The sequence below is a fragment of the Marinomonas foliarum genome (assembly GCF_003337275.1).
GTDB classification, from domain to species: Bacteria; Pseudomonadota; Gammaproteobacteria; order Pseudomonadales; family Marinomonadaceae; genus Marinomonas; species Marinomonas foliarum.
On the sequence record NZ_QPJQ01000006.1, the window covers coordinates 1 to 115,343 of the forward strand.

A 115,343-nucleotide genomic window follows, 5' to 3' on the forward strand; every position below is an offset into this window, starting at 1 on the left:
CTGCTTTATCTGTGGTAAGAAGAAGTGTATCAACTTCAGCAGTTGGCTTCTTCTACACCTGATTTGCAGTGTCGCACTTATTATCTGAATTTAGGGGTATTAAGAATTTCAGAAACCAGAACAGCTTTTCCCACGCTACTATTTCGTAAGGCATGATGGAGGCCATTTGCCCATATATTTTCACAAACTGCTTCGCTTTAATTTTAAAGTCGATTTTTCCATCGTGCTCCAGCTCCAATTCGTAATCAAAACGAGCAGCAGCCTGATCAATGATGGGGCTAAGCATTTGAGCATCTTCGTTGTTAAAATAACGCTGCACAAAATTTTCGATTTCATACCATTCGTAAACACCAGCATCGTCAAGCGCGTCTTTTAGCTCATGCAGTACGTTAATGTCCGTGGCTTGAGATAACGATGTCGCAGTATAAAACGGATCGAAAGCAGCCTGGATATCCTCGGCGGCATTGAAAAAGTCCAGCACAAACAGGTCTTCAGTTTTCTTACCCAATTTGGGCGCACTGCGGTTAAGGCGTGACAGAGCTTGAACACAGAGTACCCCTGCTAATTTTTTGTCCACATACATGGCACACAATTTAGGCTGGTCAAATCCCGTTAAATACTTGTTAGCCACTACCAACAAACGGTAGTCATCGGTGTCAAATTTATCCTTGGTGTCGGCCTCAGAAAAGCCGTTCACATCAGCTTCTGTATACTCGATGCCATCTACTTCTTTGCTGCCAGAAAATGCAACCAACACCTTAAAAGGATTGCCCTGCTCCTCTAAAATACGTTTTATAGCCTGATAATAGCGAATGGCAGATTCAATGCTTTGCGTCACCACCATGCCCTTGGCTTTGCCTTTCAATTTTTTGGTGTTCACAATTTGAGGCACAAAATGCTCTAGCATGATCTCCGCTTTGGTATTGATGGTTTGCTGGCTGCTTTCAACGTAATTTCTTAGCTTTTTCTGCGCTTTCTTGGTGTCAAATTCCGGGTTTTCGGCAATGGATTTTTCAATTTCGTAATAGCTTTTAAAGGTGGTGTAATTGGCCAGCACATCTAAAATAAACCCTTCTTCTATGGCCTGTTTCATTGAATAAAGATGGAACGGTTTGAACGAGCCGTCTTCTTTTCGCTGGCCAAATTTTTCCAAAGTGCTGTTCTTTGGCGTTGCCGTAAATGCCAGATAGGAGGCATTGCCGCGCATTTTGCGTGACTGCATTGCTTGCAGAATTTTGTCTTGTGCGTCTTCGGCTTCGTCTACGTCAGACTTACCCATCGCTCGATTCATATTGTCATGCGCCGAACCAGACTGAGAACTGTGCGCTTCGTCAATGATTACTGCAAAGCGTTTGTCACTGAGGTCGGCAATGCCATCTATAATAAACGGGAATTTTTGGATGGTGGTGATGATGACTTTTTTGCCACTTTCCAGCGCCAGCTTAAGCTCTGAAGATTTAAAGGCAGGCGCAACGATGTTCTTAACTTCTGAAAACTCTTTGATGTTGTCACGCAGCTGTTTGTCCAGCAAACGTCGGTCTGTCACCACGATCACCGAGTCAAACAAGGGTCGATCCAAGGGTTTTCCACCGGCCACGGCTTCATTGGCTGGGTAAGTTTCAATCAGCTGATAGGCCGCCCACGTGATCGAGTTAGATTTACCAGAGCCAGCCGAGTGTTGAATCAAATACGTATGGCCGACGCCTTTTTCAGCTGCGTGTTTAACCAGTTCGCGCACAACATGCAATTGATGATAGCGCGGGAAAAACAAGGTGCGCTTTGTTAAGGGATCTTTGCTACTTCCGTCTAGCCGTACGAAGTGTTGAATGATATTGGCCAGGCTTTCTTTAGTAAAAACCTCTTGCCACAGATAAGCGGTTTTATGTCCATTGGGATTGGCGGGGTTGCCTTTGCCATGGTTTTGCCCTTTGTTAAAAGGCAAAAAGAACGTGCTTTTTCCTGCTAACTTGGTAGTCATATACACTTCGTCAGTGTCTACCGCCATGTGCACCAAACAGCGGCCAAACTGCAACAAGGGCTGCGTGGCGTCTCGGTCTTCGCGGTACTGCTTTTGCCCGTGGTAGAGGGCATTCTGGCCCGTCCAGGCGTTTTTTAGTTCAAGTGTAATTAGCGGCATGCCATTAATGAACAACACCATATCAATTTCTTGCAGCGGGTTAGCTAACGAGTAACGAAGCTGTCGTGTGCAGCTGAATAGATTGTTTGAAAAACGAAGGTGAACCGAATCACTGCTGCTGACCAGCGGCGCGGGATACATAAGGATAAAATGTGCATCATCAACACTGAGGCCTTTTTTCAACACCTGCAAAATACCATTTTTCTTGATCAGACGATCATATCGCTCTAGCAGTTTCCGCTGCCAATCTACTGGGTTATTTTGCTTTAGCTTGGCAAGTTCGGATTCTTGCGTTTGTTCCAAAAACTGCCAAAACAACCGTTCGTCTAGGGCATACTGTTGATTAAAATCTTGGGGGAAGCCGGCTACATAGCCGCAATGGCTATCGTTGTAGCTTGGCTTGGCCGCATCTGATATTTGACCACTTGTGGCTTCGAGGCTACTACCCGTTAACGCATGTTCAATCGCTGCCTCTAAGGCTTGCTCATTAGTTTGACTGACCATAAACTCCCTACCTGTTGATTTTTTTGACGCAGTGTCAGTGTGCTCAGTCAAATGACCGTCGAATGAGATTTTATGCCCTCACCCTATTCCGGCAATAACTGCAAATAGTTCAAGCTTCGATCAACTGTAATACAACGAACCCTTCTCTGCGTAATGTTGTCGAAGGGTGCTCAGCATGTCATCTTGGTGCACCTGAATCCCTGTTACACCCCACTGGTACGCCATTTTTTCGTAAGTGTTAAAGAGTGCTTTCAGTTTTAGTGAGTCATACCTAGGCTTGCTATCAAAATCTGCTTTTTTCTTTAAAACTGTCTGGTTGCTGTATGATGAGTTCTCACCAGGACTTAACAACACCAGGTTGCCAAAAGCATCCAAAGCATTATGATCCACCCTGTTTTTGTACTCCTCATTTTGCGGATGCACATGCTCCACCGAATTTTTGGAGGTAATGCGATAAGCTTTCAGCTTGCCGTCTGTTTTATCCCCTTTCTTCCAGAGCAAGTACTCAAGCTTTTGAAACCAGTAATGCTCGAATTTGGTGCCTAAGGAATCAGCGAAGTACGCTTCTTTATTAGACCACCCAGTTAAAACTGGGTGTTGCCCCTTTGCAATCTTGAAGCTGGCTTCTTTTTGAGTTTCTCTGGTTAACGAAAGCTGGTTATCGAGCTGTTCCAAGGTTGCCAATACCTGTTCTTCATCCATATCTGGATGTTCTACCAAGCGGCCTAGCAACGCTGTCAGCCAATAATGGGCAGAACGATCACCAGTAAAATTGCGCACGGCCTGTAACTGCACTAGGTTGCTTAACTCCTTTGCGGTGCGGTTAATGTAGTATTTTCCGCTTGATAGCGAACGGCTAATGCTGGTTAAGCGTAAATGAGCGTCTTCACGGTCGTCGTGCTCAACCCATTTCACTACCCAGGTATCAAACTGGTAACGTACCTGCCACAGCAGTTCGATAAAGGCTTTGATTTCGGCTTCATCCTGTTTTACCAGAACGTCAAAGCACGCTAGAAGATTACCCGCTTTAATGCGTGGTTCTAAATCATCCCAACCGTTGCGGGCACAGAAGATTCTGAGGGTATGAATTAACAGTAATTCAAAACTAATAATGGAGCGGCAATAGACGGTTTCTAAATCAATATTCTCTGTGCCGTCAGTCTGCGCTTGCTCCACAGTATTATCTTGATTATCTCCGGCATTCACCTCCGCCAACAGCATGGTAACCGATTTTCCTATAGCCAGCTCGGCCCTAGGTGCGCTTTCCGCCACAACAAACGCAGTGCTGAACTGCTTCAGATCATTGTATTCAAGTGCATTCCACTTTGCCTTATCGAACAATTGCCGCAGGGAGCGCTCGAAGTAGTTTTCCAGATGCTCACAGGCCTGCCATATTTTGCTGTACAGTGCCTTGTCAGTGTTGATCTTTTTCAACAGTCTGGCTTTAAGCAAATCTACTGGTTCTAACTGAATGCCAGCGGTGTTCATGCTGGAGAATAAACGATTCAGATCCATTTCTACTGGCACGATATTGTTTACCCAAACCACGTTTTTGTAGAGGTAATCGGCAAAAGCCTCCAGGTCGAAGCCATCAACTCCACTCAATTTTTCAACTTGCTGCTTTAACACTTTCAAATTAGCTGCCAGCGGGCGCAAGTACTCATCTCGTTTAATTTCCTCATCGCCTGGTCGTGGCAAGTCCTTCAGCCCCGCAAAGCTACCGAGCAAGTGGCTGACCGAATCACGAATTTCAAAACCAAGGCGAGATTGGTTGCCGAGCACCGACACCGCAGCCAGTTCACATGGCACACCTGCCGCTTTGAAGGCGATAGAAACCAACATCAGTGTCGTGGTGCGCTGCTGGCCGTCAATTAACTCGTACACTTCATGCTTGGTGCTATCACGACGAGCAGACAGTGCACTGCCTATAAAGTACTGGGCCTCTCCCGTTTCAAACGCTGTTTTTATGTCTTCGAACAGCTTCACTGCATCTTCATCAGTCCAAACATAAGGCCGTTGGTAGCTGGGAACCAGAAAACTCAATTTACGCTCATGTACTTGCTGTAAAGTCAGTAGTTCGGTATTTACGTGTTGCTGGTTTGCGATTGTATTCATTGTAAGCCTCCAGCCACTTTAACGGTTAACGCTTGGGCGAAGCCTTGTTTGTAATCTTCCGAAGCTAGATTAAGTTCAAAGAATTCGTTGACCTTACCCATATAGCGTTTTTTCACGCTACTTTTATCTGGCTCCAAATTATTACCATCCACGGTGAGCTTGAACTTATCCAGATAGGCGAAGCATTGTTCGGGCGTGTAGCTAAGGGCTATCCAGTCCAGAACTGGAGTCTCCCTGACAAAGGCATAAACCGAGTTTTCACGCACGGCCTTCTGGTTGCTTACACGGCGAGAATAAACCACCCGGAACAGTTTTTTGGATGCTGCTTCCAACTGGCATTCCCCAAACTGGCTGATGTATTGCAGTAAACACGCCTTGTATAACCCTTCGAGATAACCGCAGCCCTCGAGCTCTTTCAGCCAAGCAATGAAGGATTGAAAGCCAGGCAAATGAGGTAAATCGGGCTTGTGCCAATAATGCTGGTACAGGCTTTGGAAATAGCTCAAATAGCGAATACTGTTCACACCAGCGTTCAGTGGCTGGCGAAGCTCATAACCCTGCTGGTACAAATGTTGGCTGACCTCGCCAGCCAACCCTACTTGACGATGCACACGCACAAACGAGACATCTGCACCTCTTCCGGTTTGTTGAGCCAGCTCGGTTACAATAGTGTCACGCACCTGTTTCTTTTGTTGGTGCGAGGGCAGTTCACGCATGTTGATCCGCTGCCAATAACGGCCCTTTAACAGTGCGCTGACGGTATCATCCAGCTTGCCCAATGATTCCCACTGCTTAGCAAAGGTTTTTTGATGTAGGGTGTCTATGGCTCGCAAGTGATGCGCCTTGATAATATCCGGGCCACCCAGCCTAACACCACCGGTATTCTGCGTTTCGAAGAAACGGTAAGCGTCGTCTTCCGTTTGGGTAATTACCACAGTGAACTGTAGCTTCTGAAAATCCATTAGCGTTTGCAAATACTCAGGCTGAGCACTGAAAGTATCTTGTAGCCACTTCAGGTTGTGCTTGATCTGCTGTTGGCTAATTGGGTGTTCGTATTCCAACGTGCTGACCAACTGTTGGCTGTCATCCCATTGCAGCAGGCAAGCGATTAGGGCCAAAGTCGTCACCCTTTGCTGGCCATCAATGATATTCAATTTCCCGTTTGCCTGATGCAAAATTAAACTGCCAAGGTAGTAAGGCAGCTCCGGTGTTTGTTTGTTGTGATCGGCAATATCCCCCAGTAATTGCGCCAGTTGCTGATCTTGCCAGCGATAAGGCCGTTGATACTCAGGGATGGTTAGTGCTCCGCTTACAGGCTGACCATTGCTCGTCATAGGCAGCTGGCCTTGCAATAGGTTTGCTGCAGAGCACGTTAAAACGGCGACCGTCATTCTTTTTCCTTTTGCTTTAAACCTTCAGCCGCTGTTTGCAGCGGTCCTTTTAAGGCTTTTTCTAACTTTGTCATCTGCTCTAAGTGCCACGCAACCGCTTTGGGCCAATTGTCTCTATTAAAACCTTCGACTCGGCTTGAAAACTGGATACGCGATTGCTTTTTGTCATCAAGGCGAAGCCATTCGAGCGGCTCACCAAAGGCTGAATCTATCTGACCTTTTTGCTTAACCAGTTCGTCAAACAGCCATTTGTTCTCATCACCGTTGGCACGGCTCAGCCATAGTTCAACACGTAGCTCTTTTTGATTGAAAATCAAGCTAAATGGACAACCTGTTACCCCTGAGCCAGCACATAACCAATGATCTTTAGTGGTACTAATATTGTTATAGAGTTGGCAAGAGCTTTTCTGAAACGCCTCTAAGGCACGCTCCCAGTACTCGCGACGCACCGTATGGCGGTTTTTAAGGACCACTTCGGTGGTTTTTTCTTCCGCTTCCTTGGCATTAATGCCGATCATCAATTCTTTCGCTTCTGGCGTTGGGATGATCTGGTCAATATTAATCAGGAGCTGTTCACCCAGTGAATAAGGCGTGATTTTGAAGCAGGCAATGCTAATGCCTTGACCCAATAACCACAGCGCTGTGCTGGTCACTTCTTTGCGAAAGTTTGCAGCAACTAGCATAATGCGCTGGCTGTTACCCAGGTTGAGCTTTAACTCATCGAGATCGGGCGCATCCAAAAACTCACATATTCTCGCCGAAGCACTTGCAGGGGCATTTAACAGGTCAACCTCTGCTGTTACAGCCTCATAGCGGTCTAAGTACTGCTGGTAAATGTCAACTATTTGCGCTTTGGTTAAACTTGCACAGTAAGAGGCATATTTAAGCGCTTGCCACACCACATCGCGGCCACTGTCGTCCAGCTTGTTTTCGATAATGACCAAGTTGCCATCTTTATCCAATGCCAGTAAATCTAAGCGTTCACGGGTGTCATCAAAGCCATCAAACTCCTTTTGAATAATCAGTAGCTCTTCACCCAGTGCGGAAGGCTCGTGTGCCAACCATTCCTGAAGATGCTTGCGCTCAGTAAAGCCCAACTCACTGAACTTCTTTGTCCTAACAGGACTAATCCTGTTGGTTTGATGATTTACCGTGAACATATTCGCGTCCTATTGCTCAACCATTTCTGGGGTGATTTTTATTTTTCCTGTCACGGCGCTGTTGATCAGGGTGGTTTTGTATTCTTTAAGCTTTTCAATCTGCGACTTTTGGATATCAATCGTGCGATTCAGATCTGGCTCAATTCCTTCAATGAACGAAATTATTTCTTGAATTTCATCTTTTGGTGGCACTGGAACCAATACACTTGCAAGACGATCCCTTGTTAATTTTGGCTGTGCCGCACCAGAAATAAATACCGTATAGTCCAATCCACTTAATAACTCGGCCCAGTATTTAAAACCATGAAATTTTGGCTTAATAATATGTGCATGGTTATTTACCCAATACTTTCCAGTTGCAACAAAAGCCAATGGTGTTGACTTGCTTAGCAAATTCGCGCCATCTTCAGCGATCAAGATTAAATCTTCATCAAAGATGTAGTCATCAACATAATCGATAACACCACTTGCTCCGTAATACGGATATACGCCCTGTCTCGACTCTCTCTCAACTGCGCTTATTGGAACTCTTCTACTGTTAAGAAACTCAAACGCATATCTCAATGACATTAAGTTCCAATGCGCTGGAATCTTGCCAATCCAATCCACACCGGAGTCTTTCATTGGCACATTGGGATCAAGCCCTTGGGTCACCGCCTGTTGGATGATGATCTGCTTACGCTCTTTCAGCAGGCTAATTTGCTGCTCTTTGATCGCAATCGCTTCGTCTACTTGTGCTGTTTTCTTTTCGAGGTAGTTGGCTATCAGCTTTTGTGTATCTTCAAGGATCTCGAATATTGGCAGTCTTTTAAAATCAAGAAAGCTTAAGTTTTGACGCAAGCCCGAACCAAATTTATAGAGCACTTTGGTGGTATCTAAAGCGTGAAGGTAGTAATGAAGGAATCGAGCATCAAAGCCATTTTTTACCCGCAAGTTCAAATATGCGTTTGTGATAATGCCTTTATTTTTTGCCAAGCCAGTTCTTAGACTTACTTTATCATTCTGAAGATCGGTACAACGAACAATGATGTCGTCAGGCTCTACCAATTGATAGGTTTCAAACGACTCAGGAACTAGACCGACGAGCTTTTCTTCTGGCTTAACAACTATATGGCCATAACTTAGGGATAGAACCGTATTCTCCTTCATCCCTTTGTTATTACTCTTACTTTCACTAAAGGCAACAAAGCCAGGCTTGAGTTCCCACGAACTTGGAATATCTCCTAGCCATTCAACACCTGAATCTTTGTAAGCCTCATATCTCGGCATCAACGCTAAACTTTCCATTATGCTTCTCCCTGAACTTCCGCCACGTTCACACCCAATATCTGCGCAATAAGACCTTCGGCTTTTTGTTCTAAGTTGATGATGTCGGTTGCGACCTCTTCTAAACTACGCAGCGGTTTATGACGGTAGAAATACTTATTGAAGCTGATTTCATAGCCAATTTTCACCGTATCCAGGTTTATCCATGCTTCATCAACATGAGGCTTTACTTCGTCTAGGAAGTACTGGTAGATGCTTTGTTTCAATGGAACAGATTCTGTGTCACGCAGGTCTGAGTTCGTCTCGTAAGTGATATACTCGCCTTTTTTACCGCCTTCTGTGGTAGGAACGGGGTAATAACCAAAATCTGGCAGGTCAGCGACTTCACACTCATATCGCTCCAGCAGGTCGTTTAATTTTTCACCGCTTAACTTAACTACTTTTTTAACCACTTTCTTGGCGGTTTCGTCATACCAGCTCACCGCGTTCAGGATGGCATTTTTCTCAGGTGCTGAAAGCTTAATGGCGTGGGCTTTTAGTGATTTATCAACTTGGGTTTTAAAGCTATTGAAGTCATCAAATTCAATGCTACCGATGTCAGCCATCAGCGTTTGTGCAGTTTCAAGCAATGCTTTTAGCGCTAGCCAATGTTTCACATCGAGCAGTTTTGCCTTAGCCTTGGCATTGAGACTGATGTCGTTATCTTCACACCAAGAAAGAATGTCCTTCTCAATGGATTTTAAGAAGCTCTTTTTCTGATCAGACCCGTAGCCAGTTTTTTCGTAAACACGTTCGCCGTGCTCTGCGTACACGTACTCCATCACTTCACTAAGTTGCTTATCAAAACGCAGTGGAGCTATTGCGTCTTGAGTGAACTTGGCTTTGCGGCGATCTGGGCGCTCGATAGTGACTTTGTAGTAGCCAAAGTCGTCATTACTAAACACCTTACTAGCGATACCGATAGGATCATTATTTGCATCAAGTGCTCTTTCAACGTCCACACACGCAAGGTAAGTATCGGTGATTTCCGTGATGTGCTCAGGCGCAAATTCGCAGTTTTTGTTACCCAAGTTCTTACGCAACTTACGGTATAGCAAGCTGGCATCAATCAGTTGCACCTTGCCTTTGCGTGCTTCAGGTTTATGGTTGTTCAACACCCAAATGTAAGTGGTAATGCCGGTGTTATAGAACAGGTTATTAGGTAACTGAACGATGGCATCTAGCATGTCGTTTTCAATGATGAAGCGACGAATGTTACTTTCGCCACCGCCCGCATCACCGGTAAAGAGCGATGAGCCGTTATGAACAGAAGCAATCCGGCTGCCTAATGGGCTTACGCTCGGATCTTTCATCTTGTTGACCATTTCCATTAAGAAAAGCAGCTGGCCATCACTTGAACGTGGCGTGGCATCCACCACTTCGAGATTTCCCCAATAATCTTTCAGGCTAACCTTAAAACGTGGGTCAATTACATCATTGCCGTCTTTAATGTGCTTCTGTTCAGACGCCCAACTCTTACCGTATGGCGGGTTAGACAACATAAAGTCAAAGCGTGAAGCCGCGAACTCATCGGTAGACAAGGTTGAGCCTTCGCGAATGTTCTCGGGGTTGTTGCCCTTGATCATCATGTCCGATTTACAAATCGCGTAGGTCTCGTCGTTGATCTCTTTGCCGTAAAGGTAAACATCTCGACTGTCGTTCGGGTATTTCTCTTCAATAAAGTTTTGAGATTCAGTCAACATACCACCGCTACCACACGCAGGGTCATACACTGTCATGGTAAGCGGTAACTTGTCTTTGACTGGGTCAAACACCAGGTGCGTCATCAATTCAATCACTTCACGTGGCGTAAAGTGTTCACCTGCTTCTTCATTGTTTTCTTCGTTGAACTTGCGGATCAACTCTTCGAACACGTAACCCATACCCAGGTTAGTAAGGGCTGGCATCTTGTTACCATCTGGGTCTTCGACCGTTTCATGAGTTAAGTTGATGTAAGGGGAAACAAATTTCTCGACGACATCAAGAAGGACTTGCTTTGAGGCCATGTGACGAATTTGAGACTTGAGGTTAAAGCATTCAATGATTTCTTTAACATTATCGCTAAAGCCAAGCAGGTACTCTTCAAAGTTGGCGAGTAATATCTGTTGGTTATTCGTTGCGGTGTTGAATAGGGATTTCAGCGTCCATTTAGATGTATTGTAAAAGACATAACCACTGGGGCTGCCTTCAATGGTTCATCATCAAGCTCCGTGGCTTGCATCTCTTCTTTTTGGAACTTTACCTCATCAAGCACGGCTTCTTTGGTAGGTTCTAGTAACGTATCTAAACGTCGTAATACCACCATAGGTAAAATCACATCGCGGTACTTACCGCGAACGTACACATCACGTAAACAGTCGTCGGCAATGTTCCAAATAAATGAGATGAGCTTGTTATGTACACTATGATCCATTTTATTTTCCTGTTCAGTGTTGGTTGCACCCCACTAGGTTGCTGCAACGGCTTCACTATAAATTTAAAATTCTGTTCTTTATGTAACGCCTATATGGCCGCTACATCGTTCTATTAACTTGTTCTGCCAGGCGCTAGATTTAAGTTTGTGACACCATAAAGTGCCTGGCTGTTACGCAACCAAAGCTGATACTCAAAGCCCATTAATGAGTGCTCCGAAGAACAATCCACATGCCATTGGCGTAGCAAATAGCCAGCTGTTGCTGCTCTAATCTCAACCTTTAGAACACCACCCGTCATGCCATACTCCAGTTCAATCGCTTCACTGTGCTCTATGCGTGGGTGTGGCACTAACTCCAGCTCTACAAATCGGTTCCATTGCCGGTCTTGAGTTTCGAGCTCACTTTCTTTGATAACAGAAAGCGACAACGTGGAATCTTCAAGCACAGACGCTGCTTTAATTCGGGTCAGTACAAAGTCTCTGAATTCACTGTGCTTACGGTCGAATGCTCGAATATGCCAACGCAGGCCATTATCCACCAGCGTATGCGGCACAATGTCACGCGTTGTTTCACCACGCGATAACAACACATAGGTGATGCTCAAGGCTTTGCCTTTGTGTATGGCCTCGGTGACCTTCGTCACTATAGATAGACTAGGTTTAGGTTTGTTAAAGTAATAAGGCGCTTCACAAGCTGGAGGTGGTTTTACCTGTCCATTAAAGCCATCTCCGTACCCTTAGCTAATCGTCGCCAGTGTTCGAACGACGTCATTAACAAACAAAGGTTCAAATGCTTCACCGCGCTTATGCAACTTGAGCTTTTGGTCATACTCAATGTTGCCTGGCGCAAGCTCTCGGTATAGAGTGAAGTCTTTCGTTGCTTGTGCGGCCGCTATGCTGAAGCGATCGACTAAATCCGCCCGTACCGCTTCTCCCTTAAATAATAAGGTGAAATCAATGTGGGTAAGCTGCGCTATCTGCGAAAGCCTATTTAGCTTGCCTTTCATACCTTCTTTAGCGAGTGAACTCGCGGGTACCCTTTGCTTCAGACCATTATTTGTCATGCGTCTTGTTTATCCAATTCAACCAATTTCTTAAAACTCTGTTTCATATTCTGTGCCATCCTATCACAAGTTACTTTGTAGGGAAGACTATGCGTCATTAGGTGCGCGCATAATAACGAAAATAATCTAAGCCATTGAATTAACAAATTAAAAAAGCGTCAATATTGCTTTGATATCATGGGTTAAGAAACATGCGACTAGCTTGCAAGTTTATGAGGCAAACAACAAAGGTAAAGTATTCCCCTATCTATGTCGCTATGCCCTATTACCGCTGCCATAAGCAACTTTAAGAACAATTGACAGCTCAGCTATGTTCTTACTTCTACAAGGCCACCACTGATAGAGAAATAAACTAACGTGCTTATCACAGGCTTACCAGAAAGTGTTTCCAATGTGTCCCGATAAGCTTTTAACTGTCCAGTATGCTTTTGCGCTATCTCGAGCCATTTTTCTCTGGGTTGCGGATTCGACTTGTGGTCAATAATAATCCAGCCATTGTCAGTCTCTACAGCTAGGTCAATAGCCCCTTGTCGAAGACTTTCACTACTGAGCATCTGGATGATTGGCATCTCGGTATGCAAAATTGCTTTGGAATACTGAGATTTGATCCACTCGAGTAAAGCAATCCCCTGCTGATAGATGTGCTCCCCTTGCACAACACCCGGAAGCTCAGCTTTAACCAACTATTGCCATTCTTAGGGGTAAATATCAGGTATTACGTTATTGTAAATTGCTATGCTAGGTCCGCGTCGCGACAAAATACGTCGCTGACTAGATAATCAATGTCAAAGTGTCGTTGATTGTTCAGATTTATCCGTGGTCAGCGGCACCTTTTGAGAGTGGACAAATAGCGCGACTGAGTTATTAGTTAAAGGATGCTACGAACGGTCTTACTAATCGATTCAGTCTATTGTTTGCAGGTCTTTAAGAGGATCTGATCTCCATTGATCAGAAGGTCTTCTTCATCACGACTGAGATAGAGCAGCAGGCAGTTAATGTGTCTGTTGCTAATAAGCTATTAGCGTTAAGTTGCATCGGACCGCTTTCTGCAAGCACATTAGCAAACATAATAGGAGACTGAAAACAATTTCGTCGAAAGCGTGATTTTACTGCGTCGTTGGGATTAACACCCCGCCAGCATAGTACGGGAAGCAAGGATCGTTTGTTGGAAATTTAAATACGATAGTGTCATCCTTGCTATCGTCAAGCATTTCTATGAAATCCTGTCATTATTCACCTTAAATGATAATGTCATCTGTTTTTTGCCGTACCTTTTGCCTCACTAGATAAAAAAGGCCCTGCTCTAAATCTCCAAGTGGCAATTCTTTAGTAAGTTGTCGTTGAAGCTGCCTTAGTATACTTAAAAACAATACATATCCTTTTGGATTGAGAGCGATACCAAGCCCCTGGCAAAAAACATCATCCAACACGACAAAACGATTTGGATCTAAGAATCTAAGCTGTTTACTAGCAAACGATACTCTTAAGCCTTTAATGGATGCCCCCATAGTGATGGCTTCCTCATCCGAGACATCTCCCACAACAGAAAGCCATTTCTTCAAAACAAACCCTAATCGATCTTCATGATGACGATGAAGATTTGACCAAACACGAAGTCCCCTCCCCCAGTCACAGACAATATTACAAAAATGATAATAATCATCTTCCGTCGAAGTATTGTGAAGTGCTTTTCCTAAAGACTTTGCCTTATCATCAAGTTTGGAGGAAATCAGACAAAGTTTATAAGCTGAAAACAAAGCTGATTCAGTAAATTCTGTATCTGATACTTTGAAGAAAATTGGAAGGTTTTCTCGGGGGGAAAGATCTGTAAGCGTGATAAAACGACCGCTTTCGTCGGTAAACGGCACCTCCACTCCGCGAACTTCTAGCAAGCTAAGATGATCTGTATTATACAAATTGATTTCAAGCCATTGCTTGGACTTAACGCCGCCTAAAACCTGGAGTTCGCTCTCTGAAAAATGATCTATCAAGACAGGTGTGGATATTTTATATTTCAAAATCAATTCCTTTTTGAACTTGGTTGAGTCAGTGTTGATGAGATTTCCAGAAGCTTCATTAGAAACGTCGCATGAGTAAACTAAGGAGCTGAAACAGGTTTATTGTTTAATTTAAACAAAGTTGATTTAAATGTACGAGCGCGTACCGTTATTCAGTCCATAAACATTATTTCCTTATCTTAAGCTGACTCATTACTTCAAGCATTGTTTTATCACTAAAACCGTAAAGCTCCTTGAGCGCCAGGATAAGAGAAAGCCATAACGTCGTTCCTTCGGAGTTTATCTCAAAATCAAAAAATTTCGACATCAAACCAAAAAGCGCTCTCGTGTCATCCGGTCGGTATTGATAGTTAAACTCCTGCATCTTAAACAAAACACCTGCTAGGTCAGCTATTTTTTCGTCTTCATACAATTCTTTTGTTTCAATATCAGTGTTTGCCATGTGATAGACATTATTGAAAATTGCATCGAGACTTGATTGATTTAAATACGGTAAATTTTCTCTCATTTTATGCTCTTTTTAATGTTTTATTTAATGGCGTTGACGGTTATATCGACACTAGTGATAGCGCACTACCGAAAACCATTCGCTTTTGTCGAGCGATTCATTCAAACGAATCGCCATCAGTTGCCCGCCTTTTCTTCCTACGCTATAGTCCAAACATACAGCCGGCGCATTATGGAGTTCATGGTTAAAATCCTCTGGTGGAATCCAGTAGTGACCGAAAAAAACAGGCACGGCACTCTGGTAACAGTATGATGACGCTAGGTGGTAGATTTCAGATACATTATTTCGATCCTGAAAACCAATTTCCGCTTCTATGCCTTGGAAGAGCACTTCACTGTTATTCCACCAACGCACTCGCAAACGCGTTCTTGTGTGCCCATATTTATCTTGAAAAGAGATACCATCTGGTAATGGCACTTCTGGTCCTTTCAAGATCAGCTCTATATCATCAAAAAGAGGCTGCTCTTCGGCACCAAAACGTTGGAAAAAGCTTTCTGCATAAAAGCAGTTTTGAGTATCTAGCTCGCTTGCTAACCGTTTCATAGCAGCGTCATTCCAACAGGCATGTACTACACGATAATTGGGCGTTTCTATCCATAAAGGCATGGTTTTAAAAAACTCAATCGCTTGCCAATATGGTTCAGTTCCAAAGGGAAAAGCCTCTAAAAATACCTGGTGTTGGCGTTGGTTTTTCTCACTATGCAGACGCACATAGTGATTGCTGTCCATTTTTGTAGCGTAACAGATGGCATTAAATTCATGATTACCCATTACTATTTGAGCATCACCGTGGTGAACCATACTTTGTGCGATTTCAATGACCCGTCGCTGCCCGCTCACAGAGCTTGTACCATCAATTAGATCTCCCACCATGATAAGGGTGCGCTCACTGTGACGATAGCCGTTACCAAAAGGCGTGTATCCCATTTTAGTTAGAACTTCTCTAGTTCGTCACTTTGTCCGTGTATATCACTGACAAGATCAACTAAACACATATAGAAACACTCCTTCTTTAGGCTAAGGAATACGCGAAGAAGTCATATACTTAGCTTATCAGGATAAACAATCTCATTTAATATCAATTAGATAGAGCCATATTTAAAGTATGAAAACGACTTTTCGAAGTATCCCTATGCGGTTACACGTCATATTTTTTAGTGTGAATTAAACTACTAATATTGATTATACGTTTTCAAGCGTCAATATGTGTCGCGATAACCGTCGCGGCAAAGCATTCCTAATCTAAACCCAGCAATTCTCTCGCTTGATGATGAATATGATCACGCCATTCGACTGGCTCATGCACATCGATCGCAGAACCATAACCTTGTATCCACCAGAGCGTTTGTTGGTCATCCGCTACACTGGCATTGAGCCAGTACCAGCCTTCTTCAGCTTGGGTAAGCACTTGATCTTCACTGATTGGCGTTTCTGATAACAGCCAAGCTATTTCGCTTTTCACTCGAGCTTGAAGTGTTTTGGTGTCTGAAGACTGACGGTAGCTAAAAGCCCCTTGATCGATATATTCGCCAAGATTGAAGCTTCCTAAATGTCGGTATGGTTTATCTGATCGCTCTACTTTTTGGGTTCTGTGAAGAGCAAATTGACGAACCTCATCGTAGTCTTTTACCGTTGCTAGTAAATAACTGACACTGTGCCTTACAACAATGCCTTGTGGGTGAAGGATGTACTCTTTGGGTTCGTTCCTGGTGCGGCTTAGGTAAATAACATCAATAGCGTATTCTTCTAATACCGATTCTGAAACCGCCTCCCAAATGCCTTTTTTAATTTTGGCAGGGATTAGGGTTTTACCACTGGGAAGTGCTTTTATTCGATTCGCCCAACCTGAGTAATGGTTAGATGGCAAGGCATTGAGGTATTGTTGAGCCGCTTGAAATTGTGACGTGATTTGATCGACAACGATTTGTGGTAGTAGACCAGAAAGGTATTCATGAGCAAGCACCAAGGTCAACGCTGTTGGGGTATCCAGACCTACTTTGGAATCATTAAATGACGCAGACAAACTCCAACGATATTCGCCATCCCCTTCTTTGCAATATAACGGCAAATGACTTGTCATTGCGTTAAGATCTCGCTGGACTGTTCGCAATGAAACTTTAAAGCCTTTTTCTTCTAAGGTTGCATGGATAGTAGAGGTGGCTTTGTATCTAGGTTCTTTCGGTATGGTTCGCAGCATGGCGAATGTGCGAAATAAAGTGTCGTGCTTTGTGCCCATTATGTATCCTTACTTTGTTTATCCCAGATCGCCACATACGTGTTGATCAGTCGCAAATGCGTTTGCTAATGTTTAACGGAGCTTTAATTAACAATTTCTAGCATTTAACTTTTCCTGTAACCACTCTCGCACTTCTACCTCAATCCACCCTACGGCTCTAGGCCCAAGTTGAATTGGCTTTGGAAAATTGCCATTTGACATGTAAGCGTAGATTGACGATCTAGAAAGCCCAGTTGTGTTGATGACTTCGTTTAATTTCATGACTCGCATATTGATGCCCTTCATAGTCGATAATTATTTATGTTGGTTGGGCCAATGTACAAAATAAAGTGTCGTATCTGATACCCATTTTGCCTACTTATTTTTTCATTCAGACCGCCGTATAGCATGCGAAACAGTCTCGGACGCTTTGGTTGATATTTGATACTCAGGCATTTGTAGTAAATTACTGTATATAAACCTCAAAACAACAGCTCAGTGCTTTTCCAATAATTTAAGTAAAAACATGGCATGACTAAACTGAGGGATTGATACGATTTCACCCTTCATTGTCAGCTGCTCTACCGCACGTGACTCAAACACCGCACCACCTACTCGCCTATTCATTTTGCGTGTAGCAAGCTTAATTCTAAGCTGGCAGGCTATAAATGCCGCGCTTGCTTCTTGCATTTGAAAGGTCGGAATAAACATTTTTTTCTTGGCGTCGTACCATGCCTGTTGCCATAACTGCATCAGTGCAGTAAAAGCGCCAGAGCTCTCCTGTTTGCATTGAATCAGATGTATGAGAAGTTGGTAAAAATCGGCATCCTTGACGTAATTTCTTGCTTCATAAAGGCGTGACTGCCCGATAAAGTCTACACCCTCTTCATTTGATGATATCTCATATGCCCTGTATGACACATCATTGGTTAAGATAGCCTGGTAAGCACTCCTTACCGTATCAACATGGTGCTGCGTTAACTCGTAATGATGGTCTGACGGTTTAATCGGGGGTGCATCAGGCGCTTCATTTGACTGTCTTTCTGCGTCCTCTAAATACCTAAGTGCCTTTTCAATTCTCTGAATCTGAAGGATTTGAGTTGCGATACTGTTTTTGTCTCTAGGACTTAACTCGGGTTTTCGATCAAACGACTCAATTTGATACGCTCCGCCAACAGGAAGGCTTTCTTTTTGTGTCTTTTTTAGCACTACATAACTTGCAGACAGCCCTTGCTCACTCTTCAACTCAATAAAGCGTTTTCGAGGGACTCGAATCAGCCTAGCTAACACTCCATCCAGTTTTTTTACGCTTTTAAAATTTTCTTCAACAGCCAGCCATCTCCAGTAATCCATTAAATGAATGTAGGATGACAAGGTTGTCGTTGCACTAGAGTGACCAATCATTAGCGCTAATGCCGGAAGCAAAGCATGGTGCGTGGTGGGCGTGGCAACCGTCGCTTCACAAAAACGTCGTTGAAATTCCGAGATAAGCTTTGAACCTATCCATGCTTTTACGACTTTCGCTATAGGGTCGCGCTGTTTATCATTCAAAATCAACGCCGTGGCAATAAAACTAATACAGGTATGACGTCCGTCGTGCAGGCGCATCTCGGGGTCTCCTGTAACAAGCTTAAGCGCTTCAATAACTCGACTAAAATGACTGTCCATGTGTCGTATTTCTTTCGGGTTTGTCAAATCAAAGAAGAGCGGGACAGACTGACTTTTCTGGCCTTTTACTTTCTCAATACATGTGTATAGTATTTCAATCTCTTGTTCGTTCAGAAACAATGAATATGGAATTCTACGGTTTCCACTTTTCGATTTTACCCGAACCGTATCTTTTGATATGCGATGCGTCCTTACATACAAAACTTGTTCTTCAACTGAGAAGTCTCGTAGCTTTAATCGCCTTATCTCTTCTCGTCTAAGCCCCAGACGGCAACATAGTATTAAAATTGCAGCATTTGTAGACTGCTCTTCTGCGTTCATATCTTTATCGGATAGCAAAAGTGAGAGAGCTTGTTCATACTCCCATGGCATGATGATTCGGCCAGTCAGACTTTCTTCATTTTCCTCGACATCCAAGTCACGGAAATCAAATTTAACAACACCAAAATATTCTTGAATAACAGAATGAAAACGAGCCAATATCTTTGCTCTATCAGCGCGATTTTCAATATCGCCTGCATCAATAATGTCTTGATAAAGATCTGAAAAATCTTCGTAGTCAAATGTTGTCAAAGATTGGTTTGCAGCAAACTCAAAAAGACGTGGAACTACCTTTGAGAAATAAGTTTGAATCGAGGAAGTGGCCAAACCACCATAGCGTTGTCCTTTTCGCCCAGAAATTTCATATAACCAGGTTAGAACAAGAACAGTAATTTCCGGTAGATCTTGAGATCCCTTTACTAAGTCAGAAAGATTTTTAGCTTTTTCAAATGAAATTAGCTCTTGCCAGAAGCGGGTGATTTTCTCTTTTGAAGTACCAGGATACCTAACAAACTTATTTCTAAAGTCTGCCATAAACGTCTTAAAGTAATCGTTTGAACGTGGCTTTGCCTTAAAAAAGGAGCGCTCTGCAATAGCGCTCAACTTAGCTTCACCACTGGATGGTATAATGTAACGATGCTTACGATCCAACAACCTTAACAGGGTGTGCTCAGAAAGGCCTTTTACCCTGAGTGTTCCTTGGCGCAGTCCATAGAGAGCTCCTGTTTCTGATCGTCTCGGCGCGAGATCAATTAGTTGATAAAGTTTACTAAAAGTCATCTCTTTATCATGCACTTGCCGAAACAACGCTGACAGCTTTGCATACCCACTAGCAATGGATTTATCAACGTTGACTTCAGGGCAATTGCCGTTCATAAATAGTTCTAATGTTTGTGGATTCAGGATGACGTTATTGAACTCCCCTCTCTTGATCAACATTGCTAGAAATAACGCAGAGAGCCCACCAAAAAACACTAGTTTCTCATTTATCTTCGCTGTGAGGTAACCATTTGAGTACTTTACTGAACTGATGGTCACTGATCTACGAAGCATCTCAGCAGAAAGGTCGCCGGTGCCATCGAGTATCATGAAAAACAGTAAAATATTACCAAGGGTCTCTGAAGAAACCTGCTTAGGGTGAGTGATCAATGCTTGTGCAAAATCACAAAATGTCGAGTGAATCTGTGTGTAGTTTCGTTCACTGAACATCACACCGTAAGGTAATACTGTACTAGCTACGGGAGATTTTTTTAAATAACGCCCTAATGCGGAGTGTAATTCATCGCTGTTAATTATTGTCTGCTCGCCATCGCTTAGCTTCAGTGCTTTAAGCAATATAAGTGTTTGTTCATGTAAGTATGGGTCGTCCCTGTATTTCTCAGATAAGAGCTCGTAAAAGTCTTGATTTGTCTTGATTGCCTCATCTAACAAAGATCTCAGATCGGATTGAATTTTTGTTTCAGCGCTTTTCGACTGATTCCGAGATTTTTTCTGAATAGACGTCGGGACAAACTGCCCATTGTTGTACATCTTTGAGTGAGAAAAGCTTGTGCGCGCGAGCAGACTAAACCCTAGTTCATCAAGACATCTTGAGATTGAGTTTCGATGTATTTCAACTTCAGAACCGCCATACTGCATTAAAGAGGTTTTTTGAAATGAATGCATATCTGTCGAAATATGTCCCATTTGATGGTCCAAAAATGGAGTCGCATCTTCGTAGGAAAAAAGCATTTGATAAGACAATTGTCGAATCGCATTTTGTGGTAGGGACCATCCCTCACCCATAAAAACCTCTACTTGAGCAGTGCTTGCTTCAGCAAAAGTTCCATTATCTTGCCATAGACCAAGAAAAGGAGCCTTACTGTCTCTATGAATGGAAGACTTGAGCAGTATGGCAATTTTTTTATCCAGCAACTTAACGCGTTTAAAAATTTGCTCAATCCAACCTAGCGTATTTTGAACCTGCCTCGTCATTAGTTCAGGAACAGGAATTATACGGGTAGCACTCTCGCCAAAATGTATTTTGTCAGCTATCAGTACACTGGTGTAATCCTCGTTCCAGCAATAATGCTCAATAAACATACTTTTGTTTCGGCGATGGCTAGTGACCGCAGAAAACATCAAAACAGTGTAAGAAACGAGCTGATTATAAATTTCACGCAAAGCGTCTAGTGATCTACTCGCTCCTACGCTTCGCAGAGAAGCATTTAGGGATTCCACTCTTTCAGCTAAACGTTCTGAAAAGATTGCTTTATTGATCGATAACTTAGAACCGATGACGAAATTGTCTTTGGAAAGATCCACTTGATGATCGAAACCAAAACCCAATGATTCGATACAAGTTTTTATGAAAGACAACTGCGAGTGATGAGTTGTGTCCGACATATAGTAATGCCAAGTTGACAACCCGAATTCGTTATTAGCAAAAATAAGCGCCGCCCTATGCCGACCATACTTGGAGGCCACGCACCCATAAAGCAAATATCGAAGTGTCTTATGAGTTAAACGCCTATTTAAATCACCAAGGCAAACAATCTCTCGGCATGCTTGCGTCAACAAATCATTCGCTTTTTGTGAAACATCATCAGGTAAAACTTGTTCTATTAAACCCGCTTGGTATCCAGCAAAGAAAGCTCTCAACAAGTGTAAAAACTGGTTAGGAATGGGTAATGCTAACCAATCTGTATGTGGTAACAGCCATTTTTGGTCTTCGCTATTGGGCTCGTAACGATCAGCAATATCAAGCCCTTTGCGCCAATATCGTGCTGAGGCAAGGTCAATGATCCCATAACAACTATCCGACTGTTTAAAGGCATCTGCATCGCTCTCTGCTAGGGCAAGATGCAAACCAAGTACCTCGTGCAATTTTAAAGTCGTTAAGATAGTTAAAAAACCGAGCGCTGAGCTAGCAGTTGGTTGTGCGTAATTGATCCATTGAATCGCTTTATCAAGTTCACGAGGCGTCAAACGGTAAGTAACAAATGTGAGACCAAATTGTTCTTTAGCCGATAGAATTTGATTTCTGAATAAGTCACGCTCTGCTTTGACGACTGGACTGATTGCCTCAGAGTCTAGATCGACAATTTCAACATCTGGAGTATCTTCAATGTCCAAATCATTCCCAGTAAAAGGGAAAGGCGCGACAGTAACTACCCCTTTAACACCTGAATCAGGCCGCCTCGCTCTTATCCTTGTTTTATCAACTAGAGCCGTATTTTCTTTATAATTTGAGCACAGATTCCAACCATCACGAACCATTTTCAAATAGGCTTGTGATACCGTGTACTGCCCTGTAATTTCATTACACAGGTACTCAAGTGTCTTGACAACTGAAAGCTCTTTAGCGATTTCCTTTATTTTTGCGCTATTGACTCTTTGCGACAAAATTAGCCGAATATTATCAGCGGCTTCAGCAACCGTGACAAAAGTAAAATTTGCCTCGCTTGATACCAAGGCATAGAAAATAGATGCTTGTAGCTTATGCAAGACAACATGATCAATATCATTAGGGAGTTTTTTTACATCTAGAGATAGAAAAGATAAAACGGGGAGTTGACTTATCTTGCCTTTGCAGAGCTTTCGCGCTTCTTCCAGTGTTGCTTCAAAGTCCGTATCATTTAAAATACTAGCTTTATCTAGAATAATATCGGCATCAGCACTCCCAGAGCTTATGAGATAAAAACTAAGAAACTCCCTGCCGATCCTTTGAAGCTTTATATTTGCAAATTCTGACTCGCAATTTTTAAGCGCTCTTCTTAGTAATGGATTTATAGTCAATGTTCGATCTCCATTTGAACGTGACTATGAGAGAAGCTGATTAATTCATACTGTTTCTCAGACACCTGCTTAACTGTAAAATCGAACAGCACGTAGGTATCAATTGAAAAAGCTTTACTTCTCTCTAATGCAGAATATTGCTCAGCGCTAACCAGCACAGCCTTTTTTCCTTTGCCACTCTTAGGGACAATTTCAACGCTTGGAGATTTCTTATGGGTATCACTGACTTCATACTCTAAAAATGAAACTGCTTGAGCGTCAGGCTTAAAATCCGGTTTTTCAGGTGGACTAAGTATTCCTATTTGATGAGACTCTTCGTGCCCTTCAACATGGACATCAAATTCTTTAACTCCTTGATGTTCAGCGATTTCATAAAGGATTTTGATAGCCTCATACGCGTCGTGAGACTTTGTAAAGCCAGATGCTTGGTAAGAGACTGATGCAGGCTGGTCAAGTTCATTGAGTTGTTCGATGGATTTCGTCATGCCTGTAAAGTGCAGGTTTAACACATCACAAACTATCTCTTTTACGGAATGTATAAGATCAGGCGCACTTTCTAAAAAATCATAATTTACTTGAATATGGTCATCTAGCGCGGCAACCGAAAACTTCCTTGCTTCGAGCTTAAATCCTGCATTCTTTTTGCGTGCCTCTATTGGAGAGCCTTTGCCATTAGCGACTTTTGCAAGCAAATCAGTTAAGTTACCTATTAAGTCTACTGTTTTGTTCCCGCTTTTACCGATATTACTAAATACAATCGCATTTCGTGTCTTATCAAACGTGACATCTTTTAGTTTTATGTCAATCCTATATACAGTCTCAATCATGTACTCTCCGGGCATTCATTAATACTGAATAAAAAACAGCAACTGGTTGAATATACTCAGAATTTACACGGTAATAATAAATATTCAAATTAAAGTGACAATTTTTGTCGCCTATTTACATAAATTAACAAAAAAGCACAAAATAATTAATTCATATCAATTTCTAGAGATGAGAGAGAATGAGACAGATTTATTATCTGTCTGGCCTCATGAAGAATCCCCTCCCTCAGAGACAAAGGTGCACGTACAACAATTTCAGCACCCTGACTAAGGAGCCAACAGCGAGTATCTCTATCATCTGGAATGACAGCTCGAAGGCAGAACCACTCACTACTCATTGTTTTTAGTATAATTTGCGACTCACTCAATTTTGTTTCTTCAAGCCTTCTTGCTAAGCTAGGAGAAATAAGAGCCTCCAACTGAATTGATTCATCAGAAAATTTAAGACTGGATTCACCGTTATCTATGTAAGTCTGAACTGAAAAGCTCGGGTTGGGTCGAAAATCAACTGATGATACCTTCAATGATTTAAAACGCTGAAGTGCATACTGTCTAACATCATCATATTCGTTGTAAGACCCAAGCACATAAGTAGCACTTTTGCGGATCATTACGCCATAAGGATGAAGGACGAATGACTGGATCTTATCTTTTGCATGGCTATCATAAATAACATCTAAAGCTTTATTTGACATTATTGCATCACAGACGGTAGCCCACATACTTGAATCAATAGTTGCTGGAATCAGCGCTTTGCCATCTGGGATGATTTTTACTTTATCCAGCCAATTAGAGTAAGTTTTATCGGATGAAGACTGAAGAAAGTTTTTTGCTCGATTGAGCTGAGGTGATAATTGAGCTAAAAGTGGTGTTGGCATAATACCAATGAGATATTCGTTTACCAAAATGGTGCTCACAGCAGAAGAAACATCCATAGCAGCAAAACTACCTTGGTAATCTGAGGCAAAACGCCATCGGTGGGGCCTTACCATATCATTGCGCATTATAGGGTAATACTTAGCTAAGAATGCTAAATCACGCTGTAAGTTACGCACCCCTGTCTGAGCACCTTTCTCTTCTAATTTTGCAAGTATATCAATTGTTGATATACCCGGCTTAGGCTCAACAGGTAGCAGCTCAAGTATATTGATGTATCTAATAGCGGTGTTCATCTCAATGACCGAATTTCACTTTTAAAAAAGCAACAATACATCACTTGATCAACATCATCCATAAACGGCATCAGAAGAAGTCACAAGACGTATAAACGCAATTATCGCGATACCACTAGAGACGATGGCCTTTAAAACTATGGAGCGTCATATCACTTAACAGAATAAAAATACAATAAGGTACAACAAGGTGTATGAGCTAGAAGAAATATTATAAATGGGACTATTCAGGACGAACTTCAAAATCAGCAGCATGTAAACATAAAATACGAGCTAACATGATGCCATATTGATCAATCGAGTCACAAATAGGTCACACCTGAGTCACAAACGAAATTGATGAAAATTCTGGTCACAAGGTGGTCACAAATTAAATAAGTGTCTACGACGTAAGAAAGGCTATTGAAACAATGAGATAGGTATATCTTAGGCTTGATAAAACGATGGTGGGTGTGGAGGGGTTCGAACCCCCGACATTCGCCTTGTAAGGGCGACGCTCTCCCAACTGAGCTACACACCCAATCATATTTTACATCTATGAGATGTGGAGTTCTTAACTCCCTCTGATATGCGCCTTGTTAAGATAAAACTCTTAACTGAGCTACACACCCATTTCTAGATAACCATTAAGTTACCTTTAACTCTTTGCCACACTTTAATAAGTAATGGCGGAATGGACGGGACTCGAACCCGCGACCCCCTGCGTGACAGGCAGGTATTCTAACCAACTGAACTACCACTCCAACACAATCTAGTATTTTTGCTTTTACCTAAGTAAGAAGCCCACTTTCTAGTAAGTGGTGGGTGTGGAGAGGTTCGAACTCCCGACATTCGCCTTGTAAGGGCGACGCTCTCCCAACTGAGCTACACACCCATTTCTAGATAACGATTAAGTTACCTTTAACTCTTTGCCACACTTTAATAAATAATGGCGGAATGGACGGGACTCGAACCCGCGACCCCCTGCGTGACAGGCAGGTATTCTAACCAACTGAACTACCACTCCAACACAATCTAGCTTTTTACTTATTGCCCATAAGTACCACTGCTTAGTAAGTGGTGGGTGTGGAGAGGTTCGAACTCCCGACATTCGCCTTGTAAGGGCGACGCTCTCCCAACTGAGCTACACACCCAATCATTGCTTAACGTTATTATTCCAACTTACTTTATTAAGTAGTGGTGCCGCCACCAAGAGTCGAACTCGGGACCCTCTGATTACAAGTCAGATGCTCTACCAACTGAGCTATAGCGGCTTAACGCTAAATCAAATTTTTAAATCTACTCACATATCGCAAGCAAATGGTGCCGCCACCAAGAGTCGAACTCGGGACCCTCTGATTACAAGTCAGATGCTCTACCAACTGAGCTATAGCGGCATTACATGACGCAGTTCACTTTTAAATTACTTCCTAAGAAGTGGTGCCGCCACCAAGAGTCGAACTCGGGACCCTCTGATTACAAGTCAGATGCTCTACCAACTGAGCTATAGCGGCTTCAATAAAAGCAAAATCTTTTTTTATCTCTGCTCTTTATTTCTAAAGAAAGAAACTTTGACCAAAAATGGTGCCGCCACCAAGAGTCGAACTCGGGACCCTCTGATTACAAGTCAGATGCTCTACCAACTGAGCTATAGCGGCATTTCTCAATTTTTGGTCGGGACGGCAGGATTTGAACCTGCGACCACTAGCACCCCATGCTAGTGCGCTACCAGGCTGCGCTACGCCCCGAAACCAACAGTTGAAGAGTTAAACTCTGTCCCTGCCAGCGGGTGCGTATATTACTATAACGAATTGAAAAGGGAAGACTTTTATAAACTTTTTTTCAATTTAATCATGACAGTAGAATATTCAAAATTGATTGCTTAAACATTGATCTAAATATCTTTCTACTTTATCTAGGTATCGATTAAAGCAAAAAGCTCTTCTAGACAGAGTTGATGACAAATAAGGGCTATCGGATTAGCAGCATATAAAAAAGGCCACCCTACTGGGTGGCCTTTTAGTGACTTCAAAAATCACTCTTGCATATAGTCTTCTACTTTTGACTTAAGCTTCTGCCCAGGCCGAAAAGTAACGACAGTACGTGCCGTAATAGGGATCTCTTCTCCCGTCTTAGGATTTCGACCTGGTCGCTGACTCTTTTCTCGCACTTCAAAATTACCAAAGCCCGACAACTTAACTTGCTGCCGCTCTATTAGTGAACTACGAACAACCTCGAAAAACCCCTCAACAAGATCTTTCGCATCTTTTTTACTCAGACCAATTGAATCCACTAAGTTTTCAGCAAGGTCCGCTTTCGTCAACGATCCCATAAATCTACCCCCTTACAACGGCTCCCAATTGCTCTGATAATGCCGCAACAGTTTTTTCGACAGAATTGTTCACTTCTTCATCACTAAGAGTGTGTGAAGGATGCTGCCACGTCAAGCCTAAAGCGACACTTTTTTTCGTTTCATCAATACCTTGGCCCTGATATACATCAAAAACCAACACATTTTTGAACGCGTCACCCGCCGTTGCAGAAATCACCTTCTCCAACTCGCTAACAGGTACAGTGCGATCAACCAATAACGCTAGGTCACGACGAACCTCAGGAAAACGAGAAACGGCTTCGTACTCAGGCAACGTCGCATTCAGTACAGCATCTAATGCAATATCAAATACATAGATTGGCTGATTGGCACCTAATGTCTTAGACAGCTGTGGGTGCAACTCCCCCATCAAACCAACAAACTTACCATCTAAAAAGATATCAGCCGAACGGCCTGGATGTAAAAACTCACAACTAGAACGCTCATACGTAGGTTTCCCACCATCATTCAATGCAAACAAGGCTTCGATGTGTGCTTTAAGGTCATAAAAATCGACCTTCTCGCTACCATGATACCAAGCTTCAGCATGGCGAGTACCTGCGATTAAACCAGCTACTTGTTGCTGCTGATCCAAATCCGCTAGCGCATCAACCGTACCAATAAAGCGACGACCTGTTTCAAACAAGCGAACACGGGACTGTTGACGATTTTGATTGTAAAGATAGGCTTTAACCAAACCTGGCACCAAACTTGGACGCATGACACCCATATCTGCTGATATTGGGTTTGCCAACGGCACAGGCTCGATATTAGGTAAAAACTGCTTACTCAAGACAGGATCAATAAAGCTATAAGTTACTGCTTCTTGATAACCCTGCGATACTAAAATAGAGCGCATCACTTGAATCTGAGCTTTTGTTTCAGACAGAGGCGTAAAATTCACTGCCGCCTGAGGCATTGAAGACGGAAGATTGTCATAACCGTAGATACGGGCAACCTCTTCGATCAAATCCGCTTCTATTGCGATATCAAAACGATGTGATGGCGCTTTTGTTGTCCAAGCATCATCCGTCACTTCAACCATCTCTAGACCAAGACGAGTTAAAATATCCGTCACCAAGTCTTTATCGATAGACATCGCCAAATACTGATCAAGCTTTTTACGACGCAATGTAACAACCGCCGCGTCAGGCAAAGAGAACTCACTCACAGCATGAGTTATAGGGCCTATTTGGCCGCCAGCAATTTCTACAACTAACGCAGTGGCTCGCTCTAAAGCTCGCTCTTGAAGCGTTGCATCGACACCGCGCTCAAATCGATGAGAGGAATCAGTATGCAATCCATAAGAACGCGCCTTACCCGCCAAAGCCAACGGCGCAAAGAAAGCACTTTCAAGGAAAATATCTTTTGTTGCTTCGTTAACACCCGATCCTTCGCCACCCATTACACCAGCAATGGCTAGAGGTGATTTTTCATCAGCGATTACCAAAGTATCTGAACGAAGTGCTACTTCCTGACCGTCAAGCAAGACGATTTTTTCATCTTTATTGGCCATTCGCACAACAATAGAGCCGGATAGATTCGCTAGATCGAAAGCATGCATTGGCTGCCCCAATTCCAACATCACATAGTTAGTGATATCTACAATTGGGTCGATAGAACGAATACCACTGCGACGAAGCTTTTCAACCATCCACAAAGGCGTTTGAGCAGCAACATTGACACCACGCACAACACGGCCCAAGTAACGAGGACAAGCGTCTGTCGCTTCTACTTTCACAGGGAAAGCATCATCAACAACAACATCAGTTGGTGTGATTTTAACAGGCGTCACATCAGTCTTATTCAAAACTCCGACTTCGCGAGCCAAGCCAGCAACACTTAAACAGTCGCTACGGTTAGGGGTTAAATCTACATCAATAATCTGATCATCAAGATTCAAAAAAGCACGGAAGTCTTCGCCCGCTTTCGCAATAGCTGGTAATTCCATAATGCCATCATGGTCGTCACTCAAGCCTAATTCAGAGGCTGAGCACAACATACCAAAAGACTCTACTTGACGAAGTTTGGCTTTTTTAATTTTAAAATCTGCACCTAGAACAGCGCCAATTTTAGCAAATGGAATCTTGATACCTGGACGCGCATTTGGCGCACCACAAACTACCTGAAAAACATCTACGCCATCAGACACCTGACAAACCTGCAACTTATCAGCATTCGGATGAGGCTCAGCTCCGATAATCTCCCCTACTACCACACCTGAAAATTCAGAGGCAACAGGTAACACTTCATCCACTTCAAGGCCAGCTAACGTTATCTGAGCAACCAAATCATCGCTACTGATGTCTGGATTGACCCACTCTCTTAGCCAATTCTCACTAATTTTCATAAAAACATCCTAGGTCGACTGGTTACTTGAATTGTTTAAGGAAGCGCAAATCGTTTTCGAAGAACATACGAAGGTCGTCTACTTTGTAGCGCAGCATCGCAAAACGCTCAACGCCCATACCAAAAGCAAAACCAGTGTATTTCTCAGAATCAATTCCTGACATTTCAAGCACTTTCGGGTGCACCATGCCGCAACCTAACACTTCCAGCCAAGACTCTTCGCCTTTGCTATTGGTTCGCATGATATCCACTTCTATTGAAGGCTCAGTAAATGGAAAGTAACTTGGTCGGAAGCGAACTTTTAAATCATCTTCAAAGAAGACATTCAAAAATTGCTGCAAAATCCCCTTCAGATCAGCAAACGAAATATTTTCGTCGATCAATAGACCTTCAACCTGATGAAACATAGGGGTATGCGTCTGATCCGAATCACAACGATATACTCGACCAGGACAAATAATTCGAATTGGCGGCTGCGTCGTTTCCATGGTGCGCACTTGAACAGGAGATGTATGTGTTCTTAGTACGGTTGTCGGATTAAAATAGAAGGTATCTTGCATTGCACGCGCAGGGTGATGCGCTGGAATGTTTAGAGCTTCAAAGTTGTGATAATCATCTTCGATTTCTGGCCCTGCAGCCACATCAAAGCCAATTCCACGAAAAAAAGTTTCAATACGCTCCATTGTACGAGTCACTGGATGCAAACCACCCACTTCCTGACCCTTACCAGACAAGGAGATATCGATTGTTTCTGTTGCAAGCTTCGCGTCAAGCGCTGCTTTAGCAAGAGAAGCTTTACGTTCAGTAATTTTCTGCTGAACTTGATCTTTTGCTTCGTTGACCATCTGACCAAACTTTGGTCGCTCTTCTGCTGAGACATTACCAAGCTGTTTCAACAAAGCAGTCAGTGCGCCCTTTTTGCCTAAATAATGCACTCGTACATCATCTAACGCGGACTCACTCTCAGATGCAGCCACTGCGCTTAGCGCATCAGCAAGAATCTGCTTTAGGTTCTCCATTTATACACTCCAAAAAATAAAATAGGGGAAGAACCATTGGCTCTTCCCCTATCAAAGACTGCATTGAGTGATCGTTCTATTAAGATTGAATCTATCAAGATCGAATCACCCTAAGGCTACGTCAGAAATTAAGCCAAGCTTGCTTTCGCTTTTTCAACGATAGCAGCAAAAACTTCTTTCTCGTACACAGCTAGGTCAGCCAAAACCTTACGATCGATTTCAATTGCCGCTTTTTTCAAGCCAGCAATGAAACGGCTGTAAGATAGACCATTGATACGTGCAGCAGCGTTAATACGAGCAATCCACAATGCGCGGAATTGACGTTTACGCTGACGACGGTCACGGTATTGGTATTGACCAGCTTTGATAACAGCTTGTTTTGCTACACGAAATACACGGCTACGTGCACCGTAGTAACCTTTAGCTTGCTTTAAAATCTTCTTGTGACGGCGACGAGCCTGAACACCACGTTTTACGCGAGGCATAATATAAACCTTATACTAATAAATTAATGAACTAAAAAAATCTAGACTTAGATGTATGGCAACATGCGTACAATTAACGCTTTGTCGCTTTGCGCAATCTGGTTCATAGAACGAAGATGACGCTTACGCTTAGTCGATTTCTTAGTCAAAATGTGACTAGTATGAGACTGCTTATGCTTAAAACCATTCGCGGTACGTTTGAAGCGCTTAGCTGCGCCACTGTGTGACTTAATTTTGGACATGATAAAACCACTCTCGCATTCGTTAATGTTAGTGTAATTTCTTAATAAATCAGTCTTTAAGAGCCGAAACCCTTAAAGCCAAGTTATTTAAAATTACTTCTTCTTTTTGGGGCCTAGCACCATCGTCAATTGACGACCTTCCATTTTCGCGGCTTGCTCTACTGCACCATATTCCTCTAAGTCTTGAGCGACTCGATTCATAAGTTGCATGCCAAGCTCCTGATGGGCCATTTCACGACCGCGGTATCGTAGTGATACTTTGGCCTTATCCCCGCCTTCAAGGAAACGTATCAGGTTGCGGAGTTTTACCTGATAATCCCCTTCCTCCGTCCCTGGACGGAATTTCATTTCTTTTACTTGGATCTGCTTAGCATTTTTCTTTTGAGCAGCTTTCGCTTTTTTCGCTTCAAAAATATGCTTACCGTAGTCCATGATTTTGCAAACAATCGGATCTGAATCAGCAATTTGCACTAAGTCTAAAGTAGCCTCTTGAGCCGCTTTTAGTGCCTCTTCTAGAGAGACAACGCCAACTTGTTCACCATCAGCAGCGATCAAACGCACTTCGGTAGCTCGAATGTTTTCGTTGATTAGAGGACGCTGCTTACTAGCGGCACGTCCACGATTCATATTACCTTTTATAGTACTATCTCCATTTCTTGTTTACGGCTACGGCGAGCAACTTCTTTTTGAAGCAAGTCTTCAAAATCGGAAATACTCATCACTCCAAGGTCATCACCGGTACGAGTTCGAACAGCAACCTGCTGTTGCTCAACCTCTTTATCACCGACAACGATCATGTACGGCACTCGTTGTAGAGTATGCTCGCGGATTTTAAACCCGATCTTCTCGTTTCTCAAGTCAAGTTTTGCTCTAAAGCCATTTGAATTCAATCTTTTTTCCAAATCAGCACAATAGTCTGCTTGGCGATCAGTAATGTTCATGATAACAACTTGTTCAGGCGCAAGCCAGACCGGAAAGGCTCCTTCTGTCTCTTCGATCAAAATACCAATGAAGCGCTCAAGCGATCCAACAATCGCACGATGCAACATAACTGGTGTTTGACGAGAGCCATCTTCCGATACATATTGCGCACCTAGGCGAGTTGGCATCGAGAAATCAACCTGAATAGTACCACACTGCCAAACTCGGCCAATGGCATCTTTCAATGAAAACTCAATTTTAGGACCATAAAAAGCCCCTTCACCTGGTAACTCTTCCCAATCAAGCCCTGCAGAGTCCAATGCATCAGACAAGGCTTTCTCAGCTTTATCCCACACTTCATCTGAACCGACCCGTTGTTCTGGGCGTGTCGATAAACGATACACGATGTTATCAAAGCCAAAATCCGCATACACTTCGTGAAGCAGGTCAATAAACACAGAAACTTCTGACTGAATTTGACCTTCTGTTACAAAGATATGACCATCATCTTGAACAAAGTTACGAACACGCATAATGCCATGCAATGCGCCTGAAGGTTCGTTACGGTGACAAGAGCCAAACTCAGCCATACGAAATGGCAGGTCACGGTAGCTCTTAAGACCTTGATTATAAACTTGTATATGACATGGACAGTTCATCGGTTTAACGGCGTAATCACGATTTTCAGAATGCGTTGTAAACATATTCTCGTGATATTTACCCCAATGCCCTGACTTCTCCCAAAGCACGCGATCAACGATCTGAGGCGTTTTCACCTCTTGATAGTTATTATCAATCTGCTTCTGACGCATATACTGCTCAACAGCTTGATATAATCTCCAACCTTTAGGATGCCAGAACACCATACCAGGTGCCTCTTCCTGCACATGGAAAAGGTCTAATTTCTTACCCAACTTACGATGGTCACGCTTTTCAGCTTCTTCGATTCGTGTCAGATAAGCTTTTAATTCTTTTTTGTCGTTCCAAGCCGTACCATAAATACGTTGCAACATTTCATTATTAGAGTCGCCACGCCAATAAGCGCCGGCCAACTTCATTAATTTAAAATGACGCAATACACGAGTATTTGGCACGTGAGGACCACGACACATATCCATGTATTCTTCGTGATTGTACAATCCAACTTCTTTGACTGATTCATCCATATCATCGATCAAGGCGACTTTATAGGACTCACCACGATCAACAAACTGTTGACGAGCATCAGCAATAGGCGTCATTTTTTTCACAACATCGTAATCGGCTTTCACCAATTCACCCATGCGCTTCTCGATCGCCACTAAATCATCCGGCGTAAAAGGACGCTCATATGAAATATCGTAATAGAAACCATGCTCAATCACAGGACCGATTGCCATTTCTGCGGTTGGATACAACTGCTTAACTGCATGACCAACAAGGTGAGCAAATGAGTGACGTATAATTTCTACACCCTCAGCATCTTTCCCTGTGATAATGCTCAATTTCGCATCTTCAGAAATCAATTCGCACGCATCAACAAGCTGGTCATTAATACGTCCTGCTACTGTTGCTTTAGCCAAACCCGGACCAATATCCTCGGCGACTTGCATAACAGTGACTGGGCTTGAAAAAGAACGTTGGCTGCCATCAGGCAAAGTAATTACAGGCATTTTATTCCCCTATCGGAGTCAGTGGTGCTCCATACCAAAGAGCACATGTAAATTTCAGCGCATAAATTACCATTTTTCGATTATTCATGCGAATCTAATTTAAATTGCCTTTTTATCTGCATGTATGGGACATCCACAAAAATCAAGCCTTTTTTCTACGTTTCAGCCATAGACATTATCGTCACGCGGAGTAAAATTGGCATCCGTTTCACACAGACTTCGCGTTCTAAAAGGCACTATGGATCTTAATACTCTTGACGACTACTGCATTGAGACTACTCAATCAGAACCTGAGCTTTTAATTGAGCTGGTTGAAAAAACCTACTCAGATATGGGCTACCCGAATAAGTTATCAGGAAAAACCATTGGCCGCACACTGAAGCTATTAACAAAAATAGCTCAGCCAAAGCGTGCTCTTGAAATTGGCATGTTTACTGGCTATTCCGCTTTATCCATCGCAGAAGGCATGCCTTCAGATGGTGAGCTTATTTGCTGTGAAACGAACCCTCGAGCGATTGAATTTGCTCAAACTTTTTTTGATCGTAGCGAACACGGTAAGAAAATCAAAGCGATTTTTGGCCCAGCCCTCGACACCATCAAATCCCTTGACGGGCAATTTGACCTTGTCTTTATCGATGCAGATAAACGCAACTACCTTAATTATTACGAAGCAGTAATACCGCTTGTGAGATCAGGTGGACTTATCATTATCGATAACTCCCTATGGCAAGGACGAGTACTAGACCCAAAAGAAAACAGCGATTTCGCTGTCAACCAAGTCAACCGCTTAATTGCGCAAGACAAGCGAGTTGAGAACGTTCATCTGAATGTTCGCGACGGTTTAAATATCGTCGTAAAACACTAACCCTATTTCTTATAAACCCCATTCACCTTTGGGTCTCCTCAGGTGAATGGGGTTTATGTGCTATTAAAAAGATATTACGTAAGAGGCAGCGATTTTGGTCGTTTTTAAAATCACAAATAACATCACTGGAAAGCACTATATTGGAACTTCTTTCAATAGCGGCTTCCAACGTTTCGAACAATACGTTGAAGCAACAAACGAAGGACTAGATTTTCCTTTATACAATGACATTAGGGAGAATGGCATTGAGGCGTTTACCGTCGAAGAACTATTTGAAACCAGCGACAAGCAAGAATTGTATGAACTAGAAACCGACTATATATCAATCTATAACGGTGAAAGCTTACGTGGTTACAAAATTGCTCAAACAGCCGAAAAATCAGCCGGCTTAAGCTTTGGCAAAAAAGCATTGTTTGACGCTAATGGTGTATCAACAGCAGAGCAGCCAAAGAAAACAAGAAAAGCAGCAACCAAAAAAACAGTTGAACTGCCAAAAAAAACGATTGAGCCAGCACCAACAGCCAAATCCTTCTTCGGCGAACTTATTGGAGAAGAAAGACTAAGTGGTGCAGCTGCTGCCAAGGAACCGGAAAAGAAAAAAGCGCCAGCCCGAACCAAAAGCAAAGCCAGCATACAAAAAATGCTCAACGAAGCTGAAAAAGCATCAAAAAAAGAACGTGAAGAAAAATTAAAATCACAACAACAAGCAGAAGCAGAAGAAATGGCTCTGATCATGGCAAAGATTGATGTGACATCAAAATCTTCCACATCAGCCTTCCGACGCCGAAAAGGCTAACAGCTTTAGCAGATAACCATAAAAAAGCTCAGTTAGAAATCTAACTGAGCTTTTTTTCGATAATCACTTATCCCATCAAGGAATGCGAAAAATTATGATCTCGCCTTCTTAAGTGTTTCAGAAATCATAAACGCCAATTCTAATGACTGATCAGCATTCAACCTCGGATCACAATGAGTATGGTAACGATCAGCCAAATCCGCCTCAGTCACTTTAAAAGCACCACCCACACATTCAGTAACATTCTGTCCTGTCATTTCAAAATGAACACCGCCAGCGTAACTACCTTCAGCATGATGCACCTGAAAAAATTGCTGAACTTCTTTTAACACATCATCCACTCGACGCGTCTTATAGCCAGTAGAAGCCTTAACCGTATTACCGTGCATTGGGTCACTACTCCACACAACGTTCTTGCCTTCACGCTGAATAGCCTGAATCAATTTAGGCATACCATCTTCAACTTTATCCGCACCCATTCGAACAATAATATTCAAACGACCCGCTTCATTATCTGGATTTAAAACATCACACAACTTCAATAGATCTTCAGGATCCATAGACGGGCCAGCTTTCACACCAATAGGATTCTGAACACCACGCAGAAACTCAACGTGCGCACCATCTAATTGACGCGTTCTGTCGCCGATCCATAACATATGAGCCGAACAGTCATACCACTCACCAGTCAAACTGTCTTTACGAGTTAACGCCTGCTCATAAGGCAATAATAGAGCTTCGTGTGACGTATAAAAGTCGGTTTCCTTAAGCTGAGATAAGCCTGCACCAACACCACAAGCCTCCATAAATTGCAAAGCATCATCAATTTTATCTGCGACACCTTGATAGCGACCGCCTGCAGGGCTTGCACTTAAAAAGTCCAAATTCCACTGGTGAACTTGATGTAAATCCGCAAAGCCACCTTGTGAAAATGCACGAAGCAAGTTCATTGTCGAAGCACTCTGATTGTAAACTTGCACCAGACGTTCAGGATCAGGAATACGAGCTTGCTCGGTGAAATCAATACCATTAATAATGTCACCACGATAACTTGGCAGCTCAACACCATTAATCACTTCTGTATCCGCAGATCTTGGCTTAGCAAACTGACCAGCCATACGGCCAACCTTCACAACAGGACACTTACCCGCATAAGTCAAAACTACAGCCATCTGCAGCATAACTTTAAACGTGTCGCGAATATTATTTGCATGAAACTCCGCAAAACTCTCCGCGCAATCACCGCCTTGCAATAAAAACGACTGCCGATTAGCCACTTGAGCCAAGGCCTTTTTAAGCTGACGCGCTTCACCTGCAAAAACAAGAGGAGGCATTTTACCTAATGTATTCTCTACCTGAGCCAAATGCTCAGCATTAGGATAAACTGGCTGCTGCAGCGCCGTTTTATCTCTCCAACTTGTTAATCCCCACTGCTCCATAACGCAATACAACCTTCTCAAAAATTATTAATTAATATATCAACGGGCCACAACCCAAAGTATTTCAGCATCTTTTGCCGACAATGAAACAACGGCATGCCCCATAGATGCATCATAATACACACTATCACCTTCTTTTAATTCAATCGGCTCATAGAGTTCAGAGAAAAAATTAATTTTACCCCGCAAGACCAATAGAAACTCTTCCCCATCATGGCGCACCCACTCTTTAAACTCTGTAAAGGACCTCGCTCTTACAGTAGTCTTGAAGGGCACCATTTTTTTACGACTGATAGAAAAATTCAGCAATTCATGCTCATACGTTGCTGTAGGATGAGGCTCTCCTCGACCTTTACGCGTCACATCCCTTCGCCCAGCAATAGAATGCTCACTCGCCTCAACAAACAACTGAGGCAAATCCATTTCCAAACCATTTATAAGCTTTTGAACAATAGCAAAACTAGGCGAGACTTGATCATTTTCAATTTTCGACAATGTAGAGCGTGCGATTCCAGTCTTTTTCCCCACTTCTTCCAGCGTCCACCCTCTTGCAAGGCGAATTTCCTTAACACGCTTCCCCAGCTCTAACGGCTCAACAAAACGATCAGGATCAGAAGCTGTGGCTGTTTCTAACGACGGTCGACTAACCATAAATTACCATTACTACATATTCACAAAGAAAGAAAAATGCCTGTTAAACCTCAGATATTCCCAGAAGCATACTGACCGCTATTTATTTAACAAAGGCGCCATTGCAGCTGCACATCGAGAAAGATCAAACCCCTTCCCCGCCACATAAGAACTAAGCTCATCAGACGACTTACCCTTGGCATTTTCAGACAACAGCCACAATACTGATGAGCGAGTTCCTGTACGGCAAAAAGCCAACGTTTTTTTACTGTCAATTAATGCTTCAGCCTGAACTCTAACATGCTCTTTTGATAACTTAGATAAGTCAATTGGATTACTAACATACTCAAGACCCAGTACTTCAGCCTCAGCGCGCAAATCATTATCTGTAGGCTGGTCATCCGATTCTAAATCAGGGCGATTATTAATTATTTTTTCAAACCCCAAACCCTTTAACGTCTCTATATCTTCTACCAAGATTTGAGGTGCAACATAATACAAGCCATCTAATTGAACTAAATTATTCATTTTCACCCACCCTTACGAACGATATAACACTTTAATTAAATGGAAACCAAACTGTGTTTTAACTGGCCCCTGAATCTTATAAAGAGGCCCACCAAATACAACCTTATCAAAAGCAGGAACCATATCTCCTTTGCGAAACTCACCAAGATCTCCACCCTTCTTACCGGAAGGGCAAGTTGAAAATTGTTTGGCCAATTTATGAAAGTCAGCTCCTTTATCCAACTTAACTTTTAATGAATCAGCTTCCGCTTTGGTTTTTACCAAGATATGACACGCACTTGCCGTCGACATTACCACTCCCACAATTCAAATAGACTAGATAAAACATGTTAACCTATTTAGTATAATCAAATTAAGCAGTAAGCAACCATTAACGCGAAATAGTCCAAGTAAACGTCGTAACAACACAAAACAGAATAGGCAACTTTACAATATGAGCACTTATGCAGCGATAAATGACCTGTCTTTTCTCCTAGTAGAACCGTCAGACACTCAGAAAAAGATTATTACAAAAGCGCTTGAAGATGCCGGCATAAAGCAAATCGAGTACGCAAACAGCATCCAAGAAGCAATGAGCTTGCTCACCTCTTTTCCGCCAGATCTAGTTATTTCGTCGATGTATCTTCCTGACGGAACAGCAAATGAACTTATTGATAAAATTCGCGCTAACCCAGACACTGAAAGCCAGTGTTTCATGTTAATTTCTAGCGAAAGAAATCGAGAACATCTAGAACACCTTAGACAATCAGGCGTACTTGCAATATTACCTAAACCTTTCACCCAAAAAGACTTAAAAAGAGCCATTCACGCCACTCTAGATTTAATTATTGAAGAAGAAATTGATTTAGAGTTATTCGACCCAAGAACACTGCGAGTGCTTATCACGGACGACAGCCTTATGGCGCGAAAGCACATTAGCAAAACGCTGAACACAATGGGAATTGAAGATATTCAATTTGCTGAAAACGGTAAGGAAGCAATACTCCTACTCAATGAAATGGAATTCGATCTTATTGTTACAGACTATAATATGCCTGAAATGGATGGCCTAGAGCTTACTGATGCCGTTAGATTGGATCCATCTTTAGCACATATACCGATATTGATGGTTAGCTCTAATGCAGAAGACAGTCAGCTATCAAATATCGCCCAAGAAGGGGTTGATGCTATCTGCGGAAAACCTTTTGAGCCCAGCACAGTAAGAAAATTACTGGCAAAAATACTGAGCTAAAAACAAAAAAAGAGCTTCAACCGAAGCTCTTTTTTTTAATCTAAAAGAATTACTACCACCTAAGAAAGCAGCAAATCGGCAACAATCTCTTTATTCGCTTCCGGAAAGTCATATGAAGACAAATCAGAAATTGGCACCCAAGAAGCTTGCTGACCTTCACTACCCATAGGCTCACCGTCAAACTTTGTTACTTTATAAAAACAAAGCTCAACTTGCTTATCTCCATAATCGTGGGCAATGGTTTTAAAAAAAGAGCTCTCAGTGACAACTATGCCACACTCCTCTTTTAGCTCTCTACTTAAAGCACTCTCCGGAGACTCTGTAGACTCACACTTACCACCAGGAAATTCCCACAAACCACCTTGATGCTGGTTTGATTTGCGCAGAGCAATGAAAACAGAATCATCTCGAAGAATAATACCTGCTGCAACCCTGACCAGCATTAGGTACGGTACTCTGCATTAATAGTGACATACTCATGCGAGAAATCAGTCGTCCAAACAATGTCAGATTCAGACCCCATGCCCATGTCGAGCACTACATGTATTTCTTCTGGAGCCATTGCCTGCTTTCCATGCTCTTCTAAATAATCTGGAGAACGGCCGCCATCACGAGCCACCTCAAAACCATTGATGTGAAGTTGAACACGATCAACATCTAAACCATCAACACCAGCACGACCCACGACCGCCAAAATACGACCCCAATTCGGGTCAGAAGCAAAAAGCGCCGTCTTAACCAGAGGCGAATGCGCAATTTCAAATGCAACTTTTGTCGCATCAGACTCAACAGCCGCACCAACAACTTCAACGGTAACAAACTTAGTTGCCCCCTCACCATCACGAACGATAGCGTGAGCCAACTCTTGCATGACCTCGGTAAAGGCAGCAATAAAAGCTTGCGCTAGCGGCTCATCAACAGAAGTCACTTTCGCGTTTCCTGCCATGCCAGTTGCCACAGCAATACAAGAGTCATTGGTGGAAGTATCACTATCAACCGTAATACGGTTAAAGCTCTTATTCACCACATCCTTCAAGATTGCCTGAAGCACCTCAACATCCATCGCAATATCACTGCAAACATAGCCCAGCATGGTCGCCATATTAGGACGAATCATGCCGGCACCTTTTGAAATGCCCGCAATAGAAAAAGTTCGATCTTCAAATTCAAAAGTTCGAACAGAACCCTTTGGCAAAGTATCGGTAGTCATAATGCCAACACCAGCTGACTTCCAGTTATCACCTGATAAATTCTCAAGCGCTTTAGGAATAGCGGCAACAATTTTCGCCACTGGCAACGGCTCACCAATAACACCTGTAGAGAAAGGCAAAATAGATTCGACACTCACTCCAGTCTCATGGGCCAAAACCTCACAAGTTTTTAAAGCAGTATCGAGCCCTGATTTCCCCGTACCAGCGTTTGCATTACCTGTATTAATTAGCAGATAACGACTGCCATCAGACAAGCCTAAATGCTTCTGACAAATACGCACAGGAGCTGCACAAAAAGCATTTTGAGTAAAAACCCCAGCAACAGAGGCACCTTCGCATAACTCAAAAATCACAACATCTTTTTTGTTGGGCTTTTTAATTCCAGCTTCTGCAACACCAATTCTTATTCCTTTTATTTCAGGAATAAGAGGAAAATCATGCAACCCTACAGCCATTTAAACTTTCTCCAATTAAACCAGACTACCGTGACATTGTTTATATTTTTTACCAGAACCACATGGACAAGGCTCATTTCGGCCTACTTTAGGATACTCTTGAGTCTCAGTAGAGCCCTCTTCTAAAGCATTTAATGATTCATGAACCATGCTTACAGTTGTTTTCTCTTCTTGCTTCTTACGAGCCGCTTCTATTTTTTCGGCCTCTTCTGCAGACTGCACTCTCACACGAGTAATAATTTGAATCACTTCAAACTTAATCTGCTCTAGCAAGCCTTGGAAAAGCTCAAACGATTCACGCTTATATTCCTGCTTTGGATTCTTTTGTGCGTAACCACGCAAATGAATACCCTGTCTAAGCATATCCATGGTCTGGAGATGCTCTTTCCAAAGAGTATCAAGAACCTGTAGAAGAACTTGCTTCTCAAAGGATCTAAATGAGCTTTCACCAGCAACTTTCTCTTTTGACTGATAATCATCAACAAAAGCATCCAAGATTTTTTGACGTAGAGGCTCTTCATATAACTTTTTATCTTCTTCCACCCATGCAGAAATAGGAAGCTCTAGGCCAAATTCATTACGAATCTTATCCTCTAACCCTACAAGGTCCCACATATCAAAAATACTTTGCGGAGGAATAAATTCATCAATGACACCAGCAACAACTTCTTCTCGCATCGCTGAAATAGCCTCAGAAAGATCTTCTGACACCATCATGTCAAAGCGCTGACGATAAATAACCTGACGCTGATCATTTGCCACGTCATCGTATTCAAGTAACTGTTTACGAATATCAAAGTTACGACCCTCAACCTTACGCTGAGCCTTCTCAATCGCATTCGAAACCATTTTGTGCTCTATGGCTTCGCCTTTCTCCATACCCAATGCCATCATCATTTTCTTGATGCGGTCAGACATGAAAATACGCATCAAGTTGTCTTCTAATGACAAATAGAAACGTGAAGAACCAACATCACCTTGACGGCCTGCTCGACCACGCAATTGGTTATCAATACGACGAGACTCATGTCGTTCAGTACCGATTATATGCAAACCACCTGCAGCCAATACTGAATCATTACGAGACTTCCAATCTGCTTTCAATGCATCAATACTTTCTTGGCTAGCTCCTTCGCCTAGTCGAGCTAGCTCAACCTGCAAGTTACCACCCAACACTATATCCGTACCACGACCAGCCATATTGGTTGCAATTGTTACAGCACCAGGACGACCCGCATCAGCTACAATTTCTGCTTCACGCTCATGCTGCTTGGCATTCAAAACGTTATGCTTTACATTTTTCTTAACAAGATAATTTGAAAGCAGCTCAGAATATTCGATCGAAGCGGTACCGACCAATACTGGACGCCCTTGCCCAACAATCTCTTCAATATCCAGGACGATCGCTTCAAACTTATCTTCCGTCGACATATAAATTAAGTCGTTATAGTCCTTACGCTGAACCTGACGGTTGGTCGGAATAACAATAACGGATAGGCCGTAAATCTGCTGAAATTCAAAGGCTTCCGTATCAGCAGTACCAGTCATTCCAGATAGTTTGTCATATAGACGGAAGTAATTTTGGAAGGTTGTTGACGCTAATGTTTGGCTTTCCGCCTGAATAGTCACACCTTCTTTTGCTTCTACCGCTTGGTGGATACCCTCAGACCAGCGACGACCAGCCATCGTTCGGCCCGTATGCTCATCAACAATAACAATCTGATCTCCCTGGATCACATAATCAATGTTTTTCTTGAAGATAACATGCGCTTTCATACAAGCATGAACATGGTGTAATAAAGAAAGGTTGCCTGCAGCATAAAGGCTTTCACCTTCACCTAACAGCTCTTGCTCTACCAACCAGCCCTCAACAAATGAGTGCCCCTCTTCCGTTAGCTCTATACTACGCTGTGACTCATCAAAAACGTAATGACCTGTAATCTCATCACTGTCAGCATCAGCGTCCTCTTGTTTAACCAGTAATGGAGCTAACTGATTAATCTTGCGGTACTGCTCTGAGCTGTCTTCTACAGCACCAGAAATAATCAGAGGCGTTCTCGCCTCATCTATTAAGATGGAGTCAACTTCATCGACGACAGAGAAGTTCAAATCACGTTGAACGCGATCTTCTAAACGGAACACCATATTGTCACGAAGATAGTCAAAGCCAAATTCGTTATTCGTTCCATAAGTAATATCGCACAAGTAAGCTGATTTTTTCTCGTCTCGCTCTTGACCAGAAAAAACAACTCCAACACTCATATCTAAGAACTCATACAAAGGACGCATCCAATTCGCATCACGCTTGGCCAGGTAATCATTTACCGTAACAACGTGAACGCCTTTAGACGTTAATGCATTTAGATACACCGCCAGCGTTGCTACAAGTGTTTTACCTTCACCCGTTCGCATTTCAGCAATCTTGCCTTCGTTTAGTACCATTCCACCAATGAGCTGCACATCAAAGTGGCGCATACCCATCACGCGACTACTACCTTCTCTGACGACAGCAAATGCCTCAGGTAAAATAGAATCAAGCGATTCACCTTTTTCTAGGCGCTCACGGAATTCACTGGTTTTTCCAGACAAATCATCATCTGATAACTTTTGGAAAGATTCTTCGAATTGATTAATTTGCGTAACGACTTTTTTGAATCGTTTTACTTCTCGGTCATTCTTTGTGCCGACAATTTTTTTAATTACACTTCCTAGCATCTTGAACTCAACGTAGCCAATTAGTAATAAATACAGTCTACCACGGTAATGTGAGACAAAACATGAAATATCAAGGACCTAAATACAAAAAAACCAGACATATAGTCTGGTTTTTATGTATTCGATCAAGATTTAATCACTTATTAAGCACCAACAAAAGCGGGCTCTACATAAGAAATAGGCGTTGTTTGCGCTTCATCTTCGAAAACAACATACTCCCAAGCATCTTGATGCTCAAGCAAGGCTAGCAAAAGCTTATTGTTCAGAGCGTGGCCTGATTTATAAGCTTTGTATTCACCAATTAAGCTATGACCCAAAAGATAAAGATCACCAATCGCATCCAATACCTTATGACGAACTAGCTCATCACGGTAACGCAAACCTTCATCATTCAAGACGCGATAATCATCAAGAACAATTGCATTTTCCATATTCGCGCCACGAGCAAGGTTATTATTTTTGAAGTATTCTAAATCCTTCATAAAACCAAAAGTACGAGCTCGGCTAATTTCTTTCACAAAAGTAGTCGTTGAAAAGTCAAACGACGTACTTTGAACATCTTCACCAATGGCTGGGTGCTGAAAATCAATTGTAAACGACAGTCGAAAACCGGAGTGAGGCTCAAGAGAGGCAAATTTATCACCCTCATCAACTCGGATAGGCTTCTTAACTCGAATAAATCGCTTAGGTGCGTTTTGAGCTTCCAACCCAGCGGACTGCAGAAGAAAAACAAAAGGGCTCGCACTTCCATCCATAAGAGGAATTTCGCTAGCACTTACTTCTACATAGGCGTTATCAACACCCAAACCCGCCATTGCAGATAACAAATGCTCTACAGTACTAACCTTCACATCACCCTGACATAAAGCCGTAGCAAAATTTGTTGACCCAACCGCCTTTGCGTCGCCATGAATCTCTACAACTGGATCCAAGTCTGTACGAACAAATACGATACCCGTATTTACAGGAGCAGGCTTTAATGTCAAATACACCTTCTCGCCAGAGTGTAAACCCACTCCAGTTGCTCGAATAATGTTTTTTAGTGTGTGTTGGCGTACCATTTGATTCCTACATTTTTATGACTGGATACTATTCTTTACAAATAATATCAATAACACATTTTATATACAATCCAACCTTTTGATATTGCATCGTTTTTGCTAAAACTAATCAGCTTGTCGACGCAGAAAAGCCGGAATGTCCAAGTATGACAATTTATCGCTACTTGAAATAGAAGATGAATCAGCAGACTCATTTTTTTCATCCAAGTTTTTCTCTACAACTTCCACCTTGGTATTAACCGAAGGCTTAGACTCAGGCTGAGCCACTGACACTTTCGCTTCAGTGTTTTCAACAACTTGCTCGACCTTTGTCACAACCGGTTGAGAGACAGCAGATTCACCAACAGCAGACTTCATTTCAACTGTGGTACGACCCTCTAAACCAGTAGCAACCACCGTAACTCGCATCTCATCACCTACACTAGGATCGATAGCACAACCAATTACGACAGTAGCATCTTCCGATGCATATTCTTCAATAATTCCACCAACCTCAGTAAACTCAGACAACCCAACCTCTTCGTTGGCTGTAATGTTTACTAGCACACCACGTGCACCCCTAAGATTGATATCTTCAAGCAATGGATTGTGGATTGCAGCCTCGGCAGCCACTCTCGCTCTATCCTCACCTGATGCAGACCCAGTACCCATCATCGCCATCCCCATCTCAGACATAACCGTTCTTACATCTGCAAAGTCGACGTTGATCAAACCAGGTCGCATGATCAAATCTGTAATACCCTGAACCGCATTAAACAAAACATTATTTGCTTCACCAAACGCCTTCAGTAAGGAAATATTTTTACCCAATACTGGCAACAAACGTTCATTTGGCACTGTTATTAATGAATCGACATTTTCGCGCAATTCTTTAACACCATCTTCTGCAACACGCGCTCGTCGACGACCTTCAAATGGAAAAGGCTTAGTAACAACAGCAACCGTCAATATTCCAAGCTCACGCGCTACCTTAGCAATCACTGGTGCAGCACCTGTACCTGTACCGCCACCCATACCAGCGGTAATAAAAACCATATCCGCGCCAGTTAATAACTGAGTAATCTTTTCTTGATCTTCTAATGCAGAATCACGACCCACTTCTGGATTTGCACCTGCGCCCAATCCTTTGGTAATCGTTGAACCCAGCTGTAAAGAAACTCCTGTCTCAAAACCTATCAGCGCTTTTGAATCTGTATTGGCGCAAATAAACTCAACGCCCTCCAGTCGGTTCTCAAGCATGTGACGTACGGCATTGCCACCACCGCCACCAACACCAATAACTTTAATAACAGCATTATCTGATAGATTATCTTCGGCTAAATCAAAGACATTCATGGGCTTATCGCTCCTCAATAAATTCGTAATCACTTCTGACTAAATATAACTTTGAAACCAGTGTTTAAGTTTCTGCCACGCCTTCGCTGCACTGAAGGATGACCCGATTTCTTTAGGTGCCAGAACTGACGTTTCTCGTTTAGTTTGCGTCTTAGACATCATCCGCTTCGAGATTTCGGTTACTTCAGCCTCTTTACTGCCATAAGCCAATAATCCAACACTTGTTGAATATATAGGGTTATCGACAATGTCCGACATTCCTTTAGTACAATCTGGTAAAGATAGTCGAACAGGCATCTGGAAAACCTTTTCCGCCAGTTCAGCCGCCCCTTCCATTAGGGACGTACCCCCAGTAATAACAATACCTGCAGGTATACGCTCAGCATATCCACTGCGTCTTAATTCATCCAAAACTAAATTGTAAATTTCTTCGTACCTAGCCTCTACAACTTCGGTTAAGGCATGGCGTGTGATCGATCTTGGCTGACGATCACCAACACTTGGCACCTGAAGAACCTGATCTGCAGATGCCATAGAAGACATAGCGCATGCATACTTCACTTTAATTTCTTCTGCATGCTGAGTCGGTGTACGCAGAGCCATCGAAATATCGTTCGTGACCTGATCACCCGCCACTGGAACCACAGCGGTATGATGCAAGGCACCATCAAGCCAAACTGCGATATCAGATGTTCCAGCACCAATATCTATTAAACAAACACCTAACTCTTTTTCGTCTTCACTTAGTGAAGATTCGCTCGAAGCCAACTGTGAGAGAATGACGCCATCCACTCCCAGCCCACAACGTTTAATACACTTTTCTACGTTCATCACAGCGTTAACAGCACCGGATATTAAATGAACGTTAGCCTCCAAACGAACACCAGACATACCCAAAGGATCTTTAATACCTTCTTGTGAATCAATATGGTATTCCTGAGGCAAAATATGTATGACTCGCTGATCTGAGGATATTGGTACCGCTTGTGCAGCATCAATTACTCGATCTATGTCTTCTTTCTGCACTTCACCATTTTTCACAGCAACAATGCCATGAGAGTTCAGGCTACGTATATGACTCCCAGCAACACTGACATAAACAGAATGTATATTACAACCTGCCATCAACTCCGCTTCTTCAACAGCTCTTTGGATAGACTGTACTGTTGACTCAATATTGATGACAACACCACGTTTCATACCCTTTGAACTATGAGAGCCAATACCGACAATTTCCAAACTACCATCAGCCAGAACTTCGCCAACCAAACAGATAACTTTCGATGTGCCTACATCCAAACCGACTATCATTTTACCTTCCCGGCATTACGTGTTTTTATGATGACCTCTTTTATACTGTTTAAAAAAGCAACAAACAGGCCAACATTATTTATTTTTTGTCCAACCAACTGCTACCCCATGAGGATAGCGAGCATCGACAGACGTTATTTGATCTATTCTACCCGATAAATCACTTTTATACACCGCTATAAAGCGCTGTAACCGCTCTAATATCTCGCTCCTCCCCAGCTTAACCGCCACACCGTTACTAAAAACAATATTCCATGCCCCCCTTGGCTCTAAGGTAAGGGAAAATATGCGCAATGAGGATGAAGCAAGCACTTGGCTCACTAACCCAAACTGCTCAAGCACAATATCACTTGAATCTTCTGGACCATAAAGCCGAGTAAGCGGCAAATCAGGAACCGTTTTCGGGGTAATAACGGCAGCAGAGGTGGAAAGAACTTGCCTATCACCCCAGTATGCTAGAGGCGTATGCTCATGAACAAGCACCTGCAATGTATTTGGCCAAACTTTACGAATCTCTGCACTTGCCACCCACTCTGATGACAAAACCGTTGCTAAAGCATCAGATAAAGAAACACTTAAAAGGCTTTGATCGAGCAAAGAAGAAAAATCTGACTGCAACTCTGCTTTAGTCGCATATTTCAAATCACCTTTGATCTCAATATTTTCAATAGCAAACCAAGTTTCAGAGGAATCTTTTCCCTGAAACGTGGCTACCAATATTAGTAATATCGCCCCAATGAGTGCCGCTATTCTCATGACTTAGTTACGCCCTACTTTATCCCAGGCATTTTGCGCAATTTTTTCTACAAGTGAAGCGTAGTCAATTCCAACATAATTAGCAGCCATAGGAACCAAGCTATGAGACGTCATACCTGGCGCAGTATTTACTTCCAGCACCCAAAAAACACCTGCTTGATCGCGCATCACATCAACACGCCCCCAACCAGAACAACCTAATGAACGATAAGCATCCAACGCTAACATTTGCAGCTCATTTTCATCATCTTCATTCAAACCACAAGGTAAAAGATACTCTGTATCATCTGCTATGTACTTAGCCTCGTAATCATAAAGTTTATGGTCTGGAGCAGGCTTAAGCCCTATTGGAGGGTAAGCCACGTCATCGATTATAGTAATTGTAAACTCAGGCCCATCAACAAACTCTTCAACCAGAACATCAGAGTCATACTCAAGCGCTTTAATAAGTGCTTCATCAAGCTCGATTCTATTGGTTGCTTTATTAATTCCAATGGTCGAACCCTCTCTTGAAGGCTTCACTATCACGGGATAAGACATTTGCTCTTCAATAACATCTGCATTGGCGTGCCCGACAAAAGACAAATAAGCCGGCGTTGGAATCCCAATACCATGCCAAAAGCGCTTGGTTAGGACTTTATCCATTGCAAGACCACAGGCCAAAGGCGAACTACCAGTATAAGGTTTACCAAACATTTCAAGCAAAGCCTGAACTCGACCATCCTCACCTTCTCCACCATGTAACGCTATGAAAGCAAGATCAAATTCAATAGACTGCAACTGCACAATAGGATCCAGAGTGGCACTTGAACCATAAAGGTCCAACTCAACCACCTGAAAGCCTTTTGTTCTAAGCCCCTCCGCGACCAGAGGACCACTTTGCATCGACACTTCACGCTCTGCTGATCGGCCACCATAAATAACAACAATTACAGCTTCTTTTAGTGTTTTTGACATCTTAAATTCCGCTCACAGATAAGTTTTTCGACACCGTACCAATATCACCAGCACCTTGGGTGATAAACAAATCACCCTCGCGCAGGACATTGCTTAAAATGGAGCGTAGATCTGCCTCACTACCAACATGAATTGGATCAACATTACCACGCTGACGAATGCTGCCACATAAAGAACGACTGTCAGCACCATTAATAGGGATCTCACCAGCTGCATAAACATCAAGCAGCAACAACACATCTACTTGTGACAAAACCCTAACAAAATCTTCGTAAAGATCACGGGTCCTTGTGTAACGATGTGGCTGATACACCATAACCAATCGTTTTTCTGGCCAACCAGCACGAATGGCTTTTATGGTCGCTAAAACTTCACTCGGGTGATGGCCATAATCATCAACGAACATTACGCTAGAACCATTCGGAAGCTCTAACGGTTTTTGCTCTTGGAAACGTCGCCCAACACCTTCGAATCCCATCAAACCAGCTTGAATTGCACTTGCATCAACACCCAAATCAGTCGCCACTGCAATTGTAGAAAGCGCATTTAATACATTATGACGGCCAGGCATTGGCAAACGAATTTTTAACGGCTCACCCTCGGGGCGATGAGCTAAAAACTCGCAGTAGCGACCAGTCTGAACAATATCAGTTGCGTAGAAGTCGGCTTCTTGATCAATCCCATAGGTCAAAACAGGTCGACTTAGTAATGGCAAAATTTCACGGACATTTTCATCATCAACACATAAAACAGCCAAACCATAAAATGGTAAATTGTGCACAAACTCTACAAACGTGTGTTTTACCTTCTCAAAGTCACCATCATAAGTATCCATGTGATCTTCATCGATATTAGTTACTATGACTGTTTGCGGCTGCAAATGCAGAAAAGATGCATCACTCTCATCTGCTTCAGCCACAAGGTATGCACTACTACCCAATTGCGCATTCGCGCCAGCACTTGTTAGGCGACCACCAATAACAAATGTTGGCGCTTCACCTGTAGACGCCAGTATAGATGCCATCAAACTGGTTGTTGTTGTCTTACCGTGCGTTCCTGCAACAGCAATACCGTGGCGATAGCGCATTAGCTCAGCCAACATCTCAGCTCTTCGCACAATCGGAATTCGATGCTCTTTCCCCCAAATGATTTCTGGGTTTTGCTCATTCACCGCAGTAGACACAACAATGACGTGCGCATCATAGACGTTTTCTTCTAAATGCCCGAGATAGATCTTAATCCCAAGTTCTTCAAGTCGCTCGGTTGTCGATGACGCTTTCAAGTCAGACCCTGAAACTTGGTAACCTTGGTTATGCAACACCTCGGCAATACCACACATACCAACACCACCTATACCTATAAAGTGGATATTTTGGATGCGACGCATGGTTGGAATATCGTACTGAGTTTTATTGTTTATCATGATTTTATTAACCTTAAACAGTGTGCAACAACATCTTGCGTTGCATTTGGATGAGCAACCAACTTGGCCTGCTCTCCCATTTTCAACAATGTCTCTTCGCTCTCTACAAACTCAGAAAGCAATGATATGATTTTTTCACAAGTTAACTGTGGCTGAGGCAATAAATAAGCGCCTCCATTTTTCTCTAAATAGCGTGCATTGGCCGTTTGGTGATCATCAATTGCATAAGGGTATGGAACCAAAATTGACGGCAGTCCAGCAATTGCAAGTTCACTCACCGTCATGGCGCCAGCTCGACACAAAACAATATCCGCCCAATAATACGCTTGATCCATGTTATCCAAATAAGGCTCAACACGGGCCTCTACTTCTGCCTCACGATACAGTTCAGAGACCAAGTCAAAGTTACGAACCCCCGTCTGATGCCAAACATCCAACCGCTGAGAAAAAGGCCATTGCGCTAAAACTTGCGGCATTACGTCATTAATAGCCTTAGCCCCCAAACTACCACCAACGACAAGTAATCGTAGCGGTCGCGCCACACTGCTTCTAGATACGCGAACACGTTGGTCCAAAATATCGTTCCGAATAGGATTACCAACACTAATAGCGTTTGGCAAAGCGCCATCAAAAGCTTGCAACCTTAAACTCGCCACTTTTGACAGTAGCTTATTCGTAGTCCCAGCGATGGCATTTTGCTCATGTATCACCAAAGGAATCCCCAAAAGTCGAGCTGCAACACCACCAGGACCAGCGACAAAACCGCCCATACCCAACACAACATCAGGCTTAACCTTTTGTAAAACGGCAACCGCTTGGCCTATTGCATGCAAAACTCTAAACGGAGCCGCTAATAAACCAAGCACACCTTTGCCTCTCACCCCTTTAATAGATAAAGAATGCAGAACAATATCCTGCTTGGGCACTAGAGACTCTTCCATTCCCCCTTTAGAACCTAACCACTGAACGTCTAAGCCCTTTTCTTTAAAACTATGAGCGCAAGCCAAAGCCGGATAAATATGACCACCCGTTCCGCCAGCCATAATGATGACCTTCTTAACATCACTCATGCTGCACTCTCTTTCAATTTAGAAGATTCTCCAGAATCATTTTCAACACGTCGATTTTCAATATCCACACGCGCAACAACAAACAAACTACTCAAAGTAATAATAAGACTACTACCGCCGTAACTAATAAGAGGCAAAGTAAGTCCCTTAGTCGGTAAAAAACCCGTATTCACACCAATATTAATGATCACCTGAGCCAAAATAAGAATAGAAAAGCCGAAGCACATGTACGCAGCAAACGGACGAGACAAAGTCATAGCATGACGGCCAATTTTAAAAGCACGCGCCACCATTAATGCAAATAAACATATCAGCAGCAAGCCACCAAACATGCCGGTTTCTTCAACCCAAATAGAAAACACAAAGTCCGTATGAGCCTCTGGCAAATAAGACAGCTTTTGAACACTATTCCCAAGACCTAGACCAAACCATTCCCCACGACCATAAGCAATTAAAGCCTGACTAAGCTGATAGCCCTCATTAAAAGGGTCCGCCCATGGATCTATAAAGTTCATCAACCGCTTTAATCGGTAGCTTTCAGAAATCGCAACTACGCCCAACATCAAAACCGCGCCGACCATCAGCAATAAAAACTGATACAAGGGCGCTCCACCTAAGAAGAGCAACACCATCACAGTCCCAAGTAAAACAACGGATGCGCCAAAATCTGGCTCAAACAATAAAAACAACAGAAAAATACTACAAAGACAAAGAGGAAGTACAAAACCAACCCACCCCTCTCTCACTCGATCCGCTCGGCGCACGAGATAACCAGAGACGTAAACCACCATACAAACTTTTGCTACTTCAGACGCCTGCAGATTGAACACCACAAGGTTAATCCAACGGCGACTACCATTGACACTCTTACCAATACCAGGCATCAACACAAGAATGAGCAAAATTAGGGACAACCCCATCATCAGAATGCCCCATTTATGCAGCTGACTTGTTGGTAATGACAGTAGAACCCAACCTGAAATTAAGCCGATAATTAGGTACAGAGCTTGCCGCACCATAAAAAAGTAAGGGTGACCATGAATATCTTCAGAGATTGAAATGGAAGCACTTGAGACCATCACCATTCCAAGCGCTAGAATGGCAACAACAGAAGCAACAAAAACGACATCAACCTGAGCAAACTCACGAATAGAAACTCGGTCAAATACCTTTAACCACTTCATAATTCATTAACCAATCGAGCAAAATGCTCACCGCGCACTTCATAGTTCTTATACATATCTAAACTAGCACAAGCGGGTGAGAACAAAACGATATCCCCCTCTTTACCATCTTTGCCGATACTAGCAACAATTTGATCCAAGGTTTCAAAACGTTTTACTTCAGCGCCTACAGGCAACACTTCAGCAATCCGCTCTGCGTCTTTACCAAACAAATACGTGGTACGCACAAAATCATTTACCGGCTTCGCAAGCGCCCGAAAATCCGCTCCTTTTCCATCTCCGCCAGCAATAAGTAAAATATTCTTAGCAGCAGAAGAACCAAGACCTTGAAGCGCCGCCAAGGTTGCACCCACATTAGTACCTTTTGAGTCATTAATGTAAGTCACCTCATTACGCACACGAACTGTCTCACAACGATGGGGTAACCCACAAAACTCACTTAATACTTTCGCAACTGCCTCCGACATTACATCCATACCCAACAGCTCAATCATTGCCAAAGCAGCCAGCACATTGGCGTGATTATGTGAGCCCTTTAAGGCGACTTGAGAAGTGTGATACAGCCTTTCAACACCATGACACAGCCAAGCGCCATCACCATCTTTCAGCATGCCGTATTCTTTCAAGTCTGGACTTTTCGTAGTAAAAGCGCGAACAGGAACACCTTCCGCCAACAATGGCGCTGTTAAGATATCCTGCTTATTACAGACCGCTGCTTTGCAGCCGCGATAGACTTTTTGCTTGGCTCTCTGGTATTCATATAAATCTTTATAACGATCCATATGATCTTCAGAAACATTGAGGAGACAGGCTAAATCAGCCTGTAGGCCATGTGTGGTTTCAAGCTGAAAGCTAGATAACTCAAGTACATAGAAGTCAGTATTAGGAGACAGTAAATCTAATGCAGGCAAACCTAAATTACCGCCAGCCTTAGCATTTTTCCCACAAGCCTGAAGCAGCAAAGCCACCAAAGTCGTTACCGTACTTTTGGCGTTAGATCCTGTAATGGCAACAAAAGGCGCATCGACATAATCGCGAAACAAATCGATATCGCCACGCATGGCAACACCCCGTTCAGCCAGACGAGAGAGAACAGGTGTCCGTAATGCGATACCTGGACTAACAAATAGCTCTGTCACCCCAAGGGTTTCAAGCACACCCAAATCACCAGTAAAAATTCGCTCTTCAGGACAAAGTTTTTTCGCCTCTTCCAAGCCAGGTGGATTCTCTCGAGAATCCACCACGTAAAACTCAATGCCTTTGCTGGCTAAAAAGCGCACACAAGACAAACCTGTCGCTCCCAAGCCGACAACGGCTCTTATCCGATCTGACCCGATCAACGACATGCAAAGCTCCTAGCGTACTTTTAAGGTGGCAAAACCCACTAAAACAAGACAAACAGTGATAATCCAAAATCGCACAATCACTTTAGGCTCAGCCCATCCTTTTAATTCAAAATGGTGATGAATTGGCGCCATCCTAAATATCCTTCGCTTAGTCAGCTTATATGAGGCAACCTGCAGAATGACCGACACCGTTTCCATTACGAAAACACCACCCATGATAAATAAAACTAATTCTTGGCGAACAATAACAGCAATCGTTCCTAATGCAGCACCCAAAGCCAAAGATCCCACATCACCCATGAAAATTTGAGCTGGGTAAGTGTTAAACCATAGGAACCCCAAACCGGCTCCAGCCAGCGCAGCACAAAACACCAGCAACTCCCCCGAGCCCTGCACATAAGGAATAAGCAAATAATCTGCGAATCGAATATTACCAGTGAGGTAGGCAAAAACACCAAGAGCGCCACCTACCAGAACTGTAGGTAAAATAGCCAAGCCATCCAAACCATCGGTTAAATTCACCGCATTACTCGTACCGACAATAACGAAATAAGTCAGCACTATAAAAAACACACCCAACGGAATAGCAACATCTTTAAATAAAGGCACAATTAAAGCGGTTTCAGCAGGAGTACTCGCGGTGTAATACAAATAAAAGGCAGCAGCCAAGCCAAACACACTTTGCCAAAAGTACTTCCATCTCCCCGGAAGACCACGCGAATTTTTCTCAACCACTTTGCGATAGTCATCAACCCAACCAACTATCCCAAACGCCAACATAACCAACAAAACAACCCAAACATATTGGTTACGTAGATCCCCCCATAGCAATGTACTAACAGAGATCGAAAATATTATCAGAGCACCGCCCATAGTCGGCGTGCCCGCTTTTGCCAAATGAGTCTGAGGGCCGTCATTTCGAACCGACTGACCAATTTGCAAGCGTTGCAATAAAACGATGACTTTATTACCTATCAAAAGGGAAATAGCCAATGCGGTAAGCACACCCAAAATGGCACGCAAAGATAAATAATTGAATACGGTAAAAAAAGTGTGGTATTTGCTTAAATACGCCGTGAGCAGAAGTAACATTGTTAAGGAATATCCTAATTAATTAATGCTTCAATGACATTTTCCATTTTAGCGGACCGAGATCCCTTTACTAAAATGGCGTGTTTTTTATCTAGTGGTCTAACAACCGTTGCCGCTTCATTATGGGTTTCACAAAATATCGCGTTACCCCCTTTATTCCTAAATGCCACTCCAGCAACTTTTGCTACCGAGCCGACACAAATCAAATAGGATATTCCCTTATCTTTTGCATATTCACCCAAACCATAATGAATCGCATCTCGCTGCTCACCCAATTCACCTAAAGCCCCCAAAATTAACCAGGTCTCTTCTACAGACTGCATAGATAACACATCTATTGCGGCTTCAACGGATTTTGGACTGGCATTGTAGCAATCATTAATTAATAGAGCGCCATTTTTTGCTTTAAGGCGCTCTAACCGGCCAGAAACCATCACAGGCGCGGCTAATTTATCAGTCGCCTGCTTAAAATCAATCCCTAAGATCAACATAGCCAGCACAACCGCCATACCATTAGCAATTTGATGTTTCCCGGCACCGGCAATAGTCACCGGTAAAGCCTCCCCATCATAATGAAACAATGCAGAACTGGACTCTGAGCCTAATTCTATATCAGAAGCATAAAGCCTAGCCGATTCAGTAAAGCCAAAAGAATATACTTCGCGCTGCTCAGCTAGGTCACACCAATAATGAAAGTATGCATCATCAGCATTCAACACCACGCTAGCATTAGGCGATGCCCCTGAAATTAAGCCACCTTTTTCTTTGGCTATGCTCTCAAGATCACCCAGACCTTCGAAATGACTTCCACTGGCATTCGTTAATATCACTATATCTGGATACGCAATCCTCGCTAGCAGCGGAATTTCGCCAGTAAAACTGGTACCCGCTTCAATGACTGCTACCTCCTGACCAGCCTCCAATTCAAGCAATGTTTGCGGCACACCAATTTGATTGTTTAAATTGGCGCGTGTTTTTAACACATTTTTATCTGCAAGGGACTGAGCCAACCAATCTTTTACGGTTGTTTTACCATTGCTGCCGGTAATACATACAATATCTCCTTGGAACGCATCCCTAACCAAGCGAGCTATTGCACCATAAGCCAATGTCGTATCGCGCACTTTGACATAACTTGGAACATTAATCTCTCGATCAGAGACCACAGCAAGTGCTCCGTTATCAATCGCCTGACTGGCATAATCATGTCCATCAAAACGCTCACCTTGAAGAGCAACAAAGACACAACCAGGCGAAATGTTTCGTGTATCTGTAACAACGGAACCTATCAAACAATCTGCACCTACAAGCTCACCATCGCAAGCTTGAGCAATATCCGAAAGAGCCAGATTAATTAACATAGCTTTTCACCACCTTCAGCGCCTCTTCTTTATCATCAAAATGGTGCTTCACACCCTTTATATCCTGATAAGATTCATGCCCCTTTCCTGCGATTAATACAACATCATTAGGTCCGGCAGATAAAATAGCCTGTTGAATTGCCACTCTACGATCCGGCTCAAAGCTAAACGCCTCGCCCTGATTCGTCTGCGACAAAACATCGGAAAAAATTTGGTCTATTGATTCGGTACGTGGGTTATCCGACGTCAACCAAACATAATCTGCGTTTTGCATGGCGGCCGCCATCATCAAAGGTCGTTTGCCTCGATCCCTATCACCACCACACCCAAATACACAAATTAAGCGCCCGTTGGAATGCTCTCTTAACGCTTGCAGCGCCACCTCTAAGGCATCGGGTGTATGCGCATAATCCACAACAGCAATAGGTGCATTTGGTAATTGCACCTTATCCATACGCCCAGGTGCACCATGCAAGGTAGACACCCCTGAAATCAACGCCTGCTTATCCTCGGCTTCATACCAAAGGCTCGCCAGTGCAGCCAAAGCATTTTGTATATTGAAGCGACCTAACAAGGGCAAAAATACCAGCGACTCACCATCAGGGTGGCAAAGAACAAACCGACAGCCTGTAGGCTCAAGCGCTAACTGCTTAACATAAAAGTCTGCTTCGGGGTTTTGCTCGCTATAGGTATGACGAGCAGACTTGATCGCACCTTCCGCCATAAAACTAGAATAGGAATCATCAAGACAAAATACAGAGTGAGACACACTCTCAACGGAAAAAAGACGTCGCTTGGCCAACGCATAGGAATTCATATCACCATGATAATCTAGATGATCACGAGACAGGTTTGAAAATACCGCAGCTTGAAAAGGCACACCTTCGATACGACCTTGATCCAAAGCATGCGAAGACGCCTCAAATGCAACAAAATTTACGCCCTTTTCAGCCATTTCCATTAAAGTAAGATGTAAAGACAAAAGATCTGGTGTGGTCTGCTTCGCCTCAGACAAGTCACCTAAAGGCCCAATACCAAAGGTTCCAACCAAACCACTATTGAAGCCAATAAATTTTGCAAGCTGAGCAATGTAAAAGCAGATTGATGATTTACCGTTTGTACCTGTCACCGCCACCATATGCTCAGGAATACTACCAAAAAACTCATGCAGACAAGACACCAACAATGCGGCAGGGTCAGTGACAGAAATAAGCTCTATGTTAGAGTGTTGCAAATTTAGGGAAGAAGGAACAACAGCCACCTTGCAACCCAAGGCAACAATACTATCTAAATAATCCCAACCATTAGAAGCCACGCCCGGCAAGGCAAAAAACACACAACTTTCATCCACTTTACGACTGTCGGTTTCTAGTCGACTATAGAAAGCAGAATGCGGGCTATCCTTTACAGAACAACCCGCCAAGCTAAGTAATTGAGCATGTGTTAATTGCCCCATTTAACCACCCTGCACAACTTGATATGGCACTTTCTTGGGTTCCAAACGAACCTCCCTGAGCCCTTCAGGCAAATCAGGATAAATATTCAATGTTGTTAGCGCCCCTTCCATCACCCGCGAAAAAACGGGAGCGGCCACTTCGCCGCCATAATACTCTCGCCCTTTAGGGTCATTAACCATGACAACCATCGCCAACCTAGGGTTTGAAGCAGGAGCAACACCGGCAAACAAAGCAATATACTGATCGTATTCATAACCCTTTGAACCTACTTTATGAACCGTACCTGTCTTTCCAGCAACACGATAGCCAGGGATTTTTGCTGCTTTGCCAGAACCTTTCTGAACAACCGACTCCATCATCTTCACAACGTCACGTGCTACTTTCTGAGGAATAACTTGCTTTCCATCTGCTGGAACATCTTGCTTGAAAATGGTCACAGGCACTCGATAACCACCGTTTGCCAAGGTCATGTAAGCCTGAGCCAACTGCAACGTGGAAACAGATAAACCATAACCATAGGATAACGTCGCGATCTCCGATGGGTGCCATTTAGGGTGTGAAGGAAGCACCCCAGAGGCCTCTCCTGGAAAACCAATCCCAACAGGTGAACCAATTCCTAGCTCATAATCCATATTCCAAACTGCATCTTGCGGAAGCGATAAGGCAATTTTTGATGCTCCAACGTTACTTGATTTAATTAAGAGCTTCTCAAAATCAATCACACCATAATTGGCTGCATCTCGGATGGTAAACCGACCAAAGCGTAAATACCCAGGAGAAGTATCAATAGTAGTTTCTGTAGTATATTGACCTGACATCAATGCTGCCGAGATAGTAAAAGGCTTCATAGTTGAGCCAGGCTCAAATAGATCAATCACAGCTCGATTGCGCAACTCTTCATATTCTAGTTTAGAGCGATCATTAGGATTATAAGATGGCTGATTTACCATCGCTAAAATCTCACCCGTCTTCACGTCCAAAATCACTGCAGAAGCAGAAGTCGCTCGATGCTCATTGACCGCAGCCTTAAGCTCTCGATAGGCCAAATACTGCAACCTAAGATCGATACTTAGCTCAATATTTTCACCAGGATGCTCAGTCTCATCAACACCAACACCGCGAATAATATTCCCAGATAGATCCTTCACATAACTGCGACGCCCAGGCTGCCCTTCTAAAGCTTTATCGTAAGCAAGCTCAATTCCCTCTTGGCCTTTATCATCTATATTGGTAAAACCAACGACGTGGGAGGCAACCTCACCAGCAGGGTAAAAACGCTTATATTCTTTTGTCTTACTGACACCTACAACATGCGCCTCCATGATAGCATCCGCTTCATGCGGTGGAATCTGGCGCCTAAGGTACATAAAAGAGCGCGTCCTATTTGCTTCAAATCGCTCTTGCAGCCACGCCCTTCCCACACCCATCACTTCAGCAAGACGCTTAATCTCTTGCTCAGGACCAAGATTCAAGGAAGGGTCGCGTGGGATTTTCCACAAGGCTTTTGGGTTCGCAACAATCGTCCATGTTGGCGTACTGACCGCCAAAGGCTCACCTCGACGATCTAAAATCATACCTCGCGTTGCAGGAATAGATTCTGTACGTACAGCACGCATCTCACCTTGGTTTTGTAAAAATGCTTTATCGACAACCGTCAAATAAAACAATCGCCCGCCCGCGACGAGAAACAACAATAAGGCGATAGCATATACAAACCTAAAGCGCCATTTTCCTGGGGTGTGAACACTATTATCAATTTTCATGGTTTCACTATTATCAATTCATCCTGAGAAGGTGCATGCATGTTTAAATCTTTAATAGCCGCTTGCTCTAAGCGACTAGGCTGTGTCAGTGCACTTTGTTCAAGAAGCAACTGACCCCATTTCACTTCATAATCCACTTCGTCTTGCTTCAATGTTTGAAGGTAAGAGAAGTCTTTCCTAAAATCGTAAACTTGAATAACAACAGCGATTGACACGATAGCCAGCAACAAAACACCGACAGCAAACACCAACGGCGAAAAGCGGGCCTTAATCACTTACTCGCTCCAACACTCGCAACACAGCGCTACGAGAACGCACATTTTCACTCACCTCTGATAGAGACGGCTTAATAGCCTTCCCAATCGTCTTAAATTTAATGTCGAGATGTGCATTGCGAATAGGCAAATGTCTTGGCAACTCAGGGCCTTTTGCTTTCAGCTTCATAAAACGCTTAACAATTCGATCTTCAAGAGAATGAAAACTAATAACCGCTAGGCGCCCACCCACTTTTAATGCCTCTGCAGCTGCATCCAATCCAACTTCCAAGTCCCCTAACTCATTATTGATATGAATTCGGATACCCTGAAACGCTCTAGTCGCAGGATTTTTTCCTTTTTCCCAAGCAGGGTTCGCTTCGGCAACAATTTTTGAAAGCTGAAGGGTCGTCAGAATTGGAGTATGTGCACGATATTCACATATGGCCTTTGCTATACGACGGGAGAATCGCTCCTCGCCATATTGGTACATCACATCCGCCATATCTTTTTCACTAACAGAAGCAATCCACTCAGCAGCGCTTAGGCCTTTACCAGGATTCATCCTCATATCAAGCGGGCCATCATTCATAAAACTAAAGCCACGCTCAGCGTCATCAATCTGAGGAGAAGAAACCCCCAAATCCATCATTACGCCATCAACTCTATCAACACCAAATACGTCTGAAATATGCTCTGCCATGTTCGCAAAGCTATCCTGAACAATAGAGAAACGTGAATCCTCTTGCTCTAATGTTTTGCCATAACCTATCGCCACAGGATCTTTATCAAACCCCAGCAATCGGCCTTTATCTAAACGATCTAAAACCAAACGAGTATGCCCACCACGACCAAATGTCCCATCGACATACAGGCCATCAATATCGGTTACCAGCATATCGACGGACTCATTAAGCATGACGCTTATGTGTTCTGCCATCGTCTTTGTCATAAAGAAATATCCATCATGGTTTCAGTTTGTAAGTCTCCAAGAGCGTCTTGGGACAAATAATCTTCGCGCTGCGCCTCCCACTCTTCTTGGCTCCAAATTTCTAGTTTTTTGCCTTGCCCAAGAATCGTCAGTTTTTTATCCAGTCGAGCAAATTCGCGTAATGGTGCAGGCAACAAAATACGCCCAGCTTTATCCACTTCTAAATCGGTAGCATGCCCAACCAAAAGCCGCTGCAAACGACGAGCTTGAGGCTGAAACGTTGGTAACTTATCCAATTTTTGCTGAATCAGCTCCCACTCAGATAAGGGGTAGAGCAGCAAGCACCGAGACACAGGATCAATAGTGACAACCACACCATCATCGTCATATTGAGCAAGATCATCGCGCAAGCGTGCAGGGAGCGACATTCGCCCCTTCACATCAACGCTTACCTGATGAATCCCACGAAACATTTCCATATCCCACTTATCGACACTTTATCCCACAATTTAACACTTTTTTATCAAAATAGTAAAAAATAATTGATAAATATTAAAAATGACGAATGACAGACACAAAAAAACCGCCCAATGAGGCGGCTAAGAAAAGCTACACTTAAAAAAATGCAAAAAAACAAACAGAAAAACAACAACTTGCTTTTAGAAGTTAGTCAAATATAAAAAGAAAAGAAAACAAAACGTACGGAGAATATCGATCAGGCGATAGAGAAATAACTAAGAAAGGAAATGTGCAAGTTGGCCGATAAGCCGGGTTCTGTCGTGAACAGTCATTCATCTAATACGTACATCACTGCACGTCTTTAGCAACCTACCCGAACTCAGCGCGGGTCACGCCAAAGAGTTCCTATTTGGTCTTGCTTCAAGTGGGGTTTACCTTGCCACGAACTGTTGCCAGTCGCGCGGTGCGCTCTTACCGCACCATTTCAACCTTACCGGCAGTAAACTGCTTAGGCGGTGTATTTTCTGCTGCACTTTCCGTAGGCTCACGCCCCCCAGGCGTTACCTGGCACTTTACCCTGCGAAGCCCGGACTTTCCTCCCCCCAATAAATTGAGCGGCGACTGCCTAGCCAACTTGCGACGCGCATATTACTTATCTATGAAGGTAATAACAAGCGCTTTCTTACCAGCAGAAAATTTTATTCAACTATAGAAGGCCACAGACTAGGCCACAGGTAACTGAAAACACACCTCCAAACCACCTTCCTCTCGATTTTTCGCAGTAATATGGCCTTTATGAGCCCGAATTATGCGTTGGGAAATAGTAAGCCCAACACCAAACCCACCACTATTCGCCTCTCTTGCCTCAGAAGACCGGTAAAAGGCATGAAAGATCTTTTCTAATTTATCATCAGAGACACCGGGACCATTATCACGCACATATATATAAGCCATCCCAGCCTTTTCGTGAGTCTCTACCTCTATAACTCCGCCATTACCGGCATAAAAACAGGCATTCCGAAGCACGTTCTCAATAGCATGACGCAACTGGAGCGGATCCCCCAATATTGTTTTAGGCATTCGACCCAGCCGAGTTACAGAAATCCCTTTTAGCTGACTCTCAAAACTCACATCAGCCACAATATCATCTAGCCACTCTCGAAGATTCATCTCTTCTTTAATCAAAGAAGCCGCTTCAAGTCGACTCAATGTAAGCACCTGCCCAATCAACTCATCCAACTCATGAAGCTCTGTACGAATCCTACACAAGTACCCTTTTTGAGCCTCTAATGCATACTTATCTTCCGCTATAGTCAGCGCCACTTCAATCCGAGCCAGTGGCGTCCTGAGTTCATGCGAAACATCACGCATCAAGCGCTCCTTAGACGATAAGAGCGTCTCAATACGAACTGCCATTTCGTTAAACTCTCTCGCCAACTTACCGACAGCATCACTCCTTCGAGCCAACTTATTCTCGACCCTCGCAGTCATATCCCCCTGTCCAAATGAGCGAGCTACTCGCTGCAGTTTAAGCAACGGCCCCAACAACCAATAAGCTAAAACACCACTTGAAACCAACAAGCCCAACAACGAAAAACCAACCACGGCCTCTGGTGCAATAGGGCTAATTTCAGGGTTTGGCTTAAATATCAGCAGATACTGAACATTATTCCCACCTATCACCTGAATAAACTGACTATGCAAGAAATCCGCCGCTGGGCGACCCGCTGCCACACTGGGTGTATTCTGCTCCCTAAAGTTACGAGGTAACGGCTTCAGCAAAGGACGGCCATTTTCTTGATACAGATAAATCGTACCAGACAGCCGCTTCTCTGCCTTCTTAGTTTCCTCTTGCAAGGAGGTAATGCCAAACTTTTCATACCCAGCCACCAACTGAACACCCACATCTCCTAGTAGATCAGCCGACACCTGATTGCGCTTTTGGATAAACTGAACCATCCCCAACCCAATACTGACAACAACAATATTGGACAGCAACACCACCAAAAACACACGCAGAAAAGTATTTTTCATGAAAAGCTAAACACCTTGCTCATTCGATACAAATATATAACCAACACCTCGCACTGTTTTAATCCGAGGATCACCATTTTCTAAATTACCAATTTTCTTACGCAAATTACTAATATGCATATCCAAACTACGATCATACATAGTTAATTTACGACCTAAAGCTTTTTCTGAAAGCTCTTGCTTTGTTAATACCTGACCAGGCGCCATCAACATACACTCAAGCAAGGTATACTCAGACGTTGTTAACTCGACCAACTCACCACTTAAGTAAACAGTGCGATCCTTGCGACGCAACAATACCCCAGAAAGCTCAATGTCGGCAGTAGGATCATCTTCACGCTCTTGGCTTGCGCGGCGTAAAATTGCCTTGATGCGCGCTAGTAATTCTCGCGGGTTAAAAGGTTTAGACAGATAATCATCTGCCCCCATCTCCAAACCAAGAATTCGGTCAATATCGTCACCCTTGGCAGTTAACATAATAACTGGCACCGCACTCTTATTACGGATTTGCTTTAAGGTTTCAAACCCATCTAATTCCGGCATCATCACATCAAGGATAACAATATCCGGCATATTCACAGCCATAAGCTCTAATGCCTCTCTGCCATTCCAAGCATGAGTAACATCATAACCCTCACCATCAAAATACTCTTTAATCAAATCCGATAAACGAGCATCATCATCAGCAAGCAATAACTTAACCATAAATATTCCCTCTTCAATCTTACTATTCAAACAGCTAAATATGCTGCCATAAATTCAATTGTAAATATTACCTCACCCCCCGACAAACACAGCCCCCTCTTTTCACTCTATTTACAAAGAATACTAATAAGATGAACTTAGCCAGTTTAAAATACAAAAAAAACCGCTAAAAGCGGCTTTTTTAATCAATCCATTAAACAATTCAAACTATTGTTTGAAAGGATCACGGAGAACAATCGTTTCATTACGATCTGGGCCAGTCGAAATAATGTCCACTGGAACACCAACTTGCTCTTCCAAAAAGCGGATATAATCTTGCGCATTCTTAGGCAAAGCCTCAAAGTTTGGCGCACCAACTGTTGATTCAGTCCAACCAGGCAACTCAACATATACTGGCTTAGCGTTTTCATAACCTTCGCTATCAACTAGACATCCAGCAACTGGATTTCCATCGGCATCAGCATAAGACACACAAACCTTAATGACAGTAGAGCCATCCAGAACATCCAGTTTTGTTAAGCACATACCAGAAACAGAGTTGATTTGAACAGCGTGACGCAGAGCAACAGCATCAAACCAACCACAACGACGAGAACGACCTGTTGTGGCACCAAATTCATGACCACGACGACCCAAACGCTCACCATCATCATCAAATAACTCTGTCGGAAAAGGACCTGAACCTACACGAGTAGTATAAGCCTTAGTGATACCAAGCACATAATCCAAGTACAAAGGACCAAAACCAGTACCCGCTGGAGCACCGCCCGCCGTTGTATTTGAAGACGTCACATAAGGATAAGTACCGTGATCAACATCCAACAATGAACCTTGAGCACCTTCAAACATAATGTTCGCACCCGCTTTACGCAAGTCATGCAACAAAGTAATAGTATCTGCAACCATTGGACGCAAGAAATCAGCCATCTCTAAACCAGCTGCGTACACTTCTTCAAAAGAAATCGGCTCTACTTTATGATACTCAGTCAGCACAAAGTTGTAATACTCAAGCACTTCTTTCAACTTAGCCGCAAAACGCTCAGAGTCTAACAAGTCACCAACACGAATCGCACGACGGGCAACCTTATCTTCATAAGCTGGCCCAATACCACGACCCGTTGTACCGATTTTCTTCTCACCTCTTGCAAGCTCACGAGCCTGATCAATCGCAATATGGTAAGGAAGAATCAATGGACAAGCTGCACTAATTTTCAAACGGTCAACCGCTGGCACACCCTGTTCAAGAAGCTCAAGAACTTCCGTCTTTAAAGCGGCAGGCGACAACACAACACCATTACCAATGATACATTGAACACCTTCACGCAAAATACCAGAAGGTATCAAATGCAAAACTGTCTTTTTGCCATCAATAACCAATGTATGGCCAGCGTTATGACCACCTTGAAAACGCACAACAGCAGCAACATCCTCAGTAAGCAGGTCTACAACCTTACCCTTACCTTCATCACCCCATTGAGTGCCTAGAATAACAACATTTTTACCCATAATTTCAGGTCTCATTTAGATAGTTCTTAAAGAAAACTCTAGCTCTGAATCGGCATCAACTGCCAAGTCTTATCAACAAATTCCAACTTAAAGTCAGCATCTCCAGCATAGACATCATCCAAGACCTCTATCACTCGATATCCATCAAACCGCAGGGAATTCGCTTTCCGCCAAAGCTCATCTGTTGAGCAAATTGGCGACAGAACCGTTTTTGGCTTATTGACCACGACATCAGTCAAAGCAACCAAGGCTTTTACATCCGTACTAAAACCCGTAGCCGGACGTGACCGACCAAACACTTGCCCAATGTTGTTATAGCGCCCGCCGCGAGCAATGGCATTACCATGACCAGGAACATAAGCAGCAAAAACAACACCAGTATGATAGCTATAGGAAACCAAATCGCTTAAATCGAAATGCAACCCCACTCCAGGAAAACGCTGACAAATTGAATCACTTACTTTTTGCAGCAAAACAACAGCATCACGAATAGATTCATTCACATTACCCAATAAATCCATCGCACGCTTTAACACTTCTTTGCCACCACATAAACGTGGCAACCCAACCAACCACTGCTGCTGAATGCCACTCAAGCCATTCAACCCTTCTACGTAGCGATCAAGCTCAGGCAAGTCTTTTGCCTTATACAATTCAATCAACTTACTTTCTTGATCGGCATCAAGATCACAAGCAGCAAGAACACCACTCACAACATCAACATGTCCAAGATCAAGAACAAGGTTTGACAAGCCAGCAGTAGACAAGGTCTGCAACATTAAGGACAAAACCTCAACATCACTTTCTACACCACCATGGCCATAAATTTCCGCCCCCAATTGAATCGGGCTACGTGTGCCATCAAGGCCAGCCGGCATTGTTCTTAAAACACTGCCACAATAACTTAAACGCTGAACACCATCATCTTTAAGACAATGAGCATCAATTCGAGCAACCTGGGATGTAAAATCGGCACGAATACCTAGAAGTCGACCTGATAACTGGTCAATTACTTTAAATGTTTCAATTTCTAGGTCAGAGCCAGCACCCGTAAGAAGGGAATCCAGATACTCTAATAGAGGAGGTATTACTAAGTGATATCCCCAACTCTCATGGAGATTAAGCAGAGTTCTTCTAAGGTGCTCGATCTTAGCGGCCTGTTCAGGCAACGCTTCATCAACGCCCTCAGGAAGTAACCAGCGATCTGCTAATGTCATTAAATTGTCCTCTTAGCTTCGAGTCAGCAAAAGAAGCATTAATCCAAGAAACATACTAACCGCACCCAGAATGCGTAAATTCAAATCTGAGCTCGCGATAGCTTTCACCATTATTTCCCGCCAAACATTCGGAACTAGAAACGGCAAAACACCCTCAGCGATCAATAAAAGGCTGACGCCAACCAGCAGCGACTGCAACAATTCCTGCATAGATTCTCTTTATTTTGACCATTAAAAAACCGGGCTTGGCCCGGTTTGTGTAATAGTACCATGTTTCCCATTTTAACAAATAGGTCTCATGTACGATTATTGATGAATATCTACTCTATTTAGAACCACTATTGGTAGAGCTATTCAAATATTTAAAGAATTCACTATCTGGCTCAAGTACGAACAAATCACTACTGCCACTAAAGCTCTCACGATAGGCCTGCAGACTACGGTAGAACTCATAGAATTCAGGATCTTGCTTGTAGACCTTAGAGTAAATTGCTGCAGCATTAGCGTCACCATCACCACGAATCATCTCGGCATCACGCTGAGCTTCCGCTTCAAGTACAACCTGCTGGCGATCGGCGTCAGCACGAATACCTTCCGCAAGCTCCAAACCTTTCGATCTGTGCTCACGAGCTTCACGCTCACGCTCGGTTCTCATACGCTGATAAACAGATTCACTAACATCTGGCGGCAGATCAATTCGCTTAACTCGGATATCAACAATAGAAATACCCAATTCACTTTGAGCCACTTCGTTTAGGTCATCACGCAATTCTGTCATTAACAAATCACGCTCACCCGAAACAACCTCGTGCATTGTACGCTCACCAAACTTATTTCGAAGTCCGGTATCAACACGAGAAGAAAGCACTCGATTAGCTACAAATTCATCACCAGACGTTGCTTGGTAAAATTTAGCAACAGAGTCTATTTTCCATTTAACATAAGAATCCACAACAACAGCTTTCTTCTCTAGCGTCAAATAACGCTGAGGACGAGAGTCCATTGTCAAAATTCGAGCATCAAATTTCTTAACTTCGTTCATAATCGGAAGTTTAAAGTGAATGCCAGGTTGAACATCATCCTGAACAATCTCACCAAACTTAAGAACAACCGCACGCTCAGTTTCATTTACAACAAAAAGCGTTTGTGAAGCAATCAGTACACCGAGAAGAACAACAAATAAAACTGAAAAAGAAAAGCCTCTCATTAGTTTCTGCCCTCTCTACGGATTGTTGCACCTTGGCGTTTACGTATCTCCTCAAGAACCTGATCCGTCAACGTCCCGACATTACTAGAACTCAATGAGCTTGTAGACCCTTTAGACGATTCTGCACGCTGCTTCATTAACTGATCCAAAGGCAAATACATCATGTTATTACCACCTTTAGTATCCACAACAACTTTGTTCACGTCTTTATAGACGGACTCCATTGTCTCAATATACAAACGACGGCGAGTAACATCTGGCGCCTTAGTATACTCTCGATACAATCTATCAAAACGATCTGCCTGACCACTTGCTCGAGCAACGATTTCAGAGCGGTAAGCTTCCGCCTCCTCTCTAATACGCTGAGCACGACCACGAGCTTCAGGGATAATACCATTTGCATAAGATTCGGCCTCGTTACGAACTCGCAACTCATCCTCTTTCGCTTTGATAACATCATCAAATGCCTCTTGGACCTGAGTAGGAGCCTGAGTATTTTCGACGTTAATTTTTGAAATCAGCAAACCAGTGCCGTAAGCGTTACCATAATCCTGAATACGAACCTTAACTTCTGCCGCCAACAACTCACGACCTTCTGTTAAAATTTGATCCATCTCAGAACTACCAACAACATGACGCAGCGCACTTTCTGTTGCTTGAGCCAAAGACTCTTCTGGGTTACGTACATTCAGCAAAAAGTCTTTCGGGTCTTGCACAGAATACTGAACCGAAACACCAACCTCAACAATCGCATCATCAACTGTCAGCATTAACGCTTTGTGATCATGAGAACGAACTTTAGTTACATTCACCTTACTGACAGAGTCAATCATAGGTGGATTCCAGTGAAGACCAGGCATAACAGTTGAGTGATACTTCCCTAATCGAAGCACAACACCACGTTCCTGCTGATCAACCTGATAAACGCCCGTTGCAGCCCAAAGAGCCAGCAATACAATCAGAACAAGAGCAATTAAACCACCGCCAAATTTGCCCGAAAAATTAGAGCCACCACCATTAGAGCCACCAGATTTGCGGGATTTTTTAACGCCTAGCATCCCCATTAATTTCTGGAAAGCCTCATCCAAATCTGGAGGACCTTGCTCATTCCCAGTAGGCTTGCGCCCCCATGGGTCATTGTTGGTTTCCTTTTCACGTTCGCCATCTGGGCGTCCAGCACCATTATTACGGTTTTTATCTGGATTCCATGGGTCATTGTCGTTATTACCCGGTTCATTCCAGGCCATACTACGTCTCCACTTTATTTTAATGATAATCCTGACAGCTTACACAGCTTCAATCTGATCCTCAGACATGCCAGCGCGAGCCAAAATTTGTAAATAATCTTTTTTAGGCAACTTAACATCAAGGACAAATCGGCCCGCCTCATCAAAGCGCTCCGACTTAACCGCCCCATGCTCGAACAACATAGCCCTTAATCGACCATATTTGCTCGACAAGTAAAGAGTTTCATTAAAAACATCTTCCGCTAACAGCTCTGCAATTGCCTGCTTAAGCAAATCAATACCTTGACCATCACGAGCAGACAACCAAACTCTCAAAGGGTTCCCGTCTGGGTCACGATCTATTCGAGGCTCTGCTGTTGGCAAAGCATCTATTTTATTAAATACCTTAAGCGTCGGCACTTCATTGGCACCAATCTCTTCTAGCACAGAATCCACATGCTTCATATTCTCGTCGCGAGAAATGTCAGATGCGTCGACAACATGCAATAACAAATCAGCCTCTGAAGACTCTTTCAATGTCGCCTGAAACGCCTTGATCAGCCTATGCGGCAATTGGCGAATAAAGCCCACTGTATCAGCTAAGACAATCGAGCCGATTTGCTCAATATCCAAACGTCGCAATGTCGGATCCAATGTAGCAAAAAGCTGGTCAGCGGCATAAACATCAGAGCCAGTCGCTCGATTGAACAATGTCGACTTCCCTGCGTTAGTGTAACCAACAATAGATACAGTTGGGACTGAAGATCTATCACGGGATCGACGGTTTTGATCTCGCTGAGAACCCACTTTCGCCAATCTCTTTTGAATCGCTTTAATACGCTCTCTAAGTAATCGGCGGTCAGTCTCAAGCTGAGTCTCACCTGGCCCACGCATACCTATACCGCCCTTCTGGCGCTCTAAGTGCGTCCAACCTCGAATAAGACGAGTAGACATGTGCTGCAGCTGCGCCAATTCGACCTGCAATTTACCCTCATGGGTACGTGCACGCTGCGCAAATATATCAAGTATAAGCCCTGTACGATCAAGCACACGACACTGCAATACACTTTCTAGGTTACGTTCTTGGGAAGGAGACAAAGCATGATCGAAAAGGACCACTTGAGCCTCTTCTCGATCAACAATGTCTTTTATTTCTGCTAGTTTACCGGTACCGATAAAATACCGGGCATCAGGACGCTGACGCGACCCCGAGACTACAGCAACAGGATCTGCGCCAGCAGAAATAGCAAGTTCAACAAACTCTTCTGGTCCATAAGACTCATTTTGATCATGAAAATCTATATGAACCAATACAGCTATTTCACCACTATCTGGACGTTCAAAAAACAATCTAATATTCCTCTGTTCGCCTTATTACAGACAAACTATTCAGCGTCATCTTCCGGCTGATCAGGAGACGGGATGCGGATAGTACGGGAAGGTACCACCGTAGAAATGGCATGTTTATAAACCATTTGGCTAACAGTGTTTTTTAATAGAATCACAAACTGATCGAATGATTCGATTTGACCTTGAAGCTTAATTCCATTTACAAGAAAGATAGATACTGGCACTCTTTCTTTACGTAGAATATTTAGATAAGGGTCTTGTAATGATTGCCCTTTTGACATTGTGATCTCCTTAAACAAGCAAAAAATATTAAATTAAATATTGATAAAACAATACTGTAGATACTACACCAATTTTTTATCTATTTCCCCTATATAATCCTGCTTTCTATGTAATTCAAGGCTTCCGGCACAAGATCTTTCGACAAACTATCGAAAATCATCAGATCCTCCCATCCCCTTAACCAAGTAAGCTGCCTTTTTGCCAACTGACGAGAAGCAACTACCCCTTTAAAGATAGCATCATCTAGCAAATCAGCACCGTCTAAATATTGCCACAACTGCCGGTAGCCAACACAACGCATAGAAGGCATATCGGCAGACAAATCACCACGATGATAAAGCCCCTCAACTTCAGCTAAAAAGCCTTGATCCATCATGTCATAAAAGCGTTGCTCTATTCGCTCATGCAACACGCTTCGTTCTTTAGGCATTACTGCCATATTAATCATATCAAACGGCAAGGACACAGCTTCTTGCTGCGCCCAAAACTGAGTCATGGTTTTACCAGTTAAACGATATACCTCAATAGCACGCTGCAATCTCTGTGGGTCGTTGGGATGAATGCGAGAAGCCGCTTCTGGATCAAACGCCTGCAACTCTTCATGTAGAGCTTCCCAGCCTTTTTCAGCAGCCTCCACTTCAATCTGAGCTCGCAGTTCAGCATCTGCCTGCGGCATTTCTGCCAAACCTTTTTGCAGCGCATTGAAATACATCATAGTGCCACCAACCAAAAGTGGCGTTTTACCTTTCGCTATAATTTCTCGCGATTGCTCAACCGCATCCAAAACGAAGTCGGCTGCCGAATAGGACTCAAGCGGATCAATAATATCAATTAGCCTATGGGGAGCCCTTGCAAGTAACGCTGCATCTGGCTTGGCCGTACCAATATCCATTCCTTTATAAACAAGAGCAGAGTCCACACTGATGATTTCAAAATCATGATGTTCAGCCAACTCAACAGCCAATCCCGTTTTTCCAGAAGCCGTTGGCCCCATTAAACAAACAACGTGCGGCTTTGTCATATTAACGCCCCCTCAAGAAAAGTTTATCCAAATCAGACATGGTCAAATGCGCCCAAGTTGGTCGGCCATGGTTACATTGCCCGCTTCGTTCAGTCACTTCCATATCCCGAAGAAGGCTGTTCATTTCAGCAATAGTCAACTTACGGTTTGCTCGCACCGCGCCATGACAAGCCATTGACGCCATCAACTCATTCGCCCTAGATTCCATTAGGTCAGATACACCATTGATCGATAAATCACTTATTACGTCACGAACCAACCCTTCAACATCCCCTCGAATCAGTATAATAGGAACTTCTCGAACCATGACACTTTCTAAGCCAGTTCTTTCTACACGAAAGCCAAAAGACCCAAAAACATCACCACTTTCTTCCACCAGATCCGCTTCACTTTGCGATACAGAAACATTAATTGGCACCAATAATGGCTGCGATGATATGTTTTTTTGATAAAACGCCGTCTTCATACGCTCATAAACAATTCGTTCATGCGCCGCATGCATATCCACCAAAATTAACCCTTGCTCACTCTCAGAGAGAATATAGACACCATGCAACTGGGCAACCGCGAAGCCTAACGGTGGTACAGCCTGATAATCACCTTCTGATCTAACAAATGGATCGTCAAATTGCCCCAGAGAGCTTGGCGGAGTAATTTCTCGCACCTCTCCTGTTTCAGGGTCAACCTCCTCAGTTTTAGAGACATACTCCTGTGCATAACCAGACAGTCGACGCAAACCATCAAGCTGACCACGCACCTCTGAAGCCCCCAAAGAGCTCGTTGGAGAATTAGATTGCATCCACTCCATACCAGAAGCTGCAGGACGATTCGATAGCTGCAAAGCAGATTGCTCTGTAATACTTGAACTGTAAGAAGAAGGCTCACTGGCAGTAGAGTCTTGCATGCCTGTTGGCGCCCCATCAGATTCAGGACGCACATCAGCAATCGCTTTATGAATACGACTAAACAAGAAATCATGCACCAAACGCCCATCGCGAAACCGCACTTCATGCTTGGTTGGATGAACATTTACGTCCACAGTAGAAGGATCTAACTCAAGATACAAAACAAACGTAGGATGACGACCATTATACAAAACATCACGATAAGCCTGACGAACAGCGTGAGCGACCAATTTATCTTTAACCACTCGACCATTTACAAAGAAATATTGCAGATCCGCCTGAGAACGAGAAAATGTCGGCAGACCAATCCAGCCCCACAAGCGCAAGCCAGCCGCTTCAACATCCAGCGTTAATGAGTTTTCAATGAATTTTTTACCCAACAAGGTCGCCAGCCTGTGCTCAGCATGAAGCTGATCTGTCACGGGGCGAAGATCGTATACCTGCTTGCCGTTATGACTTAGACGAAAACCTGTTTCATAGCGACTAAGCGCCAACCGCTTCACCACTTCTTCTAGGTGAGCAAACTCGGTTTTTTCAGTACGAAGGAACTTACGACGAGCAGGCGTATTAAAAAACAAATCACGCACATCGATAGTCGTCCCCTGAGGATGGGAAGCAGGACGAATCGCCGTCGCCATATCCTTGCCCTCTGCCTCTACTCGCCAAGCTTCATTTTCGCTTTCTGCTTGAGATGTAAGATGCATTCTCGACACAGAGCTAATACTGGCCAATGCTTCACCACGAAAACCTAGCGTACACACAGCTTCTAGGTCATCTAAAGTAATTATTTTGCTTGTTGCATGTCGACTTAACGCCAAAGACAAATCATCTTTCATGATACCCGTGCCGTTATCACGGATCTTTATACGCCTAACGCCCCCTTGCTCAACATCGATATCAAGCTGAGACGCACCAGCATCAAGACTATTCTCAAGCAACTCTTTCACAACGGAGGCTGGTCGTTCAACCACCTCACCCGCTGCAATTTGGTTAGCTAAACGTGGAGATAAAAGATTAATTCTTTGCATGAACGACCTTTGATTTCTGAGCCCTTTAGTTCATAAACACAAGAGCATAAGACTATTAGATTTTAGCCGGCAGGAATGACAAGCTTCTGACCAATCCAAATAACATCATTATTCAAATTATTTACTTGTCTTAAAATAGGTAAAGACACCTGATTACGCCTAGCAATTTCAGACAAAGTATCACCTTTACTAACGGTGTACACATAATCAGAATGTTTCTTTTGCTTCCAAGCCACTAAGGTTCCATCTGGCGCATTCTTAGTAAAGTATTCAATGACGCCCTTAGAAATAGAGGCTGCCAGCTTTACTCGATACGTTCTACTCGATAAATTTTTTGCTTCTGTCTTGTTTGATACAAACCCGGTTTCAATAAGTATTGACGGAATATCTGGTGATTTCAGCACAACAAAGCCTGCCTGCTGCACACTGCCTTTATGTAAGACAGCCACATTTTTCATCTCCCCCAAGACACTTTCGCCGATGTTCAGACTCATCTGAATTGTCGAATTCATCGACATATCTAACAAAACCTCAGCAAGTAACTGATCTTTGTCATCTAAAGAAATGCCGCCAACCAAATCTGCGGAGTTTTCTTGTTGCGCCAGCCAGCGACCCATTTCAGAACTTTTACCACTTAATGACAGAGCCCACACCGAAGCCCCGCGAGCACTCGATTTTGTAAAAGCATCCGCATGCACGGAAATCATCAAATCTGCATTGGCTTCACGCGCTACACGAGAACGGTCACGCAATTGAAGATAGGTATCAGTTGATCGAGTCAACACCGCTTTAAAACCATCTACAGCATTAATTCGACTAGCCAATTCCTTACTAATCGACAGCACTATATCTTTTTCACGAACTCTGTATTGCCCCAAAGCACCAGGATCTTTGCCGCCATGACCTGGGTCGATCGCAATAACGATATCACGCTTTTCTTTGGACAAGTTTGCTAAGCTTTTTACAACTGTTACAGGCTTACTGACACCATATTCAAGCTCAACTAATATTCTCGGACCATAAGTCCCATTTGCAGCCAAGACAGTACTCTTCGCTTTTGCCTTTTGAGCCAAATCCAACACAAACCGGACACCATTATCCCGTTTTGCATAACGAACTCGCATCAAAACGTCCGAAGATAAAGCTGATAAGCCATTTACTACGGACGTACTCAAGTCAACATTACTCACATCGAGTACAATGCGCTCAGGGTTTGAGAGAGGAAAAATACGATGCTCAGACGCATCAGAAAGCTCAAAAACCAAACGTGTTACGCCCTCTTGTTGAGCGACACGTATATCTCTAACTTCTGCCGCAAAAGCATTCGTGGCAACCAAAGAGACAATAAAAGAGAAAAAAACAAATAAATAAGTATGAAATTTAGTATGCATATCAGACAGCTAGCTAGTATATCTGACACACTATAACTGCTGATTACATGGATCTCAATCTTACTTAGAGTAAAGACGTCTATACATCAAGACGTTATGACCTTTTTCAGCCCATTTATAGCCACCAAACCTTTTTCAGTAATACCTTCTATCACCACATGGCGACCCTGACGAATTAAACTTAATGAAACAATCAAATCCGCCTCAGGCAAAATACCTCGCCCCATTTCAGCCCACTCAATCAGGCACAAACTGCTGTCCGAGAAATAGTCACGAATCCCTATAAACTCAAGCTCTTCAGCGTCTGAAACGCGATAAAGGTCAAAATGAAATGCTTCAAGGCCGGATAATTCATAGGGTTCAACAATCGTGTAAGTAGGACTTTTAACTGGCCCCAAATGACCTAAGCCACGCAACATACCTCTAACAAGCGTGGTTTTACCCATACCAAGGTCTCCCTCTAGATACACAACCGCGCCCGCCTTCAAAACCGAGGAAACAGCCCCGCCTAGACTTTCCATCAACTCTTCACCGTAAACATCTTTCTCTATTTGCATCACTTACCAATCCCTCTCTACTCAAAAAGAGCAAACACCAATCACATGGCTCATTAATTTCTGACAATTCTAATACAGAAGCCTTTTGAAACAAGTGGCAATCCCCCATAATCAATATGCATTTTTACCGCTCACCACAAACATCTAACCAGAGGACACTTATGGATTGGCTGCTTATGTCACTCATTGCCATTGCCGTATTTATTACTGGCATTTCTAAAGGTGGTTTCTCTGGCGCTTTCGGCATACTTGCTGTACCGCTTATTTCACTCCAAACCTCCCCTACTCTGGCCGCCGCCATAATGCTCCCTATACTATGTATCATGGACATTTTCACTGTGCAGAAGTTTTGGAAGAAGTGGAACACAGAGCAACTAATCAAATGCATACCTGCCGCCATCATCGGAGTAGTCATTGGCGGCTTAACAGCATCGTGGTTTTCTGCTGAATGGTTAAAAATCATGGTAGGCGTTATTGCTGTTGGCTTCACACTAAACTCATGGCCCAAAAAAAACCGCACAAAAGAACGACAACCGCTGAATTCGTTCATAGGAAAACTTTGGTGCACCCTTGGCGGTTTCACCAGCTTTATAGCTCACGCTGGCGGACCGCCTATGAGCGTCTATCTACTAAGAGCAAACCTAGACAAAACACAATACGTGGCTACAGCAGCCGTCATCTTCACAGCAATAAACTACGTAAAACTCATTCCATACGGCATGCTTGGACAACTCAACAGCACCAACATCCTGTTATCACTTTGCTTTACACCCGTTGCGTTTATTGGCGTCCAGCTTGGCGCATGGCTGCATTACAAACTATCCACGGCCGTATTTTTCAAATTCATGTACGGCTTTCTTTTCCTAACAGGAATCAAACTAATATGGGATGGTGTGGCAGGACTGAGTTAGTGGACACAGAACCCACCAACTCATAACAAGAACAGGTTAGATTAGCGGCATGTGCTATTAAGATTTATCGTCCATACCAAACATAGTTCGACGATAATGCTTCAATTCGCCAATAGACTCTAAAATATCGTCCATCGCCAAATGTGAGCCCGACTTAGTAAACCCTTCTAGCGCCTCTGGCTTCCAACGTCGTGCCAACTCTTTAATTGTACTAACATCCAAATAACGATAATGAAAAAATGCTTCCAAATTAGGCATGTAACGGTACAAGAAGCGACGATCTTGCCCAACACTATTACCACATATTGGTGATTTACCCGCTGGCACATATTGAGCTAGAAACTTGATCGTTTCTTCCTCTGCTTGTGACATACTAATCGTTGACGACAACACCCTTGCCGTTAACCCTGAGTCACCATGATGCTGTGTGCACCACTCATCCATTGCGTCCATCACCGCTTTGTCTTGATAAACAGCAAGGCTAGGGCCTTTTGCCAAAACATTCAGATGCTTATCGGTGACAACGGTTGCAATCTCAATAATAGTATCCGTTTCTGGGTCCAATCCGGTCATTTCAAGATCGATCCACACTAAATTCTCTTCATTTAAGCTCATAATCTTCCAAGTCCTTTATTATCAATGCCAAGCATTATACTCTATGCGCCTTACTTTATGACCAGACGAATCTAATGTCGAAGCGAAAACTTACTAAACAACAAACTTGGCGAATCGAAAAAATCCACAAAGAGCGCGTTGAACGCACTCAAAAAAGAGGGGATGTCGCCGAGGAACTTCTTCAGTCATCCGACCTTGGGGCTGAAACAGAAGGCATTATTATTTCTCACTTCGGCACACAAGTTGAGGTGGAAGGCACTCAAGAACCTTTTATTGGCGCATCTACTCGCTGTAATTTACGCGCCAATCTAGGCCAATTGGTGACGGGCGATAAAGTTATATGGCGTCCAAAACAGAATGAAGGCGGGGTAGTCGTTGCTACAACTCCAAGACACACCTCTTTATCTCGTCCTGACATGCATGGCAGAATAAAACCTGTCGCAGCAAACATAGATCACATCATTGTTGTTATTGCTGCTGAGCCTGTTGCTCACGCCAATTTAATTGATCGCTACCTAGTTGCCGCAGAAACCGTTGGCATCCCGCCAGTCATCCTGCTTAACAAATGCGATTTAATAGACGAGAAAAACAAAGAAGATCTAGACAAGCTCCTTAAAACCTATGAAGACCTAAATTACAACATCATCAGAACCTCGATCAAAAACCAAGCAGGCATGGAGTCTCTGTATGACTTTCTGCAAGACAAAACGAGCGTTTTTGTTGGGCAATCAGGCGTAGGTAAGTCGTCTCTGATCGGTACTCTACTTCCTGACATAGACATCAGCGTTGGCGAGCTCTCCCAGAAACGAAAAAAAGGCGTACATACCACTACCACAGCCCGACTATTCCACATGCCAAAAGGCGGGGACCTCATTGACTCTCCAGGAATACGCGAGTTTGGTTTATGGCATATTTCAGAAGACGAATTGCTCAACGGCTTTATCGAGTTTCGATCACATATTGGTTATTGCCGATTCCGCGATTGCGCTCATGAGAAAGAACCAGGTTGTGCGATCCTTGAAGCCTTAGAAAAAGGTGAAATAACAGAACACCGCTTCCAAAGCTTCTTAAGAATTAAGCACTCGATACGTGAAAACCAGGCATTTTAAAAAACGGCCTCAGGCGTAAGATTCTCAATAGATTGCTGGGCTGCATCACCGAAATTACGGCGATTCTGATCCAGCAATTTTTTATAAGCATCATCCGTTAACAAGGTAATACTAATGCGCCTATTCTCTGCACTATCGGTATCAAAACGATTGTAAGGAATCGAATCAGACAAGCCTATCACTTGAGCAATACGCTTATCTGCCACACCACCCTCTTCTAAAATTCGACGGGCAGCATTGGCCCTTAATGCTGACAAGTCCCAATTATCCAAGCGTCCACCACTAAATTTCGACGAATCCGTATGACCAGTAATAACAATAGGATTAGTAACCTTATTAAAAATCGGCGACATAGTAAGAAGCGTATTTTCTATGTCTGGCATCATGCGAGCACTGCCGCGCTCAAACATAGGCTTATCGGGATCGTCCAACAATGTAATGCGTACACCAAGAGGCGTGATCTCGATGCGCATATTTTGCTGCTGGGAAAGCAGAACATTCATTTTCCCAACTTCCTCTTGCAACATATCATTGATGCTCTTTGACTCCGACGACTCAGGCCCATTACCCAAACGATCATCCCGAGAAGGCACATCGACACTACCAGGATCAGGCAGCTGCAAATCTAATTTCTTTTCAGCACTTTTTGCAGGACTTCCACCTAAATCAATAGGATTGGCGCTAAAGCCAGCTGTTGACGACCCCATTGGATCTTGAAAGTATCCTTCAATACTTTTTAGCTCCTCTGGAGAAGCCACACTCATAATCCATAAAACTAAAAAAAGCGCCATCATTGCTAAAGCGAAATCCGCCAAGGCTATCTTCCAAGCACCGCCATGATGACCACCTTTCTTGATTTTTTTGACCCGACGAATAACTAAGCCATTGGTACCTATAGCCATTGCTCACACCTCATCTTCTTACGCTTTTCCATACTAGCGATACTGCTTAAGACCATCAGACAACTCAATAAAGCTAGGACGCATTTCAGGTGGAAGTAACTTACGGCCAGTCTCGACCGCTACTGGCGGAGCATAACCAGACACAATCGAATTCAAGCAGGCTTTTATACACAGATACGCTTTTAACTCGTGGGTTCCCAAGCTCTCTAAATGTGAAGCGGCAGGCCCCACAAATCCATAACCAAAGAAGATACCTAAAAATGTCCCTACCAGCGCAGCCGCAACGTGAGCGCCAATTTCTTCAAGCGGCCCACCTATTGATCCCATGGTGATAACGATCCCCAATACGGCCGCCACAATACCAAAACCAGGCAATGCTTCAGCGACACGAGTCAAGGCATGACTTGGTGCAACCAATTCTTCCTGAATTTGCTCAATTTCATTATCCATAATTGCCTCTATTTCATAAGCAGGCAATCCAGTAAGCGTGAAAATACGATAATTATCCGTCAAAAAATCAACAACTTCATGATCTCGAATCACATCAGGAAAACGAGCAAACAACTCACTCGTAAAAGGCGACTCGATATCTTCTTCAACAGACAAAAAACCCTGCTGTCGGCTTTTTTGGAAAAGACAATACATCAACCCCAACAACTGAAGATAAAAAGTTTTATTGTGTCGACTCCCAGTGAACACCTGCGGCAGCATAGTAAATACTTTTTTCTGCACAATGAACGGGTTGGCAACCATAAAAGCCCCAAGGGCTGCACCACAGATTATAATCACCTCAAAAGGCTGCCATAGGGCTAACATATTCCCATGGGATGCAATATAGCCAAACACCACACTAACAATGACCACTAGCAAACCAGCTAATGCAAACATATTACCTTCCTTAATACTGACAAAGTATGCTCTCACCTCAATATACAGTATGATTAATAAGAACCGAAATATAAGAGCAACTTTTAAAAAACCACCAACATGAGCTCTCAATGTAACCAGCTATGATAGACAAGTCACCTTCTGGCCTAAATGAATGGCTACATTTTCTGAAAAACAAAAAATTTCCCGTCAAAGCGGTAAGTTTGTCTCGTCTAAAAACCCAAATAGCGAGAACAGAGGACACACTTGATGGAATGCAAGCCAATATCGCCTCTGATCCACTATTAGCCTTCGCTATACTAAACGAAGCTAATCGAATAATACCTAATAAAAACAATGAAATAAAAAATCCTTTCCATGCAGCATCAATGGTTGGGATGAGCGGCATAGGAAAAATTTTCTCAGCTTTTGCCCCATACAAGTTCTATCCGAAGAACAATCCACCGCATGTAACAGCTTTTCTTAGCGAAATACAAACCAGCTATGAAGCTGCTACTATAGCGAGACACTGGTCGATAGAGAAACTAACTAGCCACGAAGATGATATTTTTTGGATCACCTTATTTCGCGATTCAGCAAGGTGGCTTCTATGGTTTTATGCCTATCCAACAATGATGGACATTAAAAACAAACTAAGCCAAGGTGAAAAACAAAGCCAAGCAGAACTGAATGTTTTAGGCTGCCGCATAGACGAACTAACCGTTCACTTATGCTCTCATTGGAACACACCAAGCAAAGTCATCGAGTCCTTCTCAACCAAGTTCATACCGAATAAAAAAGAGCTACAAAGCCTGGCACATTTAGCTCACCACCCAGAAGAACTACCTGGCTTCACAGAAGACAAAAGACTAACAATATTAATAAACAACCCACTTATTTTTTCATACTGCGCAACCAAGGTAGCCCATGAAGCCGATTTAATAGGCTGGGATTCTAAAAATCTGCCTTTCTTCTATCGTGTTGTCGCAACGATAATGCATCGTCATGTGGGTGAAGTTATCCAAACCGCGCACCTTGCCAGTGCAGAAGCAGCTAGACTATTTAATAACGGCGGAAGACCCCCCTTAGCACAGCAATTACTAGACCCTAATTTATATACAGGCAAAAAAGCAAGAGACACCAACTCAGCCAATAAAACATCACCCATTGCAGCCCTGAAAAAGGCATTGGGCAAACACGACATCTATGATTCAAAGCAAAAAGCAAATATGGCTTTAAAAACCATTAAGCAAGCCATACCGAACACACAACACTGCATCCTCTTCAAACAATCCAAAAGCACTGTGTCGCCTATTTTCCAATATGGCTACAATATCAACACGCTTAAAGCCATAAAATGGGACGCGCCTTCTAACCTATTTAACAAACTATCAACCAAAAAGTCAGCCACACACCTTTTCGGCAAAAAGCTAGACGGAATATTAAAAGACCTGCCACACACAGCAGATCAAATAATCGATTCGAACAGCCACCTAATGCTCGCTTCTACACAAACGGCAGAGCGAGAAATGATCATTTTTTGGCTGGAAACTCGAACCGAATTTAATGAAAAAGATTTCTCAAGCCTAAAACAGATTGTGTCCCTTATAAGCCACAGTCCAATTTAAACATTTATTTAAACTTTACTTATTAGGACAATAAACGTGACTAAAGACCAACTTTTCGCATTTGCTCAACACATCACACCTCAAAAAGCATTATCAAGAGCCATTGGTAAAATCGCCGAATGCGAAAACTCATGGGTTAAAAACACTTTTATTAGCCAATTTGTAAAAAAATACCAAGTCGACATGTCGGAAGCCATCAACAGTGACGAGCTATCCTACCGCAACTTCAACGATTTCTTCACACGCGCCATTCGCCCAGAACTCCGCCCTATCTGCGAAGAAGATAACAGTATTGCCTGCCCTGCAGATGGCGCTATCAGCCAACTAGGCAACATCGAGCACGGCACACTCTTCCAAGCAAAAGGCCATCATTACAGCCTCACAAGCCTTCTTGGTGGCGACGCATCCTTATCCAATGATTTTCTTGGTGGTACTTTTGCTACCGTTTATCTTTCACCAAAAGACTATCACCGCGTTCACATGCCACTGACAGGCAAACTAACTAAAATGATCCATATTCCAGGAAAGCTCTTCTCTGTCAATAAAGTCACCGCCGAGCAAATCCCTAACGTTTTTGCTCGCAATGAACGCACCGTATGCCTATTTGAAACAGAAGCAGGCCCAATGGCTGTCATACTAGTCGGCGCCATGATTGTAGCCAGCATAGAAACCGTATGGGCAGGACAGGTCACACCATTCAATAAAAATGTCGTGACATGGGACTACAACGAACTAAGCAACATAGAGATCAAGAAAGGCGAAGAAATGGGGCGATTCAAACTAGGATCAACCGCCATCGTCTTATTCGGAAAGAATGCCATCAACTGGGAGGAATCACTCCAAGCAGAAACACCAACCAAAATGGGCATGCATTTCGGTACTGTTACTGAAAAACAATAGACATTAGAGCAAAAGCCTACCCTTCAATTGAGTAGGCTTTTAAATATGAAAAATAAAAAAAGGATTATTTCGCAGCTTGAATAATGGAAACTATATCCTGACTGACCATATCATGCAGCAAATCACGGTAACCGGTTTTGCCAGAAGGCAAATACTCATCAGAAGTGATAGCGATTGTTAAATCTAATGTTGGAAAAACATAAATCATTTGCCCACCGTAACCCCAACCGTAGTAGCCTTGCACATTAGCAAACGTCTGAATAAACCAACCATATCCATAAAGACCACGATGAAAACGAGACTCAGTCCTAGGCTGCCAACTTTCTTCTATCCATTTCTTAGAAAGAATCCGCTTACCTTTCTCAGTAACCCCACCTCTTCGATACAGCTCGCCAAATGCCAACAAAGAGGCAGGCGTCATGCCAACTTGATTTCCTCCCATTGGCACTCCTTGAGGATCTGTCTCCCAACTCTGAACCCAAACACCAGTCCCTTTAAACCACTTATTCGCTAGTTGATAAGTATTTTCGCCACTCTGGCGCATGATGATCGCAGACAAAAGGTGAGTATTTCCCGTTGAGTACTGCATATCACCACCAACCTCATCAATAAAGGGCCGCGACAGTACAGTTTGAACCCAATTATCACTTGCTACCCAACGCCCGTAATAACGCCCAGAAGTCCTCTCTAAACCCGCCTGCATTGAAAGCAAATGCGAAACCGTAATCTTTTTCAAACGTGGATCAGGGTCTTTCGGTAAAGAATCATCAAAAATAGGAGCGATAGCTTGATCGACACCATGAATAACATCACGCTCAATCGCCATACCAACGACGGCAGACATCAGAGACTTTGATGCCGACTTAATATTAGCAACCGCATCAAGATTTGCTTTGTTATATGCCTTTGCCCAAACAACATCACCTTTGTACGCGATGTGTATTGTTTTAATATTAGGAAAACCTTGGGCCGTTTTATCCATATCACTAAAATCTAGAGCCTTAGCTTGAACACTAAAAAGCAAAATCAGTGAGCCAAGTAAAAAATAATACATAAAAAAATTCACCCTATTATTAAATCAACACTCAATCAGAACAGAAAACCATCAGCTTACTATAAGGAAGTGACACTTACCGATTAAAGCACATAAAAAAACCTGCACGAAGCAGGTTTTTTTATGTATCAAAAGAAGCTTAACAACTAAGGCAAGTCATCTTCCAATTCTTCTTTTGGTGCTGGCACCAAGTCTTCTCGCTTCACATCCATCGCAAGCAATAGATTGGCAGCTACGAAAATAGAAGAATATGTACCAATCACAATCCCTACCAACAACGCCATAGAGAAATTATGAATCGCTTCACCGCCAGCAACAAACAACACCACCAACACAAATAAGGTTGTCATGGAAGTAATCAAAGTACGACCAAGCGTTTGGTTGATCGACTCATTTACCAAGTCGAAAGGCGTTGTATCGCGCATGATACGAAAATTCTCTCGAATCCGGTCACACACTACGATGGTATCGTTTAGGGAGTAACCGACAACAGCAAGTAGCGCTGCCAACACAGTTAGGTCAAATTCCACCTCAAAAAGAGAGAAGAAGCCCAGCGTGATGATCACGTCATGAATCAAAGCTGCTACAGACGCCACAGAGAACTTAAATTGGAAACGTACCGCAACGTAAATCATCACAATAGCCAAGGCAAGCAACATGCCTAGACCACCTTGCTCACGCAACTCCTCACCCACTTGCGCACCAACAAACTCAGAACGCTGAAGCGACACATTTGTCTCACCGTGATTCTGTAATGTTGATAACACTTCATCACCCAGTGTTGGGGTATAGGAATTGGCCATACGAACCACTACATCGGTTGGCGACCCAAAGTTTTGCACCACCACATCTGTATAGCCGTTCTCACCAAGCAAGGCTCGAACATCATCTAATTTAGGCGCCTCATCATAAGCCACCTCAATCAAAGTACCACCGGTAAAGTCCAAACCAAACTGCAGTCCTTTTGTTGCCAAAGAACCCAGAGAGATAAGAATCAAAACCAGCGAAAAGGCTGCTACGATTTTACGCATTGCCATAAACGGAATATTTGTCACTTTCATGGCACCCTCCTAAATATACAGTTTTTTGTTTTTACGACCGCCATACACAAGATTCACCTGTGCACGCGTTACAACAATCGCTGTAAACATCGAAGTAAGAATACCCAGTGATAAGGTCACTGCAAATCCTTTAACCGGCCCTGTTCCAACTGCAAACAAGATAACAGCAACCAACAATGTAGTGATATTGGCATCAAAAATCGTTGTAAATGCACGGTTAAATCCAGAATGTATCGCCTGCTGGTTTGGTGTTCCGTTTGCCAATTCTTCTTTTATTCGCGAGAAAATCAACACATTGGCATCCACTGCCATCCCCATCGTCAACACAATACCCGCAATACCAGGCAAGGTTAATGTTGCAGAAAGCAAGGACATGCAGGCCATCAAAAGTATGATATTAAGCGCCAAAGAAATGTTAGCAATAATACCAAACACCTTGTAGTAAACCAGCATGAACAACATCACAACCAGCAAACCAATTTGCGCTGAACTGACACCCAACTTGATGTTCTCAGCACCCAAGCTTGGTCCAATAGTACGCTCTTCAACAAAGTAAATTGGCGCTGCCAACGCACCAGCACGAAGCAGCAAAGCCAACTCAGAAGACTCACGAGGGCTGTCCAATCCAGTAATGCGGAATGAATTACCAAGCGTCGTCTGGATTGTCGCCAAAGAGATAATCCCTTTTTCACTGTAACTCCTACGCACCTCTTCCATTTTGCCGTCTTTCTCAACAAAACGGCTACGAGATTTGTGCTCAATAAACACAACCCCCATATTTCGGCCGACAGCAGAGCGAGTTACTTTACTCATCTGCTTGCCACCCTTGGAATCCAGGTTAATGTTTACCTGTGGGCGACCATTTTCATCGAAAGAAGAACTCGCATCAGAAACACTATCACCCGTAATAATAAGGTCACGCTCTAAACGCGCAGTACGACCACTGCCATCACGGAACGTCAATGTTTCGATATCAGCACCTCTATCGTCTAAGCCTGCTTCCAAATGAAACTCAAGGTTAGCTGTTGCACCAATAATTCGTTTCGCTGCCGCAGTATCCTGTACACCTGGCAACTCAACCACAATACGATTACTACCCTGACGCTGTACCAAAGGCTCAGCCACACCTAGCTCGTTCACACGGTTACGTAATGTGGTTAAGTTTTGCTGCAAAGCGTAGGATTCAATTTCTTTCGTAGCCGCTTCCGTAAAACTCACATTCAGGTAAAAATCGCTGCCGTCTTGTAGAGTCGCGTAGCGATATTCAGAGAAATCACGTTTCAAAAGTGTTTCAGCCAAATCTAGATCTGATTCCTGCAAAAAGCGAATAGACAAAACACCGTCTTCAACGTCAACACTACGATAGCGAATTCGATCACTGCGCAAAGCTGCTTTCATTTCACTAGAGCTCACTTCAAGTCTTTGTTTCAGCGCAGCAGGCGTATCTACCTCTAACAAGAAATGCACACCACCACGTAGGTCAAGACCCAACTTAGCAGGCCCCGCACCCAAAGAAGACAACCAATCAGGCGTTGTTGGTACCAAGTTAAGCGCAGTGACAAAGTCTTCACCCAAAGCTGCAGCCACGACAGGCTTGGCAGCAAGTTGGTCCTCACCACTATTAAAGCGCAAGGTACCGCCAGCAGAAGTAAGCTCTGCTTGTTTTAAATCTATGTTGGCTTTTGAAAGCGCATCTTTTGCTTTTTGCAACGACTGCTCATCAACAATAGCAGTACTTTTCTGGGTAGATAATTGTAGCGCTGGATCATCCGGATAAAGGTTTGGGAAGGCATAAAGTAGCCCCAAAGCCAAAACTAGAAGAATTAGCAAATACTTCCACAAGGGGTACTTGTTAAGCATGAAAAATCCTTTAAACCTAAAAAATTGAATAGATCGATAAAGAAGAAAAGCGCCGAAAAGGCGCTTTTCTAAGAAAGGTTAAATAGACTTTAACGTTCCTTTAGGTAAAACAGCTGCAACAGAAGACTTTTGGAATTTCATTTCAATGCCTTCAGCAACTTCAAGCACTACGTAGTTGTCATCTACTTTAGATACTTTACCCAATACACCACCGCCAGTTACTACCTCAGTGCCTTTCGCTAGAGATGCAATCAAGTTTTTATGCTCTTTTGCACGTTTCGCTTGTGGGCGCCACATAAGGAAGTAAAAAATAACAACGAAGCCAGCAAGAAGTACTAGGTTAAAAATACCTGCATCTGCTGGTGCGCCGCCTTCAGCGTAAGCTGGTGAGATCAATGCGATCATGGTGTTAACTCTCCAATGGTTTATGAAACTGTTGCAAACTCTTTTGTAAAGAAGTCCGCATGATTTTGTTTATTATTCACTCAAAGCGGGCGTTTCTAAGCCTCGCTTTGCATAAAACTCATCAACAAAGGCGTCAAATCTACCTTCATCGAGCGCTAGACGCAATCCCGCCATGAGTGTTTGGTAATATCGTAGGTTGTGAATCGTATTTAATTGCGCCCCTACCATTTCTTGACACTTATCTAAGTGATGTAAATAAGACCGAGAAAAGTTTTTACAAGTGTAACAATCACATTCTTTGTCTAACGGGCCAACATCATGACGATATTGAGCGTTACGAATACGAACCACACCATCTGATGTAAACAAGTGACCATTACGGGCATTACGCGTTGGCATCACACAATCAAACATGTCGACACCGCGACGCACACCTTCCACCAAATCTTCTGGCTTGCCGACACCCATCAAATAGCGCGGCTTATCAGCAGGCATTTTTGGTGTCGTGTGATCCAATACCTTCATCATTTCGTCTTTTGGCTCACCCACTGACAAGCCACCAATTGCGTAGCCATCAAAACCAATATCTACCAAGCCTTCTAACGATTCGTCTCGAAGGTTTTCATACATACTGCCTTGGATAATACCAAACAACGCTGAAGGGCTATCACCGTGCTCGTCCTTTGAACGCTTAGCCCAACGTAAACTCATACGCATAGACTTCGCTGCCACTTCTGGCGTTGCCGGATACGGTGTACACTCGTCGAAAATCATTACAATATCCGAACCAAGATCACGCTGAACTTGCATGGATATTTCAGGGCTCAAGAAGACTTTCGAGCCATTAATTGGTGAACGGAAGCTAACACCTTCCTCGGTGATTTTGCGCATCTCCCCAAGAGAAAACACCTGAAAACCACCAGAATCCGTTAAAATTGGCTTCTTCCATTGAGTGAAGTCATGCAAATCACCATGCGCCTTCACAACATCCGTTCCCGGACGTAACCAAAGATGAAAGGTATTACCCAAAATAATATCAGCACCAATTTCTTCGATATCTTTGGTTAGCATGCCTTTCACTGTACCGTAAGTACCAACAGGCATAAAAGCAGGTGTTTCAACCTTCCCACGTGGGAACGTCAAGGTAGCGCGACGCGCTTTTCCTGACGTAGTGTGAAGTTCAAAATCCATAAAACATTCTGGACGCTTATCAGACATACGTCTTATTCCTCACATTGCGGGCCTTTAGCCTGCGCATTTCGTGTAATAAACATGGCATCACCATAACTAAAAAATCGATATTTCTGCTCTACTGCTTTTTTATAGGCGGCCATAACATGATCATAACCCGCAAAAGCACTAATCAGCATAATCAACGTGGATTCTGGCAAATGAAAATTAGTCACCAGAGCGTCCACTGTTTTAAATTCATAACCTGGGTAAATAAAAATACTGGTGTCGTCCTGCATCGGCGCTATCTCGCCACTTTGGCTCGCCGATTCAAGGCTGCGAACACTGGTTGTACCCACTGCGATAACTCGACCGCCTCGCGCCTTAGTCGCTTTTACTTGCTCAACCACGCTAGGCTCAACTTCAACATACTCAGCATGCATTATATGGTCTTGTACGTTTTCGACCTTCATCGGCTGAAAAGTTCCTGCACCAACATGCAAGGTAACAAATGCCATTTCTACGCCTTTTGCTTTTAGCTTTTCTAACAAGGCATCATCAAAATGTAATCCTGCAGTCGGAGCTGCAACCGCACCTGGTTTTTGATTATAAACCGTTTGATAGCGTTCTTGATCACTGTCTTCATCAGGACGTTCGATATAAGGCGGCAGCGGCATATGTCCAGCACGCGTTAGCACATCCAAAACAGGTTCATTAAAAACAAGATGAAATAAAGCACCTGAACGACCAATCATAGTCGCTTCAATTTGCTCACCCTTATCTTGCCCTAAAATCAGCTTGCTGTTTTCTTTTGGTGATTTACTTGCACGAACATGAGCCAAAGCTTCGTTCGTATTAATGACTCGCTCAACTAATATTTCGACTTTACCGCCAGACTCCTTTTGCCCAAAGACACGAGCAGGGATAACTCGGGTATTATTAAACACCATCAAATCGCCCGGCTGAACCAAATCCAACACATCAGGAAATTGACGATGAACCACATCACCTGTAGGGCCATCAAGATGCAATAAACGACTAGCGGTTCTATCAGGCATCGGGTAATTGGCGATCAATGAATCAGGTAAATCAAAGTGATAATCGGAAACGAGCATGGAAAGAAAGCTACCTAGAAAAAACGACCCAGTATTCTAGCGAAAATCCTGATAAAAAGGTACTTCCAAGCTATCAGAAGTGAAAAAGATAAAAAATAATCCTTATTGCCGTTGACATATGTTGGAAATACCCTAGAATACGCCTCACCTTTTTCAAGGCCAGTGTGGTGGAATTGGTAGACACGACGGATTCAAAATCCGTTGCCTTCGGGTGTGGCGGTTCGAGTCCGCCTACTGGTACCAACATAAAAAAGCCCTGATCGATGATCAGGGCTTTTTTTTCGTTCCTTGAATGTCATTCTTGGAAAGCAACGTCATTTAGGAACTAAAACATGAACCGTCGCAAAAAGATCAAAGACATATACGACAAACGTATGAAGCAAGCCAACTTAAAGGTTAACCCTAAAAAGGCCAAACCTAAGTATATATCTAAGGCTGAACGCGCCAAAATGGAAGCCGAAGCGGCTGCAAACGCAAGCACAGAAGCAGCTACAGAAACACCAGACACAAGCGAAACAAAAGACGCTTAAAATCGCGCTCTAAAATGCCAGTCACCTTCAGCCATATCATTATGGATTGACTGGCAAATATCCTCATCTATCTCATCACTCTTTGGGTCATATAAACCACACTGAGCAACGGCGTGCTTTTTATTTATATTTTTTCCCAAATATTCGTACACAACTCGCACGCAACAAGGCGCTCTTTCGCCACTACCTGACACCCCTAGACGCAAGCCTGTTAAGCGCTCAACGCGATTTCGAAAAGAAGGGTAAAGTATAGTCTGGGTCATTTCTACGTGTGTCTGACTTTCAAAGTCTAGCAAAAACAATCGGTCCGAAAGCAATTGTACAAAGCCATTATAAACACCATGGAACGACTTTTTAATATTGCGCGGGTTTAGTCGCTCTGTACGTTTATAATAGGTCTTACCGTCTTGCGACTCTATATGAACCAAGGTGCGTAATATTTTCCCTGGGCACGCCATAGAGTAATAATACTCAAAATAGTAACCATCATATTTTGCCAAACCCAACTGACCGGATTGATTAAGCCGATTAAATTGCAACTGCTCAGGCGTCAGGTTTTTACTTTCTTCACTCTGACGAATTGGACGTACTTGCACCAACTTAACGAATTGTTCATGGGAGAGCATCATTTCATCAGGCTCTACACCAAAAAACTCACAGATACGCCGCTGAGTACTACTACTTGGCATGGTTGTACCATTGAGGTAACGGTTAAATTGTGCACGATTAATATTAAGTCGACGACATACATCCGCTACCGATTTGTAGTAACTGCATAACAATTGCAAGTTATCCGCAAAATGCTGAACCATGATAAGCCCTATTTAATCTTATTTTGCATACCAACATAAATTCGTCGCTAGTGTAATAAATCACAGAATAGATAACACGCATAAAATAGTGCTAGTTGACGCTACCATAGCATCAACTAGCATCAGACCGCACCTATTTACGAACTCCCCTTCCTACTCATTTTTCGTTCCAATGACCGCTTCAATACCCCCTTAATAAATCTAAAAACACTAGGAGTTATGATCCATGTTATCCCTTCTCACTGACTTGCTTTGGAGCAAGGTCCTTATTGCCGTATTAGTCGGTCTTGGTATCTGGTTTACCGTTGCAACCCGCTTCGTACAGTTTCGCTACTTTGGCAATATGTTCAGTATATTGACGGCCAAACACCATGAAGCTAACAGCAAACATTTAAGCTCATTCCAAGCATTAATCTTATCCGTTGCTGGTCGCGTCGGTGGCGGTAATATTGCCGGCGTCGCAGTAGCCATTACTATTGGCGGTCCAGGCGCTATTTTCTGGATGTGGGTTGTCGGCCTCATGGGCATGGCGACCAGCTTTGTAGAATGCTTGTTAGCGCAAACCTACAAATCAGCAGAAAGTGACGGTTCTTACCGTGGTGGACCAGCATTTTATATTGAACGCGGCCTAGGCAAAAACTGGAAATGGCTATCCGTACTCTACTCGATATTACTACTAGCCACCTTTGGCATCGCCTTCACCACACTGCAATCATATTCTGTTGCAACGTCGCTAGAAGATGCGTTTGGCATTCAGCCTTACTACAGCGGCATCGGCATGGCGTTCATTGTTGGCCTGATTATTTTCGGCGGCGTAAAACGTATCGCTCAAGTTGCTGAAATCTTAGTTCCTATCATGGCTGGCGGCTATTTACTTATCGCTCTCATCGTACTTGCGATGAACCTAAGTGCAATTCCAGACACGCTAGTTATGATAGTAAAAAGCGCCTTTGGCTTAGAGCCTGCATTTGGTGGCGGCATCGGTGCAGCCATTCTAATGGGCGTAAAACGCGGTCTGTTCTCTAATGAAGCAGGTCTTGGGAGTGCACCAAACGTGGCAGCGGTAGCTCACATTCCACACCCTGCAAACCAAGGTATCGTTCAAGCTTTCTCTGTCTTTATCGACACCATTGTATTGTGTACTTGTACTGCTCTGATCATTCTTCTTGGCAGTGCTTACGACCCAAGTAGCACAGACACAGTTCAAGGCGTCGCCCTAACTCAAGCTTCTTTAGCCACACACATGGGTGATTACGGACGGATGTTTGTCAGTATTGCTTTGTTGCTATTTGGCTTTAGTACCATTCTCTACAACTACTACCTAGGTGAAAATAGCGTTAGTTACCTAACCAAATCTGATAATCATGGTTTCTACATGAACGCCTTCCGCGTCATCATCATTTGCCTTTGCTGTACAGGCGCTATTCTTGATTTGGGCACCGTGTTCGCCTTTGCGGATCTAAGTATGGGGCTATTAGCGCTGGTTAACTTATTTGCTCTTGCCTTGCTATTTAAAATTGCAAAGCGCGTCATGAAAGACTTTGACGATCAGCGCAAAGAAGGCAACAAAACACCAACATTTGAAGCCGCCCGCTTTCAAGACCTAGAACTGGACCAAGAATCTTGGCCAACAAACGATTCTCACCGCTAATAACTCAACCTAGACTTCACCTCACCGTGATTCGGTGAGGTGTCAGGAAACACAAGATGAACACTCGCTCTGAATACGATTTACTTGGCAATATGGACGTTCCCGCCGACGCCCTGTACGGCATACAAACGTTACGTGCTGCACAAAACTTTTCCATTACTGGCGTTCCTATTTCGCACTTTCCTGAGCTGATCAAAGCGTTGGCTATGGTGAAAGCTGCTGCCGCTCGAACCAACCAAGAAATGAAACTACTTACGACTGAAAAAGCAGACGCCATCGTGTTTGCTTGCCAAGACTTAATTCAAGGCCAGTATCATGACCAATTTATTGTCGATGTGATCCAAGGCGGCGCTGGCACATCCACTAACATGAATGCTAACGAAGTGATTGCCAACATTGCCTTAACGAAATTGGGCTATGAAAAAGGCGAATACAAATACCTACACCCAAATGACGACGTTAACCGCTCACAATCCACCAACGACGCCTACCCAACCGCAGCTTGTTTGGGCATCCAATTTGCTGCAGACAATTTTGTCCCAAGCCTAGCATCATTGAAAAAAGCGCTAGAAGACAAGGCTCGTGAATTCGCTCATATCGTCAAAATGGGCCGTACACAACTGCAAGACGCCGTACCAATGACATTAGGTCAAGAGTTTGATGCCTTTGCAGTCACTCTTGGCGAAGACATTGACCGCATAAGAGAAGCGTGCGCGCTACTGTGCGAAGTTAACCTTGGCGGCACGGCAATCGGCACAGGCATCAATACGCCTGAAGGTTACGCCAAACTGGTGGTAGAAAAACTCGCTACCATTTCGACAAAACCTCTTGTACCAGCAAGCAACCTAGTAGAAGCAACTTCTGACATGGGAGCCTTTGTTTTCTTCTCCGGCATATTGAAGCGCCTAGCTATTAAACTCAGCAAGATGAGCAATGACTTACGCTTATTATCAAGTGGCCCTCGTACTGGCTTAGGCGAGATCAACTTACCTGCAATGCAGCCAGGCTCTTCCATTATGCCGGGCAAGGTAAACCCCGTTATTCCTGAAGCAATGAACCAAACGGCCTACCAAGTCATCGCATCCGATCTTGCAGTAACATTGGCCGCTGAAGCAGGTCAACTACAACTCAATGCCATGGAGCCGATGATCATTTACAACGTTTTGAATTCGTTAAAAATGCTCAAAGAGGCTTGTCAGATGTTAGAAACACGCTGCATTCGTGGCATCACTGCAAACGAAAGCATTTGCGCAGGTCATGTTGAAAACAGCATCGGCATCATCACTGCATTGGTTCCGCACATTGGTTATGCCAACGCATCCCGCATTGCCAACACCGCGCTGCACACTGGCAATACCGTAAAAGCCTTGGTCATTGAAGAAAACCTACTAACAGAAGAGCAAGTGAATATTTTACTGAGCCCACAATCCATGCTGTCACCTGGCAAGGTTGTCATATGAGCGCACAAGTTCTCATCTTATACACGGGTGGCACCATTGGCATGATTCAAACAGAGCAGGGGTTGGCTCCTGCTTCTGGCCTACAAGAGCGCATCGAGATGGCATTAGGGATGAGCGTAAACACGCTGCCCTCTTTTGAAGTGTTAGAGATTTCACCGTTAATCGATAGCGCGAACATCACACCAAAACACTGGACGAAGTTAGCGTCTATTCTTGCGACTCACTGGAAGGACTACGAAGGTTTTGTCATTCTCCATGGCACGGACACCATGGCGTATACAGCTTCGGCCTTGTCTTTTATGCTTGGTGCCTGCACTAAGAATATCATCCTAACCGGTTCGCAAATCCCTTTAGGTATGAATCGAAGCGATGCGACTTCCAATTTACAAGCCGCATTATCGCTAGCAGTTTTCCATAAAATACCCGATGTGAGCTTAGTTTTTGATGGCAAGCTAATGCGTGGCAACCGCATTCAAAAAGTCAGTAGCAACCATATTGAAGCCTTCCAAGTACCCAATGATGATTTACTTGGCGAGCTGGCTATTGATATTAAACTTCACCCAGATCGCATGATTAAAAGTAACGAAGAGAACTCAACACCCTTGATTGAAAACCGCATCGTTTGTTTTATAACAGGCGCTGTTAGTGTCATCACTCTTCACCCAAGTCAACCCATTACAGTTTTCCAAAGTCTACTCGATGACGAAAATTGCAAAGCCATTGTTCTGCTAACCTATGGTGCAGGCAATGTACCAGATCAGAATCCCGCGTTTTTATCCTTCTTAACAGAAGCCATGCTGCGCAAGAAAAACATCGTAAATGTGACGCAATGTCTGCACGGTGGAGTTTCTCAGGGCGCTTATGCGACGGGATCCATCTTATCGTCGATGAACGTATTAAGTGGTAGAGATATGACCTTAGAAGCCGCCTTCTGCAAACTCCATTGGCTAATTGCCACAGGGGAAACCTATCACGGTATTCTAGAGAAATGGAACACAAATTATTGCGGTGAGTTTACCTCTCTGTAAATATTCTAAAGGCCTTTATGTTGAGCAACACAAAGGCCTTTAAAAGTTACTTGCTCGGCTCACTCCATACCGCCCATTCATTGCCGCACGGATCAAGGAAGTGAAAACGACGACCACCCGGAAAATCAAAAATCACCTGTTCTATCGTACCACCAGCCGCTTGAACTTTATCAAACACCACTTCAAGCTCATTGCTGTACAAAATCACCAAGGCTGCGCCATTTTGTGGGCGCGAACAAAAATTGGCCTGAAAAAAACCACCATCTAATCCCGCATTTTCAAAAGCTGAATATTCAGGACCATAATCTTTAAAACCCCAACCAAACACCCGAGTAAAAAAAGTTTTATTTAACGCTAAATCCCGCGCTGGCAATTCAACATAATTGATTTTATTAGACTCCACATACCCTCACTTAACGGTCGATACCACAACCAAGATAACGCTCATCACAATCATAGCGCCACCAATCCATTGCTGCTTCGTCATTTTCTCAGCAAAGCGCACTTTCGAATAATACAAGGTTCCGATGATTTCAATCTGTCCTAAGGTTTTCACTAAAGCAGGATTCACCAAAGCAAAACCGGTAAACCAACCAATGGAACCTAAAGAGCTTAGTACACCTACTTTACAACTTAACGCCAACTCATTTTTAAATGGCGCCAACAAATCCTTACTTCTATAGATTTGAACACCGCACAAAATAATAGACTGTAAAGCCAAAACATACCAAAGTGTAACCCCTGCACCGGTTATCAAAGAGCCAGATAAAGAATGGCTGGCCATCGACGCGGTAACGGAAGTAACAGCAAAACAAAAACCACTCGCCAATCCAAGTAACAAAGAAATATCTTTATGAGCCTGTTTAATATTCTTCCATTTCACGCTCATAACAACGGCACCTAATACCCCTAAAAAAATCCCAATCCACGAGCCAATCGTCAAAGTATAATGCAACAGAGGTAAACCAATTAATGCAGCCAACACCGCTTCCGTTTTTGCCAACAAGGTTCCTAGTGCAAAACTACCAGACTGAAATGCACGTAACATAAAATACGTCGCCATAATTTGGGCTATAGCGCAAATACTAGCAGCAACCCAAAAGCGCAGATTATTGTCGACTGATACCCAGCCAAATAATTGCCAACAGGCCACAAGATAGACACTGACTAATGGCAAACCAAACAAAGATCGAGACATGGTCGCATGCAGGAAGCCTGTTTCACGAGCCAACGTATTTTGATACGCCGTTCGAACTGACTGACAACCTGCTGCAAACAGAGTAATAAAGATCCACATACCAATGCCTTATATTGGATTTAAAGCGCTAGCATGAGGTTAAGAGAAGTATTTGTAAAAGGAATAAATCTTATATTTTGGATTCCATAAAGGAATGCTTTAGGTTGTAACTCGACAAACGTCGGCAAATTGCTTGGTTAATTCAAAAGCCGATATTTCTTTGCAACCTGACACATTCTGACCACTCCACAAAGAAGAAAAGTCATCCGAGCCATGCTTCTCTGCCAAAGCTTTCAACTGCGCCATTTCCATTGAGGCATGTGGAAACTCTGGAACATTATCATTCATATAACCAAGATCTTTCATAACTCGATTAGCGATTCCTCTTGCTGGTCGCCCCGTAAACACATTGGTTAAAGCAGTATGGTTAGCTTTTTGGCTTTTTAATGCAGCGCGATGCAACGCCGATGTTTTAGCTTCATCACACAACAAATAAGACGTACCTATTTGCACCGCCCCAGCACCAAGCGCCAATGCCCCATTAATGCTGCGAGCATCACAAATACCACCAGCCGCAATAACAGGGATATCAACTCGATCAACTATCTGAGGCACTAACGAAAACAACCCAACTTGCGTAGAAACATCTTTCGAAAGAAACATTCCTCGATGCCCGCCAGCCTCAAGACCTTGCGCAATAATACCATCAGCACCATTCTCTTCCAGCCAAATAGCCTCCTCCAACGTTGTCGCCGAAGACAACACCTTAGTTCCCCAGCGCTTAACTCGAGCCAGCAGGTCCGGTTCAGGCAAGCCAAAGTGAAAACTAATAACTGGTGGAGCAAAACCTTCTATCGCATCGGCAACATCATGACTAAAAGGCATTCGCGAAGCCGCTTTTACTGTCTCATCATATTGACTAGAGAATTCATCAAAATAAGGCTTTAACAAGCCACGCCACTGCTGATGTTTTTTCTCGTCGTATTCTGTTGTCTGATGACAGAAAAAATTCAGGTTATAGGGTTTATTCGTAACCGCTTTAATTAAGGAAACCTGACGAGCAATATCATCCACACTCAACATAGCGCATGGCAAAGAGCCCAAGCCACCCGCTTTCGATACAGCAATCGCTAAAGCGCTGTCTTGAACGCCAGCCATAGGCGCCTGAATAATGGGAAAATCTATTCCCAACCATTCACATGTACGAGATTGCTTCATTCGGCTTCCTTATATTTAAGCGAAAATTTAAGACCGTAAATCTAAAATTTAGCAACAATGCCCGACAGTGCCTGTTTAACAGACTCGTCAACCATCTCGCCGTCTTTCATCACGCCATAAAAATTAGGCACACTCAGGCTACCAACAACGTTACCCTTAAAAAAAGGCATACTGTTTACCGTTTGAGCCAACACACTGCTCGCGCCACCAGGACCAGGCGATGTTGAAAGCACAACAATTGGCTTATCTTGATAAACCGCTTTTTCAATACGAGATGCCCAATCGAAGATATTTTTGTAGGCCGCAGAATAAGAACCATTATGTTCAGCAAATGAAGCTACAATAGCATCGGCTTGAGCAATAGCATCTACAAACGCTTGTGCTTGAGCAGGCACACCAGATTCTTTTTCAAAGTCCTCACTAAAAAGCGGCATTTCAAAATCATTTAAATCAAGTAGCGTTACTTCCGCACCATCAACCAAGTTAGCTGCATAACCAGCCAAAGCTTTGTTAATAGACTGTCGGCTTGAGCTAGCGCCAAATGCAAGTATTTTCATTTTCGATCCTTCTATTTCGGGAATGTAAAAAACGATGATAACAGGAGTTTCATATTTTTTTGATGTACCTATATTTAGAATGCCATCATGAGACGCATTTTTAAACATACATTTTTACGCTTTGCTATTGTGGGTGGCTTTGGCTTCTTAGTCGACCTTACAAGCATGGCGCTGCTTTCTATCTGGTTACCCCACCTTGCTGCCAGAGGCATCGCCTTTTGGGTCGCCGCGAGCTCAAACTGGTGGTGGAACCGCAGTATTACCTTTAGGGAAGCCAAGCAAAGCCACACCAACAAAAAAGCCGCCGCATTGCAGTTCATGCAATTTCTCGGCGGCTCTGTAGTGGCCTTTATACCAAACTGGGGCTGTTATCTAATACTCATGTCTCAACCACCAGCCAATATGACACTGGCTCTTTTATGGCCTTATCTAGCCATGGTACCAGGCATATTAGTGGGGTTAGTCCTCAATTACGCTTTCTCTCGCTTTTGGGTATTTTCCTCAGCAAAACTTTAAAGCATAACTACCTAAACATTGTTAGCTTAAGCTTCGCTATTACCGTGATCAGCAAAGCGCCCTTTTGCTTTATCATGCACTTGGTCATGGCGTGGCCAAGGCCAGCCGCCAAATTGAGTACGTTGATAGTCACTAAAAGCTTGTTGTAACTCAGCTCTTGTATTCATTACAAATGGGCCATGCTGTTCAACATGCTCGCCAATAGGGCGACCTTGCAACAACAAGAAGCGCGCTTTTTTACCTTTGTTTTTCAGCACTAAAGACGCATCGCTTTTTAGGACAAAGGCTTCATTGATAGAGACGTTCGTTTCATCTAATGTCACCTTTTCACCTTCAAAGAAGTATAAAGTACGGCTCAAACCAGCCGCCGCCGCAGGTAACGTCCATTCACCATTTTCTGGCAAGTCGATCAACCAAATAGCTACATCATTTTTACTATCCGCTGCCCATGAGTTTGGAGGACATGGCGAAGGATCGACATTCTGAAACGTACCAGCAACCACTTTGACTTGAGTGTCTAAACCGTTCGCATCCGCCACGCTCACCACTGGCGTATCCTCATCCCAAAGCATCGCAAAATGTGGCGGTACCATTTTGTTTTTACTTGGTAGATTCAACCAAATTTGAAAAAGCTCCAATGGATTAGGGCCATCTTCGTTTAACAAAGGAAACATCTCAGAATGCTGAACGCCTTCCCCAGCTGTCATCCACTGGGTATCGCCTTCACCATAACGACCTGCCGCACCGATGGAATCAGCGTGATCCACAAAGCCCTTGTTTACAATGGTCACTGTCTCAAAGCCACGATGTGGATGCGCAGGAAATCCTGGCACACTTTTTCCGTGGTACATACGCCAGCCATCAATACCGCCAAAGTCTTGTCCCAGCGGACGATTATTTAACGATGCATCAGGTCCCATAGAGCCATTGGCTTTAGGATAAGTATCATTGTGGAAGGCACAAAATAGAAAAGGATCAAATGTCGGCCAGAACATTTGTAACGGTATACGTTTTAAAATTGTTGAGCTCATAGGATGTTCTCCATCAAAAATCGGTATCAATATAAGAGATAGTAACATCAAAAAAGTCGATTGTTTTATGCTGATATTGAATCTAACCCATTAACTATTTGAATCTATTAACACCTTTAAACACTAACACCACCATTAAGAGGAATGAGGAAAGACCACCGTTGCTCGACAACCCCCATCGGCATTATCTACCAACGAAAACGAGCAATCGTATTTAGCACAGATATCACGCACTATCATCAAACCCAAACCATAGCCCTCACCGCCAGGTTTGACACTCAAGCCACACCCGCTATCGACAATCGCTAACTCGTTTTCTGAAATAACAATATTTACATAACCCTCTTCGGTACAAGCCATGGCATTTTTCAACAAATTGCCCACTAAAATATGAAAAGTCGGAACTGGCAACTTCGTAATAATTTGACCTTTATTGATAATCTCAACGGTTACCTTTCTGCCAGCCAAATACCCTAAATGCATCTGTCTAATATCGTCATATTCACTCGTCTGAACCTCGCGCGAAGCAATGACATCTAAATCTTCATCTCGGGTCAGAGACAACAAGGTCGTGATGTAATCTTCCATCTCTTGGCAAGCCTGGGCCATTCGCACTCGTTGCCTTTCTAAAAACTCTTTTGAATCCGATTTACCCAGCAAAGTCGTTGCCCCTTTCATCACCATCAAGGGCGTTCGAAGTTCATGACTAGCATAGCGGTTGAATGCCCGCTCTCGCTCAATCAAATCACGAATTTGATTCTGATAAAGGTTTAAACGATCAACCAACTGTCGAATTTCTCTTGTCGCTGCCCCTTCAGGCAATTCAATGGCCGATAGATTAGCAGGACTACGCACACCAAGGCTTTGCGTTAACTGAGCCAATGGTTTAGTTAAACGGCCAGAAATCCGCATCACCACCCACAAGCTGACAATTAAAAGCAATAAGGACAAGATCAATTGAGTACTTTGTGTTTCGAACATTTGCCCTTCAGAAATCTCATATATTTCATCGTAATGAATAACATAAATCTCTTTCAGCTCACCGTTCAACACGACTTGTGAACGCATAGCAAACATCTCAAGCGAGGTATCAGAAGCTTCATCCAGCTCAAATGGTTTGTCATCTACCATGCCTTGCGCTAACACAATCCCTGGAGGCAAATTTTCTTTGCTAACATACACATCAGAAAAAGGCGGAACCGCCACATGGGCTAGCTCAGTACCATCTAACAAAGACACCGCGGTATTTTTATCTTTCAGCATGCGGTTTTCAGCATAAATCATTTCTATGTTTTCTATCATTGAAGTAAACATAGAAAAATGAAACGCGATGATCGCAAAAGCCACAATAGAAAAATACGTGAAGGTTAACTGTTTCGCGGTTTTAATTTGCTTCATTCATCACCTTCAGCAACAAGCCGATAACCCACTTTAGAAACGGTTCTCAAATAAGCATGCTCAAAAGGTCGATCTACCAAGCTACGCAATTGATAAATATGACTACGCAGCACTTTACTGTCGGGCTCTTCATCGCCCCATAAAGCATCGCAAATTTCGTCTTTTGATACGACTTCTGGGGCTTTTTGTATCAGGCACTTTAAAATGGTGTACTGAGAAGGGTTTAGTGAGTAACGGCCACCCTCTCTTTGCAAAACACGAGTATTCATATCTAAGGATAAACGCCCAAAAGTCAGGGTTTTGTTAGCCACACCTCCTTTACGTCGTCTAACCAAAGCCTGCAACCGAGAATCCAGAATTTCTAAATCAAAAGGTTTGACCAAATAATCATCGGCAAGATGGTCAAAGCCCGCCAATATATCGTCTTTAGTATCGCGCGCTGTCAGCATTAAAATTGGCGTATCAACGCCCGCTTCACGCAAAGACTTACAGACGGTTAAACCATCCATTTTGGGCAGCATGATGTCTAAGATAATCACATCATAATGTTCCGTTTTTGCTAACTCGTACCCTTGTAAACCATTGTTTGCATAGTCCAAGACATACTCTTTGATTTCGAAATAATCAAAAATCACTCCTGCAATGTCTTTATGGTCTTCTATTAAGAGTAGTTTCATAGTCATCTCAGTGATTAGTAAAGAAGATAGATAACACTATTTTATGACATCTATTGTCACACAGTGACATGAAAAAAAAGTGAATCACCTTTTTGCGACTTAACTATCTTTATTATGCCTTCATCGCATTTCCCCTTATTGGAGAACTCAATGAAAGCCATTCCTTACAGACAATACGCGCAAACAGAGCCCGTAACAAAAGCCCAACCTTTGGTAACGGTTATTATTCCTTTTTTAAACGAAGCCGATGTTCTAAACGTTTGCCAACAGCGAGTGTGTGACGCACTGTCCCAACTTCATCAATACTGTGAAATTCTCTATATTGATGATGGCAGTCAAGACGATAGCTGGGCATTAGTCAATCAGTTCACCCACCCATTACACCAATTACGCTGCCTACGCCTGAGCCGAAACTTCGGCAAAGAAGCGGCCATGAGTGCTGGTTTAAAAGCCTCAACTGGCCGTTGCGTCATTCTGTTAGACGCTGACTTACAAGACCCACCAGAATATATCCCAGCTATGGTAGAAGCTTGGGAAAACGGCGCGCAAGTCGTTGAAATGCAACGCCGCGAACGGCATGGCGAAAGCTGGATGAAACGCACTACGGCTCATTGCTTTTATCGCTTCATGTCGAAAATAAGCGACCACCAAATCACAGAAAACGTGGGGGACTTTCGCTTAATGGACCAAAAAGTCGTCAATGTCATTAACACCTTGCCGGAACGAACTCGCTTTATGAAAGGCTTATTAGCTTGGCCCGGCTTCACTCGTAAAATACTCACCTTTGACCGTGACCCGCGCTTGGCAGGCAATACTAAATGGAACTACGCAAAACTCATCCATTTGGCACTAGAAGGCATCACTTCATTTAGCACAAAACCACTTCGTTGGGCCACTATGGCAGGTATCACTACCTCTGTGATTGCCTTCATTATGGCTCTGGTGGTTTTCGCAAAAACCATCATCTGGGGCGACCCAGTAGCAGGTTATCCTTCAACCATGCTGATCATTTTATTTTTAGGCGGCTTTCAACTCCTATCCATTGGAGTATTAGGAGAATACGTCGGTCGATTGTTCATTGAATCCAAACAACGACCACTGTATGTCCTCATGGAAGACACCATCAAACAACCAACTTTTCACCCAATGGACACTGAATAATGCCAAAGACAATAACCCAACTACCATCCTATAAAACGCTATTCATTCTGCTATTCAGCTGCTTAATACTGCGTCTTATTTCTCTTTCGCTTTACCCATTGATGGATACAACAGAGGCTCGTTACGGAGAAATGGCGCGTATCATGTTTGAAACGGGTAACTGGATAACACCGATGTTTGACTACAATGTGCCATTTTGGGGGAAACCGCCTATTTTCACTTGGCTAAGCAGTCTTGGATTTGAACTCTTTGGCGTCAATGAATTTGCTGCACGCGTACCACATCTAATTGTTGGAGCGGGCGTTATTTGGTTAGTTTATAAACTGGCAAAAGACTATTTTCAATCCTCATCAGTGGGTCTTTTTGCTGCCAGCATTCTCGCATCAACAGTTTCTTTTATCATTTTAAGTGGTGCCGTGATGACAGACACCGCACTGACTTTTTCCATCAGCTTAAGCATGATCAGCTTCTGGCAAGCATGGAGCAACAAAGGCAAAGTTTGGGGTTATTTATTCTTCATAGGCTTGGCACTAGGTATGTTATCAAAAGGCCCGTTAGCGATCGTTTTGATTGGCATAAGTTTAACCATTTGGCTACTTCCTAATGGGCGCTGGAAAAAGCTTTGGAATGTTTTACCTTGGGGATACGGCACACTGATTTTTCTTGTTATTTCTGTGCCTTGGTACGCCATTGCCGAATACAAAACACCAGGTTTTTTAGATTATTTCATCGTTGGTGAACACATTAAACGCTTCATCGTAAGCGGTTGGCAAGGCGACTTATATGGCACCGCACATGAAAGGACACGCGGTACGATTTGGGTCTATGCGATTATTTCTATGCTACCTTGGAGCCCACTACTCATTATGCAATGGATTCGCGCCATTAAAGACAACAAAGACGTTGAGCAAAGCACTGACGGTTTCGGTGGCTTCCTATTTTTCTGGATGCTGTCTCCTATGTTACTTTTTAGCTTTTCGGGCAATATTTTAGCCAGTTACGTAATGCCAGCACTACCCGCCACCGCTTTATTGATCGTTTATTTACACGATAAAAAACCATTACCAAACTGGCTCTACAAAATCGGCTTTATTACTCCAGTTTTACTTATTGTTCTTTTTAGTGTTTTGCACTTTGATTTAGTGCCAAAACGCTCAGAAGACAAAATACTAGCCATCTGGAAACAGCAATCAGAAGCCACACAGAGCGATTTATTTTATCTGCATAAACGCCCCTTCTCAGCTCAGTACTATTCGTCTGGCAAGGCGAAACAGCGTGCAGCAGACATCAACAGCTGGCTAACAACACAAAAAACACCTTTCTTCATAGTGCAGTCTAAGAAAGATAGAACAACCTACCCAAACTGGCTATGCACCCAAAAAGCTCAAACAAGCAAAGAAATACTGTTGTATTGCCAGATAGAATAATTTTCTTTCACCCATAAAAAAGCCCAAGCCTCAAAAGAATCAAGACTTGGGCCTTAGTGAATCCGCCACAATTTACATTGAAACGGACCCATAACTTGGCTCAGAATGCGAATTATTCAACGCATCATGGGCATGTGGAATATAAACAATTGCTTCACCAGACTCAGGATTCACCGCAAGGTCTGGCACTTCTCCTTTCCAAGCAATTTTTCGTTCGTCTCTTGGCGAAACACCAATATGCTTACGATAACAGCGACTAAAATGGGGCGTGGATATGAATCCACATGCCATCGAAATCTCCACAATCGACATATTAGATTGCTTGAGCAGTTTACGTGCTCTTTCAAGACGCAAACGCAAATAATAACGAGAAGGCGAACAATCTAAATGACGGTGAAACATACGCTCAATCTGACGACGAGACACGTCGACAAAAGTGGCTAACTCATCAAGCTCAATCGGCTCTTCTAAGTTGTTTTCCATCAACTCAATCACATCTACCAGCTTAGGAGTACAAACACCCACATTACTAAACTGACGCATCGGCATACGCTGCTGATCAGACTCATTACGAATACGATCACAAATAAACATATCAGAAATAGCGTTAGATAATTTTGGACCGTGCTGCTTCGTCATCATGTTTAAAAGCATGTCCATCGGCGCACTACCACCTGATGACGTTAGACGATCCTTATCAATAGAGAAAAGCTTATTATTGCAATTCACCTTAGGGAAAGTCTCTTGCAAGGCAGTTAAACACTCCCAATGCACGCTGCATTGATAGCCATTCAGAAGCCCTGCATATGCAAGTACATACGCTCCAGTACAAATACCACCTAATTTAACACCTTTACGCGACTGCTTCGTCAGCCATGACACCTGCTTCGCTGTAAAAGCTCTGGTGATATCAACACCACCAGCCACGATGATAAGATCAAATTCACCACTGTCTTCAATAGATAGATCTGGTGTTAAAACCAGCCCATCGCTTGCAGTTACCGGCTTCCCATCCACGGAAATTAAATTCCAACTATACAGTTCTTCGGCCGACAATTGGTTCGCCATACGCAGCGGCTCAATCGAAGAGGCAAGCGCAATCATTGTAAAATGATCGAGCAATAAAAAACCCACTTTAGTCGTGCTTCTTGCATCAAAAGCAAGACCTGAGTCATTTGCCATTACCATATTAGAGTCCTCATTTTTGTGCTTCTCTATGCTAGGCAAGAACTAGACCAACATAACCATTTTCACTAAGAAGTACTTTTATTATTTTTAAGGAGATACAGAATCAAAGGCATCCTATCTTATATTCACATAATAATAGTCGAGCTAGAGAAAAACGTACTCTAGCTCACACCTAAAATCTAACACCATGCACTAATATAGAACAAGATCGCTCTTTTATTGAACGTTTTTTTTATAATTTTCAATACTCAAGTACAACGTCAGATTTCGGTACGGTACAGCAAGACAAAACATACCCAGCTTCAATGTCTTCATCGGTAATACCACCGTTATGATCCATCTGAGTTTCGCCCTCTTTGACCAGCACCTTACAAGTACCGCAAATCCCCATACCACAGGCTTTAGGTATCATCAGATCCAGTTTCGCAGCCGCGTTATGCAAGGTTTCACCCGAACCAATCTGAATACTCTTACCGCTTCCAGTGAACTCAACACGGATTAAATCTTCTTGATTGACCGCATCAGCCTCTGCCTGAGCCACTTCCGCTTGTTCAATCGCATCTTCCACCACACTGGCAGGCGTCGCACCAAAAGACTCCTCATGGTAGTGACTCATATCAAAACCTCTTGCGATAAGAAGGTTTTTCACAGCTTTCATGTAAGGCGCAGGTCCACAACAGAAGATCTCTCGCTCCATGAAATCAGGCGAAATCATATCCAGTTTCGACTCGTCTAAATAACCGCGGTATCCCTGCCAAGGCAAACCGTTTTCCATACGCTCAACAATCAAGTACAAGCCAAAGTTGTCTAATCGCGCTGCCAAATGATCAAGCTCACGAGTATAAATAACGTCTCTTGGAGAACGAGCACTGTGTATAAAAGTCATATCGACATCAGCATTGGTATCAAACCACCAACGCGCCATCGACATCACAGGCGTAATACCAACGCCGCCTGATAACAACAACACCTTCTCTGCAGGATAATCAATACAGTTAAACTGACCAACAGGACCATGCACTGCCAATTCAGTACCTATCGCCATGTTGTCATGCAACCAATTAGACACTTCCCCACCAGGAACACGCTTCACCGTAATGGAAAAGCTGTATGGCACAGAAGGCGAACTCGAAATAGTGTAAGAGCGCATTACCTGCTTACTCTCAATCTCCAGCTCTAGAGTGACAAATTGCCCTGGCTTAAAGAAAAACATCACAGGCTGCTGAGCCATAAAACAGAATGTTTTCACATCCCATGTTTCATGAATGACTTTTACACAACGTACGTTGTGACGTCCATTCACCCATGTCTGAGTATTTACCGGTGCTAAATAATCAGCATTCACCATAGCAGAAGAAGAGTTGGTCATATTGAAATCTCTTTATTTTAAGTCGAGTACATAATAATTGAATGACGCCTTTTCGAGCCATTTTGGGCGCAGTTTGTGTATGCGAGTTAACTCTGAGCGACAATAAGTTGCTCGTGGAGGTCAAACCTAGAGGATACATACAATAGCGAGTCGATTTATGTATCACCCTATGTCGTGAATAGTCATTTTTTTGGCCGATAATTCAGCGACTATAGCCTCGTAGTTAATAAACGACGCGAAATTGCCCATCAATCTTTTTGTCATGAAGGTCCAGAAAGATGAATCAACACGATTTACTGAACGTACGCCACGCTTCCTTAGACGAAGCAAAAACGACAATGTCTGAGTTACTAGAGAATCGCGCCAGCAATTACTCACTAGATGCTCAGCTATATAATGATCCACACATGTTCAGAATCGACATGGAAGAGATCTTTCAAAAAGAGTGGCTATTTGTTGGAATGACCAGTGAAATTCCAAAGAAAGGCGACTACATCACCGTCGATGTTGGGCAAAACTCATTGCTTATCTTGCGTGACGCTGAAGGCAATGTGAATGCTTTTCACAACACCTGTAGACACCGTGGCTCGGTACTTTGCACAGAACACAGAGGCAAGGTTGCCAACCTAGTTTGTCCTTATCACCAATGGACTTACGACCTAAAAGGCAACTTACTGTTTGCCGGCACAGAAATGAACAAAGACTTCGACCTTAAGCAACATGGCCTTAAGTCGGTGTTTTGTAAAACCGGTGGCGGATTCATCTATGTTTGCCTAGGAAAAACACAGCCTGATGATGGCTTTGACGATTACCTAGCAACACTCGATGCCTACATGGAACCGTATGATGTTGAAAACACCAAGCTAGCTGTTGAATCTACAATGTACGAGCGCGCTAACTGGAAGCTAGTATTAGAGAACAACCGCGAGTGCTACCACTGTTCAGGCAGCCACCCTGAGTTGCTTAACACATTGCTAGAATGGGATGACACAGAAGACCCACGTGCGCCACAAGATTTCCACGACCACTACAACGCTCAAGCAGCGAAATGGGACGCAGAAGGCATTCCGCATAAGAGCAAAAGCTTTGGTGAAGTACAGCGTAACCGAATCGTACGTATGCCTTTGAAAAAAGGCACACAGGTTATGACAATGGATGGCTCTGCTGCTTGTACAAAACCATTAGGACGCATTCAAAACCGTGAACTAGGCTCAATGCGTATCCTGCATTTGCCGAACTCTTGGAACCACATGCAATCCGACCACTTTATCGTATTCCGTGTATTGCCTGTTTCTGCACAAGAATCCATTGTCACCACAAAATGGTTCGTTCACAAAGATGCAGTAGAAGGTGTTGATTACGATACCGACAAACTACGCAGAGTTTGGGATGCAACCAACGAACAAGACAAAGTACTTGGCGAACGCAACCAACTAGGTATTAACTCAATTGGTTACCAGCCTGGACCTTACTCAGAGACCTTCGAGTTTGGCGTAATCAATTTCTTAGAATGGTACTCAAATACTGTTAAGAAAAACCTTAAAGCAAAATAAAATAGCTTTAAGGTGCTCAGCAACACAAAACCAAAAAACACCAAAACGCAAAAAGCGAATCTTAGGATTCGCTTTTTTTTGGTTTAAAATAGGCGTGAGCTTTTCTACAGAATACGCTTAAGTAATCGATCCGCTCGTGTACGAATAATTCTTCTCAGCAGTTTTTGCGTTTTGACTGGATAATCATGGATAGTTTCGAGTTGCTCATAGGATGAAATGCATTGAGTATGCTGATGGATATTATCAAACTCAGCATTGAACTTAGCCAACAAGTGCTGCTCTGGATCATCAATCAACAGACCATTTTCCAAATCCAGCGCCCAAGCTCGTGGGTTCACATTATTGCCCGTTAGCAACATAGAACAACGGTCGACCCAAAGTCCTTTTAAATGGTAACTATTGTTATCGTGCTTCCATAAGTGAATCGATAACCCGCCAGACGCAGTATAAGATTTATTGGCCTGAGCAAACCGACGTAAATTCATTTCATACAAATATGGCAAACCACCAATCGCCTTAAAAGGCTGATCTGGCGCAATATAAAAATCATTGGCTGTTTTATCACCCACAATCACATGAACCTTAACACCACGTTTAATAGCGCGCTTAACTTCCCTCAAGACAACTTTAGGCAGGTTAAAATACGGCGTACAAAGCACAATCTCTTGTTTCGCACCAGACAATAGAGAGACGATTTTTTGATTCAATACATTGTTACGTTTACCCACACCCACCATAGGCGTTACCGCCACCTGCTGATTGCCAACCGCTTGCTTTTCGCCACGATAAGACGACTTACCTAACGACATTCGGAACTGTCGAATATCAGATTTAATGTCTTTCGTTGTCGGCAAATCCGTCTGGGTTAAATTATGTACCGCAGGCTGTAAGACAATCTCATTATGAATAAATCCCACCATACTATCGGCCAAGGCTTGCTGTTGGATAATATGATAACGATCGAAACGGTAACGATCTTGTCGGTGAAGGTAAACATTATTAATACTGGCGCCGCTGTAAATCACAGTGTCATCAATAATTGAGCCTTTTAGATGCAATACTCCAAACACTTCGCGGTTACGAACAGGAACACCATAAACAGGAATAGCATGCTCATATTTTTCAGCAAATGCTTGATACATACCGGCATTGCCTTTCGACTTATCTGCACCGATCAAACCACGCTGAGCGCGATGCCAATCAACACAAATCGCAATATCTAAACTGGGGTTACGCTGCTTGGCTTCATAAGCCGCCGTCAAAACTTCTCTGCCCGCTTCATCATCTTCAAGATAAAGCGCAACAAGATAGATCCTAGACGTGGCGTTATGGATCGCTTCTAATAAATATTCTCGAAAACTAAGGGCAGATTGCAGGACATGGAATTGGTCAGGCTCAACAGCAAATGTAGGCAGTGAACCGAATAAATTTCTAATGGGCATAATACAGAAGTGCTACCTTATTTTTAACTAACGCCAGACTGTAACAAATTCATCAATTTTTTTCTTAAAAATAATCGGCTCAACGAAAAAAGAGCCATAAAAATAGAGTAAATGTCGTATTCAATACCTACTAAAGCCTAACCTCCTCCATATCTGGGTGTCGCTCGAGATACGCCAACCAAGAAGAATCAATCACCTTCACCTCATCCTCAAGCCAACGTTTAAACGTCATCACCTTCTGATACTTAAAATGCGGCGCAGGCGCGACAAGATAAAAATCATACTGTGACTTCATATAAATAGGTAATGGACAAATCAACTGCCCTTTCTCGATCTGCTCATACACCAAACCATAACGCATCATGGCTATGCCTTGTCGAGACAACAGCGCCTCCACCAAAGAAGTAGAATCCGCCACATGCAAATGCGACTTCATTGGCATATCATAGAGATCCAAAAAACGCTGCAACACAGGCCACACATGCGCAACATCAGGCCCTGTATCAGTAATCATAGGAATAGAAACTAACTGCTCTCTAATCGGCTGCTGCGCATCAATCATCGAAGGATGACACACCAATACCAAATGCTCTCGAAACAATAATTGCGACTTTAGCCCTGCGTATTCACCTCGACCCAAGCGAATACACAAATCCAAATCACTGTCCACAAACGTCGACAACTCAATACTCGGACTCAAGCGAAGGTTAATCTCCGGCTCCTGCGTTTGAAACCCACCCAAACGCGACACCAACCAACGGCTCGAAAACGACGGCACCGAACTAATCACCAAAGTACTAGGATTAGGATCTTCCGTAATGCCTTTCACACCCTCTTCTAATAAAGCAAACGCCTTCTCAACGTACTCAAACAAATACTGCCCTTCCGACGTCAGCACAACTTGGCGAGTATGCCGTTCAAACAACTCCACGCTTAACGCCTGCTCCAAAGTTTTGATCTGCTGACTCACCGCCGCCTGCGTCACAAAAAGCGACTCCGCCGCCTTCTTAAAACTCAACGACTGCGCCGCATAACGAAACGCCTGCAAAGATTTAAGCGGTGGTAAAGCTCGACTAGAAGACATGAAAAACACCTTTTATAAGTAAGTTTTTCTTAACTATAAAACACTTTTTCTCGTTTGTCGCAGTGCAATTAATAGACGATTATTTGAACATAAAGCAAACACCTCAATAAACAGAGAAAAGGAAAACACCATGAAAACGTGCATATCAGAAGAAATGAACAACCACGAAAACAGCCAGCTAAACGTAAGCCAATGCTGTAAAGCCACATTAGATAATCTGAAAGAAAAACCATGGAAAGCGATTATCAAGAAAATCGCTCATAACTGGCGTACAAGAAGCAGATTGAACCACCTAAACGAAGCGCAACTGAAAGATATTGGCCTGACGGCTGCCGACGTGGATCACGAAGTTAGAAAACCGGTTTGGAAGTGAGTTATAAGGAGTGAAAAAGGGTGTTTTATGATGAAACGCCCTTTTATGTATAAATAACACCCCGTAACTGAATAATATTTTGGGTTTAATCCCAATTCCTTTTGCTTTATCGTCATCTCCCCTATGACAACCTCAGCAAAGGAGAAAAGCGTGAATCAAGACAACGAATGGGATCTAGATATTGGACAAGAGCATTTTGTCGTACAACGCCGATACGAAGCTCTAGGCGCATTCAATGACGTATTAATTGCTGTGTGGTTCTTGATCGGAAGCTTTTTTTTTCTCAATGACTCACTGGTCGAAAGCGGAACATGGTTGTTTATCGTTGGCAGCGCCCAGCTAATCATCAAGCCTTTAATCAAATTAACGAGTTTAATTCACGTGGGCAGGATAGCGCCTACGAACAATCAAAAATAACAGCGTGTGAAGGGGGCAAAGTAAAATTAAACTCCCCTTCTATTTTTAGTCGCTGTTTTTTCGCTACCTTAACCTGTCAGGAGCGTATTCCATTTTTTAAATTTTAACTCTGACCCCAATTATTTAAATTTTAACTCTGACCCCAATTATTGATTTCACGCTCTGCCTGCTCATATGTGCTATATAATTTCTCTACACGACCAACCAATTTCATTCCACCTTTGGTTGCCCTATCTGTCCAATAATGTCCTTCAAGTTCTTCGACTGGAGAACCATGAATTTCTAGTGCGAAAGAGCCATGATGTATTTCGCTTCTTACACCTTGCAATTCAATTTTGGGTTCATTTCGATAAACACCAACTAGCTTGAACAGATCTTCATCCTCTTGCTGTTCTATACTGTGAGCCACCAACACAGATCTAGATTCCTTTGTCATCAACCTCAAACTAAGAAAAGTTAACGACTGCCTGATGACTGCATATCCATAGATTGGTGCGATTCCTTCACCAGTTTCAGGGTTTATCCAGCTACTTTTCAATTCAACTTTCCACGTTCCCCTCAAGTCTGGTCTTTTAACATACCAACCTTTAAATACTTTCCATGACCACATGTATTTGTTGAAAAAGGTTACAAATAGAGTTATGACACCAACTACTGTACCAAATGGTTTTACAAAGTCCGCGCTGAGTACAGGCATGCCTTGAATCCATAGAGCAAGCAACCAAACCGCGATCGTGAGACCAATAAATGTTGAAATATGAAGTCTAGTTAGCATTATTCGAAACCTATGTAGTCCCACGCATCACTTAAGAACTGATGAGCACTCTCTCGTGTCCATGGCTGTGAGCCCCTGAAAAGATATTTCAATTCATTTACTTCGCCCCATTCAGAACACTTTTCGTTAGATAAAGTATTGTTGAACAGTTCTGCGAGAACCGCCCTAACCATTGGCTTAAAAGACTGATATTGAAAACATGCGTTTGATGCGTTGAACACCAAACACTCAATGAGAAAGCTCGGTGCATCTTTTGCTGATTGAACTCCATTTGACGCCATTTCATTCGATAACTTTTTTAAGACCCGAACAACTCTTTTGTACTTTCTAGAGGTGGCGTCGTTTTTTGAAACTCCATTTTCGTAATGCTGCTCCGGCCAATTTTTTACCCTAGGCGGGTCATAATCATCAGGAATCATTTCTACGCCGGAATGATAATAGGTTGTGGTTACATATCGGCGATGTTCAAAAAATGCTGCTACATCGGACTCTACGCGATAAGTATTCGCTTTGATATCAAAGGCTTTACTACCACGCGTAACCGCTGCCCTTCCAAATCTAGCTACAAGCGCCTCTTCAAGTTCGCTTTTAAAAGTCGCGTATTCATAAGTAGCAGGGACAAAGCTTTTTGCGAGTTCCAATTTTACGTTGTCATCAGGGTATTCAGGAAAATATGTATCGAAGCAGAGGACACCCACATCTACATCACTGTCCTGCCTTACATTAACTCTGTTTCTGTAAGAACCTTGTGTAAATACTTTGATATTCCTATTTTTTAACTTATCACTCGCCTGAATGGCCTGCCTTATCTGCCTCTCGGCATTTTCCGCCCGCTCTTGCTCGGTTTTACCTGGACCTTGCGACCAAGTTGTAAATACAGATTCCCAATCCCTACTCATGAAATTACTCCTAACCTGGGAAAGCAACTAACGCCGCAATCACGCGCTTGTCGCGTGCATTGTTTTGTTAGCGCTTACTGTTGCATCAAAACGGAATTTCCACATCAGAAATCGTGGAAGGCATCCATGGATACTGATTTGAACCAGAAATAAAGTCAGACTCATAATGCGCACGAGTACCCCAATATTCTACTTCTGTAGCCGCGACAATTGGGGTACTCATGTTCCCGAGCGAAACCGACCAATAACGACTTCCGTCACTTCTATTGTTCACGCTCGCGGAAGCGCTCTTAGTCTCAACTAAGCTTCCTCTCGCCAAATGGTCCTGCTGGAGAAGATCCGTTTCTTCGTCGACGGTTAATACTACATCGTTTAACGCCTCTACGATGAACTCTAGGTTATTTGTAAGCGTATCCTTGGAAAAGACGATGCTAACTTCCTTCGTGGTTTTTATGTCGAAGTTTTCGTGTTGACCTCCCCACATTCCCCCCTCTGAAATGTAAATACAATTATCCCTTAAATGGGGATACTTCTGAAAAAGCTGGTCTGTTCTGAAGTTTCCGAGCTTGTAGGAGCAAAACGTTTCGCCATACTTAGTTTTTTGCAAGGTTGGAACTACGTATCCGATACACACTCGGACCCATTCTTCGTTCTCGCTGTGAAACAGCGACACCTTAATATTTTCGCTTCCTATTGGTTTTATCTGCTTGTACCATTCATACTCAGTATTTGTTGGAACAACTGTTGTGATGGATGTGATTTGCACTAAACACGTTTCTATCTCAATCAATACATGCTTAGTGTTTTGCTTTATCAGATCTATATCATCTTCCTTTATCGGCCTAAAGTGGGCCAGTGAATTTCTGACCATTCCTATTTCTTTTAGCTTGGTGGCCACAATAGCTTTAGACGCTTTAAAGTAAGATGCAAAATGTTTCCAGTATGCATCTGAAATTATGATATCGATAAGTTCTCCGCTGTTTAGATAAAGCATAGGCGACGAAAGCTCATAACCCAGATAAGCATGCTCTTTAGCTTTTGCAATTCTAGATTTGGTTTCGCTCTTTATTGTTCCGCCCGTCGATATGGCTGCCTCCGACCATTTCTCTTTAAATTCTTTTTTCAATACTATATAGACAAATACTCTTAGTGCGTTTTCAAAACGAAATAGGACGTTCAACGCCTCGTAATAATAGAGGTGCAGCCAACGCTCTGGGATCTTGACGAGTCCGCCTTCATGCTTTTCGGGCTTTTTCCACTGCATTTAAATCCCCTTTTCGTTTTATTGAACGCTAACGCCTCATTCAGAGGCAATAAAATAGCTGGTTAAAATTGGCGAGGCACGAGCAAAAACCAGCTGTTTTTTGTCCTGCTGAAATGACTTGTTATATCACGGCAGCACCTAACTGATCTTTTGCTCTTATTCACCACTTAAATCTAAATATTTGACACTAATCGTTTCACTATTTTCTTCATTTAGTTCAAATGCAGAATCTGTAAAATCTAATTCTGAAACTTCTGCATTTGCCCTAATACCATCCATGTAATCAATATTTACATAAGCTGAAAACACTTCAGTGTGCTTTTTCACAATATCGTTATGCAAGACAAACATATAAACTTTATCTTCAGGATCCCATGGTGAGCGATCGTAATCAGCAATTGAATAGTGAGCTTTTAGGACTATTTCAAAGTCAATTTCATACTCAACATGTTCATCTGAAACCGAAATTATGTTTTTGTGATTTATACAAACAGACTCAATATCTATTTGGTAAATTTCATCATCGAACTCATTTGCTTCGTCTGAGTAAAACTCTGATGAGCTAATTATCTCTCTGGCGCTTTCAATTAAATTTTCTTCTAGCTGTTCAAAAATACTGTCTGCAAATTTTACAGGCTCTTTTAATTCCTCTTCTTTCCTAACAACCAAATCTAATAGGTCATCAACTCTCTTTAGATGAATCAAGTTATCTAAAGTGTCAGCATATTTTTCCATATCTCCATCATCACTGATGACGTATAAAGTATGCCCACGCTCTCTACTTACTTTGCCTACAGCTTCGAGCACAAATGCGTCAGGAAATTCAGATTTTTTATTTGCTCCTCCAAATGGAGGTTCAGAATTAAAGTATTTGTCGAAAACAATTGAGGCATCTACATTTTTTATATCTACAATTTCAGCTGAACTCTTATCAAGAAACTCTTCAAATTTTTCTAAAGCAATTTTATAAACATCTTCGGCTTTTACTTTCTCGAAAATGCCGTGAC

General features: G+C 43.2%; 103 protein-coding genes, 11 tRNA genes, 1 other RNA gene and 1 pseudogene (1 of these 116 running past the window's edge). 19 read left to right on the top strand and 97 right to left on the bottom strand.

Annotated features, from left to right (window positions below; translation table 11 throughout):
• Positions 1-52 precede the first annotated feature (52 nt).
• The 10 genes from DFP77_RS04355 to DFP77_RS04390 all read right to left on the bottom strand — a co-directional run bounded on the left by DFP77_RS04355 (position 53) and on the right by DFP77_RS04390 (position 12,772).
• Positions 53-2,641, bottom strand: coding sequence for a type I restriction endonuclease subunit R (locus tag DFP77_RS04355; RefSeq protein ID WP_258861064.1), 2,589 nt, complete (start codon positions 2,639-2,641; stop codon positions 53-55).
• Between the two features lie 120 nt (positions 2,642-2,761).
• Entirely contained in the window at positions 2,762-4,756 is a 1,995-nt protein-coding gene (locus DFP77_RS04360) for a DUF262 domain-containing protein (protein ID WP_114411075.1), read from the bottom strand.
• Entirely contained in the window at positions 4,753-6,147 is a 1,395-nt protein-coding gene (locus tag DFP77_RS04365) for a DUF262 domain-containing protein (RefSeq protein ID WP_114411076.1), read from the bottom strand. Before DFP77_RS04365 ends, DFP77_RS04360 begins: the two co-directional genes overlap by 4 nt.
• A complete protein-coding gene (locus DFP77_RS04370) occupies positions 6,144-7,307 on the bottom strand; it encodes a DUF4268 domain-containing protein (RefSeq protein ID WP_114411077.1) in 1,164 nt (387 codons plus the stop codon). Before DFP77_RS04370 ends, DFP77_RS04365 begins: the two co-directional genes overlap by 4 nt.
• A 9-nt stretch (positions 7,308-7,316) precedes the next feature.
• Positions 7,317-8,594, bottom strand: a complete 1,278-nt coding sequence (locus tag DFP77_RS04375) for a restriction endonuclease subunit S (protein WP_220235518.1) — start codon at positions 8,592-8,594, stop codon at positions 7,317-7,319.
• Positions 8,594-10,618 (bottom strand): HsdM family class I SAM-dependent methyltransferase, encoded by a 2,025-nt coding sequence (locus DFP77_RS04380; protein WP_258861065.1) that lies wholly within the window; start codon positions 10,616-10,618, stop codon positions 8,594-8,596. The genes DFP77_RS04375 and DFP77_RS04380 overlap by 1 nt, the downstream gene beginning before the upstream one ends.
• Positions 10,619-10,749: 131 nt before the next feature.
• Positions 10,750-11,025, bottom strand: a complete 276-nt coding sequence (locus DFP77_RS19745) for a type I restriction-modification system subunit M N-terminal domain-containing protein (protein WP_258861066.1) — start codon at positions 11,023-11,025, stop codon at positions 10,750-10,752.
• 113 nt (positions 11,026-11,138) lie between these two features.
• Entirely contained in the window at positions 11,139-11,669 is a 531-nt protein-coding gene (locus tag DFP77_RS20075) for a WYL domain-containing protein (protein ID WP_258861067.1), read from the bottom strand.
• Between the two features lie 93 nt (positions 11,670-11,762).
• The gene (locus DFP77_RS20080; RefSeq protein ID WP_258861068.1) at positions 11,763-12,089 is read right to left on the bottom strand and encodes a BrxR family helix-turn-helix transcriptional regulator; all 327 of its coding nucleotides are present in this window, start codon (positions 12,087-12,089) and stop codon (positions 11,763-11,765) included.
• A 308-nt stretch (positions 12,090-12,397) separates the two neighbouring features.
• Positions 12,398-12,772, bottom strand: coding sequence for a PD-(D/E)XK nuclease family protein (locus DFP77_RS04390; protein ID WP_114411078.1), 375 nt, complete (start codon positions 12,770-12,772; stop codon positions 12,398-12,400).
• Between the two features lie 410 nt (positions 12,773-13,182).
• On the opposite strand from DFP77_RS04390, the pseudogene DFP77_RS20010 reads away from it, so the two are divergent.
• Positions 13,183-13,266 (top strand): annotated as a pseudogene (locus tag DFP77_RS20010) (hypothetical protein); the annotation flags it as partial.
• Between the two features lie 61 nt (positions 13,267-13,327).
• On the opposite strand, the gene DFP77_RS04400 reads toward DFP77_RS20010, so the two are convergent.
• The 25 genes from DFP77_RS04400 to thrS form a co-directional block, all read right to left on the bottom strand.
• Positions 13,328-14,107, bottom strand: a complete 780-nt coding sequence (locus DFP77_RS04400; RefSeq protein ID WP_114411079.1) for a hypothetical protein — start codon at positions 14,105-14,107, stop codon at positions 13,328-13,330.
• Positions 14,108-14,273: 166 nt separating this feature from the next.
• Entirely contained in the window at positions 14,274-14,615 is a 342-nt protein-coding gene (locus tag DFP77_RS04405) for a hypothetical protein (RefSeq protein WP_114411080.1), read from the bottom strand.
• 51 nt (positions 14,616-14,666) lie between these two features.
• A complete protein-coding gene (locus tag DFP77_RS04410) occupies positions 14,667-15,542 on the bottom strand; it encodes a metallophosphoesterase family protein (protein WP_114411081.1) in 876 nt (291 codons plus the stop codon).
• A gap of 310 nt (positions 15,543-15,852) precedes the next feature.
• A complete protein-coding gene (locus tag DFP77_RS04415) occupies positions 15,853-16,851 on the bottom strand; it encodes a helix-turn-helix transcriptional regulator (RefSeq protein ID WP_114411082.1) in 999 nt (332 codons plus the stop codon).
• Positions 16,852-16,938: 87 nt separating this feature from the next.
• Entirely contained in the window at positions 16,939-17,136 is a 198-nt protein-coding gene (locus DFP77_RS04420) for a helix-turn-helix transcriptional regulator (protein WP_309477157.1), read from the bottom strand.
• Positions 17,137-17,325: 189 nt separating this feature from the next.
• Entirely contained in the window at positions 17,326-22,596 is a 5,271-nt protein-coding gene (locus tag DFP77_RS04425; protein ID WP_114411084.1) for a site-specific integrase, read from the bottom strand.
• Complete coding sequence (locus DFP77_RS04430; RefSeq protein WP_114411085.1) at positions 22,593-23,423, bottom strand: hypothetical protein; 831 nt, start codon at positions 23,421-23,423, stop codon at positions 22,593-22,595. The genes DFP77_RS04425 and DFP77_RS04430 overlap by 4 nt, the downstream gene beginning before the upstream one ends.
• 146 nt (positions 23,424-23,569) lie before the next feature.
• Complete coding sequence (locus DFP77_RS04435; protein ID WP_114411086.1) at positions 23,570-24,595, bottom strand: helix-turn-helix transcriptional regulator; 1,026 nt, start codon at positions 24,593-24,595, stop codon at positions 23,570-23,572.
• 444 nt (positions 24,596-25,039) lie between these two features.
• Positions 25,040-25,115: transfer RNA gene (locus DFP77_RS04440), tRNA-Val, on the bottom strand.
• A gap of 146 nt (positions 25,116-25,261) precedes the next feature.
• Positions 25,262-25,338 (bottom strand) — tRNA-Asp (locus DFP77_RS04445).
• A 55-nt stretch (positions 25,339-25,393) separates the two neighbouring features.
• A tRNA-Val gene (locus DFP77_RS04450) sits at positions 25,394-25,469 on the bottom strand.
• 55 nt (positions 25,470-25,524) lie between these two features.
• Positions 25,525-25,601, bottom strand: a tRNA-Asp gene (locus DFP77_RS04455).
• Positions 25,602-25,652: 51 nt separating this feature from the next.
• A tRNA-Val gene (locus tag DFP77_RS04460) sits at positions 25,653-25,728 on the bottom strand.
• Between the two features lie 44 nt (positions 25,729-25,772).
• A tRNA-Thr gene (locus tag DFP77_RS04465) sits at positions 25,773-25,848 on the bottom strand.
• Between the two features lie 47 nt (positions 25,849-25,895).
• Positions 25,896-25,971: transfer RNA gene (locus DFP77_RS04470), tRNA-Thr, on the bottom strand.
• Between the two features lie 41 nt (positions 25,972-26,012).
• Positions 26,013-26,088, bottom strand: a tRNA-Thr gene (locus DFP77_RS04475).
• Between the two features lie 68 nt (positions 26,089-26,156).
• A tRNA-Thr gene (locus DFP77_RS04480) sits at positions 26,157-26,232 on the bottom strand.
• Between the two features lie 13 nt (positions 26,233-26,245).
• Positions 26,246-26,322: transfer RNA gene (locus DFP77_RS04485), tRNA-Pro, on the bottom strand.
• A 287-nt stretch (positions 26,323-26,609) separates the two neighbouring features.
• Positions 26,610-26,906, bottom strand: a complete 297-nt coding sequence (locus tag DFP77_RS04490; protein WP_110571937.1) for an integration host factor subunit alpha — start codon at positions 26,904-26,906, stop codon at positions 26,610-26,612.
• A gap of 4 nt (positions 26,907-26,910) precedes the next feature.
• Positions 26,911-29,295 carry a phenylalanine--tRNA ligase subunit beta gene (pheT, locus tag DFP77_RS04495; RefSeq protein WP_114411087.1) on the bottom strand — a complete coding sequence of 795 codons (2,385 nt, stop codon included), beginning with the start codon at positions 29,293-29,295 and terminating at the stop codon, positions 26,911-26,913.
• 22 nt (positions 29,296-29,317) lie between these two features.
• Positions 29,318-30,313, bottom strand: coding sequence for a phenylalanine--tRNA ligase subunit alpha (gene pheS / locus DFP77_RS04500; protein WP_114411088.1), 996 nt, complete (start codon positions 30,311-30,313; stop codon positions 29,318-29,320).
• Positions 30,314-30,441: 128 nt separating this feature from the next.
• Positions 30,442-30,798 carry a 50S ribosomal protein L20 gene (gene rplT, locus DFP77_RS04505; RefSeq protein ID WP_024023333.1) on the bottom strand — a complete coding sequence of 119 codons (357 nt, stop codon included), beginning with the start codon at positions 30,796-30,798 and terminating at the stop codon, positions 30,442-30,444.
• A 47-nt stretch (positions 30,799-30,845) separates the two neighbouring features.
• Positions 30,846-31,040: a 50S ribosomal protein L35 gene (rpmI, locus tag DFP77_RS04510; RefSeq protein WP_012070284.1), complete on the bottom strand. Its 195-nt coding sequence runs from the start codon at positions 31,038-31,040 to the stop codon at positions 30,846-30,848.
• Positions 31,041-31,133: 93 nt separating this feature from the next.
• Positions 31,134-31,667, bottom strand: coding sequence for a translation initiation factor IF-3 (infC, locus tag DFP77_RS04515; RefSeq protein WP_114411089.1), 534 nt, complete (start codon positions 31,665-31,667; stop codon positions 31,134-31,136).
• Between the two features lie 8 nt (positions 31,668-31,675).
• The gene (gene thrS / locus DFP77_RS04520; RefSeq protein ID WP_114411090.1) at positions 31,676-33,613 is read right to left on the bottom strand and encodes a threonine--tRNA ligase; all 1,938 of its coding nucleotides are present in this window, start codon (positions 33,611-33,613) and stop codon (positions 31,676-31,678) included.
• A 238-nt stretch (positions 33,614-33,851) separates the two neighbouring features.
• On the opposite strand from thrS, the gene DFP77_RS04525 reads away from it, so the two are divergent.
• Positions 33,852-34,478 (top strand): O-methyltransferase, encoded by a 627-nt coding sequence (locus DFP77_RS04525; RefSeq protein ID WP_114411091.1) that lies wholly within the window; start codon positions 33,852-33,854, stop codon positions 34,476-34,478.
• Positions 34,479-34,572: 94 nt separating this feature from the next.
• Positions 34,573-35,274 carry a GIY-YIG nuclease family protein gene (locus tag DFP77_RS04530; protein ID WP_114411092.1) on the top strand — a complete coding sequence of 234 codons (702 nt, stop codon included), beginning with the start codon at positions 34,573-34,575 and terminating at the stop codon, positions 35,272-35,274.
• Between the two features lie 92 nt (positions 35,275-35,366).
• On the opposite strand, the gene DFP77_RS04535 is transcribed toward DFP77_RS04530, so the two are convergent.
• The 4 genes from DFP77_RS04535 to ppiC form a co-directional block, all read right to left on the bottom strand.
• Positions 35,367-36,713 (bottom strand): class II 3-deoxy-7-phosphoheptulonate synthase, encoded by a 1,347-nt coding sequence (locus DFP77_RS04535; RefSeq protein WP_114411093.1) that lies wholly within the window; start codon positions 36,711-36,713, stop codon positions 35,367-35,369.
• 39 nt (positions 36,714-36,752) lie between these two features.
• Complete coding sequence (locus tag DFP77_RS04540) at positions 36,753-37,364, bottom strand: helix-turn-helix domain-containing protein (protein ID WP_114411094.1); 612 nt, start codon at positions 37,362-37,364, stop codon at positions 36,753-36,755.
• 78 nt (positions 37,365-37,442) lie between these two features.
• Complete coding sequence (locus tag DFP77_RS04545; RefSeq protein ID WP_114411095.1) at positions 37,443-37,871, bottom strand: protein tyrosine phosphatase family protein; 429 nt, start codon at positions 37,869-37,871, stop codon at positions 37,443-37,445.
• Between the two features lie 12 nt (positions 37,872-37,883).
• Positions 37,884-38,162: a peptidylprolyl isomerase PpiC gene (gene ppiC, locus DFP77_RS04550; RefSeq protein ID WP_114411096.1), complete on the bottom strand. Its 279-nt coding sequence runs from the start codon at positions 38,160-38,162 to the stop codon at positions 37,884-37,886.
• A 142-nt stretch (positions 38,163-38,304) separates the two neighbouring features.
• Here ppiC and DFP77_RS04555 point away from each other — a divergent pair, with 142 nt between their 5' ends.
• Positions 38,305-39,102 carry a response regulator gene (locus DFP77_RS04555; protein WP_114411097.1) on the top strand — a complete coding sequence of 266 codons (798 nt, stop codon included), beginning with the start codon at positions 38,305-38,307 and terminating at the stop codon, positions 39,100-39,102.
• Between the two features lie 59 nt (positions 39,103-39,161).
• On the opposite strand, the gene mutT is transcribed toward DFP77_RS04555, so the two are convergent.
• The 33 genes from mutT to tsaE form a co-directional block, all read right to left on the bottom strand.
• Positions 39,162-39,545, bottom strand: coding sequence for an 8-oxo-dGTP diphosphatase MutT (mutT, locus tag DFP77_RS04560; protein ID WP_114411098.1), 384 nt, complete (start codon positions 39,543-39,545; stop codon positions 39,162-39,164).
• Positions 39,545-40,768 (bottom strand): bifunctional glutamate N-acetyltransferase/amino-acid acetyltransferase ArgJ, encoded by a 1,224-nt coding sequence (gene argJ / locus DFP77_RS04565; RefSeq protein ID WP_114411099.1) that lies wholly within the window; start codon positions 40,766-40,768, stop codon positions 39,545-39,547. Before argJ ends, mutT begins: the two co-directional genes overlap by 1 nt.
• 15 nt (positions 40,769-40,783) lie before the next feature.
• The gene (secA, locus tag DFP77_RS04570) at positions 40,784-43,483 is read right to left on the bottom strand and encodes a preprotein translocase subunit SecA (protein ID WP_114411100.1); all 2,700 of its coding nucleotides are present in this window, start codon (positions 43,481-43,483) and stop codon (positions 40,784-40,786) included.
• Positions 43,484-43,626: 143 nt separating this feature from the next.
• Positions 43,627-44,544 (bottom strand): UDP-3-O-acyl-N-acetylglucosamine deacetylase, encoded by a 918-nt coding sequence (gene lpxC / locus DFP77_RS04575; protein ID WP_114411101.1) that lies wholly within the window; start codon positions 44,542-44,544, stop codon positions 43,627-43,629.
• A gap of 105 nt (positions 44,545-44,649) precedes the next feature.
• On the bottom strand, positions 44,650-45,879 hold the full coding sequence (ftsZ, locus tag DFP77_RS04580; protein ID WP_114411102.1) for a cell division protein FtsZ: 1,230 nt from the start codon (positions 45,877-45,879) through the stop codon (positions 44,650-44,652).
• 39 nt (positions 45,880-45,918) lie between these two features.
• Complete coding sequence (ftsA, locus tag DFP77_RS04585; protein WP_114411103.1) at positions 45,919-47,190, bottom strand: cell division protein FtsA; 1,272 nt, start codon at positions 47,188-47,190, stop codon at positions 45,919-45,921.
• A 75-nt stretch (positions 47,191-47,265) separates the two neighbouring features.
• Positions 47,266-47,946 carry a cell division protein FtsQ/DivIB gene (locus DFP77_RS04590; protein ID WP_114411104.1) on the bottom strand — a complete coding sequence of 227 codons (681 nt, stop codon included), beginning with the start codon at positions 47,944-47,946 and terminating at the stop codon, positions 47,266-47,268.
• 3 nt (positions 47,947-47,949) lie between these two features.
• Entirely contained in the window at positions 47,950-48,903 is a 954-nt protein-coding gene (locus tag DFP77_RS04595; RefSeq protein WP_114411105.1) for a D-alanine--D-alanine ligase, read from the bottom strand.
• Between the two features lies 1 nt (position 48,904).
• Positions 48,905-50,326: a UDP-N-acetylmuramate--L-alanine ligase gene (gene murC, locus DFP77_RS04600; protein WP_114411106.1), complete on the bottom strand. Its 1,422-nt coding sequence runs from the start codon at positions 50,324-50,326 to the stop codon at positions 48,905-48,907.
• The gene (gene murG / locus DFP77_RS04605; protein WP_114411107.1) at positions 50,323-51,396 is read right to left on the bottom strand and encodes an undecaprenyldiphospho-muramoylpentapeptide beta-N-acetylglucosaminyltransferase; all 1,074 of its coding nucleotides are present in this window, start codon (positions 51,394-51,396) and stop codon (positions 50,323-50,325) included. The genes murC and murG overlap by 4 nt, the downstream gene beginning before the upstream one ends.
• Positions 51,393-52,580: a putative lipid II flippase FtsW gene (ftsW, locus tag DFP77_RS04610; RefSeq protein ID WP_114411108.1), complete on the bottom strand. Its 1,188-nt coding sequence runs from the start codon at positions 52,578-52,580 to the stop codon at positions 51,393-51,395. Before ftsW ends, murG begins: the two co-directional genes overlap by 4 nt.
• Positions 52,577-53,926, bottom strand: a complete 1,350-nt coding sequence (gene murD, locus DFP77_RS04615; protein WP_114411109.1) for a UDP-N-acetylmuramoyl-L-alanine--D-glutamate ligase — start codon at positions 53,924-53,926, stop codon at positions 52,577-52,579. The genes ftsW and murD overlap by 4 nt, the downstream gene beginning before the upstream one ends.
• A 9-nt stretch (positions 53,927-53,935) precedes the next feature.
• Positions 53,936-55,018, bottom strand: a complete 1,083-nt coding sequence (gene mraY, locus DFP77_RS04620; protein ID WP_114411110.1) for a phospho-N-acetylmuramoyl-pentapeptide-transferase — start codon at positions 55,016-55,018, stop codon at positions 53,936-53,938.
• Positions 55,019-55,032: 14 nt separating this feature from the next.
• Entirely contained in the window at positions 55,033-56,379 is a 1,347-nt protein-coding gene (locus DFP77_RS04625; RefSeq protein WP_114411111.1) for a UDP-N-acetylmuramoyl-tripeptide--D-alanyl-D-alanine ligase, read from the bottom strand.
• The gene (locus DFP77_RS04630; RefSeq protein WP_114411112.1) at positions 56,369-57,835 is read right to left on the bottom strand and encodes a UDP-N-acetylmuramoyl-L-alanyl-D-glutamate--2,6-diaminopimelate ligase; all 1,467 of its coding nucleotides are present in this window, start codon (positions 57,833-57,835) and stop codon (positions 56,369-56,371) included. Before DFP77_RS04630 ends, DFP77_RS04625 begins: the two co-directional genes overlap by 11 nt.
• Positions 57,836-59,599 carry a peptidoglycan D,D-transpeptidase FtsI family protein gene (locus tag DFP77_RS04635; protein ID WP_114411113.1) on the bottom strand — a complete coding sequence of 588 codons (1,764 nt, stop codon included), beginning with the start codon at positions 59,597-59,599 and terminating at the stop codon, positions 57,836-57,838.
• Positions 59,596-59,874 (bottom strand): cell division protein FtsL, encoded by a 279-nt coding sequence (gene ftsL / locus DFP77_RS04640; RefSeq protein ID WP_114411114.1) that lies wholly within the window; start codon positions 59,872-59,874, stop codon positions 59,596-59,598. The genes DFP77_RS04635 and ftsL overlap by 4 nt, the downstream gene beginning before the upstream one ends.
• The gene (gene rsmH, locus DFP77_RS04645) at positions 59,867-60,805 is read right to left on the bottom strand and encodes a 16S rRNA (cytosine(1402)-N(4))-methyltransferase RsmH (RefSeq protein WP_114411115.1); all 939 of its coding nucleotides are present in this window, start codon (positions 60,803-60,805) and stop codon (positions 59,867-59,869) included. Before rsmH ends, ftsL begins: the two co-directional genes overlap by 8 nt.
• Positions 60,802-61,257, bottom strand: a complete 456-nt coding sequence (mraZ, locus tag DFP77_RS04650; protein WP_114411199.1) for a division/cell wall cluster transcriptional repressor MraZ — start codon at positions 61,255-61,257, stop codon at positions 60,802-60,804. The genes rsmH and mraZ overlap by 4 nt, the downstream gene beginning before the upstream one ends.
• A gap of 274 nt (positions 61,258-61,531) precedes the next feature.
• Positions 61,532-61,880, bottom strand: an RNA gene (rnpB, locus tag DFP77_RS04655) — RNase P RNA component class A.
• An 86-nt stretch (positions 61,881-61,966) separates the two neighbouring features.
• Positions 61,967-63,277 (bottom strand): HAMP domain-containing sensor histidine kinase, encoded by a 1,311-nt coding sequence (locus DFP77_RS04660; RefSeq protein WP_114411116.1) that lies wholly within the window; start codon positions 63,275-63,277, stop codon positions 61,967-61,969.
• A gap of 6 nt (positions 63,278-63,283) precedes the next feature.
• Entirely contained in the window at positions 63,284-63,982 is a 699-nt protein-coding gene (locus DFP77_RS04665; RefSeq protein WP_114411117.1) for a response regulator transcription factor, read from the bottom strand.
• Between the two features lie 207 nt (positions 63,983-64,189).
• Entirely contained in the window at positions 64,190-65,488 is a 1,299-nt protein-coding gene (locus DFP77_RS04670; RefSeq protein WP_114411200.1) for an adenylosuccinate synthase, read from the bottom strand.
• Positions 65,489-65,526: 38 nt separating this feature from the next.
• Positions 65,527-66,705, bottom strand: coding sequence for an ATP phosphoribosyltransferase regulatory subunit (locus DFP77_RS04675; RefSeq protein ID WP_114411118.1), 1,179 nt, complete (start codon positions 66,703-66,705; stop codon positions 65,527-65,529).
• A 12-nt stretch (positions 66,706-66,717) separates the two neighbouring features.
• On the bottom strand, positions 66,718-66,915 hold the full coding sequence (locus tag DFP77_RS04680; protein WP_114411119.1) for a DUF2065 family protein: 198 nt from the start codon (positions 66,913-66,915) through the stop codon (positions 66,718-66,720).
• Between the two features lie 115 nt (positions 66,916-67,030).
• A complete protein-coding gene (gene hflC, locus DFP77_RS04685) occupies positions 67,031-67,912 on the bottom strand; it encodes a protease modulator HflC (protein WP_114411120.1) in 882 nt (293 codons plus the stop codon).
• Positions 67,912-69,159, bottom strand: coding sequence for an FtsH protease activity modulator HflK (hflK, locus tag DFP77_RS04690; protein ID WP_114411121.1), 1,248 nt, complete (start codon positions 69,157-69,159; stop codon positions 67,912-67,914). Before hflK ends, hflC begins: the two co-directional genes overlap by 1 nt.
• 39 nt (positions 69,160-69,198) lie before the next feature.
• Positions 69,199-70,488, bottom strand: coding sequence for a ribosome rescue GTPase HflX (gene hflX / locus DFP77_RS04695; RefSeq protein WP_114411122.1), 1,290 nt, complete (start codon positions 70,486-70,488; stop codon positions 69,199-69,201).
• A 35-nt stretch (positions 70,489-70,523) separates the two neighbouring features.
• A complete protein-coding gene (hfq, locus tag DFP77_RS04700; protein ID WP_012070321.1) occupies positions 70,524-70,769 on the bottom strand; it encodes an RNA chaperone Hfq in 246 nt (81 codons plus the stop codon).
• 89 nt (positions 70,770-70,858) lie between these two features.
• Positions 70,859-71,791, bottom strand: a complete 933-nt coding sequence (gene miaA, locus DFP77_RS04705) for a tRNA (adenosine(37)-N6)-dimethylallyltransferase MiaA (protein ID WP_114411123.1) — start codon at positions 71,789-71,791, stop codon at positions 70,859-70,861.
• A 1-nt stretch (position 71,792) separates the two neighbouring features.
• Positions 71,793-73,724 (bottom strand): DNA mismatch repair endonuclease MutL, encoded by a 1,932-nt coding sequence (gene mutL, locus DFP77_RS04710; protein WP_114411124.1) that lies wholly within the window; start codon positions 73,722-73,724, stop codon positions 71,793-71,795.
• 62 nt (positions 73,725-73,786) lie between these two features.
• Positions 73,787-75,115, bottom strand: coding sequence for an N-acetylmuramoyl-L-alanine amidase (locus tag DFP77_RS04715; RefSeq protein ID WP_114411125.1), 1,329 nt, complete (start codon positions 75,113-75,115; stop codon positions 73,787-73,789).
• A gap of 86 nt (positions 75,116-75,201) precedes the next feature.
• Entirely contained in the window at positions 75,202-75,672 is a 471-nt protein-coding gene (gene tsaE, locus DFP77_RS04720) for a tRNA (adenosine(37)-N6)-threonylcarbamoyltransferase complex ATPase subunit type 1 TsaE (protein WP_114411126.1), read from the bottom strand.
• Between the two features lie 161 nt (positions 75,673-75,833).
• On the opposite strand from tsaE, the gene DFP77_RS04725 reads away from it, so the two are divergent.
• Positions 75,834-76,583: a sulfite exporter TauE/SafE family protein gene (locus DFP77_RS04725; protein ID WP_114411127.1), complete on the top strand. Its 750-nt coding sequence runs from the start codon at positions 75,834-75,836 to the stop codon at positions 76,581-76,583.
• 57 nt (positions 76,584-76,640) lie between these two features.
• On the opposite strand, the gene orn is transcribed toward DFP77_RS04725, so the two are convergent.
• On the bottom strand, positions 76,641-77,198 hold the full coding sequence (gene orn / locus DFP77_RS04730; protein WP_114411128.1) for an oligoribonuclease: 558 nt from the start codon (positions 77,196-77,198) through the stop codon (positions 76,641-76,643).
• Positions 77,199-77,272: 74 nt separating this feature from the next.
• On the opposite strand from orn, the gene rsgA reads away from it, so the two are divergent.
• Positions 77,273-78,307: a small ribosomal subunit biogenesis GTPase RsgA gene (gene rsgA, locus DFP77_RS04735; RefSeq protein WP_114411129.1), complete on the top strand. Its 1,035-nt coding sequence runs from the start codon at positions 77,273-77,275 to the stop codon at positions 78,305-78,307.
• Here the strand turns inward: rsgA and DFP77_RS04740 are convergent.
• Positions 78,304-79,209: a flagellar motor protein MotB gene (locus tag DFP77_RS04740; RefSeq protein ID WP_114411130.1), complete on the bottom strand. Its 906-nt coding sequence runs from the start codon at positions 79,207-79,209 to the stop codon at positions 78,304-78,306. The two genes, rsgA and DFP77_RS04740, sit on opposite strands and share 4 nt — an antisense overlap.
• A gap of 33 nt (positions 79,210-79,242) precedes the next feature.
• On the bottom strand, positions 79,243-80,097 hold the full coding sequence (gene motA, locus DFP77_RS04745; RefSeq protein WP_114411131.1) for a flagellar motor stator protein MotA: 855 nt from the start codon (positions 80,095-80,097) through the stop codon (positions 79,243-79,245).
• 122 nt (positions 80,098-80,219) lie between these two features.
• On the opposite strand from motA, the gene DFP77_RS04750 reads away from it, so the two are divergent.
• The gene (locus DFP77_RS04750) at positions 80,220-81,704 is read left to right on the top strand and encodes an HDOD domain-containing protein (protein ID WP_114411132.1); all 1,485 of its coding nucleotides are present in this window, start codon (positions 80,220-80,222) and stop codon (positions 81,702-81,704) included.
• Between the two features lie 36 nt (positions 81,705-81,740).
• A complete protein-coding gene (gene asd / locus DFP77_RS04755; RefSeq protein WP_114411133.1) occupies positions 81,741-82,604 on the top strand; it encodes an archaetidylserine decarboxylase in 864 nt (287 codons plus the stop codon).
• Between the two features lie 64 nt (positions 82,605-82,668).
• Here asd and DFP77_RS04760 read toward each other — a convergent pair whose 3' ends face one another.
• From DFP77_RS04760 to queA, 6 genes are all read right to left on the bottom strand, one after another.
• Positions 82,669-83,658, bottom strand: a complete 990-nt coding sequence (locus DFP77_RS04760) for a serine hydrolase domain-containing protein (RefSeq protein ID WP_114411134.1) — start codon at positions 83,656-83,658, stop codon at positions 82,669-82,671.
• 146 nt (positions 83,659-83,804) lie between these two features.
• The gene (gene secF, locus DFP77_RS04765) at positions 83,805-84,719 is read right to left on the bottom strand and encodes a protein translocase subunit SecF (RefSeq protein WP_114411135.1); all 915 of its coding nucleotides are present in this window, start codon (positions 84,717-84,719) and stop codon (positions 83,805-83,807) included.
• 9 nt (positions 84,720-84,728) lie between these two features.
• Positions 84,729-86,579, bottom strand: a complete 1,851-nt coding sequence (gene secD / locus DFP77_RS04770; protein WP_114411136.1) for a protein translocase subunit SecD — start codon at positions 86,577-86,579, stop codon at positions 84,729-84,731.
• A gap of 78 nt (positions 86,580-86,657) precedes the next feature.
• On the bottom strand, positions 86,658-86,984 hold the full coding sequence (gene yajC / locus DFP77_RS04775) for a preprotein translocase subunit YajC (protein ID WP_110571877.1): 327 nt from the start codon (positions 86,982-86,984) through the stop codon (positions 86,658-86,660).
• A 72-nt stretch (positions 86,985-87,056) separates the two neighbouring features.
• Entirely contained in the window at positions 87,057-88,175 is a 1,119-nt protein-coding gene (tgt, locus tag DFP77_RS04780; protein ID WP_205116925.1) for a tRNA guanosine(34) transglycosylase Tgt, read from the bottom strand.
• Between the two features lie 32 nt (positions 88,176-88,207).
• A complete protein-coding gene (gene queA / locus DFP77_RS04785) occupies positions 88,208-89,269 on the bottom strand; it encodes a tRNA preQ1(34) S-adenosylmethionine ribosyltransferase-isomerase QueA (RefSeq protein ID WP_114411138.1) in 1,062 nt (353 codons plus the stop codon).
• 158 nt (positions 89,270-89,427) lie between these two features.
• Between queA and DFP77_RS04790 the strand changes: the two genes are divergently transcribed.
• Together DFP77_RS04790 and DFP77_RS04795 are read left to right on the top strand one after the other, a co-directional pair.
• Positions 89,428-89,512 (top strand) — tRNA-Leu (locus DFP77_RS04790).
• Positions 89,513-89,601: 89 nt separating this feature from the next.
• Complete coding sequence (locus DFP77_RS04795) at positions 89,602-89,799, top strand: DUF2986 domain-containing protein (protein ID WP_114411139.1); 198 nt, start codon at positions 89,602-89,604, stop codon at positions 89,797-89,799.
• Here DFP77_RS04795 and DFP77_RS04800 read toward each other — a convergent pair.
• Positions 89,796-90,611 carry a helix-turn-helix domain-containing protein gene (locus DFP77_RS04800; protein WP_114411140.1) on the bottom strand — a complete coding sequence of 272 codons (816 nt, stop codon included), beginning with the start codon at positions 90,609-90,611 and terminating at the stop codon, positions 89,796-89,798. The two genes, DFP77_RS04795 and DFP77_RS04800, sit on opposite strands and share 4 nt — an antisense overlap.
• A 226-nt stretch (positions 90,612-90,837) precedes the next feature.
• Here DFP77_RS04800 and DFP77_RS04805 point away from each other — a divergent pair, with 226 nt between their 5' ends.
• From DFP77_RS04805 to DFP77_RS04815, 3 genes are read left to right on the top strand one after another with little or no spacing between them, the layout of a single operon-like run.
• On the top strand, positions 90,838-92,262 hold the full coding sequence (locus tag DFP77_RS04805; protein ID WP_114411141.1) for an alanine/glycine:cation symporter family protein: 1,425 nt from the start codon (positions 90,838-90,840) through the stop codon (positions 92,260-92,262).
• Positions 92,263-92,318: 56 nt separating this feature from the next.
• A complete protein-coding gene (locus DFP77_RS04810; protein WP_114411142.1) occupies positions 92,319-93,722 on the top strand; it encodes an aspartate ammonia-lyase in 1,404 nt (467 codons plus the stop codon).
• Positions 93,719-94,750: an asparaginase gene (locus DFP77_RS04815; RefSeq protein ID WP_114411143.1), complete on the top strand. Its 1,032-nt coding sequence runs from the start codon at positions 93,719-93,721 to the stop codon at positions 94,748-94,750. Before DFP77_RS04810 ends, DFP77_RS04815 begins: the two co-directional genes overlap by 4 nt.
• A gap of 46 nt (positions 94,751-94,796) precedes the next feature.
• Here DFP77_RS04815 and DFP77_RS04820 read toward each other — a convergent pair whose 3' ends face one another.
• The 4 genes from DFP77_RS04820 to DFP77_RS04835 all read right to left on the bottom strand — a co-directional run bounded on the left by DFP77_RS04820 (position 94,797) and on the right by DFP77_RS04835 (position 97,762).
• The gene (locus tag DFP77_RS04820; RefSeq protein WP_114411144.1) at positions 94,797-95,153 is read right to left on the bottom strand and encodes a VOC family protein; all 357 of its coding nucleotides are present in this window, start codon (positions 95,151-95,153) and stop codon (positions 94,797-94,799) included.
• Positions 95,154-95,159: 6 nt separating this feature from the next.
• On the bottom strand, positions 95,160-96,047 hold the full coding sequence (locus DFP77_RS04825) for an EamA family transporter (RefSeq protein ID WP_114411145.1): 888 nt from the start codon (positions 96,045-96,047) through the stop codon (positions 95,160-95,162).
• Positions 96,048-96,146: 99 nt separating this feature from the next.
• The gene (locus DFP77_RS04830) at positions 96,147-97,205 is read right to left on the bottom strand and encodes an NAD(P)H-dependent flavin oxidoreductase (RefSeq protein ID WP_114411146.1); all 1,059 of its coding nucleotides are present in this window, start codon (positions 97,203-97,205) and stop codon (positions 96,147-96,149) included.
• A gap of 41 nt (positions 97,206-97,246) precedes the next feature.
• A complete protein-coding gene (locus DFP77_RS04835) occupies positions 97,247-97,762 on the bottom strand; it encodes an NADPH-dependent FMN reductase (protein ID WP_114411201.1) in 516 nt (171 codons plus the stop codon).
• An 87-nt stretch (positions 97,763-97,849) separates the two neighbouring features.
• On the opposite strand from DFP77_RS04835, the gene DFP77_RS04840 reads away from it, so the two are divergent.
• A complete protein-coding gene (locus DFP77_RS04840; protein WP_114411147.1) occupies positions 97,850-98,278 on the top strand; it encodes a GtrA family protein in 429 nt (142 codons plus the stop codon).
• Between the two features lie 26 nt (positions 98,279-98,304).
• Here the strand turns inward: DFP77_RS04840 and DFP77_RS04845 are convergent, their stop codons facing one another.
• The 3 genes from DFP77_RS04845 to DFP77_RS04855 all read right to left on the bottom strand — a co-directional run bounded on the left by DFP77_RS04845 (position 98,305) and on the right by DFP77_RS04855 (position 101,384).
• Positions 98,305-99,309, bottom strand: a complete 1,005-nt coding sequence (locus tag DFP77_RS04845; RefSeq protein WP_114411148.1) for a pirin family protein — start codon at positions 99,307-99,309, stop codon at positions 98,305-98,307.
• A 135-nt stretch (positions 99,310-99,444) separates the two neighbouring features.
• Complete coding sequence (locus DFP77_RS04850) at positions 99,445-100,707, bottom strand: histidine kinase dimerization/phospho-acceptor domain-containing protein (protein ID WP_114411149.1); 1,263 nt, start codon at positions 100,705-100,707, stop codon at positions 99,445-99,447.
• Positions 100,704-101,384 carry a response regulator transcription factor gene (locus DFP77_RS04855; protein WP_114411150.1) on the bottom strand — a complete coding sequence of 227 codons (681 nt, stop codon included), beginning with the start codon at positions 101,382-101,384 and terminating at the stop codon, positions 100,704-100,706. The genes DFP77_RS04850 and DFP77_RS04855 overlap by 4 nt, the downstream gene beginning before the upstream one ends.
• A 150-nt stretch (positions 101,385-101,534) precedes the next feature.
• Here DFP77_RS04855 and DFP77_RS04860 point away from each other — a divergent pair, with 150 nt between their 5' ends.
• Together DFP77_RS04860 and DFP77_RS04865 are read left to right on the top strand one after the other, a co-directional pair.
• Entirely contained in the window at positions 101,535-102,545 is a 1,011-nt protein-coding gene (locus tag DFP77_RS04860) for a glycosyltransferase family 2 protein (protein WP_114411151.1), read from the top strand.
• Positions 102,545-103,972 (top strand): ArnT family glycosyltransferase, encoded by a 1,428-nt coding sequence (locus DFP77_RS04865; protein WP_114411152.1) that lies wholly within the window; start codon positions 102,545-102,547, stop codon positions 103,970-103,972. The genes DFP77_RS04860 and DFP77_RS04865 overlap by 1 nt, the downstream gene beginning before the upstream one ends.
• 72 nt (positions 103,973-104,044) lie before the next feature.
• Here DFP77_RS04865 and gbdR read toward each other — a convergent pair whose 3' ends face one another.
• Both gbdR and gbcB read right to left on the bottom strand, forming a co-directional pair.
• Entirely contained in the window at positions 104,045-105,160 is a 1,116-nt protein-coding gene (gbdR, locus tag DFP77_RS04870) for a choline metabolism transcriptional regulator GbdR (RefSeq protein ID WP_374058252.1), read from the bottom strand.
• Between the two features lie 241 nt (positions 105,161-105,401).
• Positions 105,402-106,529, bottom strand: coding sequence for a glycine betaine monooxygenase reductase subunit (gene gbcB / locus DFP77_RS04875; protein ID WP_275586983.1), 1,128 nt, complete (start codon positions 106,527-106,529; stop codon positions 105,402-105,404).
• A gap of 278 nt (positions 106,530-106,807) precedes the next feature.
• Between gbcB and gbca the strand changes: the two genes are divergently transcribed.
• Positions 106,808-108,082, top strand: coding sequence for a glycine betaine monooxygenase oxygenase subunit (gbca, locus tag DFP77_RS04880; RefSeq protein ID WP_114411153.1), 1,275 nt, complete (start codon positions 106,808-106,810; stop codon positions 108,080-108,082).
• A gap of 104 nt (positions 108,083-108,186) precedes the next feature.
• On the opposite strand, the gene pssA is transcribed toward gbca, so the two are convergent.
• Together pssA and DFP77_RS04890 are read right to left on the bottom strand one after the other, a co-directional pair.
• Positions 108,187-109,524: a CDP-diacylglycerol--serine O-phosphatidyltransferase gene (gene pssA, locus DFP77_RS04885; RefSeq protein ID WP_114411154.1), complete on the bottom strand. Its 1,338-nt coding sequence runs from the start codon at positions 109,522-109,524 to the stop codon at positions 108,187-108,189.
• Positions 109,525-109,654: 130 nt separating this feature from the next.
• A complete protein-coding gene (locus tag DFP77_RS04890; protein WP_114411155.1) occupies positions 109,655-110,608 on the bottom strand; it encodes a LysR substrate-binding domain-containing protein in 954 nt (317 codons plus the stop codon).
• 130 nt (positions 110,609-110,738) lie between these two features.
• Here DFP77_RS04890 and DFP77_RS04895 point away from each other — a divergent pair, with 130 nt between their 5' ends.
• Positions 110,739-110,981, top strand: a complete 243-nt coding sequence (locus tag DFP77_RS04895) for a DUF1127 domain-containing protein (RefSeq protein ID WP_114411156.1) — start codon at positions 110,739-110,741, stop codon at positions 110,979-110,981.
• A 150-nt stretch (positions 110,982-111,131) separates the two neighbouring features.
• Positions 111,132-111,398, top strand: coding sequence for a YrhK family protein (locus tag DFP77_RS04900; RefSeq protein ID WP_114411157.1), 267 nt, complete (start codon positions 111,132-111,134; stop codon positions 111,396-111,398).
• Between the two features lie 130 nt (positions 111,399-111,528).
• On the opposite strand, the gene DFP77_RS04905 is transcribed toward DFP77_RS04900, so the two are convergent.
• The 4 genes from DFP77_RS04905 to DFP77_RS04920 form a co-directional block, all read right to left on the bottom strand.
• The gene (locus tag DFP77_RS04905) at positions 111,529-112,173 is read right to left on the bottom strand and encodes a Cap15 family cyclic dinucleotide receptor domain-containing protein (protein ID WP_114411158.1); all 645 of its coding nucleotides are present in this window, start codon (positions 112,171-112,173) and stop codon (positions 111,529-111,531) included.
• The gene (locus tag DFP77_RS04910) at positions 112,173-113,072 is read right to left on the bottom strand and encodes a nucleotidyltransferase domain-containing protein (protein WP_114411159.1); all 900 of its coding nucleotides are present in this window, start codon (positions 113,070-113,072) and stop codon (positions 112,173-112,175) included. Before DFP77_RS04910 ends, DFP77_RS04905 begins: the two co-directional genes overlap by 1 nt.
• Positions 113,073-113,157: 85 nt before the next feature.
• Entirely contained in the window at positions 113,158-114,336 is a 1,179-nt protein-coding gene (locus tag DFP77_RS04915; protein ID WP_114411160.1) for a Swt1 family HEPN domain-containing protein, read from the bottom strand.
• Between the two features lie 156 nt (positions 114,337-114,492).
• On the bottom strand, positions 114,493-115,343 hold the 3' portion of the coding sequence (locus DFP77_RS04920) for a PIN domain-containing protein (RefSeq protein WP_181858494.1). It continues 256 nt past the right edge of the window; 851 of the gene's 1,107 nt are visible here — the last part of the coding sequence; its start codon lies beyond the right edge, outside the window; the stop codon is at positions 114,493-114,495.

Coding starts and splice junctions, on each gene's coding strand:
- gbdR (WP_374058252.1), bottom strand. CDS start 105,160: ATGGTAATGGCAAATGACTCAGGTCTTGCTTTTGATGCAAGAAGCACG.
- DFP77_RS04865 (WP_114411152.1), top strand. CDS start 102,545: ATGCCAAAGACAATAACCCAACTACCATCCTATAAAACGCTATTCATT.
- thrS (WP_114411090.1), bottom strand. CDS start 33,613: ATGCCTGTAATTACTTTGCCTGATGGCAGCCAACGTTCTTTTTCAAGC.
- DFP77_RS04815 (WP_114411143.1), top strand. CDS start 93,719: ATGAGCGCACAAGTTCTCATCTTATACACGGGTGGCACCATTGGCATG.
- DFP77_RS04415 (WP_114411082.1), bottom strand. CDS start 16,851: ATGGGCACAAAGCACGACACTTTATTTCGCACATTCGCCATGCTGCGA.
- DFP77_RS04680 (WP_114411119.1), bottom strand. CDS start 66,915: ATGCAGGAATTGTTGCAGTCGCTGCTGGTTGGCGTCAGCCTTTTATTG.
- DFP77_RS04540 (WP_114411094.1), bottom strand. CDS start 37,364: ATGGTTAGTCGACCGTCGTTAGAAACAGCCACAGCTTCTGATCCTGAT.
- DFP77_RS04750 (WP_114411132.1), top strand. CDS start 80,220: ATGATAGACAAGTCACCTTCTGGCCTAAATGAATGGCTACATTTTCTG.
- DFP77_RS04840 (WP_114411147.1), top strand. CDS start 97,850: ATGAGACGCATTTTTAAACATACATTTTTACGCTTTGCTATTGTGGGT.
- pheT (WP_114411087.1), bottom strand. CDS start 29,295: ATGAAAATTAGTGAGAATTGGCTAAGAGAGTGGGTCAATCCAGACATC.
- DFP77_RS04380 (WP_258861065.1), bottom strand. CDS start 10,618: ATGGCCTCAAAGCAAGTCCTTCTTGATGTCGTCGAGAAATTTGTTTCC.
- pheS (WP_114411088.1), bottom strand. CDS start 30,313: ATGGAGAACCTAAAGCAGATTCTTGCTGATGCGCTAAGCGCAGTGGCT.
- DFP77_RS04635 (WP_114411113.1), bottom strand. CDS start 59,599: ATGAAAATTGATAATAGTGTTCACACCCCAGGAAAATGGCGCTTTAGG.
- DFP77_RS04895 (WP_114411156.1), top strand. CDS start 110,739: ATGAAAACGTGCATATCAGAAGAAATGAACAACCACGAAAACAGCCAG.
- ftsA (WP_114411103.1), bottom strand. CDS start 47,190: ATGATAGTCGGTTTGGATGTAGGCACATCGAAAGTTATCTGTTTGGTT.
- DFP77_RS04365 (WP_114411076.1), bottom strand. CDS start 6,147: ATGACGGTCGCCGTTTTAACGTGCTCTGCAGCAAACCTATTGCAAGGC.
- murC (WP_114411106.1), bottom strand. CDS start 50,326: ATGATAAACAATAAAACTCAGTACGATATTCCAACCATGCGTCGCATC.
- DFP77_RS04375 (WP_220235518.1), bottom strand. CDS start 8,594: ATGGAAAGTTTAGCGTTGATGCCGAGATATGAGGCTTACAAAGATTCA.
- DFP77_RS04430 (WP_114411085.1), bottom strand. CDS start 23,423: ATGATTGAGACTGTATATAGGATTGACATAAAACTAAAAGATGTCACG.
- DFP77_RS04810 (WP_114411142.1), top strand. CDS start 92,319: ATGAACACTCGCTCTGAATACGATTTACTTGGCAATATGGACGTTCCC.
- DFP77_RS04740 (WP_114411130.1), bottom strand. CDS start 79,209: ATGGCTATAGGTACCAATGGCTTAGTTATTCGTCGGGTCAAAAAAATC.
- DFP77_RS04795 (WP_114411139.1), top strand. CDS start 89,602: ATGAACCGTCGCAAAAAGATCAAAGACATATACGACAAACGTATGAAG.
- rplT (WP_024023333.1), bottom strand. CDS start 30,798: ATGCCTCGCGTAAAACGTGGTGTTCAGGCTCGTCGCCGTCACAAGAAG.
- secF (WP_114411135.1), bottom strand. CDS start 84,719: ATGAAAGTGACAAATATTCCGTTTATGGCAATGCGTAAAATCGTAGCA.
- pssA (WP_114411154.1), bottom strand. CDS start 109,524: ATGCCCATTAGAAATTTATTCGGTTCACTGCCTACATTTGCTGTTGAG.
- gbca (WP_114411153.1), top strand. CDS start 106,808: ATGAATCAACACGATTTACTGAACGTACGCCACGCTTCCTTAGACGAA.
- DFP77_RS04715 (WP_114411125.1), bottom strand. CDS start 75,115: ATGCATACTAAATTTCATACTTATTTATTTGTTTTTTTCTCTTTTATT.
- DFP77_RS04525 (WP_114411091.1), top strand. CDS start 33,852: ATGGATCTTAATACTCTTGACGACTACTGCATTGAGACTACTCAATCA.
- secA (WP_114411100.1), bottom strand. CDS start 43,483: ATGCTAGGAAGTGTAATTAAAAAAATTGTCGGCACAAAGAATGACCGA.
- gbcB (WP_275586983.1), bottom strand. CDS start 106,529: ATGACCAACTCTTCTTCTGCTATGGTGAATGCTGATTATTTAGCACCG.
- ftsW (WP_114411108.1), bottom strand. CDS start 52,580: ATGAAGTGGTTAAAGGTATTTGACCGAGTTTCTATTCGTGAGTTTGCT.
- DFP77_RS19745 (WP_258861066.1), bottom strand. CDS start 11,025: ATGGATCATAGTGTACATAACAAGCTCATCTCATTTATTTGGAACATT.
- argJ (WP_114411099.1), bottom strand. CDS start 40,768: ATGGCTGTAGGGTTGCATGATTTTCCTCTTATTCCTGAAATAAAAGGA.
- DFP77_RS04905 (WP_114411158.1), bottom strand. CDS start 112,173: ATGCTAACTAGACTTCATATTTCAACATTTATTGGTCTCACGATCGCG.
- ftsZ (WP_114411102.1), bottom strand. CDS start 45,879: ATGAATGTCTTTGATTTAGCCGAAGATAATCTATCAGATAATGCTGTT.
- DFP77_RS04860 (WP_114411151.1), top strand. CDS start 101,535: ATGAAAGCCATTCCTTACAGACAATACGCGCAAACAGAGCCCGTAACA.
- hflC (WP_114411120.1), bottom strand. CDS start 67,912: ATGAGAGGCTTTTCTTTTTCAGTTTTATTTGTTGTTCTTCTCGGTGTA.
- murD (WP_114411109.1), bottom strand. CDS start 53,926: ATGTCGTTGATCGGGTCAGATCGGATAAGAGCCGTTGTCGGCTTGGGA.
- hfq (WP_012070321.1), bottom strand. CDS start 70,769: ATGTCAAAAGGGCAATCATTACAAGACCCTTATCTAAATATTCTACGT.
- DFP77_RS04675 (WP_114411118.1), bottom strand. CDS start 66,705: ATGACATTAGCAGATCGCTGGTTACTTCCTGAGGGCGTTGATGAAGCG.
- yajC (WP_110571877.1), bottom strand. CDS start 86,984: ATGATCGCATTGATCTCACCAGCTTACGCTGAAGGCGGCGCACCAGCA.
- tsaE (WP_114411126.1), bottom strand. CDS start 75,672: ATGCAAATAGAGAAAGATGTTTACGGTGAAGAGTTGATGGAAAGTCTA.
- DFP77_RS20080 (WP_258861068.1), bottom strand. CDS start 12,089: ATGACAAATAATGGTCTGAAGCAAAGGGTACCCGCGAGTTCACTCGCT.
- DFP77_RS04545 (WP_114411095.1), bottom strand. CDS start 37,871: ATGAATAATTTAGTTCAATTAGATGGCTTGTATTATGTTGCACCTCAA.
- DFP77_RS04910 (WP_114411159.1), bottom strand. CDS start 113,072: ATGAGTAGGGATTGGGAATCTGTATTTACAACTTGGTCGCAAGGTCCA.
- DFP77_RS04855 (WP_114411150.1), bottom strand. CDS start 101,384: ATGAAACTACTCTTAATAGAAGACCATAAAGACATTGCAGGAGTGATT.
- secD (WP_114411136.1), bottom strand. CDS start 86,579: ATGCTTAACAAGTACCCCTTGTGGAAGTATTTGCTAATTCTTCTAGTT.
- mutT (WP_114411098.1), bottom strand. CDS start 39,545: ATGCTGGTCAGGGTTGCAGCAGGTATTATTCTTCGAGATGATTCTGTT.
- mutL (WP_114411124.1), bottom strand. CDS start 73,724: ATGCAAAGAATTAATCTTTTATCTCCACGTTTAGCTAACCAAATTGCA.
- DFP77_RS04760 (WP_114411134.1), bottom strand. CDS start 83,658: ATGTATTATTTTTTACTTGGCTCACTGATTTTGCTTTTTAGTGTTCAA.
- hflK (WP_114411121.1), bottom strand. CDS start 69,159: ATGGCCTGGAATGAACCGGGTAATAACGACAATGACCCATGGAATCCA.
- DFP77_RS04800 (WP_114411140.1), bottom strand. CDS start 90,611: ATGGTTCAGCATTTTGCGGATAACTTGCAATTGTTATGCAGTTACTAC.
- DFP77_RS04405 (WP_114411080.1), bottom strand. CDS start 14,615: ATGAGAGAAAATTTACCGTATTTAAATCAATCAAGTCTCGATGCAATT.
- DFP77_RS04665 (WP_114411117.1), bottom strand. CDS start 63,982: ATGGTTAAGTTATTGCTTGCTGATGATGATGCTCGTTTATCGGATTTG.
- DFP77_RS04890 (WP_114411155.1), bottom strand. CDS start 110,608: ATGTCTTCTAGTCGAGCTTTACCACCGCTTAAATCTTTGCAGGCGTTT.
- mraZ (WP_114411199.1), bottom strand. CDS start 61,257: ATGTTTCGTGGGATTCATCAGGTAAGCGTTGATGTGAAGGGGCGAATG.
- DFP77_RS04845 (WP_114411148.1), bottom strand. CDS start 99,309: ATGAGCTCAACAATTTTAAAACGTATACCGTTACAAATGTTCTGGCCG.
- rpmI (WP_012070284.1), bottom strand. CDS start 31,040: ATGTCCAAAATTAAGTCACACAGTGGCGCAGCTAAGCGCTTCAAACGT.
- DFP77_RS04490 (WP_110571937.1), bottom strand. CDS start 26,906: ATGGGATCGTTGACGAAAGCGGACCTTGCTGAAAACTTAGTGGATTCA.
- DFP77_RS04835 (WP_114411201.1), bottom strand. CDS start 97,762: ATGAAAATACTTGCATTTGGCGCTAGCTCAAGCCGACAGTCTATTAAC.
- rsgA (WP_114411129.1), top strand. CDS start 77,273: ATGTCGAAGCGAAAACTTACTAAACAACAAACTTGGCGAATCGAAAAA.
- DFP77_RS04805 (WP_114411141.1), top strand. CDS start 90,838: ATGTTATCCCTTCTCACTGACTTGCTTTGGAGCAAGGTCCTTATTGCC.
- lpxC (WP_114411101.1), bottom strand. CDS start 44,544: ATGGTACGCCAACACACACTAAAAAACATTATTCGAGCAACTGGAGTG.
- DFP77_RS04660 (WP_114411116.1), bottom strand. CDS start 63,277: ATGAAAAATACTTTTCTGCGTGTGTTTTTGGTGGTGTTGCTGTCCAAT.
- DFP77_RS04915 (WP_114411160.1), bottom strand. CDS start 114,336: ATGCAGTGGAAAAAGCCCGAAAAGCATGAAGGCGGACTCGTCAAGATC.
- DFP77_RS04670 (WP_114411200.1), bottom strand. CDS start 65,488: ATGGGTAAAAATGTTGTTATTCTAGGCACTCAATGGGGTGATGAAGGT.
- DFP77_RS04370 (WP_114411077.1), bottom strand. CDS start 7,307: ATGTTCACGGTAAATCATCAAACCAACAGGATTAGTCCTGTTAGGACA.
- orn (WP_114411128.1), bottom strand. CDS start 77,198: ATGAGCTTAAATGAAGAGAATTTAGTGTGGATCGATCTTGAAATGACC.
- DFP77_RS04555 (WP_114411097.1), top strand. CDS start 38,305: ATGAGCACTTATGCAGCGATAAATGACCTGTCTTTTCTCCTAGTAGAA.
- murG (WP_114411107.1), bottom strand. CDS start 51,396: ATGAGTGATGTTAAGAAGGTCATCATTATGGCTGGCGGAACGGGTGGT.
- DFP77_RS04535 (WP_114411093.1), bottom strand. CDS start 36,713: ATGGAGCAGTGGGGATTAACAAGTTGGAGAGATAAAACGGCGCTGCAG.
- DFP77_RS04625 (WP_114411111.1), bottom strand. CDS start 56,379: ATGTTAATTAATCTGGCTCTTTCGGATATTGCTCAAGCTTGCGATGGT.
- DFP77_RS04725 (WP_114411127.1), top strand. CDS start 75,834: ATGGATTGGCTGCTTATGTCACTCATTGCCATTGCCGTATTTATTACT.
- DFP77_RS04420 (WP_309477157.1), bottom strand. CDS start 17,136: ATGAAGGGCATCAATATGCGAGTCATGAAATTAAACGAAGTCATCAAC.
- infC (WP_114411089.1), bottom strand. CDS start 31,667: ATGAATCGTGGACGTGCCGCTAGTAAGCAGCGTCCTCTAATCAACGAA.
- mraY (WP_114411110.1), bottom strand. CDS start 55,018: ATGTTACTTCTGCTCACGGCGTATTTAAGCAAATACCACACTTTTTTT.
- DFP77_RS04595 (WP_114411105.1), bottom strand. CDS start 48,903: ATGTCAAAAACACTAAAAGAAGCTGTAATTGTTGTTATTTATGGTGGC.
- DFP77_RS04825 (WP_114411145.1), bottom strand. CDS start 96,047: ATGTGGATCTTTATTACTCTGTTTGCAGCAGGTTGTCAGTCAGTTCGA.
- DFP77_RS04360 (WP_114411075.1), bottom strand. CDS start 4,756: ATGAATACAATCGCAAACCAGCAACACGTAAATACCGAACTACTGACT.
- DFP77_RS04410 (WP_114411081.1), bottom strand. CDS start 15,542: ATGGGATACACGCCTTTTGGTAACGGCTATCGTCACAGTGAGCGCACC.
- rsmH (WP_114411115.1), bottom strand. CDS start 60,805: ATGACAAAGACGATGGCAGAACACATAAGCGTCATGCTTAATGAGTCC.
- motA (WP_114411131.1), bottom strand. CDS start 80,097: ATGTTTGCATTAGCTGGTTTGCTAGTGGTCATTGTTAGTGTGGTGTTT.
- DFP77_RS04435 (WP_114411086.1), bottom strand. CDS start 24,595: ATGAACACCGCTATTAGATACATCAATATACTTGAGCTGCTACCTGTT.
- ppiC (WP_114411096.1), bottom strand. CDS start 38,162: ATGTCGACGGCAAGTGCGTGTCATATCTTGGTAAAAACCAAAGCGGAA.
- DFP77_RS04830 (WP_114411146.1), bottom strand. CDS start 97,205: ATGAAGCAATCTCGTACATGTGAATGGTTGGGAATAGATTTTCCCATT.
- DFP77_RS04630 (WP_114411112.1), bottom strand. CDS start 57,835: ATGGGGCAATTAACACATGCTCAATTACTTAGCTTGGCGGGTTGTTCT.
- DFP77_RS04850 (WP_114411149.1), bottom strand. CDS start 100,707: ATGAAGCAAATTAAAACCGCGAAACAGTTAACCTTCACGTATTTTTCT.
- DFP77_RS04590 (WP_114411104.1), bottom strand. CDS start 47,946: ATGAGAATAGCGGCACTCATTGGGGCGATATTACTAATATTGGTAGCC.
- miaA (WP_114411123.1), bottom strand. CDS start 71,791: ATGACAAAGCCGCACGTTGTTTGTTTAATGGGGCCAACGGCTTCTGGA.
- DFP77_RS04355 (WP_258861064.1), bottom strand. CDS start 2,641: ATGGTCAGTCAAACTAATGAGCAAGCCTTAGAGGCAGCGATTGAACAT.
- queA (WP_114411138.1), bottom strand. CDS start 89,269: ATGCTCGTTTCCGATTATCACTTTGATTTACCTGATTCATTGATCGCC.
- tgt (WP_205116925.1), bottom strand. CDS start 88,175: ATGGATTTTGAACTTCACACTACGTCAGGAAAAGCGCGTCGCGCTACC.